This is a genomic window from Streptomyces arenae (assembly GCF_022343545.1).
Taxonomy (GTDB): domain Bacteria; phylum Actinomycetota; class Actinomycetes; order Streptomycetales; family Streptomycetaceae; genus Streptomyces; species Streptomyces humi.
This window is the reverse complement of record NZ_JAKQYH010000052.1, coordinates 56,836-169,627: the sequence shown is the minus strand read 5'-3', so window position 1 is coordinate 169,627 and position 112,792 is coordinate 56,836. Positions and strand designations below refer to the sequence as shown.

Below are 112,792 nucleotides of genomic sequence, written 5' to 3'. Positions count from 1 at the left end.
GGCCGGGGACACCGAGGTCCGCGCCCGCGACGTCGCGTCGGCGCTGGGACGCGACACCGACAACGGCAGCATCAACGCCGTCCGCAGCACGCTCGACCGTCTCGTCGGCGCCTCGCGCGTCCAGCGGGTCGGCCGTGGACTGTACCGCGCCGTCATGCCGTGAGCCGGCCTCCGGGCTGTGCGGGCTCCTCTCCTCGGCGCAGTTCGCCGCGGGAGACGAATGCCTCCCGCGGGTGCTGCACCGACGCCAGCGACACGATGTCGCGGCCGTAGAGAAGGGCCGTGAACCACACTGCGAACACACGCGTCTTGCGTTCCCAGCTCGGTATGGCCAGAACGTGGTAGCCACGGTGCATCAACCAGGCCGGGAACCCCTTGATGACCAGGCTCCGGTACTGGAAGATGCCGCGGCCGAGCCCGAGTGTGGCCACCACACCGAGACTGCGGTGCACGTAGTCCTTGGTCGGACGGCCCCGCAGCGACGCCAGGATGTTCCTCGCCAGGAGCTTGCCCTGGCGGACGGCGTGCTGGGCGTTGGGCACGGTGTGCGCGCCGGGCCTCCCGGCCGCGAGATCGGGCACCGCGGCGTCGTCCCCCGCCGCCCAGACGTCGGGCACCACCTCGGTGCCCGTGGTGACCCGAAGATCAGCCCGTACGGTGAGCACGCCCCGCTCGGTGACGGGCAGGTCGCTGTGGTTGTGCACGATCGGGTTGGCGGCGTTGCCGGCCGTCCACACCAGCAGGCCCGAGTCGAACTCGGTGCCGTCCGACAGCCGCACCCGGCCGTCCTCGGCGGAGACCAGCTGGGTGTTCAGGTGCACCCGCGCCCCCCGTTTCTCCAGTGAACGCACCACCCAGGCGCCCGGCCGGTCCGCGACCTCGGGCAGGATGCGGTCCCGTGCCTCGACCAGGTGGAAGGCCGGTTCGTCCGCGCCGATCTCCGGGTACTGCTTGAGCAACGCGGTCGCCAGGGCCAGCAGCTCACCAAATCCCTCCACTCCGGAGAATCCGCCACCGACGACGGTGACGGTGAGCAGTCTGGTGCGTTCGGGCCCGCGCGGCAGACCGGCCGCACGGTCGAACGAGGTGAGGAGGCGGTCGCGGATCGCCACCGCCTCCTCGACGTGCTTGAGTCCGTACGCCTGATCACTCAGCCCCGGGATCGGGAAGGTCCGGGTGACCGCCCCCGCCGTCACCACCAGCACGTCGTAGTGCAGGTCGAGGGATGACCCGGACTCCGGGCGGACCGTGACCGTGCGCGCGCTGTGGCGGATCTCCGTCACCGAGCCCGCCACCAGGCGCGTGTAGTGCAGGTGCCGTCGGAGCGAGACCGCCGCGTGCCGGGCCTCCACCGAACCGGCCACGACCTCGGGCAGGAAGGGCTGGTACGTCATGTACGGGCGGGGGTCGACGACGGTGACGCGTGCCTCGCCCGGCCGCAGCCTCTTCTCCAGGCCCCACGCGGTGTAGAAGCCCGCGTACCCGCCGCCCACGATCAAGATCTCACGCACGGTGTCCTCTGTTCCTCTCGGTCCTGACCCTCTAGACCGGTCGTCGGCACTCGGTGTGACACGGCGACCGGGGCACGTGCCAGGGCTGCGTGCGCGCCCCCTTCACCCGCGGCGCCGGCGTGCCGGTTGGAGGGGCAGCGGGTACTCCGCGTCCGGGCCGGCTGCGGCTCAGACGGGGAAGGCGAACAGCCGGTACTCGGATGTCGTCGTGCAAGCGAAATCAGTCCGTGCAGGGGAAGTGTCTGGCGCCACGACAGGCGTCGCGAGGTGCTGACGGAGAGCGTGAGTACGGCGACGAACACGAGCGCCGCCAGCAGGGGCTGTGGCGTGAGATCTTCGGTGAGGACACCGAGCCCCTGTGTCTCCACCGTTCCTGCGAACTGATGTCCCGTTTTGGACAGGACCGCACCTAGGGCGAGACCTGCCAGTGTGCTGAGCGCGACCTCGCCTGCTGCGATGGTGGCGGTCATCCCGCGGTTCACGCCGAGCAGGCGCAGATGGCTGTCGTTTCTGACTCACCCTGCCCGTGCGCTGTCGAGGATGTCCGGCAGGGCTCGGCGAGAGCTGATGCCGAGCTTCACGTAGACCTTTCGCAGGTGCCATTCCACGGTATGAGGGCTGATGAACAGCTCCGCGCCGATCCGCGCGTTCGTCATGCCGTCGGCGGCGAGGGCTGCGACCTGCGACTCCTGCGGGGTGAGAACGTTCGCCGGTGTGGTCTTCCGTGCGGTCACCTGCTCGCCGGTGGCGATCAGCTCACGGCGGGCCCGTTCGGCGAACGCGTGAGCCGGCATCGCGTCGAACATGTCGTGGGCCGTGCGGAGATGCTCGCGGGCCTGCGCGCGGCGCTGTGCGCGCCGCAGCCACTCGCCGTACAGCAGGTGGGTGCGTGCCACCTCCACGACAACCCCGCCGCGGCCGAATTCCGCGATCGCCGTGCGGTACAGGCGGTCGGCCGCTGCACCGTCGGCCAGCAACGCCTCACTGCGTGCGCTCGCGCCCCGCGCCCATCCGGAGTCGGCGGCGCGAGTGAGTTCGGTAAGGCGGGCCAACGAGGCACGGGCCTGGTCGAGTTCACCGCAACGCGTCGCGGCCTCCACGTGTTCGACCAGCGACAGACCGGTGAAGTTGAACCCGTCGTGCTCGATACCGGTGCGGGCGGCCTCGATCGCCTCTTCGTAGCGGGCCAGTCCGTTGAAGAGCACCCCCTGGATGTAGCCCATCGCACCGAGCAGGGATACCTCACCCCGCTGCACGGCGCGCTCTCGGGCTTCTTCGATGATGCCGGCGGCGACGTCCGCCTCACCCCGCCATGCGGCCAGGACGAGCGTGGCGTACTTGTGCGGGGCGTGGCCGGTCGCGGTGGCGATCGCGTCGGCCTCGTCGATCATCCGGGCGGCCTCGGCGAAGTCGCCGTAATGGATGTGCACCCCGCCCGCGTAGATCAGAGCCGGCGGCAGGCTGCCGAGTGCTCCGATGTCGCGGGCCAGACGCACCGCGCGAGTCGAGAGGGTGTCCCAGGCATGCAGGTCCCAGGCCCAGTGGATGAACGACTCAAGCGCGACCGGGGCCAGCAGCAGCCACCGTACGGTCGCCTCCCGCGTGCGGAGCTCTTCGTGCTCGAGCAGGTGGAGTGCCTCGCGCAGGGCCGGGACGGCCGTCTCCGAGCCGTCCGCGAGCAGGGCCGCCACACCGTCCAAGAGGGCGTCCGCGGCCTTGGAGCCCGAGGAGGGGGCCCCGGACGCGCGGGCTGCGATCGCCGCGGCGCGGGCGCCTGTCGGACCATGGACCCGGCCGGCGAAGATGGTCGCGCTGATCGCCTCCAGGTACGTCTCCCGCGCCAGGGGAGATCCGGCCGCGGTGAACTGTGCCGCCGCGTTCAGGAGCAGTGGTGCCGCCTCGTCGCTGCGGCTTCGGGCGAACAGGATTCTGGCCCGCAGACGTGCCAGGCGGGCCCGGTCCAGGACGCTGAGGGGATACAGGTCGGCCACCGCGGCCAATTCCGTGGCCCGTTCGGGCGCGGCGGCCGAGAAGTGTGCCTCGGCCGCCGCAAGGGCCCGGCGTCCTCGTGGCCAGGGATCGGGCGTCACCTCCACCGCGCGTTCCAGCAGAACCGCCTCGGCCGCGATGCCCCCGCGCTGCCGGGCGCGGTCGGCGGCCTGCTCCAGCCCTGCGGCGACCTCCTCGTCCGGCCCGTCGGCCGCCTGCGCGGCGTGCCAGGCGCGCCGGTCCGGGTCCAGGAGGGGATCCGTGGCCTCGGCCAGGGCCCGGTGCACCGCACGCCGATCCTCCGGCTCGGCTCCGTGGTAGACCGCCGAACGGACCAGCGGGTGCCGGAACCGTACGGGCTCGCCGAACTCGATCAGGCCGGCTGCCTTGGCCGGTGCGGTGTCCGGGGTGATGCCGAGGGAGGCGGCCGCGCGGATCAACAGGCGCACGTCGCCCACCGGTTCCGCCGCAGCGATCAGCAGCAGAGTGCGGGTCGCGGCCGGCAGCGCACCGAGCCGTCCGGCGAAATCACGCTCGACGCGGCTGGCCACCGGCCCTTGGACGACCGGAGCACTCGACGCGTCGACGCCGTAGGCCAGTTCGGCGGCGCTGCGGCCGCGGGAGAACTCCAGCAGCGCCAGCGGGTTGCCGTGTGTCTCGGCCACGAACCGGTCCCGGACCCGCTCCTCCAGGCGTCCCCCCACAGCTCCCTCCAGGAGCTCCCCGGCCGAAGCGGCGTCAAGTCCCCTGAGTTGCAGTGCCGGCAGGCCCGCGAGCGCGGACTGCCCCTCGGGGTCGCGGACCGCGAACACCATGGCGACCGGCTCCGTGAGCAGTCGCCGGGCCACGAACTCAAGTGTCTGCAACGACACTTGATCCAGCCACTGGGCGTCGTCCACCAGCACCAGCACCGGCCGGGTCTCCGAGGCGCGGGTGAGCAGGGTCAGAACAGCGAGGCCGACCAGGAAACGGTCGGGCGGATCGCCGGCCGCCGTCCCGAATGCCACGCGCAGGGCGTCACGTTGGGGTTGCGGCAGTTCTTCGACACCGTCCAGGAACGGCGCGCACACCTGGTGCAGGCTCGCGTATGGGAGCTCCATGTCGGCCTCGACACCGCGCGCCCAGGTCACCCGCACCCGTGACGCCTGCGCCGCCACGTACTCCAGCAGCACCGACTTGCCGATGCCCGCCTCGCCCCGTACGACCATGACGCGGGAACCGCCGGCCCGAAGGCCGGCCAGCAGGTTGTCGAGCTCCGTGCACTCATGCTGCCGGCCGACCAGAGCGGGAAGCGGGCTGGCGATCATGCGACTCGGCTCCTCGGCGGGATCCGGGGGAACGGTGCTCCCACAACGGTGTTCGGAAGAATCCTTGTCACGGTACCCGCGGCCCCTCCCCAGCGGTGCGGACAGACAGTGTGACTACTTCCACCCCCTGAAACACGCTGAGGTTGTCACAAATCGGGGGCCTGTCCGGTCGATCCCAACCAATGATCCTGCGCTCCTGGAACTGCGGATGCTCGACATCACCCGCGACCCCGTCGAGGTCGTGCGCGCCGCACACCCCTGTCGACCCGACCGGAATCGCCGAGCCGCGGCGCGACACGTCCGACGATGCCGGACCCATCGAGTGAGGGCCGACCGACAGCTGCGCGAAATCTTTGTGCGCCGCTCTGTCACAGATGCCGGGGCCGCCTGGTCAGGAGTGCACGAGCCAGCGCGGCCGGTGCCGTGGACGAGGTCGCCGCAGACCACCGGGCACCGTGCGAGATCAGTGAAAGGAAAGTCCATGAAGGTCGTAGTGGTCGGCGGAACCGGACTCATCGGTTCCAAGGTCGTCTCCAAGCTCAACGAACACGGTCACGAGGCGGTGGCAGCCTCCCCGAACACCGGAGTCAACACGGTCACCGGCGAAGGCCTGGCCGACGTCCTCAAGGGCGCCTCCGTCGTCGTCGACGTCTCCAACTCCCCCTCCTTCGACGACGACGCGGTGATGGAGTTCTTCCGGGCCTCCACCACCAACCTGCTCGCCGCGGAGGCCGCGGCCGGCGTCACGCACCACGTGGCTCTTTCCGTCGTGGGCACCGACCGCCTCCAGCAGTCCGGCTACTTCCAGGCCAAGCAGGTCCAGGAGGACATGATCCGGGACTCCGGAGTGCCGTACTCGATCGTCCACGCCACGCAGTTCTTCGAGTTCGCCAAGACCCTCGCGGACTCGGCGACCAGCGGTGACACGGTGTCCGTCGCCCCCATCAAGATCCAGCCCATCTTCTCGGGCGACGTGGCCGCGGCCGTCGGCCGCACGGCGGTCGGCACTCCGGTCAACGGAATCGTCGAGGTCGCCGGCCCCGACACCTTCACCCTGGAGGACTTCATCCGCAAGGGCCTCGCGGTCCACAACGACCCCCGCACGGTCGTGACGGACCCGAATGGTCTCTACTGGGGCGCCGCCCTCAAGGAGTCCGACCTGCTGCCCGGTCCCGACGCACGGCTCGGCGAGACGCACTTCGCCGACTGGAGCAGCAAGCAGTAACGGCGAGTACGGCGCCCACGGCCCCGAAATCGCAGCAACCTCACGTCAGTTCATCTCCCATCACTCGACTCTCAGGATCCCAACATGGACGCGCGCATCAACTACTTCGGCAACGCTCTCGCGGGCAAGGTCATGAAGCACCTCAACTCGGCCGGGGCCGCTGTGCACTCGGCGCTGCCCGTCGCCACCCAGGAACTGGTGAAGATCCGGGCCAGCCAGATCAACGGCTGCGGGTTCTGCACCGACATGCACACCAAGGACGCCGTCGCCGCGGGTGAGGACCAGCAGCGGCTGCACCTGGTCGCCGCCTGGCGCGAGGCCACCGTCTTCACCGACGCCGAGCGCGCGGCGCTGGAGGTCACCGAGCAGGGCACCCGCATCGCCGACGCGGCGGGCGGGGTGTCGGACGAGGCCTGGGCCAACGCCGCGAAGTACTACGACGAGGACCAACTCGCCGCGCTGATCTCGTTGATCGCGATCATCAACGCCTACAACCGCATCAACGTCATCAACCAGCAGCCCGCGGGCGGCTACAAGCCGGGCATGTTCGGCTGACCCGCCCGCTTCGGCCCGCCTGACGCCCACCGTCCGTCTCCCGCTCACCCCGGCCCACCGAGCGGGGGACGGGCCCTCTGACACCCCGTGTCCACACGACGCCACGCCGCGAACCGCAGCACCCCGGGCCCCGCGAAGGTCCACCCGCGAACCGCAGCACCCCGGGCCCTCGCGACGCCCCCCACCACCCAGCGCACCCGTGCGTAGACGAGAAGACCGACCGGCCGCACCCGCTCCCCGGCACGAACGCACCGGCCGCCTCCTGGCCCGCTGTCCCAAGGAGACGACATGCCCTCTTCCCCCGCCCCGGGCGACCAGGCCTTCCTGCGCATCGCCAGCGCCCGCGGCCGATGGACCCTCCTGGCCACCGTGCTCGGGTCCAGCGTGGTGCTGCTCGGCTCGACCGTCACCAACGTCGCACTACCGCGCATCGGCGCCGACTTCGGCGCCGACCTCGCCGCACTCCAGTGGACCGTGAACGCCTACATGCTGACCCTGGCAGGACTCATCCTGCTGTGCGGCTCCCTGGGTGACCGCTTCGGCCGACGCCGGATCTTCGTCCTGGGCATCATCTGGTTCGCTGTGGCGTCCCTGCTGTGCGGACTGGCTCCCGACACGACCACGCTCATCGCCGCCCGCGCGCTCCAGGGCGTCGGCGGAGCTCTGCTCACCCCCGGGTCACTGGCGATCATCGAAGCCTCCTTCCACCCGGACGACCGGCCGCGCGCCATCGGCATGTGGTCCGGGTTCGGCGGCATAGGGGCGGCACTCGGACCGCTTCTCGGCGGGTGGCTCGTCGACGGCCCCGGCTGGCGCTGGACCTTCCTGCTGACGATCCCCCCGGCGCTGCTGTGCGTGCCCCTGGCACTGCGCCACGTCCCGGAATCCGTCGGCAGGCCTCCGCAGCCCACCGTCACGGCCGACACCCGCACCTCCTCCCGGCGGGGCTTCGATCTCGCCGGCGCGGCCCTGGGTGCGCTGACACTCGCTCTGGCCACCTACGCGCTGACCGAGGCCCGTTCCGGCGGGCCCGTCGCCCTGGCCGCGGCCGCGGGCAGTGTCGCGGCCGGGGCTGCGTTCCTGCTGGCGGAGCGGCGCAGCAGCGACGCGATGATGCCCCTGTCGATCTTCTCGTCGCGGCCGTTCACGGCCATCAACCTCATCACCCTGTGCGTCTACGCCGGGCTGGGCGGGTTCTTCTTCCTGACCGCGCTGCAACTGCAGATCGTCGCCGGTTACTCGGCACTGGCGGCGGGCGCCGCCATGTTGCCGAGCACGGTGCTGATGCTGCTGTTCTCCGCCCGCTCCGGGACGCTCGCCCAGCGCCTGGGACCGCGCATCCCGCTCACCGTCGGCCCTGTGGTGTGCGGGGCGGGCATGCTGATGACGGCGCGGGTGGGCACGCACGCCTCCTACTTCGTCGACGTTCTGCCCGCCCTGCTGGTGATGGGGACGGGCATGGTCATCATGGTCGCTCCGCTGAGCGTGACTCTGCTGGCCTCCGTCGAGGCCGCAGACGCGGGCCTGGCCAGCGGTATCAACAACGCGGCCGCACGCGCGGCCGGGCTGGTCTCCGTGGCCGCACTGCCTCTGCTGGTCGGCATGAGCCCGGACGCTTACCGCTCTCCCAGCTCCTTCGACGCGGCGTTCAACCGGGCCATGCCCCTGTGCGCGGGCCTGCTGGCCATCGGCGCGGCGATGGCTTTCGCTCTGCTGCGCGAGACCGCGGACACCCCTGCCGCACGGCACGGCCGGGCGCACGGCTGGCTGATGGAGCCGCCGCTGGTGTCGCGCTTCGCCTATCATCGGGCTGTCGACTAGGTCGAGCGCCGAAATCCCCCGGCCTGGGCGCATCTACCAGCCGGTTCCCGCTCCTCCCCCGGCGGGAACCGGCTTCGTCCGTGAGCCGGGCCGGCCCTGCCGGTCGGCAGAACATCAAGTCATGCCCCCTCCGTCGCAGGACAGATGAAGCACTGCCACGTCGTCCCGGAGCCCACCGAACGGAGCGGCCAGCAGCGAAACGCCGCGTACCAAGGCATCGACGAACGTCTGCGCCTCCAGATGCGCGAACCGACCGGCCAGCCTCAGCACGCCCTCCTCCCCGAGCCGTCCGCCGGCCGTGCGACCTTCGTAGAGCCCGTCGGTGAACAGCACGACGCCGTCCCCGTCCGGCATCGCCATCTCGCTCTCACGCCAGTCCCCTTGTCCGGGGAAGAGTCCGAGCGGGAGACCTGGCGGCGGCTCCACCCAACGGACCTCCTCCCTGTGCCGGTGCAGAAAGCCCGGATGGCCGGCGGTGACCGTCCGCAGGGTGCGGTGGTGGGGCGACAGGACCAGGGACACCACGGTCGCGTAGGTCTCCTCCTCCGCTCGCTCCTCGGTCAGGATGCGTTCGAGCAGATGGAGCTGTTCCAGCTGGCTCTGCCCGCACAGCACGGCCGTGCGCCATGCCAGGCGCAGGTGGACACCGAGGGCCGCCGCGGCGGCACCGTGCCCGGACACATCGCCCATCACCACATGGGCGCTGCCGTCGTCGCCGCGCACCACATCGCAGAAGTCACCGCCCAGCAACGTGTGCGCGCGCCCCGGCGCGTAGTGGAAGGCGGTCGTGAAGCCGTCTGCCCGCAGCGTCAGGTCGGGCAACAGGCCCCGTTCCAGCACGGCGTTGTCCCGCGCGATCTCCTCGCCCGCCACGGTGCGACCCGCGACGGCACGTTGCAGAGCCACCCAGATCTTCCGGCAGAACTCGTCGGGAGCGCTGCGGCGGTGATCGGCCCGGCCCTGCACCGAGCCGGCGACAGAGCGGAAGGCGTGGGACGCGGCCGTGCCCTCGAGAACGAGCACGGCCGCGTCGGGTGCGTGACGGCGTACCCGGGTGACGACGTCGGCCAAGGTCCGTCCGGCCGGTGTGCTGCCCACCAGAACGCACAGCGGGCCGTGGGTCCCGGACATGCGGCATCCTTCCTCGACGCTCGTGTGCCAGGCCAGCGCATCGGCCAGCCGGTCCGGAAGCAGCCGCCGGACATGAACCGTGTCCTGTTCGTCCTGGGACAGCAGAAGCACTCGAAGGTCGCGGCAGAAGGAGAAGTCCCCACGGGGACGGGCCTCGCGAGCCCGATGTCCTCCACAGCGATCGACGGCCGGAACGTCCGGCCGCGGAATGGGGATGCTCATGTGTGGTCTTTCGTGCGGCGAGAGGCGTTGGCGGCTCCAGGCACGAGGGTCGGCGGCTCGCGGAACGCGCACCCTTTTCTCCTGCCTGGCCCGATCTGTTCGTTCATGAGACAGGAAGGCACACGTATCTGTGACACCAAGATCCCCATCCGCGGGCCGTGACACGGCAGCTGAGGGGCGACAGCTGCAACAGGCCGTTCGCTGTCACGAACCGGGGTGCTGTCCAGTCAATGAAGAAAGGGCGGAACTCCCCGCGGAGCCCCACCGGCTCTTGCCGCCATCGCCGCCGGCAGAGAACGGAGATGAGACCTGATGCTCAGCACACCCGGTAACTCCCGCATCTGGTTGGTCGGCCTGCCGTGCCGGTCGAACGGCTCCCGGATCGTCCGGCTGTACTACGTCGTCGGCGAGGCGCCGGACAGCGCCGAAGCCCTGTGCGCGGCGGTGCGCCGGGCCAACAGCGCCCCCGAGCGCGACGCCCGCGGCCAGGCGCCCGTGGAACCCGATCGTGCCGAGGTCCAGCGCATCCGACAGCACGTCCTGGGCGATTTCGTCCTGGAAGCCTGCTGAAACCAGGACGTGTCAGTCGCGGCCCCGCTCCGGGCCACGGGCCCCCCGCCGCACTGTGGGGACGACACCTCCGGCTGTCACAAGCGCGCCCCCTGTCCGGTCAGTACGGGGACTGGTGTCCGACACGATCCGAGAGGACCAGGATGATGTCCCAAAGCGTTGATCTTCAGGCGGACCCCGCCACCGTCGCGGCGTCGCTCACGGCTGAGGCGACCGTGCTCGAAGGGCGGCTGCACCAGCTCCGTGAGGCCGTGCACGTCGTGAACACACGTATCGCGTCGATCGCCGAGTCCCTCCAGACCCTGCACGGCACCGCGACGACACACGGCGGAGGTGAGCGTCGCTCCGGATCCACGGAGGACGCCCTTCCTCGCGGTTGAACACCGCACGAGCCCCTCAGCCCCGCGCCGGCACCTCCTGAAGCACCCATTCGTTGCCGTCCGGGTCGCTGAACTCGGCGTAGGAGTGATAGTCACGACGCTGCGGGTCGGGTCCCTCGACCCGCTTCTCATCGGTGCTGCGGTGGAACACACCGCTCGTGTCGTGGAAGATTCCGCCGGTCACCACGCCCCTCGCGGCGAGTTCCCGGCAGGCCCGCTCGATGTCGGAGACGACGAGGTGCAGGCCTCGCACCGAGCCCGGGGCGGCCGTGGTGACTCCGGTCCCGAACAGGACCGAGCACGCCGATCCCGGGGGCGTCATGTGCACCACGCGATAGGAGGCGTCGATGGCATGGTCGGCATCCAGTCGGAACCCGACGGCCTCGTAGAACGACTTCGTCCGGTCGACGTCCGAGACCGGCAGTACCAGGACAGCCAGCTTGAGCTGCATGACGTCGGCATTCACGCCGGCGGGGAACTTGCCTGACGCTGACGCGCCCTCGCCCGCAGCACGGGTCTGGGCCGGCGCGGCGTCCTCCACCTCCTCGATCTCCACCCGGTACCGGTGGATCCCGGTCCGCGGGCCGTGGGCCACGACGGTCCAGCCTTCCACCACGCGCCAGATCGCGTCGGTGCCTTTCAGGTACGTCCCGTCCGGCGCGGCGGCGGCTCGCAGTTCGGCATCCAGTGCCGCGTGCCGTTCGTGCGGCACGTTGAGTTCCAGGGCGAAGCGGCGCGGCGACCGCGTGCCGTACGCGGCTTCCGCCGCGGGCAGTCGTACGGCGGCTATCTCGCGGAGCCCGCCGAGCAGGGTGACATGCAGTGTCGTCATGAGACCGTCACCGGTTCCCTTCCGTGTCGGCCCGCGCGATCACGAGCGCTCCTCGTCGTCGACCCAACTCATCAGCTTGCGCAGCTCCTTGCCAATGGTCTCCAGCAGGTGCTCGGAGTCCTTCCGCTTGTACGCGGCGTACTTCCTCAGGGCGAGCACGGCCTGCTCACCGAACAGGTCGGTCTCGGTCTCCTCGGTGAAGGTCGTCCTGATGACACCCGCGCGGGTGCCACCGATGCCCTTGGCGTACGACAGGGCCAACGGGAAGGCGTTTCCTGCGGCGTCCTGCTCGACCGCCACCAGACACGGAACGCCGCGGCCCTCCTCGTACTGGCGAAGCACCAGGTGGCCCGGGCCCTTGGGGGCGACCATGCACACGTCCACGTTCGCCGGCGGCTTGATGAAGCCGAAGCGGATGTTGACTTCCGTCACCGTCACCACCCGCAGGCCCTGCTCCTCGGCCTTCGCCCGGGACCTGGAACCCTCGTGCAGGCCCACGCGCACGTCCACACCCGAGTCACGCAGCGACAGCGCGTGGGCATGACCCTGGCTGCCGTAACCGATGACCGCGACCTTGCGGCCCTGGATGATGGACAGGTCGGCGTCGGTGTCATAGAACAGCTCGGCCATGGCATTCCCCTCGCTCGTAGCCGCCCGCATCGAACCGCGGGGAGAAACACCCGCCGTCGAGGGACAGCAAAAACACTATCTCACTCAATGTTGTCACACGTCTTGCACTGTGCGGGTTCAGCAAGTAGACGACGCGTCCCCGAAGGAGCGCCGTAGAACAACACCGCGCTGCCACCACGCACGCCACGGCGGCGGGCAGGCGAGGGCGAGGCCAATGTCCTGCGTCCGGGCCCGGACCGTCGTCGCACTGCCCGTCTCCAGGACCGTGCGCAGCGGAACGCCGGTGCGGTGCAGTACGGCCGCCATGCGGGCGTCGTCGGGGTGGATGACGCCGTAGACCTCACGTACGCCCAACACGACGGCTTGTCGGCCGAGTTCTTCCAGGAGCCGGGTGCCCAGCCCGCTGTTCTGCCAGGTGTCCTCGACCAGCAGCGCCGCCTCGGCGTCACCGTCGTCCGGCAGCAGATGCCCTATCGCGACGAGCCGCTCTCCCGAGTCCTGCACCGCCAGGTGCACCGAGTGGGGTCGGGACAGCAGCGGCCCCAGGTAGGTGTCGAGGTCACCCATGGCCCGGTGGTAGCGGTGCCACCGGGCGGCATCGGAGCACCGGCGGTGCAGAGCGGCCACACGGGGCTCGTCGTCCTGGTCGACGCGCACGATCCGCAGTCCCTGTCGCATGTCCCTCTCCCTCGCCCTCGGCACACCGCCGGTCGGCTGCGGCCCAGTCATCAGACCGGGAGACACGGGCCGTTGTGACGATGTGCCGGTCCCAGGGGTGCTGCCGCCTTTCCACGGGGCTGTCACATACGCCTGCACCCCCCGGTCTTCTCTGCGAAAGCGGGTCGGGCCCGCGGGACCGCCCGGGACGCGCGGCTCTGACGCGTCTGCCCTCAGCGACTTCGAGAAAGGCGGTTCCATGCCGATCGGCTCATTCACCGTTCTGGACGCCGGCCCCTTCCACGGGGTGGACCCCGACGACTACGTCAGGGCGGCCATGCAGTGGCACTTCACTCCCGAGACGGGGTCCCGGTACTGGCTGGAACGGGTCGACCGGCTCGGTTTCGACCCCCGCCACGACGTCAAGGGCGTGGCGGACCTGGCGCTCTTTCCCGATCTGACGGACGAGCTGCGCGATGTGCAGGTGTCCGATCTCGTCCCCCGCGGCTACGGTCCGCAGGCCCGACCGCTGCACGTGTTCGAGAGCGGCGGCACGACCGGGGCACCCAAGCGGGTCGTGCAGATGGACGACTGGGGACGGCACGGCAGTGAGCAGGTGACCCGCCGGCTCCGGGACCACGCACTGCCGGTCGGGTCGCTGTGGCTGACCGTGGCGCCGACCGGCCCGCACCTCGTGGGCGATGTGCTGCAACGGGCCGCGGCAAGTCTCGGCAGCCCCCGGCTGGGGGTCGACATGGATCCCCGCTGGGTCAGGAAGCTCGTCGCCGCGGGCCGTCGCGACGAGGTCGAGGCCTATACCGGCCATCTCGTGGACCAGTGCCGGCGGATCCTGCTCGGCCAGGACATCGGTGTCATAGCCGCCACCACCCCGATGCTGGAGCGCTTCGCCCGGGACAGCGACCTCGTGGAGGTCATCAACGGCAAAGCCCAGGCGATCATCTGGGGCGGCACCCACATGGATCCCGACACCCGGGACCTGTTGCGGACCGAGGTGTTTCCCGACGTGCCACTGATCGGCATGTACGGCAACACCATGATGCTCACCGCGCTTCTGGAGCGGGTCGGTCTCACGGCGTCGGAGCCGTGTGTGTTCGACCCCGTCTCGCCGTACGTCTTCCTGAGCGTCGTGGATCCCGACACCGGGCGACAGGTGGCGGAGGGCGAACAGGGCCAGGTGGTGGTGAGCCACGTCAGCAAGTCCATGCTGATCCCCAACAACAGGGAGCGGGACACCGCGTTGCGGGTCCGCGCGGCTGACGGCCACGCCGGGGACGCCGTCGCCGACGTCGCGCCGGTTACCACGGTCGAGGGTGAGACGGTCATCGAGGGTGTCTACTGATGGCCCCCGTACCGACCACCGAGCCGCTGCACCTCGACGCCCTGGGTCCGCGGGGCACCTACCGCACACGTGTGCCGAGCACGGTGACCGACGTGGCCGGCGCACCGATCGCGCGGCTGAGTCTGGTTCCCCCGCTGTACGTGGCTCGGGCGATCGACGCCCTGCGCCAGGCGCCGCCGATCGCCACGGCCGACCTGGAGAGCGTGTTCGCCACCGCCGGGGAGGCCTTCGCCGCAGGCACCGTGGGGGGCTTGAGCGTCCGGGATTACGAACGTCACGTCAGCCGGACCTCGGGCATGCCGCTCGCCGTGGTGCGCGCCGCGACCCGGGGCACGGCGCGCTTCGTACGGCACGCCGCCTCGTCCGCCGACCGGGGAAGGCCGCGCGGCGCCGCCCGCGACCTCGGCGACCCCGTCCTGCACGAGACGCACACGGTGTGGGCGCGTCAGGGCGACGTGTTCGCCGTCAACGCGTCCGGCAACCATCCCGGCGTACACCGTGTCTGGCTGGAGGCACTGGCGCTGGGTTACCGCGTCCTCGTGCGCCCGTCCCGGCGCGAGCCCTTCACCCCTTACCGGCTCGTCGCGGCACTGCGGCAGGCGGGAATCCGGGACGACCAGCTCATGCTGCTGCCCACTGACCACGCGACCGCCGACACGCTCGTCCACGGCGCGGACCGGGCCGTGGTCTACGGCGGCGACGATGTGGTGACCAAGTACGCGCACGACACGGGGATCCTGCCGCAGGGGCCGGGACGGTCGAAGATCCTCATCACCGCGGACACCGACTGGCGTGATCATCTGGACGCACTCGTCGCGTCCGTCGCCGGCGAGAGCGGCGCCGCGTGCGTCAACGCCACCGCCATCCTCGTCGAGGGTGACCCGGCCCCTCTCGCCGAAGCCCTCGCCGCACGTCTGGCCGTCCTGCCCAGCCTTCCCCCGCAGGACGAGAGGGCCCGTCTGCCCGTGTGTCCGAAGGAGCGGGCGCGAGCCTTCAGCGCGTATCTGAAAACGGTGGCGGCCGGGACGCACGCCTGGCTCGGCGGCGACGGGATCGCCGACGACCTCGGAGACGGCAGCGCCGTGCTGCGCCCCGCCGTGCACCAGACCGCGAGCGCCCGCGCCCCTCAACTGCGCACCGAACTGCCCTTCCCCTGCGTGTGGATCGCCCCCTGGACCCGCGCGGACGGCATGGCGCCACTGCGCGACACGCTGGTGCTGTCGGCACTGACCCGGGACCGGAATCTGTGGGAGGCCCTGGTCGCGGAGCCCAGCATCGCCAACGTTTACTTCGGCGATCAGCCGACCCACTGGATGTCGCCGGGCGTCCCCCACGACAGCTACCTCTCCGACTTCCTGATGCGGAGCAAGGCGGTGTACGAGGGCCCGTCCTGAACGGCGCTCGCCTCCTCGGCGCGGCCTCCCGTGAGCGGCGCCCGCCCCTCAGCAGGGCGACGACCGTCGCTCCAGCCGTTCGGCGCGGTGGTCCGCGGTCACTCAGCGCGTGACCGCGGACCACCGCGCCTTCGCCGGGCCGGCGCGCGGCCGATTTTTCTTCCCCGCGCTCAGTGGGGCAGGACCAGCATCACGGCCGTCCCGAGCGCCATCGCCCCTTCACCCACGTGCCGTGACGGCGTCGCCGCCGCGGCACGGCGCGCCGCGTTCATGGCCGAGCGCAGTGGGGGCATGGGGCGGGTCAGCGACCACAGCGCATACGCCAGCAGACAGGACGCCAGCGACAGCGTGATCGCGGAGCCGCCGAGAGGGACACCAGCTCCCAGAGCGCCGGGCCCGGTGGAGTGCGCAGCCGACCCGAGGTGGGCGTGTGCCGGTCCGGTCCCGGTGTGCGGCACGCGCAGCATCCAGGCCATCGCGGCCATACCGGCCGCGTGCGGCAGCCGGTGTGTCATCGCCGCCGTCCTCCCGGCCTCCCGGCGGCCGACCGGCAGCACAAACCACCCCGCGCCGGCGGTAAAGACACCTCCGGCGACGGCAGCGGGCCCCGTGCGGACGTCGATCCAAGGCATCGCCGCCATGGCCACGGCCATGGCGGCGGCCAGCAGCCGGTCCACCCGGACGCCGAACCCGGCCCCGGGGGACCCGACGCCCCGCGCCGGCCCATGCAGGAGCACCGCCACGAACAACAGCGTCAGCAGGCAGTGCACCAGGACCACGGGCGTGCCCATGCCGGGTCCGTGCCCGCTCAGGCGGTGGGGCGCGGTGCCCGCAGGTGGGCGCGCTCCGCCAGTTCCTTCTCGTCGACCAGTTCCAGCATGGGCTTGCCCGGAGCACACATCATGGTCACCACGAACCGGGTCCGCGCGTCGGAGAGCGCGTTGCCGTCCTGATAGTGGATGGCGTCTCCACCGGGCTCCCAGAAGGTGCCGCCCGCCTCCACCACGCGCTCGGGCTCGCCCTCGAGCTCGAAACGGACCGCGCCCTCGACGACGTAGCCGAAGGCGGGGCCGGAGTGCCGGTGCGGGGGCGTGCCCGGGTCGCCCGGCTCCCACTCGACGAGAATGGTCATCGCCGACGCCCCCTCCGGGACGGTGATCGGTGCGGCGTCCTGGAGTACCTTCGCCGCCGTCATCCAGCCGGCGGTCCCCTCCTGGTCGCCGTGCCCGTGGTGGCCGTGGGCGGAGTGGTCGTGTGCTGTCATGTTGTCCGACACTGTGTTGCACCTTCCGTAGGCGTGAACATCGTTCGTCACTGGTGACCGGGGACCGGGCGCAGGTGTGACAACCGGACTCCCCACACAGTCCTTTCACCCGTCGACTGCGGTCTTCCGGAGCAGGGGGCGGGCAGCGGTCCGGGCGCAAAACCGGCGGACCGGGCGCGACGATTGCCACCGTGTGACCGGGGATCGCGAAAGAGATAGCGTGAGCAGATGCGGCCCGCAGCGCGTACCTTTCCCCCTCGCGCGTAGCATGTAGGGCGCAAAGCCAGAAGGGACGACCCATGCGCGCTGGCGCCCACCCCGACACGTTCGACCACGGTCTCGACGACTTCCTCTCGGCCAGACCCCGGTTGTTCGGCATCGCGTACCGCATCCTCGGCAGTGCCGTCGAGGCCGAGGACATCGTCCAGGACACCTGGCTGCGATGGCAGAACACCGACCGCGCGCAGATCCATGAACCAGCCGCCTTCCTGACCACGGTCACCACCCGGCTCGCGATCAACCTGGCCCAGTCCGCCCGGGTACGCCGGGAGTCCTACGTCGGGCCGTGGCTCCCCGAGCCGGTCGACACCACCCAGGACCCGCACCTGGGGGCGGAACGCGCCGAGGCGGTCGAGCTGGCGGTGCTGTTGCTGATGGAGAAGCTCAACCCGATCGAACGAGCGGCCTACGTGCTGCGGGAGGCGTTCGACTACCCCTACCAGCGGGTCGCCGACATCCTGGAGACCAGCGACACGAACGCCCGGCAGCTGGTCAGCCGGGCGCGCAAGCACCTGGGCGCCGAGCGCAAGGAGCGCGTCAGCCCCGCGGCCCACCGGCGTCTGCTCGAAGGCTTCCTCTCCGCCGCGCGCACGGGAGATCTCTCCACCCTGGAGGACCTGCTGACCTCGGACGTCGTCAGCTATTCGGACGGCGGCGGCATCCGCGGCGCGTCCAGGATCCCCGTCATCGGCCGCGATCACGTCTCGCGGTACCTGGCTGCCTTCGCCCCGCGGTTCTGGCCGGGTGCCGAGACCCGGTTCGTCGAGGCCAACGGCCGGCCCGCCGTGCTCGTCGCACGGGACGACGCGCCGGTGGCGCTGTTGTGCGTGGACGCGTCCGAGGCCGGTATCGAGCGCATCATGTGGGTGATGAACCCGGTCAAGCTGAACCCCTACGTCCTGTCCCTGGGGGCCTGACCCGCCGGTCCGCCGCACGCCCCGGGCCCGGCCCGCCGCACCGGGCCCGGGCGGTTCACCACGGGAACCACAGGTCGGCGTCGACGGCCTCCTCCTTGCGGGCGGCGAATCCGGACAGGTCGTTCTTGACCCCGTGCCGCGGGGGCAGGGACGCGACCACCGCGTGGTCGGCCCGCCCGGTGCCCTCCCCCGGCGCGTCGCGGAAGTACTCGGCGTTCACGGACCAGTACTGCGCCCACTGGGCCGGCAGGTCGTCCTCGTGGAAGACGGCCTCGACCGGGCAGACCGGCTCGCAGGCGTGGCAGTCGACGCACTCCCAGGGATTGATGTACAGCGTCCGCTCGCCCTCGTAGATGCAGTCGACCGGGCACTCGATCACACACGCCCGGCTACGACCGGCCCGGCCGCCGGGGTGTGACACCGACAGGCGGGCCCGGGCCGGGGCGGCGGTGTCACAACCCGTCACTCCACCTGGTCGTAGCAGGTGACCACCCCGAGCGATGGGAGCAAGCGTGGTTGCCACCGAACAACGTCTTTCCACCACGGTGCTGGTGATCGGCACCGGCGGAGCGGGCCTGCGCGCGGCCATCGAGCTGGCCGAGGCCGGCGTCGATGTCCTCGCAGTCGGCAAGCGCCCCAAGGAGGACACCCACACCTCTCTCGCCGCCGGCGGGATCAATGCGGCCCTGGCCACGATGGACCCCGAGGACACCTGGCAGCAGCACGCCGCCGACACCCTCAAGGAGAGCTACCTCCTCGGCGACCCCCGCACCGCCGAGATCGTCACCCGGGGAGCCGCCCTCGGCATCGACGACCTGGAGCGCTACGGCATGGCCTTCGCCCGGGAGGAGGACGGCCGGATCTCCCAGCGCTTCTTCGGCGCCCACAAGTTCCGCCGCACCGCCTTCGCGGGCGACTACACAGGCCTGGAGATCCAGCGCACGCTCATCCGGCGCGCGAACCAGCTGGACATACCGGTGCTCGACAACGTCTACATCACCCGTCTCCTGGTCCACGACGGTGCCGTCTTCGGCGCCTACGGCTTCGGTCTTGCCGACGGCAGGCGCCACCTCGTGCACGCGGACGCCGTCATCCTCGCCGCCGGCGGCCACACCCGGATCTGGCGGCGCACCTCCTCACGGCGCGACGAGAACACCGGCGACTCCTTCCGGCTGGCCACGGAGGCCGGAGCCCGGCTCCGCGACCCGGAACTCGTCCAGTTCCACCCCTCCGGCATCATCGAGCCGGAGAACGCGGCCGGGACCCTGGTGAGCGAGGCAGCCCGCGGCGAGGGCGGCATCCTGCGCAACGCGCTCGGCGAGCGGTACATGAACCGCTACGACCCCGTACGCATGGAGCTGTCCACCCGCGACCGGGTCGCCCTCGCCTCCTACACCGAGATCAAGGAAGGCCGCGGCACGCCCAACGGCGGGGTGTGGCTCGACGTCTCCCACCTGCCCCGGCAGACCATCATGAACCGGCTCCCCCGCGTCTACCAGACACTGCTGGACCTGCAGATGCTGGACATCACCCGGGATCCCATCGAGGTCGCGCCCACCGCGCACTACTCGATGGGCGGTGTGTGGGTGCGCCCCGAGGACCACAGCACGGACGTGCGGGGCCTGTACGCCATCGGTGAGGCCTCCAGCGGACTGCACGGCGCCAACCGGCTCGGTGGCAACAGCCTCATCGAGCTGCTGGTGTACGGCCGCATCACCGGACAGGCGGCGGCCGCCTACTCGGAGTCCCTGGCCGCGCAGCCGCGCTCGGCCGCCGCGGTGGCACAGGCGCGTGCGGAGGTCGACGACCTGCTCGCCGCAGACGGACCCGAGAACGTGCGCGCCCTGCAGCGCGCGATCCGCAACACCATGACCGAGCACGCGGGCGTGGTCCGCGACGAGGAGGGGCTGCGCACCGGGCTGGCGGAGCTGGACGCCATCGAGAAGCGCATGGAGAACGTCGGCGTCCATCCGGACATCGCGGGCTTCCAGGACCTCGCCCACGCCTTCGACCTCAAGTCCTCGGCACTGGCGGCGAGGGCCACACTGGAAGCGGCGCTGGAGCGGCGCGAGACACGCGGATGCCACAACCGCAGCGACTACCCGGACATGGATCCGGCGCTGCAGGTGAACCTCGTCTGGTCCCCGACCGACGGCATCACCCGCGAGCCCATCAGTCCCGTCCCCGACGAGATCGCGGCCCTTATGGAGGACGTCTCGGCGGACGGAAAGCTCGTCGAATAGGAATTCTCCTGCTCGGAGAGAATTTCCGGAATTTCAGAAAGGTGTCACAGCGCCGGTCAATTCCCGGTCATACCTCGTGCAGGCAGCAGATGAGAATGAGTGAAAGGAACGTCCCCATGAAGGTCGTAGTGATCGGCGGCACCGGACTGATCGGCTCGAAGGTCGTCAGCAAGCTCGACGAACACGGCCACGAGGCGGTGGCGGCCGCCCCGAACACCGGCGTCAACACGCTGACGGGCGAGGGCCTGGCCGAGGTGCTGGAGGGCGCGGCCGTCGTGATCGACGTCTCCAACTCGCCCTCCTTCGCGGACGACGCCGTCATGGAGTTCTTCCGTACCTCCACCACCAACCTCCTCAAGGCTGAGGCGAACGCCGGTGTCACCCACCACGTCGCCCTGTCGGTGGTGGGTACGGAACGGCTCCAGGAGAGCGGCTACTTCCGTGCCAAGCAGGCGCAGGAGGAACTGATCAAGGCCTCCGGGATCCCGTGGTCGATCGTGCACGCCACGCAGTTCTTCGAGTTCATGAAGGGCATCGCCGAATCGGCGACCGAGGGTGACACCGTCAAGCTGGCCCCGGTGAAGATCCAGCCCGTCTATTCGGACGACGTCGCCGCCACCGTGGGCCGCACCGCCGTGGGCACGCCGGTCAACGGCGTGGTCGAGGTGGCCGGTCCCGACACCTTCCAGCTGGACGAGCTGATCCGCAAGGGGCTGGCCGCCAAGAACGACCCGCGTACGGTCGTCGCCGACGTACACGCCCCGTACTTCGGCGCCGAGTTGGCGGAGACCACGCTGCTTCCCGGCCCGGACGCCCGCATCGGCGAGACCCGTTTCGTCGACTGGCTCGCCCAGCAGCAGTAGGCGCGTCTTCCTTGGCCTGTCGTTCCGCGGGGCGTGGAACGGCAGGCCTGTTTCTTGTACGGCTCCGTACATCAGCCGGCGCGCATGGCCGATAACGCGTCCGCGCCGCTGATAAGTGCTTCAAAAAGCACTGTCACAGCGTCCGTGGTCCCTCGGTCGTTGAGGGGGAGACGGTCGCCGGGTCTGTGAGCGCCTCGTGGCCGCATTCCGACAACCCGGGTCCCGGAGGAATGGAGTCAGAGGGACATGTATCCAGAGGCATCCCCCGCAGAGGCACCTCCCACGGACAGGAACCTCGCCGAGGCCGTCACCACCTTCGTGGAACTGCGGCCCCGGCTTTTCGGTATCGCCTACCGCGTCCTGGGCAGCGCGACGGAAGCCGAGGACGTCGTGCAGGAGGCGTGGCTCCGCTGGCAGCGGACCGACCGTTCGACGGTGGTCAGCCCAGCGGCGTTCCTGTCGAGCACGACGACGAGGCTGGCCATCAACGTGGCGCAGTCCGCCCGCGTGCGCCGCGAGACCTACATCGGGCCCTGGCTGCCCGAGCCCATCGACACCAGCATCGACCCGGTGGCCGGCGCTGAACGCGCCGAAGCCCTGGAACTCGCCCTGCTCCTGGTCCTGCAGAAGCTCACGCCCATCGAACGGGCCGTCTACGTGCTGAGGGAGGCCTTCGAGTACGGCTACTCGGAGATCGCGGAGATCCTGCGCCTCACCCCGGTCAACGCCAGGAAGATCGTGAGCAGGGCGCGCAAGCACCTGACGGACGAGGAGCGGGACACTGTCGACGTCCAGGAGCACCGCAGACTGCTCGATGCTTTCGTCGCGGCCGCCCAGGAAGGGGACGTGGCCTCGCTGGAAGCGCTCCTGACGCCCGCCGCGGTCAGTCTCTCCGACGGCAACGGGCTGCGCGGGGCGGCCCGCGTACCCGTGGTCGGTCGTGCCCGGGTGGCGAAGCTGTCGACCGCCTCGTCACGCTTCTGGCCGACGGTCGAGATCGTACCCGTGCAGGCCAACGGACGCGCCGGGGTTCTGCTGTACCGGGACGGCCGGCCCGCCACCTTCATGACCATCGCCGCCACACGGCGGGGGATACACCGGGTTCTGTGGGTGTTCACCCCCGCCAAGATCGCCGCCTTCCTCGGATCGCGCGCCCACTGCGCGCCCCTGCTCTCGCGCCCCGAGGACGCCGTGGCACGTGAGCTCACCCGGGAAGGGAACGGTTCCAGCTACGCAGCTTGTCGGGGTTGAGAACCGCCCAGACCTGAACGACCAGCGAGTCCGCGATGTCGAGGGTCAGCACCGCGGCGACCCGGTCGTCACACCGGGCGACGAGGCCGGTGTGCCCGTTGACCGATCCGGTGCACAGCGTCACACGCCGCTGTCCAGCCAGCAGGACCAACAGGCTGCGGGCGACCTGCTCGTCGCCGCGGACGGGCCGGGTCAGCGCCCGGATCTTGCCGCCGCTGTCGAAGAGCGCCGTCGCATCGGGGGCCAGCAGCGACCGCAGTCGGGGGCCGTCCTGATCGCTGCACGCCTGCCGAACGGCAACAGTGATCTCATGCTCGCGACGCGCCGACACGGGCCGCGCACGCCGCACACCCACACTCAACAGGGCCCGCTCGACCGGTTCCGCGTCCTCGCCGCACAACGCCCGCCGGGCCTGGATCTCCCGTTCCTCCCCGCCGGGCCAGGCCGACGCCGGTCGCATCAGACACGCCTCGTCCACGACCTGGGTGAGCCAGACGCGAGGGGACGGCATACTGACCCGCTCCGGATCGGTGAGGCGGTACCACCGCCGGTAGGCCTCGTCGACGACGCGTTCGGCCGCGACGCGGCTGCCGAGCGCGCGGCAGGCGACGTCCAGCAGGTGCCGCCGTTCGTCGAGCGACTCGGCGAGGGGTACCGCGTCAACGACATGATCCACGGAGCGACCCCCACGCCGACGAGAGTCCGGAGCCGCAGCCGCCCCGGCGGCATGACTCGGACGTTACCCGCCCCAGTCCGTACCCGGCTGGTCGGCCGGCCTGATCAAGACAGAAGCTGCGGCATGATTTCACAACACACCGATGATGTGCCACTTAGTGTCACGTCTTCGTCGGTGCAGGGGTGCCCGACGGGTCCGCCATCCTCAGCCGGGCGGGGGGCGGATGGGGCAGGGCCTCGCGGTCACGGCCCCGCAGTCCGTCGAACGCGATCTCCAGGAAGCGTTCCCACGCCCGCGGTTCGCGGTCCAGCAGCGGCTGGGCGGTCTGATGGATGCCGCCGAGGAGCAGCACAATGTCGGTTCCGGTGATGTCACCGCGGACCGCTCCTTGTTCCCTGGCCCGGGCGGTGAGGTCCTCGAGGGTGTCGCAGAGCCGGTCGATCGCCTCGCGTACGTCCGCGTGCTGCAGCGAGGGCCGGCCGATGACGTCGCAGAACGCACGGTCGGCGGCGAGCAGGCCGATTCCGTGTGCCATGAAGTTCTTCAGCGCACGGCCGGCGTCGTCGGCGCTCAGGAGCCGGTCCGCCGTCTCGTGCAGCCGGTCGAGCAGCTGCATCATGATCGCCGCGAGAAGGTCGTCCTTCGTCGGGAAGTGCCTGAACACCGTGCCCTTGGCGACGCCGGCCCGCTGGGCGATCGTGTGCATCGACACATCCACCCCGCATTCGGCGAAGGCCTCGGTGGCCGCTCGCAGGAGCAGCTGCCGATTGCGCACGCTGTCCGCCCTGGCCTGCACTGTCGCTGCTCTCCCGGTCATGACGCCTCCCGCTGCCTGTCACAACATTAACACTGAATATGACTTGCCGGTCATTTTCAGTGTTACGCTGGCACAACATGACCGCTCGGTCACCTTCTCGAGCCGCCCTGTCCTGTCCTCGCACACGACACGGCCTGCCCGTCTCACCCCACCACATCTTTCGTAGATGACATGAGTTCCGTTCTCGACCCCAAGGTGGTCCTCGTCACCGGCGCCTCTTCCGGCATCGGCAGGGCGACCGCGCTGGCGCTGTCCAAGGCGGGGGCCACCGTGGCCGTCGGTGGCCGCAGGACCGACCGGCTCGAAGCACTGGCGCAGGAAGCGCCCGGGGAGATCCTCGTCCTGGACATGGACGTCAGCGACCCCGAGTCGGTGCGCAAGGCCGTCGACCGGACCGTCGAACGCTTCGGCACCCTCGACATCGTCGTGAACAACGCCGGCATCATGCTCACCGGCCCCGTCCTTGACGCCAATCCCGCGGAATGGTCCCGCATGGTGGAGACCAACCTGCTGGGCTCCATGTACACGGTGCACGCCGCGCTGCCCCACATGCTGCGCTCCCGTGGCGCGGTGGTCCAGATATCCTCCACCTCGGGCCGTATCTCCTCGGCCGGCGCCGCGGTCTATTGCGCCACCAAGTTCGGCGTCAACGCCTTCGCCGAGGCGCTGCGCCAGGAGGTGACCGAGCGGGGGGGTCCGCGTCGTCGTCGTGGAGCCGGGCTTCGTGTCGACCGAGTTGGCCGACCACATCACGGACCCCGTCGGGCGTGCCGCGGTCAGGACCATGGCCGAGTCGATGCGGACCCTTCAGCCGGAAGACATCGCGGCCGCGGTGGTCTACGCCGTCACACAGCCCGACCACGTCGCGGTCAACGAGATCCTTGTGCGCCCCACCGACCAGTCCCGCTGATCGCCCCTGATCACCCGCGGGGCGGCAACCACCACCCCGCCCCCCTGCTTGCGGCCGAGTACAGGCACGCCGGCCGTCACAGTCGGGTGTCCCGCACGGTCTGAGCTTCGGAGGCGCAAATCGTGCCTCTGCCCGTACCTCGGCTGAGAGGCAAGCATGAACACGCGCATCGTTACCGTGGCCGAAGGAAAGCAGCTCGCGCGCTCCGTGGCGATCGGTACACACCGCCTGACAGCCGACGAGCCGGAGCCCGTCGGCAGCGACACCGGACCCACTCCGGGCGAACTCCTCCTGGCCGCGCTCGGCGCGTGCACATCCATGGCGGTGCGGGCCTACGCGCAGCGCCACGAATGGCCGCTGGACCGGGTGGACGTCGCGGTCCGCTTCGACGCACAGGGGCACGTGGTCAAGAACATAGGAATCGTCGGGGAGTTGACCCCCACACAGCGGGACCAGCTCCTGGCGATCGCGGGACGCTGTCCCGTCCATCGGCTGCTGACCAAGGACGTCACGATCATCACGGTGCCGACGCTGCTCGCGGAGCCCGCGCCGCTGCCGTGACGCGTCAGGCCCGCACAAGAACGCGGGGGGGGCGGGGCCGGGCTGTGAAGCCGGACCCCGCCCCCCGCGTCCGTCAGGCGCGGGCCTCAGGCGGTCGCCTGCGCCGCCTCGTTGATCAGACGGGCCACGTCACCGGGGCGCGAGACACTGACCGCGTGGGAGGCGGAGACCTTCATGACGGAGGCCCCGGCCCGCTCGGCCATGTAGGCCTGCACCTGCGGGGGGATGTTCCGGTCCTCGTCCGCCACCAGCACCCAGGAGGGAATGTCCCGCCACGCGGGCGCGGACGCGCCCTCCGCCAGCGCGGCATCGGCCACCGGCCGCTGTGTCGCGGCCATGACCGCCGTGGTCTCCTCAGGGACGTCAGCGGCGAACTGCTGGTGGAACTTGGCCTGTTCGATGTACAGGTCCATGACCTGGCCGCCGTCGGACAGCGTCACCGGCACGGGCCGGAGCGTGTCGCCGAGGGTGCTGCCGGGGAACTTGCCCGACAGGGTGACGGCGCTCTCGCCCTCCTCCGGCAGGAACGCCGCGACGAAGACGAGCGCCTTGACCTCGGGCAGCCCCTTGGCCGCGTTGCTGATGACGGACCCGCCGTAGGAATGGCCGACAAGGACGACGGGGCCCCCGACGGACGTCACGATCTGCCGGACGTAGTCGGCGTCGGTCGTCAGTCCGCGCAGCGGATTGGCGACGGCGATCACCGGATAGTCGTGCGCGAGCAGCTTGTCGACGACGCCGTTCCAGCTGGAGGCGTCCGCGAACGCGCCGTGCACGAGGACGATGGTGGGCTTGTGTGCAGTCATGAAAAACGGCCTTTCGACGTGCCGGGGAATGTGGTCGGGTGTGCGGTGTCAGTCGGTTCCGAGCGCCTTGCGCAGTACGTGGACGGCCTGCTCGATCGCGGCGGTCGACGCCTGGGTGTCGCGGACCGTGTTCAGCATCATGAAGTCGTGCAGGGAGGCGTTGTAGCGGATGCTGGTCGTCGGCACACCGGCCTGGACGAGCTTGCGGGCGTAGGCCTCGCCCTCGTCGCGCAGCACGTCGTTCTCGTCGACGACGACGAGCGCCGGCGGCAGGTCCCGGAGGTCTTGCAGCGTCGCCCGCAACGGCGAGGCGGTGATCTGGGCGCGCTCGGCGGGGTCGGTGGTGTAGGCGTCCCAGAACCATTCCATGGCCTTGGCCGTCAGGTGCGGGCCGTGCGCGAAGGTCCGGTAGCTCTCGGTGTCCTGGGCCGCGTCGGTGACGGGGTAGTACAGGGACTGGTGCACGAAGGCCACGTCGCCCCGCTGCTTGGCCATGTGGGTCAGCGCGGCGGTCATGTTGCCGCCGACCGAGTCACCGGCGACGGCCAGGCGGGAGGCGTCGAGCCCTTCGCCGGCGCCCTCGGTGGTGATCCAGCGGGCCGTCGCGTAGGCCTGCTCGATGGCGACCGGGTACTTTGCCTCCGGGGAGCGGTCGTACTCCACGAATACCAGGGCGGCCTTCGCCCCGACGGTCAGCTCGCGCACGAGCCGGTCGTGCGTGCCGGCGTTGCCGAGGATCCAGCCGCCGCCGTGCACGTAGAGGATGACGGGCAGGGGGCCGGCGCTGCCGACGGGCTTGAGGATGCGCACCCGCACGTCACCGGCCTCCGCCGGAACGGTGATCCACTTCTCGTCCACGTCGGGCTTCTCGACGGGCTGCGTCTGCACGTCGTCGAGCAGCTTGCGCGCGCCCTCGACCCCGAGCTCGTACAGCAGCGGCGGCTTGGCGGTCGCGTCGGCGAAATCCTGCGCGGCGGGTTCGAGAACGATGTCGCTCATGGTGTGTTCCTTCTCTGGCGATTAAGGAGGACTTTTCACACCATGGGACCAGGCCCGCAGCAGATGTGTGACACCAGAAGGTCCCGGGCCGTCGGGCGCTGCCCGGGACCGGGCACCGGGGCGGGGGCTAGGAATGGAGTGTGCCGGGCTTCGGCAGTGGTTCGCCGTCCACGAAGAGGTCGACGTGCTCGTTGTAGAAGGCCGTCAGGCCCGCGATGCGGTTGGCGTGGATGGTCGGGAAGTCGTACGCCCAGGCGATGTCCTCGTGGGCGGCGGTGGCGCCGTCGAACGACCAGTAGCCGCTCGTCGTTCCCTTGTACGGGCAGCGGGTCACCGTGTCGGTCCGCCGCAGTCGGGTCCAGTCGACGTGGGCGCGGTCGAGGTAGTAGCGCGTCGGCAGGCCGGTCTCGAAGAGTTTGACGCACGCCGGCGCCTCCGCCAGGACCACGCCCTCCAGCTCCACGCGGACGCTGCTGGAGGAACGCACGGCGTCCACACGCGAGTACGGGCTCCTGGGGTGGACGAAGACGGGTTCGTCCTCCTCGAACCAGTAGTCGATGGCCGGCCACTCGAAGCGCACCGTGCCCTGGAGTGGCGCCGGGGCGTCCTTCCCCCACACCCAGGCGGCACCGGGGCGCGAGTCCCCGCCCACGGACAGAGTGTGCCGGTGCGCCGTGCCCGCACCGTGCTTCTCGGTGACCCCTTCGTCGTCGAGGACGCCGTCGACGAGGTCCCGCACCGGGATGCTGAACTGCGGATAGGCCTGCCACTCCCAGACGTACAGGGCGCGCCGCGTGTCGAAGACGGTGCGACCGCCGATCACGCCCCTGATACGGCGGGGCACCGGCTCCACGTGCCCGACGGGCACGAGGAAGCTCGGATGCAGAACACTTTCGGTTTCCATGGTCTTCACCTAAGTCGGTCGGAGGTTCCGCGCCCGCTCGGACCGGACACGGAGAGTGTGTGCGCCCGGGACGCCCGCGTCCTCGGGCCGTCACGGACGGCGGTTCGCCAGGCGCCGAAGCACACGGCGCTGAGCAGGGCTTGCTTCGCTGTCACAGCAGGTGGCGAAGGCCGGTCTGTGCGGGGAGACAGTCCCCCGTGGAGAGGAGATCACGCCGTGCACACGCGCACCCGTTACGACGCCAACACTCATGACACTAACAAGACAACCTTCTCATGCACACTGTGCACACTGTCGCCGAGGGCCGGACCCCGGCGGCGGCCGAGCCCGGTGACGCGCCCGGCCACGAAACCCGGTACCCCCAGCCGCGCCCGACGGGAACCGCGGCTCCTCTCCCCCACCGCTCCTTCGTCGGAGGAATCGCATGTCAGCCCTGCCCCTGCTCGCTCCGCTGCGACGCGTCACGACCGACGTGCTCGAAGTCGCCTATTACGAGACGGGCTCCCCCGACGGTGACACCGTCGTCCTTCTGCACGGTTTCCCCTACGACATCCACAGCTACGTGAACGTGGCCCCCCTGCTGGCCGAAGGCGGATTCCGGGTCATCGTCCCCCACCTGCGAGGGCACGGCCCCACCAGATTCCTGTCCGACTCCCTTCCCCGTTCCGGCCAGCAGGCGGCCCTGGGGGCCGACGTCATCGCGCTCCTGGACGCCCTCGGCATCGAGCGGGCCTACCTCGCCGGCTACGACTGGGGCGGTCGCGCGGCCACGGTCGCCGCGGCGCTGTGGCCCCGACGGGTCCTCGGCCTGGTCTGCGTCAACGGCTACCTGATTCAGGACATCGGCGCCGCCATGAACCCCGTCTCCCCCGAACTGGAGGCGGGTTTCTGGTACTTCTACTACTTCCTCACCGAGCGCGGCCGCACCGGACTGGCAGCCGATCCCCGGGGCGTCGCCCGGGTCATCTGGAAACGCAACTCCCCCGTGTGGGCCTTCGGGGAAGCCGAACTGGAGCGGGCCGCTGAGGCCTTCACCAATCCGGACTACGTCGACGTCGTCGTCCACTCCTACCGGCACCGGCTCGGCCTGGCACCGGGCGCGGACGCGTACGCCGATCTGGAAGCCCGCCTCGCCGGCCTTCCTCCGATCACCGTCCCCGCGGTCACCCTGGACGGCACCGCCGACGGCAACTTCCCAGCGACCGACGGTTCATCGACCGCTCACCACTTCACCGGCCCCCGCCTGCACCTTCAGGTCGCGGACGCCGGCCACAACCTGCCGCAGGAACGCCCCGAGGCGTTCGCCGCGGCGGTACGGGACGTACGGGCCCTGCGACGGGGACATCCCCGCCACGACTGCCTCACCCGCTGACACCCGACCGCGCGGCACCGCGGCCCACCGCCGCCCCCGACGTCACATCGGACCCTGCCCACCGGTCATATCGAGTGTGGGCGGGCACGCGGCCGCCTGACTGCCTCAGGAAAGGAAACCACCATGTCGTACCCCTACCCGGAGCAGAAGTACTTCGGAGACAGCGGCGAGGTCAGCGCCGTGTTCCGGCCTGCCGACACCCCACCCGACCTCGGCGAGAGCGGGCCGGGCAAGGACGCCACCCACTATCTGGCCACCACCGCGACCACCCGCGGCGAGTTCGGGCTGTACCGCGTCGAGATGAGGCCGCGGGCCGGCGGCCCGAAGACGCACTTCCACAAGCGGATCTCGGAGTCGTTCTACATCCTGGACGGCACCGTGCGCATCTTCGACGGTGTGCGCTGGGTGGACGCCCGCAAAGGCGACTTCCTGCACGTGCCGCAAGGTGGGCTGCACGCCTTCCGCAACGACTCCGACGCACCGGCGGACATGCTCCTGCTGTTCACACCGGGCGCGCCGCGCGAGGAGTACTTCGAGCAGGTGTCGACGCTGGCGCACGCCTCGGAGGAGGAGCGCTCCGCGTTCTTCGACCGGCACGACTCCTACTTCGTGGAGTAGGTCCGCCCTCTGGTGTCCCGCGGCGCCCGCAACTCCCGGCGGCCGCGGTCGCGGGACACCTGCCGTCGGGGCAACCCGGTTTCGGGTGACGGGCAGCTTGTCACAACAACACCTTTCGTCCGGTCAACAAGGCGGGGCGCGCGGGCGTATCCGACCTCGCCTTCGCCCTCTCAGCACGTCCTGCCCGTCACGCCCGGCCGTCCCGCCCCCGGCAAAGGAGACCGCATGAAGGTCGTCGTCGCAGGCGCCATGGCACGGACCGGCTCGCGATCGGTCACCCGTCTGCGCGACAACGGGGCGTGGGTGGTGCAACTCTCCCACGCCCTCGGCGTCGACGTCAGTGACGCACATGCTCTGGACGCACATGCTCTGCGCCGAGCACTGCGCGGTACGCGACGTAGTCGCGCTGCCGCTGCGGCCGGTCGCGGCCGGGCGACGGCATCCACCACCCCCACCCGTCTGCCCCGCCCCACGCCTTGAGGAAGGCCGCCCATGAGTGCCCAGTCCCGGCCCCCCGCGTCCCCGTCGAGCAGTGAGCTCGACCAGCTTCCCGACCGTGACCGCGAGGAGACCGCCGAGTGGCAGGCCTCCCTCGACGCCGTCATACGCAACGCCGGACCCGATCGGGCGGTGTACCTGATCCGGCGCGTGCACGAGTACGCGGCCCGCGCCGGCCTGTCCGTGCCGGGGCTGCTCACCACGGACTACGTCAACACCGTCCCGGCGGCCGCGCAGCCGGCGTTCGACGGCGACGTCGCCATGGAAACCAGGATCACCGCCCTGAACCGGTGGAACGCCGCGGCGATGGTCACCCGCGGCTCCCGGCTAGGACTGGGCGGGCACATCTCCACCTACGCCTCGGCGGCCTGGCTGTACGAGATCGGCTTCAACCACTTCTTCCGCGGCAAGGAACAGGACGGCTCGGGCGACCAGTTGTTCCTCCAGGGACACGCCTCGCCGGGCATCTACGCCCGGGTGTTCCTCGAAGGCCGCCTGAGCGAGCAGCAGTTGGACGGCTTCCGGCGCGAGGCCGGCGGTCACGGCCTCCCGTCCTATCCGCACCCCAGACGCCTGCCGTGGCTGTGGGAGTTCCCGACCGTGTCCATGGGCCTCGGCCCTCTTGGCGCCGTCTACCAGGCACGCTTCAACCGCTATCTGCAGGCCCGCGGCATCAAGGACACCTCCGCCTCCCGCGTGTGGGCGTTCCTCGGCGACGGGGAGACGGACGAGCCGGAGGCGACGGCCGCCCTGACGCTGGCCTCCCGTGAGGGCCTGGACAACCTCACCTTCGTGATCAACTGCAACCTGCAACGCCTCGACGGACCCGTGCGGTCCAACTCCAAGATCGTGCAGGAACTGGAGGCCCGGTTCCGCGGGGCGGGCTGGAACGTCGTCAAGTCCCTGTGGGGCGAGGCCTGGGACCCGCTGCTGGCCCAGGACACGACCGGAGACCTGGTGCGCCGCCTGGGCAAGGAGCCCGACGCCCAGATGCAGACCTTCGCCGCGCGCGACGCCGCCTACATCCGCAAGAACTTCTTCGTCGGCGACGCCCTGTCCGCACTCTCCGCCCCCCTGAGCGACGCCCAGGTGGTGGAGCTCTTCGAGAACTCCCGCGGTGGGCACGAGCCGTTGAAGGTGTACGCCGCCTACCGGGCCGCTGTCGAACACCGGGGAGCACCGACGGTGATCCTCGCCCAGACGGTCAAGGGGCACACCCTGGGGTCGGCGTTCGAGTCCCGCAACGCCAACCACCAGATGAAGAAGCTGACCATCGCGCAGTTCCGCGAGCTTCGCGACGTGCTGGATCTGCCCATCCCGGACAGCGCCCTCGCCGGTGACGTCGTCCCCTTCTGGCATCCGGGGGAGAACTCGCCTGAGGTGCGGTACCTGCGCGAGCGGCGCGCCGCGCTGGGCGGTCCCGCCCCCGCGCGCCGTGTGATCGCCAAGCCGCTGCAGGAGCCCGCCGCGCAGCCGTTCGAGGCGCTGCTCAAGGGCTTCGGCCACCAGGAGGTCGCCACCACCATGGCCTTGGTCCGCCTGGTGAAGGACCTGATGCGGGACAGCCGCACCGGCGCCCGCTGGGTGCCGATCATCCCTGACGAGGCCCGTACCTTCGGCATGGAGTCGATGTTCCCCACGGCCGGCATCTACTCGCCGCGGGGCCAGACCTACGACCCCGTCGACGCCGACCAGTTGCTGCACTACAGGGAGAGCGAGACCGGGCAGCTCCTCATCGAGGGCATCACCGAAGCCGGTTCCATGGCCGAGTTCACCGCCGCCGCGACCTCGTACGCCACCCACGGCGAGCCGATGATCCCGTTCTACATCTTCTACGCGATGTTCGGCTTCCAGCGCACCGGCGACCAGTTCTGGGCCCTCGCCGACCAGATGGGCCGCGGGTTCGTCGTCGGCGGCACCGCCGGACGCACCACCATGACCGGCGAAGGTCTCCAGCACGGCGACGGCCACTCGCACCTCCTGGCCGCCACCAACCCGGCGGCCGTCAGCTACGACCCGGCCTTCGCCTTCGAGATCGCGGTCATCGTCCGCGACGGCCTGCGCCGGATGTTCGGGGAGCGGCCCGAGAACGTCTTCTACTACCTCACGGTCTACAACGAGCCGAAGCCCCAGCCGCCCATTCCTGCGTGGCCCGGCATCGAGGAGGGCATCGTCCGCGGCCTGTACCCGTTCCGGCCCGGCGACTCCGCCGTGTCCGGCCCCAGGCTGCAGCTTCTGGCCTCCGGCACCGCCGTCCACTGGGCACTGCGTGCGCAGGAACTGCTCGCCGCCGACTGGAACGTGCGCGCCGACGTCTGGTCGGTGACGTCCTGGACGGAGCTGCGCAGGGACGCGATGGATGCCGACACCGCCCGCACGCGCGGCGAGACACGTGTGCCCTTCGTGAGCGAGGCGCTGGCCGGTGTGCCGGGTCCGGTCCTGGCCGTCAGCGACTGGATGCGCCAGGTCCCCGACCAGATCGGCCAGTGGATCGAGCAGGACTACTACTCACTGGGCACGGACGGATTCGGCCTGTCCGACACCCGCGAGGACGTACGGCGCTACTTCCGCGTGGACGCCGAATCGATCACCGTGACGGCCCTGGACCGGCTGGCACGGGCCGGACAAGTGGACCCCGACACCGTCGACCGCGCCCGCAAGCACTACGGCCTGGACACCTGAAGGAGCCATACGCCGCCATGACTGTTTCCGTGACCCTTCCCGCGCTCGGCGAGTCCGTCACCGAGGGCACCGTGACCCGCTGGCTGAAGCAGCCCGGCGAGCACGTCCAGGAGGACGAACCGCTGCTGGAGGTGTCCACCGACAAGGTGGACACCGAGATCCCCGCTCCCGCCACGGGAGTCCTGCTGACCATCGTCGTCGGCGAGGGCGAGACGGTCGAAGCGGGCGCCGCGCTCGCCGTCATCGGCCCGCCCGAAGCCGAACCGTCGGCGGCGACCGCGGTCACCGCCGCCCCGGCCGCGCCGGTGACCGCACCGCAGCGGGCTACCTCATCGGCGCCGGTCGCGCAGCCGCCCGCCGCGGCACCGATGCCGCACGCCGCACCCGTCCCGATGCCGGCACCCGCGGCCGCTCCGGCCCCGCGCCCCATACCAGCAGCGGCAACGGCAGCGGCTCCGCCGACGGCTGCCCTGCGCGGGCACACCGCCGTCCCCCGGCTGCGCAAGGCCGTCGGCGACAGTCTCAAGCAGGCGCTGCTGGAGCAGGCGCAGCTGACCTCCACCGTCGAGGCCGACGCCAGCCGCCTGCTGCGGCTTTGGCGGCGGACAGCGGACGGCTACATGGCCCGCGAGGGGTTCGCCCTGACACCGTTGCCGTTCTTCGTCCTGGCCGCCGCCCAATCCCGGCCGACCCCGGCCCGAGGGCGGCAACGGCCCGACACGACGCCACTGCCCCGCGTCACACCCACGGGGTGACCAGCGGCGCAGATGAGTTGTGTGGCCGAAGACCCGATATATACGCTCGCAGCCGGGGGTGTTCATGAAAGGCAAGAATCCGGGCTTCCTGCACGGGCGGCAGAGCGAGCGAGCGGTGCTGGACCGGCATCTGGCCAAGGTGCACGACGGCCACAGCGCGGTGCTCGTACTGCGCGGCGAGGCCGGTATCGGCAAGTCCGCCCTGCTGGAGTACGTGGCGGAGACCGCCGAAGGCTGCACCGTGGTGCGCGCGGCGGGAGTCGAGGCCGAGATGGAGCTGGCCTTCGGGGGTCTGCACCAGCTGTGCGCGCCCTTCCTCGATCGCCTCGGGCACCTTCCCGATCCTCAGCGGACGGCCCTGGAGACCGCCTTCGGGCTCAGCGCGGGCACTCCCCCGGACCGGTTCCTCGTGGGGCTGGCGGTCCTCAGCCTGCTCGCCGACGTCGCTGAGGAGACGCCGCTCATCTGCCTCGTCGACGACGTGCAGTGGCTCGACCGCGTCTCGGCCCAGATCGTCGGGTTCGTCGCCCGGCGTCTGATGGCGGAGCGCGTGGGGCTGATCTTCGCCGTACGCGAGGCGGACGGGGAACGCGCCCTGCAAGGGCTGCCCGAGCTCACCCTCGGGGGGCTGAGCGAGCCCGACGCACGCGCCCTGCTGACCTCGGTGCTTCCCGGCCGGTTCGACGAACCGGTCCGCAGCAGGATTCTCTCCGAGGCGCGCGGCAATCCGCTGGCCCTGCTGGAACTGCCCCGCAGCGCCACCGCGGCCGAACTCGCGGGCGGCTACGCCTCACCGTCGATGGGGCCGCTCATCGGCAGGCTCGAGCACAACTTCAGCCTGCGCGTCGAGGAACTGCCCCCGCGGACACAGCGGTTGCTGCTGCTCGCGGCCGCCGAGCCCATCGGCGATGTCTCACTGCTCCGCCGCGCCGCCGACATCCTCGGCGTGTCCATGAGCGAGGTCTCCCCCGCGGTGGCCGCGAACCTGCTGGAAGTACGCACACGGGTCCAGTTCCGGCACCCGCTGGTGCGCTCGGCCGTCTACCGCGCGGCGGGACAGGCCGAACGCCGGGAGGCGCACCGGGCACTGGCCGAGGCCACGGACGCGCGGTCCGACCCCGACCGCCGAGCCTGGCACCTGGCCCGCGCCGCGGCGGAGCCAGACGAGGCCGTGGCGGACGAACTGGCCCGATCGGCCGACCGCGCGCAGGCGCGTGGCGGCATCGCCGCCTCGGCGGCCTTCCTGGAACGAGCGGCCGAGCTGACACCTGATCCCTCCCGCCGCCGCAGCAGAGCGCTGGCAGCGGCCCGGGCCAAGTACCTGGCCGGAGCGTTCGACGCCGCGCTCGAGCTGCTGAACGTGGCCGAGATGGGCGCGCTCGACGATCTGCAACACGCCCAGGCCAGCCTGCTGCGCGGGCAGATCACCTTCGGATCCCGCAGTGCCGGTGCCACCGTGCCGCTGCTGCTCACGGCTGCCCGGGAGTTCGAGCCGCTCGACCCCGGCATCGCGCGCGAGACCTACCGGGACGCGTTCTACGCGGCCCTCACCGCGGGCCGCGTGTGCGGCGGCCCCGGCCTCGATGAGGTCGCCTGGGCCGCACGCACCGCGCCCCCGACGGCTCACCCCGGACCCACCGACCTCTTCCTCGACGGCCTGGCCATGGCCACCACGGACGGCTACACGGCGGGCGCCCCGATACTGCGCCGCGCACTGAACACGCTGCGGTGCGGCGACTTCACAGTGGAACAGTCGCTGGGCTGGCTCCCGTTCGCCTGCCGCATGGCCCACAACGTGTGGGACTTCGACAGCTGGAGCACCCTGTCGGCCAAGCTCGTCCGTCTGGCACGGGAGACGGGAACGCTGTCCGTGCTCCCCTCGGCGCTCCTGCTGCGGCTGTCGAACCGGGTCTTCGCCGGTGATCTGGACGACGCTGACTCGCTCGCCGCGGAAGCGGTGACGATCGGCGAGGCCACCGGCAGCCACTTCCTCGCGCACTACGGGGCGTTGGTGATCGAACCCTGGCGCGGCCGCGAGACCGAGACGCTGCGGGCGATCGGGACGATCACCGGCGACCGGACCCTCAGCGGCGAGGGAAAGGCACTCACGGCTCCCCAGTGGGCGCTGGCCGTGCTGTACAACGGCCTGGGGCGGTACGAGGAGGCCTGCGCCGCCGCCGCCAAGGGCTGCGAGTACCCGCAGGAGCTGGGGCTCGCCCTCTCCTCCCTGGTCGAGCTGGTGGAGGCGGCGGCCCGCAGCGGGCAGCGGGACCTCGCCGTCGAGGCCGCCGGTCGCCTCGCGACCATCTGCCAGGCCAGTGGCACGGCCTGGGCGACGGGCACTTCCGCAGCGGGGCGTGCCCTGATCAGTGAGGGGGACACGGCCGACGCCCTGTACCGGGAGGCGATCGCCCGGCTGGAGAGCACCCCGGTGCGGACGGCGCTCGCACGCACCCGGCTGCTGTACGGCGAATGGCTGAGCCGCGAGAACCGCCGCGCCGAGGCCCGGGACCAGCTGGCCCGCGCCCACGAGATCCTCGACCGGGCCGGCGCGGAGGCCTTCGCCGAGCGCGCCCGCCGGGAGCTGGAGGCCGCCGGGGAGACGGTGCGCAGTCGCGACACCGGCACCGACGAGGCGCTCACGCCTCAGGAGGCCCAGATCGCCCGGCTGGCCGGCGAAGGGCTGACAAACCTCGAGATCGGCGCGCAGCTGTTCCTCAGCCCGCACACCATCGAGTGGCATCTGCGGAAGGTGTTCACGAAGCTCGGGATCCGGTCCCGCAAACAGCTGGGCGCCGTGCTGCCGGGCGGGGCGGCGACCCCCGCCTGACCCCGGGGGCGACGCCGTCGGCCGCGGCGCGATCCGCGTGCCGCGCCGTGCCCAGTCAGGCGCCCGCGCGGGCCGCACAGGCGGCCTCCCCGCCTCGCCGGTGCGCCCACGAATTCCGCTGACCACGGCCCGTGGCTCCGGGCCGTCCGGGGCAGATCCTGTGGCGGTCCGGTCCCGTCGAGGTCCGCTCGCGGCCGAGGCCGAGGCGTGGGGGGCCGGGGGGGCAGGTCCCAGGGGGTGGGGAGCCCCGGGGGCGTCCGGGGCCACGGGGTGGCGGGCCCCGGGGGCCTGCGGGCCAGGGGGTGGGAGGCCCCTGGCCACGTGGCGGCCACGGTACGACCACGGGGTGCCCCACGGTCCATCAAGGGCGCGGCAGTGCCCCTGTCGGCGCGAAGTTGGTGTCGGCGGCGAGAAAGCCGCCGATCCCAAACCAGCAGAGGAGCCGATCGTGGACACATCTGTGATCGCAACCCGGCAGAGTCCGCAGTCGGTGATGATGACCATCACTGCCGTGCCCGTGGAACTCAACGACGCGGTCTTCGTGTTCGGCCGTGTCCGGCCAGGACTGCTCAAGATCGCCAACCGGATCCTCCGAGATCCCGGCGAAGCCGAGGACGTCATCCAGGAGGCGTGGCTGCGCTGGCAGGGCATGGACCGCACCGTCGTCGCCGACCCCGGTGCGCTGCTTCGCACGACGACCGTCCGGCTCGCCATCAACGTGCTGCAGTCGGCGCGCAGACGCCGTGAGTCCAGTGCCACCCCCTGGCTGCCGGAGTCCACGGACACGGGGATGACACCGGAAGCCCTGGCCGAACGCCAGGACTCGGTGGAGCATGCCGTTCTGCTGCTTCTGCAGACTCTGACGCCCAACCAGCGCGCGGCGTACGTGCTGCGCGAGGCGTTCGGCTATTCCTACGACCAGATCGGCGCCCTGCTCCACCTGTCCGTGGGGAACGCACGGCAGCAGGTCTCCCGCGCGCAGGACAGACTGAACAACCGGCGGCACCGGCAGCACGTGGACGCGGCCACCCATCGGCGGCTCGTCCAGGCGATCTTCACCGCCGCCCGCACAGGAGACTTCGGCCGCCTGGAGCACGTGCTGACCGGCCACGACGCGCCGTATTCCGGCAAGGGAACGACCGCACCCGACGGCGCGGCTTCCTACCGGGCCACCGCATGACCGGCACGTCGCACGGGGACGTGGTGCACCAGGTGCGCACCGACCCTGCCGACGACCGCACGCAGTCCTGCACGACCGACCGGTGGGACGCCCTCGACCGCCTGCACCGCCGGGTCCAGGGGACGGTGGAGCGGCGGCTGCGCGAGGAGACCGGGTTCGGGGTCAGCGAAGTACAGGCCCTGCGTCACCTGGGAAGGAGCTCCGCCACGGACGCCGGCGCCGAACCCATGCGGCTCGGGGATGTGGCCAACGGGCTCGGCCTGAGTCAGTCCGCCACGAGCAGGCTGATGGCACGCCTGCGCCGACAGGACCTGATCATCTCGAGCGCCGTCGACCACGACCGGCGGGGCGTGCAGGTGCTGCTGACCCCGGCGGGGCACGCCGCGCTGCGCCGTACCGCGTCCCGCTACGAACAGGTCGTCCGGGACGCGGTCCGCGATCTTGGCTTCCAGGACGCGGATCCCTTCCTGTGGCATTTCCTCACCGGCGAGAGCGACGCCCGCACGGTCATCCGCTGAGGAAGTCGCGCACGGCTGCCGTGAACCTCTCAGGACGCTCGATGTGCCCGAGATGGCCGGTCTCCTCAAGGATCACCAGCCGGGCGCCGGGAAGGAGCTGATGCGTCATGTGCGCCCAGCGCGGCCCGCAGATGAAGTCGTCCCCGCCGACCAGGACCAGGGTCGGGACGGTGAGCCGGGGCAGTTCCTCGCGGACGTCGAACGGGGGCTCCGCCCCCCAGGCCGGTGCGGCGAACATCCGCAGGGATGCCCGCCCCGCGGCGAACTCCTTCTCGCGACCCCAGTACTCGTGGAAGTAGGCGGGCGAGATGGTGCGCAGCACCTTCGTCGCGCCCTCGTCGTCGGACCGGTCGAGTCGCGTGGTGAGACCCGCGACGTAGGTGGCCACTTCCGGCCGCTCGTCGGCGTGCCGCCGGACGAAGCTCTCCATGTTGGCCACGGCGGCCGCCCAGAACTCCTCTCCCGTCATCGGTGAGGTGTCGTACAGGACCAGGGACGCCAGGCGCTCGGGGTGGTCGAGGGCGTAGCGCTGCGCGACGAAGCCGCCGTGGGAGTGGCCCAGCAGGGCCACCTCGGCCAGGCTCAGGTGCTCGATCACCGCGTGCAGGAAGTGGGTGTAGGTGGCGAGAGTGTAGTCGCGTGGGTCGGCCAGCCGGCCGGACTCGCCCGTGCCGACCGGCTCGAGGTAGACGACGGTCATGCTGCGCTCCAGCCCGGGCATGCGCAGGTACTCCCAGCCGATGCCCGGCCCGCCGGAGTGGGCCACGCACACCGGGCCGGTTCCGGCGACGTGGTAGCGCTGGCCGACGGCGGCCGTGCCGTACTGGACGACGAGGGTGTGGGTGCCCGGCGAGAGGGGGTCCCGGGGATCGACGGCTGGGCTGGGTAGGGGCCTCGGGCCCTGTGTGGCGTTCACAACTCACAGATGGTGCGACGACCCGGAGGCCCGCTCAAGACATTGTGTCTGTTGTCACACCGTATTTCACACCGTCGCTCTTCGCCATCGAATGTCACAGGGACTCGCTTCGGACGGTCAGATACATAGAGGCATCCGCGACGAGTAAGGAGGCGCTGCCATGAGTTGGCGCGAGCGAGCGGCCTGCCGGGATGTCGACCCCGATCTGTTCTTCCCCATCGGCACCGCGGGTCTGACGCTGGTCCAGATCGACGAGGCGAAGGCCGTGTGCGCCCGGTGCCCCGTGCGGGAGCGGTGTCTGCAGTGGACACTGGACGTCGGGCAGGTCGAGGGCATCTGGGGCGGCACGACGGAGAGCGAGCGCCGCGCGACGCGACGACGTTCGGCACATAAGGACGTCGAGCGGATCGGTGCGAAGGCGTCCTGACCCGGACACCCGCGGCATGATTCTGTCTTACGGTCATGTCACACCTTCAACACTTTCTCGGTCCCTTCTGATGAGGGCAACGAAACCCGGTGCGGCAGCTCGCCGCCATGCACCGTTTCGTTGCGCTGATCCGGCCGTAAGGCGCTCCCGGTGACGTGTTGATGGTGGTAATGACATGAGCGACGCAATCGAACCGGTCACCACGGCGGGCATCCGCAGCGGTGACAAAATCGCCGACTGGGCGAGAACACGAATGGGCATCGGGCGTACCAGCACGACCGGCACACGCAGGGCGCGTCCGGAGCACTGGTCGTTCCTGCTGGGCGAGATCTGCCTCTACAGCTTCGTCGTCCTCCTCGTCACCGGCGTGTATCTGACGTTCTACTTCCACCCGTCGTCGAACGAGGTCGTCTACGACGGCAGTTACGCACCGCTGCGTGGCCAGTTGGTGTCCGAGGCGTTCGACTCGACGATGCACATCTCCTTCGACGTACGCGGCGGCCTGCTCATCCGTCAGGCCCACCACTGGGCGGCACTGATCTTCGTCGCCTCCCTGCTGGCCCACCTGATGCGCGTGTTCTTCACCGGCGCCTTCCGCAAGCCTCGCGAGCTGAACTGGGTGGCCGGTTTCGCCCTGCTCGTCCTCGGCATGTTCGGTGGTCTGACCGGCTACGACCTCCCCGGCGACCTCCTGTCGGGAACCGGGCTCGCCGTGGTGAACGGAACACTTCTGTCGGTACCGGTCGTCGGCACCTACCTGTCGATGTTCCTGTTCGGCGGCGAGTTCCCCGGGCACGACCTGGTGCCCCGCTTCCACGTGATCCACGTCCTGGTCATTCCGGCGCTGATGCTGGCGCTCGTCGCCTTCCGCGCCTTCCTCGGTCACCGGCACCTACACACCCAGTACCCGGGACCCGGCCGTACGGAGCGAAACGTGGTCGGCCTGCCGATGCAGGTGTACGTGGTCAAGGCGGGTGGCTATTTCTGCATGGTCGCCGGGATCGTCTTCACCCTCGCCGCGATCGCCCAGATCAACCCCGTCTGGGAGTTCGGCCCCTATCGCGCCGATCAGGTCTCCGCGGGATCCCAGCCCGACTGGTACATGGGAATCGCAGACGGGCTGCTGCGAGTCATGCCCGGGTGGGAGGTGAACATCTGGGGCCACACCCTGGCCCTGGACAATCTGGTCCCTCTCCTCGCCGGCCTCGGCTTCTTCCTCGTCATGGGCGCCTACCCGTTCATCGAGGCCTGGGTCACCGACGACGACCGCGAACACCACCTGCTCGAACGGCCACGCAACCGGCCGGTGCGCACGGCGTTCGGCGTGGCATGGCTCGGCGTCTACCTGGTGGCACTGCTCGGAGCCGCGAACGACATCATCGCCGTGACCTTCCACATGTCCGTCAACACGGTCACCTGGACGGTCCGCGTCGCCCTGTTCGTCATACCGGTCGTCCTCTTCCTCGTGACCAAGCGCATCGCCCTGGGTCTGCAACGCCGTGATCGCGACAAGGTCCTGCACGGCCGCGAGACGGGCATCATCAAGCGCCTGCCGCACGGCGAGTACGTAGAGGTGCACCAGCCCCTCGACCCCTACGAACTCCATGCCCTCACGGCGCACGAGCAGTACCGGCCCCTCGACCCGGGACCACGCGGCGCAGACGGCCACGCGAGCGGCAGGGCGCGACGGCTGCGCGCGTGGCTCAGCCGTGGCTTCTACGGCGAGGGGACACAGATCCTCAAGCCCACCGTCCAGGAGTACAGGGAAGTCACCGGCGATCATCACTCCACCAGCAAAGAGGGCTAAAACATATAAAGTGTCACATCTGCGACACGCACACGGTCCTTGGAGGTGACAGCACACCGTTTCCCGAAAGGGCCTCCCATGAACCGCAGTTCCACCTACCATCGGGTCCGCACCCCGCTCTCCCTCCTGGCCACCGCCTCCGTCGCCACCGCCCTCATCGCCACGGCGGTCGCCCCCGCCCACGCGGACAGAACCACGTCCGCACCGGACAGCGAGAAGAAGCCCACGGTGGTGCTCGTGCACGGCGCGTTCGCCGATTCCACCAGCTGGAGCGGCGTCATCAGGAGGCTGAGGCACGAGGGCTATCCCGTCGTCGCCGCGGCCAACCCGTTGCGCGGGCTGAACAACGACACCTCCTACCTCAAAGAGGTCCTGGCCGGCATCGACGGCCCGGTTGTCCTGGCCGGACACTCCTACGGCGGATCAGTGATCAGCAACGCCGCCCACGACGCCCACAACGTCAAGGCCCTGGTGTTCGTCGCCGCCTTCCTCCCCGAAAAGGGAGAGAGTGCCACCGAGTTGGCGGGCAAGTTCCCCGGCAGCACCCTCGGCGATGCTCTGCACTCCGTGCCGGTCACCCTGCCGGACGGCTCCCGCGATGTGGACCTGACCATCGAACCGAGCAAGTTCCACCAGCAGTTCGCCGCTGACGTCCCACGCAACACCACGGACCTCATGTCCGTCACACAGCGCCCGATCACCAACGCCGCGCTGGCGGGCGACGCCTCCGAGCCCGGCTGGAAGAACGTGCCGTCCTGGGCCGTGGTAGCCACCCAGGACCGCAACATCCCGGCGCAGGCCCAGATCTTCATGGCAGAGCGCGCACACGCCCACATCACGCGCGTGCGGGCATCGCACGCCGTGAGTGTCTCCCACCCCGCCGACGTCGCCGGGGTGATCGAGGAAGCCGCTCGGACCGTGCGCTGACGCACCGGTGCCGCCGGTCAGGGGGGCGTGCAGGCTCCACCCCCCTGACCGCCGCACACATGGTGGCCCCCTGGACCGTCGGTCCAGGGGGCCACCATGTGTGCGGCGGTCAGCCGCGATCTTCCGGAGCGACGTAGTCGAAGGTCGGGCCCGCGGTCAGCCCCTCGCCGTCGGGCATCGCCATCAGGCGCTGTGCCTGCCCCTTGAGCGCGTACATCGTGCCCACCGACACGCCGAGCATCGCGGGATTGCCGTTGAACGCCTGCTCCAGGAGCTGCAGCAGCTTGCCGTACGCGATGTTGAACGCCTCCTGCGCCATGCGGATCGCACTGCCCTCCGGATGGTCCTCAAGCCGCGGGTTGGGCCGCATCGGGCGCACCCCGGCGCGGTCGACGGTGAGCGTCTCGCCGGTGGGCCCTGTCTCCGGTGTGTCCCCCGGCTGGTAGCGCCGGCCCCTGGCGAGCTCCTGGAAGCGGTAGTAGTGCGAGACCGCCTTGGTCTGCGGGTGGAACATGTCCATGTCCCCGTCCCACACGTCGAGGCGTGCCGCGCCCTCGCCCTGCTCCACGATCTCCTCCAGGGCGGAGAGCGCCGAGGCGAGATCGGTGACCGGGCTCAGCCGCCCGCCGGTGTGCCCGAAGGGTCCTGCGGCCACCTGGCGGGCGGGATCACCGGTGAAGACCTGTTCCTCACCGAGCTCGGCGCACAGCTGTCGCAGGCCTTTCTCGATCGCGTCGTAGAACTGGCCGATCGTCATGTAGGCGTCTCCCTCGGCCGGGTCGCCCGGGTGGGCGGGTTGTTCGAGGCGGAGGAACATGGTGACCGCCTCCTGACCGAACGGCAGCAGGGACAGCTGCAAGGAGGGGTCGGCATGCGGCATAGGGCGCGGATACGGCGACAGTATCCGCGGGGTGTCGACGCGAGGTTGCCCGCCGACCGCGTTCAGGAGGTTCGCCACCAGCGCGAGGTGGATCATCTCCTCGACGAACACGCTGCTGACCACTTCGACGGCGTGGGCGTTCCGCTCGGGGTCGAGTGAGTAGAGGGCTGTGAGGTAGGGCGGCAGCGTGGCGTGTTCCAGCTCGATGGCCCACTGCAGGTGCTCCCGCAGGTCCTCCATCGTCGTGATCGAGCGGAACCGGGCCTGGCCGGTGGGGTCTTGATGATTCATGGGGGGTCTCACCTGGGTTTCGTGCGTAGGGTTCGGCCGCCGTTGCTGACCGACCTGTGGTCACCGGCATCGCTGCCGGCGGGCCCGCGCGGGGCGGTCGGTGTTGTGGCGCGGGGTTGGTCAGGCGGCATACGAGCGGGAGAGGCGGACGGCGGAGATGTCGAAGGTGAGCCTGACCTTGTCGCTGACGAGGACACCGCCGGTTTCGTCGGGCGTGTTACCGCCGAGCCCCCAGTCGGAGCGGCGCACCAGGGCGGTGCCGGAGAAGGCGGCACGGTGGTCTCCGCTCTCGTCCTGCGTGGCCCCGTCGAAGGCGAGGTGGATGTGGAGAGGGAGTTCGACGTCCTTGATCCTGAGGTGGCCCATGAGACGGAACTGGCCGTCTCCGCGGTCCGCGAGGCTGGCCGAGCGGAAGACCATCAGCGGATAGGTGGCGGCGTCGAGGAAGTCCGGACCCGCGAGATGGGTGTCCCGGTCAGGGCTGCTGGTGTCGATACTGCCGGTCTGGACGCTCAAGTAGGCCTCGGAGCAGCTGGGTTGGTACCCGTTCAGCTTGACCAGCCCCTCGAACGCGCCGAACCGCCCGCGCATGTTCGCGATCATGGCGTGCCGGACGGAGAAGCCGATGGTGCTGTGCGCCGGGTCGATGGTGTAGACACCGGTCAGCGCTGTGTACGGGACGACGGTCGACATATGTGGGTCCTTGCGGTCGCTGGTCACGACGATCAGTGTTGCGAGATGTCGCCGTGTGCCTGCCGGTGGTGAAGCGGACCGCAGCCGAGGAGGCCCGGGCAAGGTCCGCAGGAGGACAGACAGGCGAGTGCCCGCGCGTGTGACACCGGGACCGCCGCCGGGACGGCGTTCCGTGCTCGCGCAGGACACAGGTCACGTCCCGCACCCAGTTGTCGAAAGGGTCCGGCGCCGACCGACAACACCATGCGCCCGCCGTACTCGTGCCGCCCTGGTGGCTGAGCGGGCAGAGGGTGGACGGTGTCGCCGCACGTGCGCGACATCGGCCTCCCTTTGCGGCACGTCGTAGAACCAGGCACTGACGGCGTGGGCCTCTCCGGAGGGCGCGCTCGTCGGATGCGCGGGCGAGTGGGACGAAAGCGAGTACATCCCCCACGTGACAGGTCCGGCGCCCCACCTGTGACGGGAGAAGGTCCTGAACCGGTGACCTGTGACATGGTGTGCCACTATGTTGGGTGCGTCCGGCGCAGCACATGATGCTCGTCGTCCCGGCCCGCCGCGGCCGCACAGCCTCCCCGGATCCCGGCCGCGGCCCTTATCACGAGGGATGTACCGACCATGCCCGCCATCCTCATCCACGGCGTTCCCGACACCCACCGCGTGTGGAACGCCGTACGCCGACACCTGACCCGCCCCGACGTCGAGGCCTGGGACCTGCCCGGCTTCGGCACCCCCCGCCCCACCGGCTTCGGCTCCAGCAAGGAGGAGTACGTCGACTGGCTCGTCGAACGCCTCGAGCGGGTCGGCGAGCCCGTGGACCTGGTCGGTCACGACTGGGGCTGCATCCTCACCGCCCGCGTCGCCTCCCTCCGCCCCGACCTGGTGCGCACCTGGGCCGGAGGCAACGGACCCGTCAGTTCCCGCTACGTCTGGCACCCGCTGGCCGAAACCTGGCAGGACCCCGTCGCCGGCGAGCGGTTCATGGCCGAACTGGACCCTGAGTCCTTCGCGAAGGACCTGGTGAACGGCTTCGACGCACCCGCCGAACCGGTCGAGGAGATGGTCCGGCACGTCGACGGCACCATGAAGGACAGCATCCTGCGGCTGTACCGGTCCGCCGTGACCATGGGGACGGAGTGGGAACCGGCCCTGTCGAACGTCACCGCACCCGCGCTGGTTTTCTGGGGCGAGCGCGACCCGGCCTGCCAGATCGAGTTCGGCGACGAACTCGGCGCCGCCCTGCGCGCCACGCGCGTCCTCCATCTCGACTGCAACCACTGGACGGTGCTGGAGCGGCCCGCAGAAGTGGCCGCCGCCCTCGAGGCGCACTGGGCGCAGGGCACCGGACACTAGCCCGCGCCGGCAAGCGACGAGGGGCGCGGATCTGCGAACCGCCTCGGCCACGGTCGTGGACCACGGACGTCGTCCGCGCCTTCGTCGCGCCACTCCGCTCTGCCCTCGCAGGCCCCTACGCTGCCTCCGCGGTGCGGGCCGGTGTCACAACCTGTGGGTTCTCACGGTCTCTCCGCACGAGGGCACACCAGCGTCCGGTGCGCGCGAGCGGAGACGGGAACAGCATGTCGCGAGAGATCGGGTTCGTCATCGTCGGGGGCGGCCTCGCCGCGGCAAGGCCGCCGAGGAACCCCGGCAACAGGACTACGACGGCCCGCTCGTCCTCATCGGGGAGAGGCGGAGCGCCCCTACATCCGACCGCCGCTGTCCAAGGGGTACCTGCTCGGCAAGGAGGACCGCGAGTGCATATTCATGCATTCCGAGGACTGCTACCGCGAGCACGACGTCGACCTGATGACCGGAACGCGCGTGACGGCCGTCGACGCACACACCCGCGAGGTCGAACTCACTCCGAGCTGCCGTTGCTGAAGGTGCTCGGCCGGGACGCGGCCGAGGTCTTCGCCGACCTGCACCGGGATCACGGGGTCGTCCTGCGGCCGCACGCCGCCGTCGAGCGCATCACCGGTGACGGCACCCGCGCCGACGGCGTCCAGCTCGCCGACGGAACCCTTCTGCCCGCCGACGCCGTGGTGGTGGGCATCAACTTTTCTGCCTTGACGACCGCCGCGAAGGTGACCGCGGCCGCCGGGCACGGGGGGCGCCTCCGCGTTCGACCGGGAAACCGTGTCACACGACATGTTCCTGTCCGGTCAGCAGTGCATCGGTTGGACCTGCCGGACGAAAGCGGACTGGCCCCCTTCTCGGGGGCCGCGGCGGACATCGGCCGGAATCAGGGGTGGCACCGCCTTGTCGGGTGCTGTGCGAAGCGGTGATGCCGGGTGGACCGGGTACAGGACGACGAGACGGTGCCGATCGCGGAGCTGCTCGACGAGCGACGCCGACTGCTCAACGTGGCCTACTGGATGCTGGGCCGGAGCCAGGACGCCGACGACGTCGTGGCGGAGGCCTACCGGCGCTGGTACGGCCTGTCCGACGACCACAGGAAGCGCATCGCCGAACCCCGGTCCTGGCTGGTGACGACCGTCGGCGGCATCTGTCTGGAGCGCTTGGCGCCGACCTGGCGGCCGCACCCGGGCCCGGTCGGCGCGGCGCCCCCTCATGACCTGGACGAAGAGGTGAGCCAGGCCCTTCTCGATGCGCTGAACACGCTGTCACCGACCGAGCGGGCCGCATTCGTCCTCAACGACGTGTTCGGGATGGCTCCGGGGACGGTCGCCGCCATCGTCGGACAGACGGAACAGGAATGCGGCGAACTCGCCGCCCGGGCCCGGCACAGCCTTGGGACCAGGTGGGCACACCCCACGACACCACAGCAGCACGACCGTGTGGTGCGAGCGGTCCGACAGGCATGCGTGGCGGAGAACCCTGCCCGCCTGACGTCCCTCCTGGCACCGGACGCCACGGTGTTCTTCGACGGAGGCGGCAAGGTCAGAACCCTGACCCGGCCCGTCCACGGCGCACGGCGCGTCACCCACAGCCTGCTGGCCCTGCTGGCTGGCCGGCCCCGCACCACACTGCACTGCCAGTCCGTCAACGGCCGCACTGGAATAGTGGTGCGCTACGGCGACGAGGTCGCCGCGGTCATCAGCCTGGACGTCGCGGGCGACCGCGTCGTGCAGATCTGGGCGGTCCTCAACCCTGACAAGCTCCGCCACTGGAACCGGGCCGCCGCGCAGGAGGAATGAGGACGACGCGTGAGCCGGGACTTCGATTCGCATGCCGCCGGTGTCTCACTGGCCGCGGAAGCGGCCGTGGTCAAGGCGCGGATCCGCATCCGTCAACAAGCTCTTGACGACGTCGGCACCACGACCTGACCGGTCCGCACCGTGTCCGCACCGCTGAGATGCCACTCACGAAAGGGTGGAAGGGCAGTGGTAGTCACCTGGCTCGACGAGACCACGCATCACCATCTTGCTTCTTCCGGGTCCAAACCTCGTACGCTGTGACATACGATGCACCGACACACATCTCCCCGGGCCCGAGCCGAGCGGCACCGCAGCTGACTTCAGCGAGGCGCGGCACGGAGGGTTGAGGATGAGAGGAAGACATGGTCTCGGCAACTCGCGCAGCGCATGAGATTGAGGTCACTGCGGAGAGCCTCCAGGAGGACCTCGCCCGCCTGGAGATTCAGAAGCAGGCACTGGAGAGGGAACTGGCCGCCGTGGCCGCCCACCTCGACTCCGTCCAGCGCGCCCTGAGCGCCCTGACGGTCCTCATGGCCGAGCCGTCCGGCCGCCGAGCAGCCGAGCAGCCCGAACAGGCGAAGGCCGCCACTCCGGTCGTCGCGCCCGCCACCCGCACGGCGCGAAAGCAGTCCGCGCGGCGACAGGCGGAGCCCGCGCAGAAGGAGAAGCCGGCGGCCTCCTCGCATGCGGGGGCCGAAGAATCGCGCAACTACGGCGCGCTCACCGAACAGATCATGGAGTACTTCGCAGGCGTCGGTGACGCGGAGGTCCGCGCGCGCGACGTGGCCGCGGCGCTAGGCCGCGACACCGACTCCGGGAGCATCAATGCGGTGCGCAGCACGCTCGACCGTCTGGTCGGCACCTCCCGCGTACGCCGGGCCGGCCGCGGTCTCTACCGCGCCCAGAAGTCCTGACCGGAGCCCTCTCGGCTCCGTGCGCTGAAAGTCACAAAGATGCCTCGGACACCTGCCCGCGGGGGATCGAACAGGCGCCCGAGGCACGCACCCGTTGACGGACGGTCCGCGGGTGGGCGAGCGCTCCCATGCCGGTGACAAGCGTGTCACACGGTGTCGGAGTCACTGTGAAGAGTGTATAGCAATCCACATCGTCTTTGGATCCGACGCCCCGCCCCCAGACGCACTCCTCCCAGGATGTCTGGGATCACGCCAGGCCCTTCGCCTCCACGACGACCCCTCTTCACTGAACTTTCCGGCAACTCGCCTTTCTGAACGGGCCGTTACTCCCTATCCAGACAGCCCTGCCACAACACACGTGTGACGGAAACCTTTACCCTTTCCGTGATCACTGCAACAAACATGGCCCTATAGTCGTCCGCGCATCGCCGTGAGCGCGCTGGTCGCGCGCTCCCTGCTCACCCTGCCCGGCCACGCACTCGCCGACGTCCCGAGCAGCGGAGCGGTGGTCGCCGGAGGCAAGAAGATGTCCACCGTCAGTACAACCACTGTGTCGCCCTGGTCTACGCGAAGGACGTCACCGCGACCACGGCAGTCCACCACTGGGAAGAAGGACGGCAACCGGCCCTGCCGTCACGGTGGTTGATCGACCCCAAGAGGGCTCTCACGCGAAGTGCCGGGGCACCCCGCAGGAGGGCCCTCACCTCCCTCACCTTGCTTGTCCCGCCCTCATCGGCTCAAGCGCTCACTTCGGCACCCGCCGAGCGGTCACAGACGCGAGGCTTCGTCGGTCAACAGGGGCATGAGCCATTCCCTCGCGTCGAAGACCAGCACCGACGAGCCTGTCACCGTCATCAAGAGCTACACCGTGCCGACGGACGAAGCCGACCACTTCACCGTCGTGTACCAGGAGAACGCCCGGATCATGGCGGCCCAGCCCGGCTTCCTCCGCTCCCGCCTGCACCGGCCCCTCATCGAAGGTCCGGAGACCCGGTTCGTCCATATCGCGGAGTGGACGTCGGGGACCGCGCTCGACAAGGCCACCGACAACCCCGAGTGGCATGCCTCGCTGCAGCGCATGTTCGACGACCCCGACCTGCACATCACCTCAGAACCGGCGAGCTACCGCGTCGTCGTCGAACTCGACCCCTCCTGACAACGTGTAACTCGGCACCCTGGCCCCGAGAGTGCTTCCGTCATCTGCCGAGTGCCGGCGTCGTCCTGGGCGTCGGCCCACCACTGGCTTCGTTCACGAGATGTGATTGGGCTTCCTGGGAGCATTCCAGGCGTCCCAGAGAATCCTTGCCTCATGTGAACGGAGCGTCCTGAAGGTGGTACCGATCAGGGAACCCGGCGATCCTGAGGTTCTGGAACGGACCGAGGTCGAGGACCCGCTGCCCGCGGCCGTGACCGGGCGGGCCGAGCCAGTCTGAGCGGTGTTCGGTCAGTGCGGCGGGGCTCCGCGCCCGTGGTCAGTGCCTGCCGCCGCCGGCGCCGTGCCCTCGCTGGATCGCGGCAGCGGAAGTGGTCCGACCGTGTGGCCGGTCATCGGGCCGCCGTCCGGGTCACGGTCCGCAGGGCGAGCAGCCATGCGGTATCGGGGGCGGTCCCGGCCGCGAGGGTGGCGCTCACCAGGGCCAGCAGCGTGCACAGCGCCCCCCGGCTTTGGGTCTCGTGGTGGCGCGTGGCAGACATGGCGAGCGGTCGGTCTCGTGCCGCGTCGCCGCCGTTGAGGTGGCTGGCGCCGCGTCAGTGCGCCTCGATCGGCGCCGCCTGTGCACCGGTCGGGCCGGTTGCTGCCTGTGGCCCTGCCTGTTCGCGGGCGCTTCGGGTCAGCCGCATTCCGATCAGGGTGCAGAGCAGGCCGAGAGCTGCGGCCAGCAGCCAGGCGGCGCGGAAGTGCTGGCGCTGGGTTGGGCCGACCTGCGCGCCGAGGATGGCGACCAGGACGGCGACGCCCACGGTGGCGGACATCTGGCGTACGGAATTGACCAGGGCGGATCCGGTGGCGGAGCGGTGCGGGGGCAGGGAGCTGACGCCTGCGGCCATCAGGGTGCCGAGCGTGAGTCCCACGCCCACGCCGCTGAGGATCTGACTGGGCAGCAGATCGACCCAGTAGTCGGGGGTGAGGGAGGCGAAGCAGGCCCGCCACATCATCGCCGCGGCGAACAGCAGGCCGCCCACGGTGATCAGCGGCCCGTGGCCGAGGCGCTGCGCGGCACGCGCGGTGAGCAGCGTGACGACCGGGACCAGGGCCGGCCCGGGCACCATGGCGACGCCGGTGCGCAGCGCGCTCCAGTGCCAGACCTCCTGGCACCACAGCACGTTGGACAGGAGCATGATGGCGAAGGCCACGCCGAAGACGAAGGTCCCGATGTTCGCGGTGCCGAATCGGGGCAGCCTCAGCAGGTGGAGCTCGAACAAGGGGTGGCTGTGGCGCAGTGAGCGGATGGTGAAGGCGGCCGCGGTGACCAGCGCGACCGCGAACAGCCCAACTGTCCTGGCGTTCAGCCATCCCCAGTCCGGGGCTTGCACGAGGGCTCCGGAGAGGGCTGCCACAGCGACGGTGACGAGCAGCGCGCCGAGCATGTCGGGCAGGCGGCCCTCTTCCCGGCGGGTCGTACGGGGCAGGACGCGAAGGCCGGCCACGACGGTGGCGATGCCGATGGGTACGTTGATCACGAACACCCAGCGCCAGTCGACCTGGACCAGCAGGCCGCCGGCGACGGGGCCCGCGGCGGCGGCGAGGCCGCCGACCGCGGCCCAGTTGCGGGTGGCGCGCGTACGGTTCTCGGCCGGGACGGTCGCCAGCAGAAGGGCGAGCGAGGTGGGCAGTTGGGCTGCGGCCCCCACCGCTTGCAGGGCCCGTGCCGCCACGAGCGTCCCCAGGTCGGGGGCCAGGGCACAGGCGAGCGAGGCGAGGGTGAAGAGGGACACCCCGGCGAGGAACACCGGCCGCTGTCCTATCCGGTCGCCAGTACGGCCCGCGACCACCAGGAGGGCCGCCAAGGCGATGGCGTAGGCGTTGAGCACCCAGGACAGCGAGTTGAGCGTCGCGCTCTGCCCGTGCGGCGCCGCGAAGGCTGCCCCCATGGCGGGCAGCGCCACATTGACGATCCACAGATCCAGGTTCGTCATGAAGACCGCGAGCAGGATCACCACCGAGGCAACGTGCTGCTTTGAAAACCAAACCTTCCATGTCATGGGACCAGAGAAGCATGGTGCGGTTTGATATTCAAACCATCTCTACCGCGGGAAGGCGGGAGTCGAGCAGGGCTGGCGCCTGAAGCTTTGAAATTCAAAGCGCATGAGGGATACTGGTCAGGGTGACGACACAGCGCATCGATCCCGGAGAAGTACCCGGGCGGCCTTGTTCGATCGCCGCCGCCCTGCAGGTGGTGGGCGATCGATGGGCCTTGCTCGCCATCCGCGAGGTCGCGTTCGGCAATCACCGTTTCCGTCAGATCGCCAGGAACACCGGCGCCCCGACCGACCGCCTGTCCGCTCGCCTGAAGGGGCTGGTCGCGGCCGGCGTCATGGAGCGACGCCCGCTGCCCGACGAACCTCGCCACGAGGGCTACTACCTCACTGAAGCGGGTGGCGACCTGGCCGGCACCTTGCGTGAACTGCTCCGCTGGGGAGATCGCTGGATCGCGACGTCTCCCCCGATGCGGCTGCACCACCACGACCACCAGTTCACCCAGCGCGCCATGTGCGAACACTGCGGCGAAACGGCAGAGCCGGGAGACGTCCACCTCGAAGTGACCGCGGACGGGTGGACGCTGGAAGGCCCGGTGGAGTAGGGCGGGCCTTTTGGAGACCCAATGGACCGGGCGCAAGCGTTTGTACAGGTCAGCGCCATGCGTAAGGGAAAGTGTACGGTTCGCCAATTTATACTAAATGGATCTTTTGCCTGTCAGGCGTCACGTTGAAGGGGTGAAGACACGAGCTGCGTCCCCCCAGTTTCTTGCTTTGGCCGGCACCGTCGTGCTGTGGGCCTGCGCCTTCCCTGCCATCCGCGTAGGCGTGGACGGGCTCGGCGTGGCCGCGCTGTCCTTCCTGCGGCTCGCGGTCGCCGCCGTGGCGCTGCTGGCCATGTCCCCGTTCGCGGGCGTACGCCTGCCCCGCCGGCGGGATCTCCCGCTGATCGCGTTGTGCGGCTTGACCGGTATGGCCGCCTACCAGGTCCTTCTCAACTGGGGAGAGGTGCACGTCGCCGCCGGCACGGCCAGCCTCCTGATCGCGGTCGCACCTGCCTTCAGCGTGCTCTTGGCCAGTGCGTTCCTGTCCGAGCCCGTCACCCGGAGCGTCGTCGTCGGGAGTCTGATCGCCATCGCGGGCACCGCGGTCGTCACCTTGGCCAAGGGATTCTCCGGCTTCAGCGCGGCCTCGCTGGTGGTGCTGGCCGCGGCCGTCGTCCAGGGCGTGTACCACTTCGCCAGCAAGCCGCTGCTGAAGCATTACAGCGGGCTGGAGGTGGCCACCTATGCGATGGCCGCGGGGACCGTCTTCGCCCTGCCCCTCGCTCCCGAGGCCGCGAGAGCAACGGTCGGCGCCCCGGTAGGCGCCCTGTGGTCGGCGGTTTTCCTGGGACTGCTGCCTTCCGCGCTCGGGTTCGTCATCTGGGGGTACGCGGTCGCTCGCCTGCCCATGGCGGCTTCCACCGCGGCCCTGTACCTGGTCCCGCCTGTGGCCTTGGTGGTCTCCTTCGTCTGGCTGGGCGAGAAACCTCTTCCTCTCGAACTGGCGGGAGGAGCGATCAGCGTGGCCGGCGTCGTCCTGATCAACCACCGCACGGCCAGAAAGGCCGGGCCGGCGGCGCAAGCATCGGGACCGCCCGCGGCCGACTCCATCCCTGTCGGCGCGATCCTCGATACGGCACGCGGCACGAGCAGTCCTGCGAACCGTGAGCCGGTCGACGCTCACACAACACGGCGACGCCACTGAAGAGGTCTCCATGCTTGATGTACGACGGCTGCGCATGCTGCAGCACCTGGCCGCATACGGGACGATCGCCGCCACGGCCGACGCGCTGCACCTGACCGGCCCGGCTGTGTCGCAGCAACTGGCTGTCCTGGAGCGCGAGGCCGGCGTGCCGGTGGTCGAAAAGCGTGGACGGAGGCTGTGCCTGACCCCTGCCGGTGAACTCCTCGTCGCGCACGCCGAGGTGATCCTCGGCGATCTCGCCGCCGCGGAGTCAGATCTGGCTGCCCTGCGGGGCGGGCATCACGGCGTGCTGCGCGTGGCAGCCTTCGCCTCCGTCGCACGCACCCTGCTGCCCCGCGTGTACCAGTCGCTCGCCCGGCCCGTGGATGAGACAGCGCCCAGGCTCACGCTCCGGCTCGACGAGCAGGAACCCGACCAGGCGCTGGAGGCACTGCAAAAGCACCGGGCCGACGTGGTCGTGGCTCACAGCTACACGGTGCTGCCCCGGAACTTCCCGCAGAACAGTCGCCAGGACGTTCTCATGGAAGATCCTGTGCTCCTGTGCCTGCACCCGGACCGAGCCCGCGGTCTCGGACTCTCCCCCGGGCAGCCGGCGGACCTCGCCCGGCTCACGGACGCCCCGTGGCTCACCCCCAGTCCTGAGGTTTCCTGTTACGAGATGATCCAGCGGACCTGCGGCACGGCGGGATTCGTCCCCGACATCCGGGTCCGCAGCAGCGACTTCTCGGTGCTGGTGGCCCTCGTCGCCGCGGACGCGGGCGTCGCCCTGGCTCCCCGTCTGGCCATCCCCGAATCTCACGACGGGGTCAGCCTGCATCCCCTGCTCGCGCCGGTCACCCGCACCGTCTGCACCGTCGTCCGCTCCGGCAGTGCCCGAAATCCTGACGTGCATCTGTTCCGTTCGCTTCTCGAACAGGCAGTTGCCCAGCACGAACCCACCCAGCGGGACCAGATCTGACAGCGTGCCCGAGAACAGGCGCGGTTGGACGGCTTGACCGAGGGGGCTCAACTGGGGGTGGATCGTCGTGCCTCAGGAATCGGCCCGGGAGCACGGAGCGTCGAGTTGCCCGGGCTTCTGGCCCTGGAGAACGCGGCAGCGGCTGCCTACTGGTAGCAGGGAGGCCCGCACCGCACGGTGACCGTGCCGCTGTCGCCGGCCGCTGTGGAGGGGTGGTGATGGGCGGTGGCCGTGGGGGTCTTGCTGGTCTCCCAGGGCATGGGGGCGGCCATGGCCTGGGGAGCGAGGGCGGTAAAGACCGCGGTGCTCATGAACACGGCGGCTGTCGCGCGCTTGCGCAGACGCACAGGGACTCCTTGATCGAGGGTCGGACGGGCGGCACGCCATCGAACGTGGACGCCCACATCGTTACAGCTTGCTGAGGGCACGCGGCCGACGGCTGCGCGGTGGCTCGGTTCAGGCGTGCTGTTTCTGCGGGTGGAGGTCGAGTGTGATGTGCGGGTCGAGCGCGCGCAGGAAGTCGGGGGCGTCGAAGACCTCACCGGCGGATACGACGCCGACAGTCTTGGTGCGGCCGGTGAGGACCCGCGCGAGGGCCTCGGTGACGAGGGGCGCGGTGACGGCGTAGATGTCCTGGCCGCCGGCCGTGGCCCGGCGTTCGGCTCCGCCGGAGCGGACGACGACGTCGACGAGGAAGGTCTGGTTCGAACGCCCGCGCTCGTCGACGGCGGTCGGGGGCGGCGTGTGAGGGGCGGCGACGTCCCGGGCCGCCTCCGCGGTCATGTAGGTGATCACATCGGGGATGGAAAGGTGCTGGGGGACGGTGACGACGTCCGCCATCGTGAACTCCCCGATCACCGGCCGAGAACCCATCGGCTCTGGAAACGCCCACTCCAGGGTGGGCGCGGCATCGGTGCGGCGCTCCCACTGTCCACCGGTGTAGCGCAGGCGGTGGCCGCCGCGCCGCTCGCGGGAGACCGCACCCGACAGCCGGGTACCGACGGTGGGGCGCCAGTCGCTGAGCGCGTAGGCGATGTGTGCTTCGTCGGCCTCGGCCCAGTCGCCCATCGCAGCGGTGACCAGCAGGTCGCCGAGGCCGCCGAAGAAGGCCATGGCCGGAACGATCACCGCTTCCGCGTCCCTGGCCCGCTCGCGGTAGTGGGCGAAGGTGTCGAGATTGGCCTCAAGCTCGGCGGCCACGTCCAGGTAGGGGATCCTCGCGCGGAGCGCGGCCTCGATCACCGGGCCGGCGGTCGAGGCGAAGGGGCCGGCGCAGTTGATGACCGCCGCCGTTCCCGCCAGGGCCCGGTCCAGCGAGGCCGGATCGTCGACCGACGCCACCCGGGCCTCCAGCCCGTGCCCGCCGGCCAGTTCCTGCAAGGTCCGCGCGTTGCGTCCGGAGACCACCGGGACGAACCCGCGCGCCGCCAGCTCCGCGACCACGAACCGCCCGGTGTGACCGTAGGCGCCGACCACCGCAACCATCTGACCTGCCCCCATGAGACCGCTCCCGTGTACTCGGACACCCGCTGCGAAAGTCGATCCGCCACGGCCTGACCGCCACATCCTGTCCCTCCGCCGACACCCCGCATGAGTGTCGGAAACGACATGCCACGTACAGTTTCGGACATGCCCGCTGTCGCGCTGGCCGTCACCGACGGCATGCTCCACTACGAACTGTCCGTGGCCCTCGAGATCTTCGGCTCCGACCTGACCCATGTCGTGGACCCCTGGTACGACTTCTCCCTCTGCGGGAGCGGCCCGGTGCGCATCGGCCGATTCCACCTGGAACCCGACCACGGACTCAGCCACCTCGCCCACGCGGACACGGTGATCGTCCCCGGCTGGGCCGACACCGACCGCGACCCGCCCGTCGAACTGGTCGAGGCGGTGCGTGCGGCCCACGCCGCCGGCGCCCGCGTGGCCTCACTGTGCACGGGCGCCTTCGTCCTGGGCGCGGCAGGACTGCTCGACGGCAGGCGCGCCACCACGCACTGGGCCCACACCCGGGAACTGGCCCGGCGTCACCCCTCGGCCACCATCGACCCGGACGTCCTCTACGTCGACAACGGAGACGTCCTCACCTCCGCGGGCAAGGCCGCCGCCATGGACCTGTGCCTGCATCTGGCCCGCCTCGACCACGGTTCAGCCAACGCCAACAAGATCGCCCGCCGCCTGGTCGTCCCACCCCACCGCGACGGCGGCCAGGCCCAGTTCATCTCCACCCCGGTACCCGCCCCAGGCAACCACCCCCTGGATGAGCTCTTTCCCTGGGCACTGGAGCGGCTGAACCAGCCGCTGACCGTGGAGGACCTGGCCCGCCAGGCCCGCATGAGCTCACGCCACCTCGGCCGCCACTTCAAGCACCTCACCGGCACCACGCCGCTGCAATGGCTCCACACCCAGCGCATCCGCCACGCCCAGGAACTGCTGGAGACCACCGACGCCACCGTGGACACCATCGCCGCGGCCACCGGCATGGGCACCGCCACCACCCTGCGCCGCCACTTCCATCGCAGCGTCGGCGTCCCACCCGACACCTACCGCCGCACCTTCCGCCCCTGAAGCGTTCGTTGCTCAGCGTGGACAACCGAGTGCCACCCACGCTGAGCCCCCATCACGGGGCTACCGCAACCGATCGCTGGCGAATGTCGTCACCAGGTGACAGAGCTTCAACGCCTCGCCGTCGACGGCCGGTCGGCTCTCGTCACGACTGATCCGGGCTGGGCACCCCGGTCACAGGTGACCGGCGATGGTGGGCAACAGGTCCTGGAAGGTCCGGCCGGCCGCGGGTTCACCGATGGCCTTCAACTGCCACCCCCCGCCTGCCCGGTAGAGCTTCGCCATGATCTGTGCGGTGTGCGCTCCGCCGCCGCTGAGGGTGTAGCGGGCGAGTTCCTGTCCGGTGGTCTCGTCCACCAAGCGGCAGAACGCGTTCTGCACCTCGGCGAAGGTCTGCCCGGTGAACGAGTTGACCGTGAAGACGATCTGGTCGACGTGCGGCGGGACCCGGCCGAGGTCGACGAGGATCACCTCGTCGTCCGCTCCGGCCCCCGCACCGCCGGTGAGGTTGTCGCCGAGATGCCGCACCGAGCCGTCGTCGCTGACCAGATGCTGGAAGAAGACCACGTCGGCCGGCTGTCCGCCTGCGAACAGCACAGCCGACGCGTCGAGGTCGATCTCCCGGGCACCGGCCAGCTTGGCCAGGAATCCCTTGCGCTGGGCGGCCTGCCAGCCCAGCCCCATACGGACGGCACTCAGCGAGGTACCGTCCGACTTGCTCAGACTGATCTGCTGGCCCTTGGTCAGATTGACCGACATACGTCCTCGTCTCTCATTCGTTCGCTGGATCACTCGCGGTCCGTCACGGGGTCAGAACATCAGGCAGACGGCGGCGCAGGTAGGGCAGCACGCCCCGATCAAGAAGGACCTGACGCCATCTCTCCCGCGCCTGTAGCGGGTCGGGACCCTGCCGCCCTCCGCCTCGTGACGCCACCCACAGCAGCGCGCCCACGCCCGCAGCGCCTGTCACCGCCGCGGCCGCCGCGAGCACCCAGCCGGCCCGTATGACCGAGGCCGCGAACTCCGTGACCGCACCGGCGAGCCGGAGTCCGTATCCCACGAGCAGCAGTACCACCCCCGCGCCGGCGGACAACAGGGGCGTGAGCACGGCGAGCAGCGGCCCGACCGTGCCGTCACCGCTGCCCGGCTGCCCGTACGGCACGGAGCGGGCGGCAAGGTACACACGGTATTCCTCGGCGGCGACGGCCGAGATCTCGTCCTGCGCGGCCAGCGCCCAGTCCCTCAGCAGCCCGGCCGCCCTGCCGCTCGGATCGGCGAGCAGCGCCGACCGGACGTCAGCCGTGGCCAGGGCCAGCCGGACCGCCTCCTCGAAGTCCGCCCGGTCCTCCGGCCGAAGACCGGGTGTGCCGCTCCCACGGATTCCTGGGGTACGTCGTCGGCTCAGACGCTGACTCCGAAGTCGGCAGCGATGCCGGCCAGGCCGGTGGCGTACCCCTGGCCGACGGCACGGAACTTCCACTCCGCGCCGCTGCGGTACAACTCGCCGAAGACCATCGCGGTCTCGGTGGAGGCGTCCTCGGACAGGTCGTAACGGGCGAGTTCGGCACCGCCGGCCTGGTTCACCACCCTGATGAAGGCGTTGCGGACCTGCCCGAAGCTCTGTCCCCGGGCATCGGCGTCATGGATCGACACCGGGAAGACGATCCGGTCGACGTCGGCGGGCACGGTGGCGAGGCTCACCTTGATGCTCTCGTCGTCGCCCTCGCCCTCACCGGTGAGGTTGTCGCCGGTGTGCTCCACCGAACCGTCCGGGCTCGTGAGGTTGTTGTAGAAGACGAAGTGCTGGTCGGAGACGACCTTGCCCGAGGCGTTCAGCAGCAGCGCGGAAGCGTCCAGGTCGAAGTCGGCGCCGGTGGTGGTCCGTACGTCCCAGCCCAGCCCCACGAGCACAGCGCTCAGACCCGGAGCCTCCTTGCTCAGCGACACGTTGCCGCCTTTGGACAGGGAAACGCCCATCTTCATCCCTCCACAACACCGTCGGTTCGGGCCCGTGTCACGGACCCCGAACTGAAATCTACAACACTGTAGAAGTTTGCGGTGGGGGACGCGTGCACCGCTTTGCAGGATGTGACGCTCCCCGGCACGAGAGGCCGGACAGGAGGGAGACGTCACGTGGCGGAGCCGCATCCGCGCGGCCGGCGCCGGGCACAGGGCGCACTGGAGACGCAGGTGCTCCCGGCGCTGCACCAGGCCGAGGGGCCGGTGACGGCGACCCGGGTGCAGGACCGGCTGCCCGCCGACCTCGCCTACACCACCGTGATGACGGTGCCGGCCCGCCTGCTGACGAAGAACGCCGTCACCCGCAAGCGCGAGGGCCGGTTGTTCGTATGGATACCGTCCCCCGGTGAAGCCGGTCTCGCCGCGCTGAAGACGCGCCGGGTCCTGGACGGCGAGCAGGACCGCCGGGCGGTGCTGGCCGGCTTCATCACTTCGTGCCGGCTGGGCCGGACTCACCGGAGCCTTCCGGGGTGGAGTGATCAGCTGCCCCCTGGACGGCGGGGATCAGGTCTGCGAGCCGTGCGAGTTGGTCGCGCTGGGAGTGGAGGTCCAGGGCGGCGAGGCGGGCGACGATGTGCTGGGCACCGGCGGCGGCGTACCGTCCCAGGTGTTCAAGCACTTGGTCCGCGGAGCCGGTGACAACGGCCTGGATCTTTTCCAGCTCCTCCAGCGGCATTCCGTATGTGGCCCGCGCGTAGTCGTCCAGTACCCGACGGCCGCTCTCGATGTCGTCGTCGATCCGTACCGAGACGAACAGTGCGGGGATGATGTTCTCAGCCGCACGTCCGGCGTCGGCCGCCGCCTTGTGGACGTTGCGGAGGCCGGATGCGTAGTCGGCGGGGTCGGGCGGGTAGGGCAGCCATCCGTCGTACAGTCGGCCGGTGCGGGCCAGCGCCGCGGGTGTCGCGCCGCCCAGCCAGACAGGTGGGCCGCCGGCTCGGAACGGCCTTGTCGTGGGCGGGATGTCGTCGAACCGGAGGAGCTCGCCGTGGAAGGCGTCGGCGCCGTCCCACAGAGCCCGCCACAGCGCGACCGTCTCGTCCAGGCGGGCGAAGCGCCGTTCCCACGGCAGCTCGGACAGTGTGTAGAGGGGCCGCCCGAATCGGCCGGGGAAGCCGGCGCCGACGGTCACGGTGAGCCGGCCGCCGGACAGCAGGTCGATCGACGCGAGCGACTGCGCGGCCTGGATCGGCCGACGCAGGAACGGCAAGAGTGCAGCTGTGCCCAGCGTCACGGCCTCGGTCACCGGGGCGAGGGCTGCCAGCATCGTGAGCGCCTCGATGCGCGGGCTGATCAGGGAATCGTTGACGAAGAGCGAGGAGAAGCCCGAGCGTTCGGCGTACCGGCCGAAGGCAATGAGCTCGCTAGGGTCGTCGGCAGCGCCCCACTGGGCGGTTCCGGTCGGAAGCAGTACACCGATGTCCATGCCGGCAATGTTCACGACCGGTACGAGTGGCGACAATTCCCTGTGGGGAATGGCCTGGACCGTCCGCCGCCGCTACAACAGGCCCGTGGACTTCCCTAGTACGCTTCGTGAACGTCGTACCCGCGGCCATCTCAGCCAGCTCGACCTGGCGCTGCGAGCGGGCACCACCCAGCGCTACCTCAGCTTCATTGAATCCGGTAGGTCTGTCCCCGGCCGGAACATGGTCGTGCGCCTGGCCGAGGCACTGGAGCTGCCGCTGCGGGAGCGCAACGAGCTGTTGCTGGCCGCCGGGTACGCTCCCGCCTACCCCGAGAGCTCACTGGACGATCCGGTGCTGGCCTCGGTGCGCACGGCAATCGACCACATCCTTCGTGGGCACCTGCCGTATCCGGCACTAGTCGTGGACCGGGGCGGTGACCTGATCGCCGCGAACACCGCATTCGACCTGATCACCGAGGGTGCAGCCCCCGAGCTGGTGGGCCCGGGCACGAACATTTACCGCCTGGCACTGCATCCCGACGGCCTGGCCCCCCGTATCCGCAACCTCGCCGAATGGGCGCGCCACATCTTGGCACGCCTTGGCAACCTGGAGGAGTTGCGCGCCGAACTCACCGGGTACGTTCCCGAGCTGGAGCCGTCCGCCGGGCTACTGGGTTTCGCCGTTCCGCTCCGTCTGCGGTCCTCGTACGGTGAGCTGTGCCTGATGACGACCGTTACGACCTTCGCCACCGCCGTTGACGTGACGCTGGCCGAGCTGAAGCTGGAGGCGTTCCTGCCGGCCGACCCGGCGACGGCCGAGGCTCTCTCAGCAGCCGCCGGGACAGTGGCTTGCGCTGCCGCCGGTCAGGAGCCCGGAAACACGTAACCGGCCTTGACACGGCCGTTGCCGTCAAGTTTGGTCGAAGCCGAGTTCCGAGGCGGTCTCCCGTATCTCCGCAGGCGGGTGAAGGATGTGGGTGCCGCCCTCGGCCCAGAGTCGCGCGCCGGCCGCGCGGCGCTCTGTGGCGTCGGGCACCTTCCATTCGACAGCTCATGGGTGGAGACGGAGTACGGCGGAGGGTGACCTGCTCAATGCCAGCCGGACCGGCGGCTGGAGTCAACGCACAGAGTCTCCAGCAGAGCACCGTGTCCGGCTCGGCGCTCGTCAGCGGTTCATCGGCTTCCCCGGCGCTGCTTCATGGTGGCACAGGCGACGGCCGGCCCGATCTGGGTGAGGCCGGCCGTCGGCGAGGTACACAGGCCGGTTCAGCGCTGCAGAGTCAGGACGCCCGGCCGCCACGGCAGTTGGTCGTAGGGGCCGCTCGCGCTCGGGGACTTGCCCTGGTAGAGGAACTGCAGGTTGCAGGGGTCGATGGTCTTGGTCTGGTCGGGGTTGTTGCGGACCAGGTCACCGTGGCTGATGTCGTTGGTCCACGTGGCACCGCTGTTGGCCTGGCCCGCGAAGGGGTTGGACTCGGTGGCGGCCTGCGGGGTCCACGAACCGTTCAGGCTGGAGGCCGTGAACGAGCGGAAGAAGCGCTGCTCGTTCGCACCCCGCGCCTCGACGATCATCAAGTACTGGTTCTGGCCCTGGACCTTGTACACCTCCGGTGCCTCGAACAGGTTCTTCACCGTGTCGCTCATGACCGTCGTGTACGACGAGCCGAAGTTGCCCGGGAAGTTCCCGATCGGCATGCTCGCCCGGTAGATCTTGCCGTTGTCACCGGCGAAGAACAGATACATGTTCTGGTCGTCCCCGATCAGGGTCTGGTCGATGGGGGCGGCACCGGAGATGCTGCCGGTGAACAGGGGCTGCGGTGCGGACCAGCCGTTGGGGTTGGTGGGGTCACTCGACGTGCGGTAGATGAACGGCCACTGACCCCACTGGTACGCCAGCACCCAGATGTTCTTTGGCGCGAAGTAGAACAGCGTGGGCGCCACCGTGGCCTGGCTCATGCCGGTCTGGCGGGCCGACGCCATGTCGGACCAGTTCGTGAAGGGACTGAACGCCATCGAGCCGTAGGCGGATCCCGACACGTTCGACGCGTAGACCAGGTGCTTGCCGTTGTACGTCACGTTGGTGAAGTCCTTCAGCGAGACCCACCCGTTCGCCGGCTGCGCCAGCGCACCCGTCGACGTCCACCGGTACGTCGACGGCAGAGAACACGTGCCGTCCCCCGGCGAGGTCGTCCCGGACAGGCCGGTCCACTTCTGGTTGCTGCCCCCGTTGCACGTCCAGATCTGCGCCGCTGTGCCGTTGGCCGTACCGGAGCCCGTGACCTCCAGGCACAGGCCTGACTCCACGCCGACGACCGTGCCGTCCGAGTTCACCCGCCACTGCTGGTTCGCACCGCCGGAACAGGTCCAGATCTGCACCCGGGTACCGGCCGTGGTGGCGTGGCCCGGAACATCCAGGCACTTGTTGCCGTACACGGTGAGCTGGTTGCTGTCCGTCAACGTCCACTGCTGGTTGGTCCCGCCCCAGCAGTCATAGATCTGCAGATACGTGCCGTCGGTCTGGCCGGCGCCCGGCACATCGAGACACCGGCCGGAACCAACACCGCGCAAGGCGCCGCTGGAAGCCGCCTGAGCCGGGGCGGCGACGAGCATCGCCGCCAACGCGGCCAGGGCCGCAACCACGGCGCCGAGCACCACTGACGGATGCCTGCGGCTGGAACTTCGTCTACGCATGCACACTCCCTAGACCCTGAGTAGGCGGTTCCGGTCGGCCTCGTCAGAGGCTGACCGGACTGTCGGCGTGGTGCGGTGTGCAGCTGGCCGCGCGCACCACGGCGGACTGGAATAGTTGATGAGTCCATGACATATGCAGCCGTGACATGCATCTGTTGCATACACATGCGGCACGGCCCTTGCGATGTCCGACTCCAGGCGGCGCTGCCGGACATGGCCCCACTGCGCGATGGAGCGGCCCGAAGTGTTCGTCATGTCGAACAAAGGTCGAACCATCGAGCAACCTGATGATAGAGAACCGGTGAACGCCGTCAATACCTCTCGCATGTATCGCCTCGAACGCCGAAACATTCGCACCACCACGCGTCGCCCAGCGCACGCCATACCGTCAAATGGCTGGCTCGTAAGCGTCTTGACCCCGGACGGAAGCGATGTGCGGACGGGGCGGACACTCGGGCGACCCTGCCTTAAACGCCCCTGACGACGAAATCCGCACGCCGCAGATGCCGGCACCGAGGGTCGCCGTCCACTAACCGGCTGACCGAAAGTTTCGTCCACCAGTCGGAAATTTCTGCGACCGGGAGTATTGACGATCCACGGCCACGCCTCAATCATCCCTGTCTGAGGAACCGGGCCTTGTTCGAGATTCCGGGCTGTATCGGCCTGGGCGATCCATGCTGCACGCAGATCAGCGACCAACTGCACGGCAGACCCGCGCACCACATCACCTGCGCCACCCCCGTTCCGTTCCGGTGAGGTCCGCACCAGCGCACCCTGGCTCTCTTCCCGCAGTTGGAGAGGCCTGCGACGCGTGTGACGGTCCCCCGGCTGAGCCGCGCTGGAGTACCCCATGCCTGTGTCGAGACGTGGAACAAGCCCGCCGCCCGCGGTACGTCGTACGTCGCTCGACGGCCGACCGGGGGCGGCGCCCGTGCCGTTGGCGTCATCCCGGTCCCCGTGACCGCGGTGTCCGGTGATTCCGTCCTGCCCGGGCTCCGTCCGTCTGCCGGACGGAGCCGGGCGACGCAATCCCGTGCGCTTCAGTCGATCAGCCATTTCTACCTCGGAGGCACAGTCATGGGCTCGTATGCCCTTCCCAGATCCCTTACCCGCCGGAAGATCCGCAGCCTGCTGCTGGCGCTGGTCGTCGGCGTCCTCGGTGCGGTCACCGCCCTGGCCGCACCGCCGACCGCACACGCCGCCGAGAACACGCTCGGCGCCGCGGCGGCTCAGAGCGGCCGCTACTTCGGCACTGCCATCGCCTCGGGCAGGCTGGGCGACTCGGTCTACACGACCATCGCGAACCGTGAATTCAACATGGTGACGCCCGAGAACGAGATGAAGATCGACGCCACCGAGCCGCAGCGGGGCCAGTTCAACTTCACCGCCGGCGACCGCGTCTACAACTGGGCCGTGCAGAACGGCAAGAAGGTGCGCGGCCACACGCTCGCCTGGCACTCCCAGCAGCCCGGCTGGATGCAAAGCCTCAGCGGGAGCTCACTGCGCCAGGCGATGATCGACCACATCAACGGCGTGATGGCCCACTACAAGGGCAAGATCGCTCAATGGGACGTCGTCAACGAGGCCTTCGCGGACGACGGTTCGGGCGGCCGCCGGGACTCCAACCTCCAGCGCACCGGCAACGACTGGATCGAGGTCGCCTTCCGCACCGCGCGCGCCGCCGACCCGGCGGCCAAGCTCTGCTACAACGACTACAACATCGAGAACTGGACCTGGGCCAAGACCCAGGGCGTGTACAACATGGTCCGCGACTTCAAGCAGCGCGGCGTGCCGATCGACTGCGTCGGGTTCCAGTCGCACTTCAACAGCGGCAGCCCCTACAACAGCAACTTCCGCACCACACTGCAGAACTTCGCCGCTCTCGGCGTCGACGTGGCCATCACCGAGCTCGACATCCAGGGCGCCTCGTCCACGACCTACGCCAACGTGACCAACGACTGTCTGGCCGTCCCGCGCTGCCTCGGCATCACCGTCTGGGGCGTGCGCGACAGCGACTCCTGGCGCTCGGGGGACACACCGCTGCTGTTCAACGGCGACGGCAGCAAGAAGCCCGCCTACACCGCGGTCCTCAACGCGCTCAACGGCGGCTCCACCACCACGCCTCCCCCCACGGGAGGCGGACAGATCAAGGGCGTCGGCTCGGGACGCTGCCTGGACGTGCCCAACGCCAGTACCACCGACGGCACCCAGGTCCAGCTGTGGGACTGCAACAGCGCCACCAACCAGCAGTGGACGCTCACCGACGCCGGTGAACTCAGGGTCTACGGCAACAAGTGCCTGGACGCCGCCGGTACGGGCAACGGCACCAAGGTGCAGATCTACAGCTGCTGGGGCGGCGACAACCAGAAGTGGCGCCTCAACTCCGACGGTTCCATCGTCGGCGTCCAGTCCGGACTCTGTCTCGACGCCGTCGGAGCCGGCACCGCCAACGGCACCCTGGTCCAGCTCTACTCCTGCTCGAACGGCAACAACCAACACTGGACCCGCACCTGAGGGGAGCCTGCCACAAACGGGGGGTGAAGCCGTGACAGCCCACGGTGCGGCTTCTCCCGCCCCTCCGCAAGGACATCGTTTACGTGAAAGCTGGCGATTGCCAATGGGCTGAGCCGAAGTTCAGGAGTTGTCACCGGCATCGCCGGATGCGCTGGCGGAGTGGGCCGGCCGAGGCAGTCTGGTTCTCACCGATCAGGCATCCCACTTGTCACACGCGCTCATTCGGCAGAGCTTCTGTCACCAGTGCCAAAGGATCGGAGCTCCTGGGCACCCCGGCTGTGCCCTGCTCAGGGCTGAGCCCTTCCACAGCGAGGCGGAAGAGGCGGTCGGCCTGGGTATCGGGGGCCTTGTGATGCTCGGTGGCCAGGGCGATGCCGACGGCGAGGGTCAGCAGGTCGTGAAAGGTGACGTGCGGTGCAACCGCCTTGTCGCGGATGGCCCGCTGGAGCAGAGGAGTTCCGGCCGCTTCGATTCTGCTGCCACAGCTGTTCGGGGAGGGTTTTTCGGTGGGGGGCTCGTAGCTGAGGACATGGGCGAATCCGCGGGCTGAGACGGCGTAGAGGACCAAGGCGTGGAGCCACTCCAGGAGCGCGGTGCGGCTGTCCTCGGTCGCACTCAGCCGGCGGGCGCGCTCGCACAGGCCCTCGATGCGTTCCTGGAAGACGGCTTCGAGCAGGGCCCGACGGGAGGGGAAGTGACGGCGCACGGTCGCCGAGCCGACGCCTGCGGTGCGGGCGATCTGCTCCTGGGATGCCTCGGCACCGTGCGCGGCGACCTCGGCTTCGGCGACGGCGAGGATGCGCTGGTAGTTGCGTCGGGCGTCCGAGCGCTGACCGGTCATGATCTCCTCATTGCTAAGCGGCGGGCCCCGCCATATCTTAGCGCCAAGCAAAACGGCGGGCCCCGCCGTTTTGTCTCTCCGGCCCGCGAGGAGCAGCAACCATGCCCAGCAGCAGCGATATCGTCCTGGTCACCGGCGCCACCGGCCAGCAAGGCGGGGCCACGGCTCGCGCGCTTCTGGCCGCCAAGGTGCCCGTACGTGCGCTCGTACGCGATCCGTGGTCGAAGCCCGCCCGAGCGATCGAGGCGCTGGGCGCCGAACTAGTGCGGGCGGATCTTTCCGACCGGGCCTCCCTCGGCCCGGCGGTCGAGGGGGTCCGCGCGGTGTTCTCGGTGCAGATGCCGCCCATGACCGAGACCAGCGTGGACTTCGCGAGCGAACTCACCCAGGCCACCAACCTGGTGGACGCGGCGAAGGCCGCAGGAGTACGGCAGTTCGTACAGTCCTCGACCAGTGGAGTCGGTGATCACACCCGGGTCGCCGGCTGGGCCGAGGGCCGCTGGGCAGCGATGGCGGACTACTTCCACACCAAGCAGGCGATCATAGAGGCGGTGCGTGGCGCGGGTTTTGCCCGCTGGACGGTGATCAAACCCGCCTTCTTCATGGAGAACCTGCCTCTGCTGGCGCCCAAGGGTCCCCGCGGCGGACTGCTGACAGTACTGAAGCCGGACACCGAACTGGCGCTGGTGGCCGTACGGGACATCGGCACGGCCGCGGCGCGCGCCCTGCGAGATCCCGACCGGCTTCACCAGGTGGAACTGGAACTGGCCGGTGACCTGCGCACGATGGAGCAGATCGCGCAGACCTTGTCCGCCGCCTGGCGCGTGCCCGTGACCGCGCCTTCCATGACCGTGGAAGAGGCCCTCGCCGCGGGGATGCCGAAGTGGGGAGCCGGACACGAGTGGAACAACGCGGTCCTCCAGCCCGCCCGGCCCGAGTTCGCCCGGGAGCTGGGCATCCCGCTCACCACCTTCGCCGAGTGGGCGGACGAGCAGTCGACACCTGTGTCCGGCTGAAGGATGTTGCACAAGGCTGGGTGTGGGCAGCTCACAGCGGGTGGGCGAAGGACAGCTTCGGGTCGACGCCGGGGACGAGGTCGGGGTCGGTCTTGGTCAGCAGACGCAGAGTGCAGGGCAGTTCGGGCGAAGCGGCGGGCGTCGGAGACCAGGTTGAAGTAGACCAGCACCTTCTTCAGGCCGTGCTCGGTCACGGCGTGTAGGACGGAAAGTGCAGGTCGGTGGTGCGCAGCGCTGCGCCGGAGAAGCCTCCGTGGTCAGCGTCATCACCGTCATGTAGAGGGCGCCGGGCACCGAGAAACCGAACAGCGCATACCCGCCGACACCGCATGCGAGCAGCGCCAGGAGGGCGAACGCCGCCGTGAGCACCCGCCGGCCTGTGCGTGGCGGCCACACAGCACCTCCTGACCCTCGCCATCGTCTTCAGTGTTCTCGCCGGGCCCAGGGGGGCAAGCACGGAACGGCCCCGGACCGGCCGGATGGCGCGGGGCGCGTCGAGACCGGGCGGGCGCGGGCCATGGAGTGTGCGGTGGATGTACGCCGCGCGGGCGGTTGCGCGGCGCTCGGCCGGCCGGCGGGGTCAGTGCAGGATGCTGACGGCCCGCGCGATCACCAGGAGCGAGGTCAGCAGAGCGGAGATGCTCTGCACGCTCATCAGGGCTTTGGCGCGGGTCGACAGCGGCATGGTGTCGGTCGGGCTGAAGGCGGTGGAGTTGGTGGTGGACACGTACAGGTAGTCCATCAGTGTGGGGACCCAGTCCGAGGTGACGCTGGCTCCGTCGGCGACTTCCTGGACGGCGTCGTCGTTCTCGTCCTGGGAGAAACGGAAGTCGGCAAGCGGCAGGGCCGAGCGGGGTGCCTGGGTGCGGCTGACCGGGCCACCCCGGTCCAGCTCCCAGTAGGCCAGCCCGAAGACGATGATGTTGGTGAGCCAAACCTGTAGCGCGGCCACCAGCAGGGACCGGCCGTCCTTCACCCCGGCGTAGAGCAGTTCGTGGATCAGGATGACCAGCGCCACGAGATTGCTGACCACGATGACGCCCACGAGTGTCAGCGACAGCACGCGGAACGTCTTCGTCTGCCGGGTCAGCCGTTTGGGGTTGATCGCGATGAGCGGGATGAGCAGCAGGCACTCAAGGGCGGGCAGGACGTACCGGGGAGCGATCAGCAGCCGTTGCGGCAGCAGCAGGTACAGGGCGATCGCGGCGAGGGTAGCGATCACCGCCGGGAGCCGTGCCTCTCCCCTGCGCTCATGCCTGGGATGCCGGGTGCTCGCCTGTGCCCTCGTACGTGCCATACCTCGTGGCCTTCCGATCGTTCCCGCACGGATCTTGCCACGGCGCCTGAGCATTCCTCGGTGCCGGGCGCCGCGCACCCCCAGCAGGTACCCCCGAACAGACGGCTCGTGCGTGGGACTCCGGAGGCCCGGGAGGTGAGGAAGCGGGGGCCCGGTGATGCCGGCCGGAGTGTCCCGACTGAACGTTAGGGCCCGTCAGCTCCTGCGGCAGCTCGCGGACCAGATCCCCGGTGATCTCGATCTCAGAGGTCGGTCATGCGAAGGCAAGCGGTCGACCTGGAGGCGGATCAGCGTGCCCTCGCTGACGGGAGTTCGCCGGTGTGGTCAATCCACGCGCAGCGGGTGGTCAGGCGGGGTGAATACGGTCCCAAGCCAGACGGAGGCCGCTCCAGCGTCCGGCGAACACCCAGGTGAGCGGCCTAGTGTCCTGAGTCGTTAGTTCGCTTGCGGTTGTGGAGTGGGGCGGCGCCTGGTCCGAAGCCGTTGCCGCTGGAGTCGTCCGGTCACGAACACCGTTTGATGCGGGGCTGGTTGCGCAAGCAGACCGCCTCTCAGGCGCTGGCCCCGGCGGGTCCACGCGCTCCTACGGCCCCTCAGCCTCGATCAGCGATGATCTCTGAGAGCACGCGTCGCGCGTTACGGGCGTCAGCGCCGTCCTCGCTCAGGCTGTTGGCGCACGAGGCGAGCGTCTTCCACAGCGCCCAGCCGCGTCCGTGGCGCCCACGTCGCATCGTCGACGCCGAGCCGCTTCCGGAACTAGCCGCGGCCGTCGGCCGAGCGCCCCGGAAGCGTGGCGCTTCCGCGAGCGCTTCCCTCCGGACAGCATCAGGCAGCAGACTCACCCTCACGGCCTTCGTCATGGTCACGTGCACCTTGGTCGGAGCACAGGATCAGACGAAGGCGGCCCCCACGTCCGGCGATTCCCCTCGCGGGCGAATCCGTTCGAGACGTCATTCGAGACCGTGGCACCATGTACCGCATGACGACGAACCGAAAGGTCCATGCCGCGTAGACGGCCAGGACAGATCCGTGCCGGCGCCCCCGGCAGCCACCGGACCACAGGCGCAGCGCCTGCCGTCGACGGCCTGTCCCCACGTGCGTTGTCCGAGGTCATCCATCTCGAGCGCACCCGCAACTATCTGCAGCCTGGCGATGTCAGCGCGGCTGTGGGTCTGTGGAAGGACTACGTCCATCAGCCCGAGCGGGATCTGTGGCACGACTACGAGTGGGGCAACGTGCACTGGTACTGCTGCGGCGACCCCTTCGAAGCCCGAGCCCTCCTCGACACCGTGATGCAAGCCATGTCGCCACGAAGCGCCCGCGAACTTCGAAAGATCGTCAGCCGGTCAGACGCCGTCTGGAATCGTCCGTCTCCGCCCTATGACGTGGCCGGAAGATCAAGAACAAGCTGAGAAACCTGGCCGGCGGTGTGCTCCGCCTCGCGGGGCGGGGCGACATCGCCGAGGGGCTGCGCCATCACGGACGGGACAGGGGCCGGCCGCCGGCAGCCCGCGGACTCACGTGATCATTCCCGGCCGATCTCGAGAACGGCGGAGCCCTGCCCCCCCGGGGCGGCCCGGACCACCTGCGCCTGCCCGACAGCAAGCGCCTCGGCGTCGCTCAGGCGCACGAGCTCCTCCATGAAACACCTCTTCTCAATGGCGAACATGTGACAAACATTGCCGCTACATCAATGAGCCCGGCGCATCATTGCGCCGACATTTCGGCAATGTGTTTTAGTGAATCATCAGCAAAATCCGCCCCCCCGGGACGGCATCCCCATGGTTAACATGGGGGCACAACTTGAACACGAGGGGGATATGTGTGAGCAGGAAGAAACACCCTTCTTTCCGATCCGTACTGGCCGCCGAGGGAATAGCGCGGGTGGCCGGAGCGCATGACGCGCTGGGAGCCGTTCTGGCCCAAGAGGCCGGCTTCCAGGCGGTGTGGTCGTCGAGTTTCGAGGTGTCGGCGGCCCGTTGCTTACCGGATGCCAGCATCCTGACCGCGACGGAGTACCTGGAAGCCGCCGTGCACATGCAGAAGGCACTGCAGATCCCGGTCGTGGCGGACTGCGACACCGGGTACGGCGGCAACATGAACGTGGCGCACACGGTGCGCGAGTTCGAGGACGCGGGGATCACCGCGATCTGCATCGAGGACAAGCTCTTCCCGAAGATGAACAGCTTCGTCGGCGAGGGCCAGGAGCTCCTCGACACCGCACAGTTCGCCAAGAAGGTCGCGACGGCGAAGAGCGCCCAGTCGACGGACGACTTCTTCCTCATCGCCCGCACCGAGGCCCTGATCGCCGGGCTGGGCGTCGAGGCGGCACTGGACCGCTGCCACGCCTACGCCGACGCGGGCGCGGACGCCGTACTCGTCCACTCCAAGCAGAAGACCAAGGGCCAGGTGCTCGACTTCCTGGCCGCCTGGCAGGGCCGGCTGCCCGTCGTGGTGGTGCCCACGACCTACCCGGACTGGCACATCGACGACGCGACGGCGGCCGGCGTGTCCGTGGTGATATACGCCAACCAGGGCCTGCGGGCGACCGTCTCCTCCCTGCGGGACACTTTCCGTTCGATATACCGAAACGGCGAAACGACCGCCCTTGAGGACACCATCGCCTCGGTCGGTGACATTTTCGCGCTACAGAGACTGGCCGACTGGCAGAAACTCGACGCGTAGGGGTCACCATGTCAGAGATTCACTCCGAAAAACCTGACAACGGCAATTCGGACGCATTATTCGAGGGCATTCTGCCGTTCGTTCCGCTGCCCTTGGTCGTCGAATTGTTCGACATCGCCGTCACTGCGTACGGCGGTGAAACCGCGATTCTCTCGCCGTCCGGTGACCTTTCCTACCGTGAACTCGCCGACCGTGTCTCCGGTCTGGCCGACGCGCTGGCCGGCCACGGTGTACGTCCCGGTGACGTGATCGCGGTGGAGCAGTCCCCGCGTCCGGCGTCGATCGCCGCGCTCCTCGCGGTGCTCCGCCTCGGCGGTGTCGTCCTCCCCCTCGATCCGGTGCTGCCGCCCACCCGGCGCACGGCGGTGCTGGCGGCGGGCCGCGCGACCGGGCTGATCGGGGCGGACGAGTCGTACGACCGGCTGCCGGAACGCGTGCCGCTCGAAGACCCGCCCGCCGACGCGGCGTACATCTGTTTCACCTCGGGCAGTACCGGCGAGCCGAAGGGCATCCTCGGCCGCGGCGCCGGTCTGGCGCACTTCGTCACCTGGCAGCGCGACACGTTCGAGGTCGGCCCGGGTGACCGGGTCGGGCAACTGACCAGCTGGGCGTTCGACGTGGCGCTCCGGGACGTCTTCTTGCCTCTGGTCTCCGGCGCCGCGCTGTGCCTGCCCGAGTCGCGCTCGGTCGACGCGGACCGGGTACTCGGGTTCCTCTCCCGGCGCAGGGTCACCGTCCTGCACACCGTGCCCTCACTCGCCCGCCGCTGGCTCGCCGGCCGGGCCCCCGTCCCGCTGCCGGATCTGCGGCTGACCTTCTTCGCCGGCGAACAGCTCCACGGCGAGCTGGTGCGCGACTGGCGCGGGCGGATCGCCCCCCGCGCCCGCGCGGTCAACCTGTACGGGCCGAGCGAGACGACCCTGGCCAAGTTCTGGTACGAGGTCCCCGAACCACCGTCGCCGGGACCGCAGCCAGTGGGCAGCCCCCTGCCCGGCACGCAGGCCGCGTCGGCCGACGGTGGCGAGGTGGTCATCCGCACGCCCTACCGGTCGTACGGCTATCTGTCCGGACCGGACGCGTTCCGGCCCGGACCCGGCGGTCCCGACGATCTGCTGTACCCGACGGGTGACCTGGGCAGCTTCGACGCGAGCGGGGTGCTGCACCTGCTGGGCCGGATCGACGACCAGGTCAAGGTGCGCGGCGTGCGGCTGGCGCTGCGGGCGGTGGAACGCGCCCTGGAGTCCGTGCCGGGCGTGGTCCAGGCGGGGGTCGTGGACGTCCGGGACGAGCGTGGGGAGGTGACGCTGGTCGGACACGTGCACGTGCGGACGTCCTCCGTCACCCGCGACTCCCTGCGCCGGGCCGTGACCGATCAGCTGTCGGCCGCTGCCGTACCGGCGGTGCTGCATCTGGGGCGCGAGGCCCTGCCGTTGCTGCCCAGCGGAAAGCTCGACCGGTCGCAGCTGCGGGCACTGGCCGGTACACCCGTGGCGGCCGCCCCGGCGTCGGCTCCCCCCGCCTCAGCCGCCTCCATCACCGAGGTCTGCGAACAAGTCCTCGGCGTCTCCCCCCTGTCCCCCGACGACAACCTCTTCGACCAGGGCGCCGACTCGCTGTTCGCCCTGGAGATCGCCGCCCGGCTGGAGGACGTCCTGGGCACCCCGGTCCCCCTGGGTCTGCTCTTCGAGGCGCCCACGATCGCCGAGATCGGGGCGCTGCTGACAGCACCCGTCGGGGCCGGGCCGACGAAGGCGGCGCCATGACCGCGCGCACCGTCCCCGCCGCCTGGAACCACCGGCACCGGCTGCTCCAGAGCGCCGCGGAAGCCCGCCGCGGGGTGTTCAACCCCCACCATTCGGTACGGGCGTTCAAGGTGAGCGGCCCGCTCGACCTCGCCGCGCTGGACCGTGCCTGGGCGGCCCTCCAACGGCGCCACCCCGTCCTGCTCAGCTCCTTCGGTCCGGGTCACGACCGGGGCGCCGAGCAGTGGCGCACCGGCGGCGCCGAGCCGGTCGGCCTGGTGCGGCTCGCCGCCCCCACACAGAGCACCGTCACGGAGAACACTGAGCACACGGAGAACACTGAGCACGCGGAGAACACTGAGCACAATGAGAACACCCTGACTGAGGGCACCCCCTCCGAGGACATCCTCGAGAAGGCCGCCGCCGCGCCCTTCGACATCGCCGACGGTCCACTGGCACGTCTGCTCGTCGTCACCGGCCGACAGCCTCTCGTGGCGCTCGTCGTGGAGCACCTCGTCACCGACGGCTGGTCCGGGACCGTACTCCTGCGGGATCTGCGGTCGCTCTACGCGGCCGAGGTGGGGGCGCCGTACACGGAACTGCCTGTGATCCAGCAGGACTTCGTGGAGTTCACCGCGCGCCAGAACGCCTATCTGGAGTCCGAGGCCGGGTTGCGGCTGAGGCGGCGGCTGGCCGGGGGCGAGCCCGTGCCGGACACGCCGCTCAAGGGGTTCACTGGCCGTACTCCCGTCCGGCACGAGCGGATCCGCCGGCTCGACCGCACGTGGGAGGCCGCCGACTACGACCGGCTGCTGCCGGTGGCGCGGGCGACCCGGACGACCCGGCTCAACCTGGTGCTCTCGGCGGTGCATTCGGCGCTCGCCGACCTCTCCGGGCGGCGGACGGTCGCGACTACCATGACGGTCGCCAACCGGGCGCATCCGTCGGTGCGGCACAGCGTCGGATGGTTCGCGAGCAAGGTCGTCGTGGCGAGCGAACCCTACGCCGGGGCCGATCCGGCGGCCCGTCTGGAGGCACTCCGGGCCGCCGTGGCCACAGGACTGGAGGCGAGCCGGGTGCCGTGGCCGACGCAGATCCACGACCACCGGCCCGAACTGTTCGGCACACAGGCGACCACGCCCTTCCTGTCGTTCAACGCGCAGCCCGAACGGATGCGGGAGGATGGCGACTTCGGCGACCTGTTCGCCGGGGCGCGGGCCGAGCCGGTCACTGTCCGGCTCGGCTGGCAGGACGCGGCCCTGGCCACGCAGTGGCAGGAACGCGGCCCGGGCGGGCTGCGGTTGGCGGTCGACTACAAGACGGACTGGTACTCCGAGACGGATGTCGCCGCCCTGTGGGACGCGGTCACCGGCCATCTGGAACGGCTGGCCGTACCCGCGGGAAAGGCGGGCCCGGCATGAGCACCGGCACCGAACGGCCCGTCCAGGCGGCCCGTGACGTCCCCGCCGGGCTGCGCTACTCGGTCGGCACCGGCGTCTTCCTGCTCTCCCTCAACTCGTCGATGATCGCCGTGGCGCTGCCCGTCATCGGCGCCGAGTTCGGCACCGGCACGGGCCTGTCCTGGCTGGTCTCGGGGCTCTACGTGGCCACGTCGGTCGGCGCCCCCACGGCCGGCCGGCTGACCGATCTGTACGGTCCCCGGCGGGTCTACCTCGGCGGTCTGCTGCTGGTGGTGCTCGGCTCGGTGATGGGCGTACTCGCGCCGGGGCTCGGCACCCTGACGGCGAGCCGGGTGGTGATCGGTCTCGGCGGCTCGGCGCAGTACCCGGCCGCCGTGGCCGTCATCCGGGGCCACTCCGCCACCACCGGGAGTACCCCGACCAAGGCGCTGGCGACCCTGTCCATGGTGGGCCAGAGCGCCGTGGCCTTCGGTCCGCCGGCCGGCGGGCTGCTCGTCAGCGGATTCGGCTGGCAGGCGATCTTTCTGGTGAACGTGCCGCTCGCGGTGGCGGCCTGGCTGTGGGTGCGGAACACCGTGCCCGCGGATCCGCCGGCGTCCCCGGACCGTCCGGGGCTGCTGCGCACGATCGATCTGCCGGGGCTGCTGACCTTCGTCGGCGCGGTCGTCGCCGTCATGGTCTTCCTGCTCTCCTTCGACTCGGGACCCGCCCTGTGGCTGCTCCCCGTCGCCGCCGTGCTCCTCGCCGCCCATGTCGGGTGGGAGCTGAGAGCGGACTCCCCGTTCGTCGACGTACGGCTTCTCGTGCGCAATCGGGCACTCAGCTTCACCTACGCCCGGACACTGGTCACGTACACCGCCTTCTACCTGGTCTTCTACGGTTTCCCGCAGTGGCTCCAGGACAGCAGGGGCCTGTCCCCCGCGGCCGCCGGTCTGGTGGTGTTCCCGGTCGCCGCCCTGGGCTTCGTCAGTACCGGCGTCGGGGCCCGGCTGCAGACGCGGTACGGAGTGCTGGTGCCGCTGCTGATCGGCAACTCGGCGCTCGCAGCCGTCGGTCTGCTGCTGTGGACGGCCGTCGGCACCGGTACGCCGGTGTGGGCGCTGCTCGTGGTCGCCGCCCTGCTCGGGCTGCCCAACGGGTTCAACAGCATCGGCAACCAGTCGGCGATGCTCGCCGCCGCCGAGGCCGACCGGATCGGCATCGCCTCGGGGCTGTACCGCACCTGTCAGTACGTGGCGGCCGCTCTGGCCGCGGTCCTGCTGGCCTTGCTGACGTCGAGGTCGGGCGCGGACGGTGTGGTGCGCCCGCTGGGTCTCGCGGTGCTGGCCTGTGGCGCGGTCCTGGTGCTGACGGCCGCGTTCAGCCGGGCGCTGCGCCGCCGTTAGGACACCTCCCTCTCCGGTTTTCCGGGTCACTCGCATCACTCGCATGCTTTGGAGGCACCCTCATGTCTGTTTCCGTCTCACCTGCCGACCGGCTCGTCCTGCTCAACCCGGGCCCGGTGAACGTCCACGAGGAGGTCCGGGAGGCCATCGCCGCACCCGACAGCTGCCACCGCGAGCCGGAAGCGGCCGCGCTGATCAACCGGGTGCGCCAGAAGGCGGCCCGGATCGGCGGCGGTGACGAGGAGTACACCTCGGTGCTGCTGGCCGGCTCCGGCACGGCCGCGCTGGAGGCGGTGTTCTCCTCCGTGGTCCCGGCCGACGGCCGCATCCTGATCCTCGACAACGGTCACTACGGCGAGCGCCTGTACCGCATCGTCAGCGTGCACGAAGTCCCGCACCGGCGGCTCGAGTTCGGCTGGACGAACCCGATCGACCCGGCCGAGGTCGACCGGGTGCTCGCCGAGGACCCGTCGATCACCCATGTCGGCCTGGTCCACCATGAGACCAGCACCGGCCAGATCAATCCGCTGCGCGAGATCGGCGAGGTCGTCGCCCGCCACGGCCGGCAGCTCGCGGTGGACGCCATCAGCAGCCTGGGCTCGGAGCGCCTCGACGTCCGCGCCGACCACATCGACTGGCTGGTCGGCACCGCCAACAAGAACCTGGAGGGCCTGCCCGGGGTCAGCTTCGTCGTCGCCCCCCGGCACCGGCTCGATGCCCTGGAGAACGTTCCCGCCCGCACCTTCTACCTCGACCTGTACGGCCACTACATCTCCCAGGACCGCAAGAACGCTCCCCTGTTCACCCCCGCACTGCAGGTCATCACCTCCTTCGAGAAGGCCCTCGACCTCGCCCTCACCGAGGGCACGGCGGCCCGCGGCGCCCGCTACCGCGCCCTCGCCGAACGCGTCCGCGCCGGCCTCACGGAACGAGGCGCCCGCTTCCTCCTCCCGCCCGGGCACCGGGCGAACTCGGTGACCAACGTCCACCTCCCGGAGGGCATCACCTACGACGAACTGCACGACGGCCTCAAGGCCGAGGGCTATGTCGTCTACTCCACGCAGGAGCAGCTCGCGGGCGTCTTCCGGGTCGCCAACATGGGCCAGTTGACCGAGGCCGACATCGACGGGTTCCTCGCCGCCTTCGACCGGGTGGTCGCCAAGCTGACGGAGGTGGCCGCGTGACCGCCGCCGCGCCCGTCGGGCTGCGAGTGAGCCTGGCCCTGGTCGGGGGCGGACCGAGCAGCACCTATGTGCTCGACCGACTGGCGGCCACCGCGTTGGCGGCCGAGGGGCCGCTGGCCCTCGACGTCCATGTCTTCGACCGCTCGGGGCAGTTCGGGGCCGGGCAGGTGCACAGCCCGGACCAGCCGTTCACCAGCTTCCTCAACCGGATCGTGGGCCAGGTGGCGTTCGCCGCCGACGAGTCCGTGGCGGACGCGGGCCCACTGCTGGATTCGGCCGACCGGCCCACGCTCCTTCAGTGGTGCCGGGCCCGGTTCCTGGAGACCGGCGATCCGGTGTACGACCTGTCGGCGGAGGACTGGCCCAAGCGGTACGTCCACGGCGAGGCGCTGCGCGACCGGTTCAACCGGTTCGTGACGCTGCTGCGCGGGCGCCCCGGCGTACGGGTGCTGCTGCACCGGGCCGAGGTGACGGACCTGGTGGAACGGGCGGACGGCCGGCTCGAACTGGTGGCCCCGGCCGTGACCGGCGACCCGGTCGTCGCCGACCACGTCCTGATGCTGACCGGCCACTCCTCCAACGACCCGCTGGCCTCCGCCGCCCGCCGCTCCTGGACCCGCTTCGCCGCCCGGCACACGGCCGCCTTCGTGCCCTCCGCCTACCCCCTGGAGAACGCCTTCGGCCCCGGGGTCGCGGGCCCCGGCACGACGGTCGGCTGCCTGGGCATGGGCCTCACGGCGATCGACATCGTCCTGCACCTCACCGAGGGCCGCGGCGGCCGTTTCACCCCCCGCCCCGACGGAGGCCTGGAGTATGCGCCGTCCGGCGCGGAACCCGCGTCCATCGCCGTCTTCAGCCGCTCCGGCCTGTTCACCTTCGCCCGCCCCTACAACGCCAAGGAGGCCGACCCCGAACGACTCGAACACCGGGGGGTGTTCCTCACCGAGGAGGCCGTCGAACGGCTGCGCGTCCCGGCGGGCCGCCCGGTCCGGGTGAGCGGCCGTACCCGGCGCCAGCTCGACTTCCGCGCCCATCTGCTGCCGCTGGTCGTGCTGGAGATGGCACACCTCTACTACACGACCCTCTTCGGCGCGGAGTACGGCCGCCACCTCGCGGACGCCGTGAGGCCGCAGTACGAGTCCTTCCTCACCGACGGCGGTGCCGGCGCGGAATCCGAGGCGGCGATACGGCGGCTGCTGGCGCCCCTGGAGCGACGCGTGGACGCCACGGCGGCCGAAGTCGACGAGGTCCTGGCGGGCGCCAGTGCACCCGGGACCCCGGACGGGGACGTGCCGTGGTCGGCGCGCGCGGTGCTGCCCCGGTACCTGCGGGTGGTCTTCGGCCAGGAGCGCGGCGCGGCCCTCGCGGAGCTCCTCGACGGTGACCTGGCCCGGTTCGCCGCGGCGGTCGCGGCGGCCGAGTCGCCGTACCGCCACGGCCGTACGGCAGCGGAGAACCGGTTCTCCTGGGAGCGCACCATCGAACCGCTGCCCCGCGGCGCGTACACCACGCCCGAGGCCTACCGGGACGCGCTGCTGGACTTCTTCGACCTGGACCACCGCTGGGCCGCCCAGAACAATCTGTGGAACCCGGCCAAGGCGGCCGCCGACGGCGTCTGGCGCGATCTGCGGGACGTCCTCGCGGCGGCCCTGGACTTCGGCGGGCTGCACGCCTCCTCGCACCGGGACTTCCTCGACGTCTTCATGCGCCACCACAACCGGCTGTGCAACGGGGCCGCGCTGGAGGTCATGGAGAAGATCCGGGCCCTGGTCCGGCAGGGGCTGGTCGACGTGTCGGCCGGTCCGGACGCCGAGGTGTACGGCGACGAGGAGTCAGGACGGTTCCGGGTACGGGGGCCGGTCACCGGGGCGGACATCCCGCTGGACGTCCTGGTCGACTCCCGCGTGCACCCCTTCGACGCCGAGCACGACGTGCTGCCGCTCTACCCGAACCTGCTGCGCCGGGGCCTGGTCCGCACCTGGCGCAACCCCGGGGTCGGCGAGCCCGACTTCGTACCCGGCGGCCTCGACCTCACCGACGGCTTCCATCCGGTGCGCGCCGACGGGAGCCCCGACCGGCGCCTGACGCTGCTCGGACCGCCGAGCGAGGGCGTCATGTTCTTCCAGCTCGGCGCGTTGCGCCCGAACCAGAACCACCACGTCATGCAGGACATCCTGTGCTGGCTGAGGGAGTTCTGGGCCGAGGCCGCTCCCGCACCCGCGTCCGTCTGACCACTGGGGAGATGAGGCACATGACATCGCATACGACACCGGCCGACACCCTGACCGGCGACACGACCCTGGACCTGCCGGAGTTCGACGCTCCGCCCGAGGAACCCCTCGCCCTGCTGCGGGCCTGGCTGGACGCGGCGCGTGAGCGGGGTGTGCGGGAGCCGAACGCGGCCGTCCTGGCCACCGCCGACGCGGTGGGGCGCCCCTCGTCCCGGGTGGTGTCGGTCAAGGAGGCCGACGAGCGAGGGCTGGTCTTCACCAGCTTCCGGGGCAGCCGCAAGGGCCGGGAACTGGCCGAGCGGCCGTGGGCGTCGGTGACGTTCTACTGGCGGGAGACGCTCCAGCAGCTCACGGTCGCCGGGACCGTGGAACGGCTCGCTGACACCGAGTCGGACCGGCTGTTCGCAGAACGGCCGCGGGCCGCGCAGGCCACCACGGCCGTGTCCCAGCAGAGCCGCCCCCTCGACGACGAGCCGGCTCTGCGCGCCCGGGCCCGCGACCTGGCCGAAGGCGAGGGCAGGTTGACGCGGCCGGCGGAGTGGAGCGGGTACCGGCTGCTGCCGGAAAGCGTCGAGTTCTGGTACGGCAGCCCGGACCGGCTGCACCGGCGGCTGTGGTACGAGCGGGCGGCGCCGGACGTGACGGCCTGGACGCACCGGCGGCTTCAGCCATGACCTCAGGAGGAACCGTGACCGGAGGGCGGGCCCGGATCGTCGTGCTGGATCCCCTGCACCCCGACGCCGTCGCGGAGATGAGCCGCGAGCACGACGTGGTGGTACGGCTGCGGCCTACCGAGGAGGAGCTGTCCGGGCTGGTCACGGACGCCGACGCGCTCGTCGTGCGCAGCGGGGTGCGGATCACCGGGCGCACGGTGGAGCAGGCCAAGAAGCTCCGCGTGGTGGCCCGGGCGGGTGCGGGCACCGACAACATCGACCTCGTGGCCTGCCACGAGGCCGGTGTGCAGGTGTTCAACATTCCTGGCGCCTCGGCGGGTGCCGTGGCCGAGCTGGCGCTCGGGCTGACCCTCGCCGTGACCCGGAACATCGTCCGCGCGGACCGCCGGATCCGCCAGGGCGTCTGGGACAAGACCGGATCGGCCGGTCCCGAGCTGGCCGGCCGCACCCTCGGCGTGGTGGGGGTGGGCCGGATCGGCTCACGGGTCACCGAATGGGGACGCGCCCTCGGCATGCGCGTCCTCGCCTCCGTGGCCCGGCCCTCCCCGCGCCGGGACGAGGAGCTGCGCGGGCGCGGGGTGACCCGGCTGCCCCTCACGGAGCTGCTCGCCACGGCCGACGTGGTATGTCTGACGGTGCCGCTCACCGAGGAGACCCGGGGTCTGCTGAGCACCGGCGAGTTCGCCACGATGGGCCCCGAGTCCTATCTGGTCAACGTCTCCCGGGGCGGTGTGGTGGACGAGGAGGCGCTGCACGAGGCGCTGCGCTCCGGCACGATCGCCGGTGCCGCGCTGGACGTGCACTCCGTCGAGCAGGGGACCTCCGCGCTGGCGGCGCTCGACAACGTCGTCCTGACTCCGCACATCGGCGCCACGACGACCGACGCCCAGCGCACGGTGGGACAGATCCTCGTCGGCGAGCTGCGGACGGCTCTGGCGGGCGGGTCGGCCGAGGGGCGGGTCGTATGAGCAGCGGGCTTGGGGAGGGTCGTACGAGCAGCGGGCTTGGGGAGGGTCGTACAACCGTGGTGATCGAGTCCGTCTCGAGCCCCGCCGCAGGGTCCCCCGGCTCGGCGGTCGTGCTCACCGGAGTCCGCCGCCTCGAGCGCCGCCGGGTGCCCCGACTCCGCGCGGACCAAGGGGAGTTGCTGGTGCGGGTCGCCGCGACCGGGATCTGCGGGTCGGACCTGGCCGCCTACCGGGGCACGCACCCCTACAAGACGGCACCGGCGGTCCTGGGGCACGAGTTCTCCGGGGTGGTGGAGGAAGTCGGCGCGGGGGTACGGGGGTTCGCGGTCGGTGACCTGGTCTGCTCGGCCGCCTTCTCGCACTGCGACGACTGCGAGGCGTGCCGGAGCGGGGCCGTGCACCTGTGCGGCCGCAAGCTCAACCTCAGCCATCTCGGCTGGGCCGGCTCCTTCGCGGAGCAGGTGGTGCTGCGCCCCAACATGGCGCACCGGCTGGCTCCGGGCACCCATCCGGTGGCCGGGGCGCTCGTGGAGCCGCTTTCCATCGGTCTGCACGCCGTGCGCACCGCCCGCGAGGGCGGGAGTGTGCTGGTGCTGGGGTCCGGCACGGTCGGGCTGGCCTGTGCGGTGGCGGCCCGCAGGCTGGGGCACGGGCCGGTGGTGTGCGTCGATCTCGGGGTCCGCAAGGGGGAGTTGGCGCGGGCGGCGGGTGCCGACGGGTATGTCGACGCGGCGGACGGGGATCCGGTGGAGCGGGCGCTGTCCGCCCTGGGCGGCCGTCCGGCCGACACGGTCGTGGTCGCGGCGGGCTATCCGGGCGTACTGGATCAGGCGGTGCGGGCGGTGCGGTCCGGCGGCGAGATCGTGATCGTGAGCTACTTCGAGGACCGGCCGCCGGTCGACCTCAACGCGCTGGTCGGACGGGAGATCACGGTCCGTGCCTCCGCGCTCTCCACTCCTCGGGACTTCGCCGAGGTGATCGGCTGGCTCACGGACGGCGGTCTCGATCCGCTGCCGCTGGTCACCCATCACTTCCCGCTCGCGCGGGCGGCCGACGCGCTGCGGCTGATGGACCGGGCCGACACACCGACGGGGAAGATCATGCTGCATGTGACGACGGATCCGGCCGATTCGGGAAGCGGGTGGTCGGTGTGACCTCCCTCGTTTCGAGTCCTTCGCGAGGCATCCGCGTGGCCGTGGTCGGGGGCTCCGGGCACACCGGCGGGGAGGCGTGCCGGCTGCTGCTGAACCATCCTGCGGTGACGGAGATCGTGCCGACGTCGCGTACCAAGGAGCCGTTCGAGCGGGTGCATCCCAATCTGCTGGGCAGCGGGCTGGAGTTCGTGCCGGTGGAGGAGGTGGTGGCCTCGGCGGCGCGGTTCGACGCGGTGCTGCTGTGCACGCCTTCCGGCGAGGCCATGCGGCTCGCGCCGCTCCTGCTGGCCGCCGGGACCCGGGTCATCGACCTGAGCGCCGACTTCCGGTTCCCGGATCCGGAGCGCTACCGGGCGGCGCACGCCCGTGAGCACACCGCGCCCGAGCTGCTCGCCGAGGCCGTCTACGGGGTCAGCGAGCTGTACCGCGAGCGCATCCGCACGGCCCGGCTGATCGCCAACCCCGGCTGCTACGCCATCACCGCGCTGCTCGGCCTGGCTCCGCTCGTCGGCTCGGGCCTCGCCCTGCCGGACGCCCCGCTGCACATCGCCGCCGTCAACGGCACCACCGGCGCGGGCGTGAGCCCGCGCACCGACATCCAGCACGCCGAGGTGGTCGGCTCGCTGCTGCCGTACAACCTGGCGGGCCACCGGCACGCGCCCGAACTGGAGCACCAGTTCGGCGAGTTGGCCGGGGAACCGGTCGCGGTCGATCTCAGCACCGCGCACGGGGACTTCGCGCGCGGCATCCACATCCAGGCCAGCGTGCGGATCAGACCTGAGCTGCGCGACGGCCTGACCCGAGAGTCACTGCTCGCGCGCTACCGGGAGCGCTACGGCGAGGGGGCGGCCGGGGAGTTCTTCGTGCGGGTCAACGACCAGCCGGCGCTGGGTGGTTTGACCGACAAGGACTACGGCCGCTTTCCGCACCTGGCCGCCGTCGCCGGCTCCAACTTCGTCCACGTCGGGCTCGACTACGACGCGCGGCTCGGGATCGCCCGGGTGGTGGCCGTGAGCGACAACCTCGTGAAGGGGGCGGCTGGTTCGGCCGTACAGAACCTCAACCTTGCGCTCGGGCTGCCCGAGACGGAGGGACTGCGCGGCTATGGCCTCTGACCCGCTCGCCGGGGTACCCCTGCTCGCCGCACGGCCGCTGGCCCGTGGCGAACGGTGGGTCTTCTCCGCCGGGTTCAACGTGCCGCCCGCGCTGTCCGGAGCGGCGACGGCCCGGATCGACAGCGAGGCAGCGGACCTGGCCCGGCTGTCCGACGCCGGGGCCCGGGTGGCGCTGCTGTCCCACCAGGGCAGCCACCGGGACGGCACGGCCGGTCATCTGCCGCACGTCGCCGCGTACTTGAGCCGGGTGCTGGAGCGGCCGGTGCGCTATCACCCGGAGAACGCCTCCCCGGGTGCGGTGCGGGCCGCCCGGCGGATACGGGACGGGGAGATCGTGCTGTTCGGCAACACCCGGCTGCACGCCGGGGAGGAGCGCGGAGATCCCGAACTAGCCCGGACTTTCGCCGAGTTGGGTGACTACGTGGCCGTGGGCGGTTTCTCCAAGGCGCATCGCGCGCATGCCTCCAACACCGGGCTGCTCGACCATCTGCCGGGCTGGGCGGCCGGCTCTCTCGCGGCGGAGGTGCGGTTCCTGGCTCCCTGGGCGGCGGGTCCGGGCGGGGCGGCCGTCCTGGGAGGGCGCAAGCCTGAGAAGACGCTGGTGGGTTTCGCCGAAATGGTGGGCCGGCTGGACCTGGTGGTGCCCGCCGGGGTCGTCCTGAACACGGTGCTGCGCGCGCTCGGCCACGACGTGGGCGCCTCCGAGCTCGGGGAGCGGCCCGAGGCCTGTCTGCGGGCGGCCCGGGCCGCCCTGGACGCGCCCGGCCGCACGCGCGTCCACGTGCCCACCACCGTGTTCACCGTGCCCGCCGACCAGGTCGGCACCGAACCGGCCCGCCCCGTGCGGATCGCCGACGGGGTGCCGCGCGGCCACGCCGTCGTGGACTTCGCCGTGGAGCCCTGGGCACTGACCGGGCTGTCCGGCGCACAACGCGTCCTGCTCGCCGGCACTCCCTCGCGCCATCTCGACGGGTACACGCACGCCTCCGAAGCCATCCTGCGTGCCCTCCCGGCCGACGCCCTGCTGCTCGGCGGGGACACCACGACGGAACTGCCGTGGCGGGGCCCGGCCTCCACCGGTGGCGGCTCCGCCCTCCAGTTCCTCGTCGAGGGCACCACCTCGGTCCTCGACGCGCTGCGTTCCCGTACCGAATCCTCAAGGAGAACGGCATGACCACCTCCGACACACTCCACGAGCCGGCGTACGACGTCCCCACTCGGGTGGTGTTCGGCGAGGGCACCGTGGAGCGCGCAGGTGAACTGGTGCGCGAGCACGGCAGCCGGGCCCTCGTGGTCACCGGGCGCACGGCGGCCCGCCGCCACGGTCATCTGGACCGGGTGCTGGCCTCACTGGCCGCCGCCGGGGTCGGCGCCACGGTGTACGACCGGGTCTCGGCCAACCCGCGCTCCGACGAGGTCGACGAGGCCGCCGCGCTCGCCAGGGCGGACGGCACGGATGTCGTCGTGGGGCTCGGTGGCGGGAGTGCGCTCGACGCCGCCAAGGCGGTCGCTGTCGCGGTCGCTCTGGAGGGCAGCGTGCGGGAGGTCATCGGCGTCACCCTGGACCCCGCCGCCCCGGTGCTCCCGCTGGTCGCCGTCCCCACGACCGCCGGGAGCGGGTCCGAGGTGACCAAGGGAGCCATCGTCACCGACACCGTGCGGCGGTTCCGCTCGGGCATCCGCGGCGAGGCACTGTTCCCGCGGGTCGCGGTCGTCGATCCCGGTCTGCTCGCCTCGGTGCCGCCCGAGGTGCTCGCGGAGACGGCCTTCGACGCCTTCGCACACGCGGTGGAGGGTTCCGTGGCAGTGGCGGCCACCCCGGCGAGCCGGGACCTCGCCCGGCAGGCGATCGGCCTGATCACCGCCCATCTGCCCGCCGCGCTGGCCGGCGCCACGGACCCCGCCCACCGTTCGGCGCTCGCCCGGGCCGCACTGCTCGGCGGGGTGAACGTGGCCACCGCGAGCACCTGCCTGCCGCACCGCCTGCAACAGGCCATGGGCTCACTGCCGGGCCTCGGCATCTCCCACGGCCGAGGCCTCGCCGTCCTCTACCCGGCCTGGCTCCGCCACACCGAGTCCCTCGCCCCCGAGCCCTTCGGCGAGCTCGCCGACGTCCTGGGCACCGACTCGGTCCACGAGGGCGTCGAACGGCTCCGAGAGGCCGCCGGGCTCACCGCACGCCTGCGCGACTGGGGCGTCACCGAGGCGGACCTGGACACGCTCGTGGCCGGGGTGAGCGGCAACCTGGGCAACGACCCGGCCGGTGCCACGGCCGACCCGGCCTATCTGCGCACCCTCTACGCAGAGGCCCTGTGACCGTCCACGTCCGACAGCGGCACCGCCTCGGGCACCTGCCACTCCCCCGGCGCCCGCCAGTCACGCCATGCCGCCCACCAGCCGGCGCCCCGCTCCACGAGTTCCACCACCGATGCGGCGGCGGACCTCACCGCCGCGGCCTCCTCCTCGGGGAAGCCGCCGGACCGCCGACGCTCCTCGAAGTGGTCCTCGTCCTTCCAGCGGTACGGCGAGCCGTCGCCCGGCAACAGCAGGTCCAGCTCCTGGTCGAGGGTGTCGAAGCCGCGGTCCGTACGGCGCATCGGCTCCTGGAAGTTGACGTACCAGCCGCTGAACCCGCCGCCCTCGTACCGTGCCCACACGGAGTACCCGTCGCCGGGCCGCGTCAGCTGCAGCACACCCTCCGACGCCCAGTACGGCTCGAACTCCGTCCAGGGATGCGGCCCCCAGCGGAACTCCCCACCGCCGAAGGTGAGGGGCGTGCCCTGCGCCAGATACACGGCGAGGAGGTCCCCTGTGTCCTCGACCACGCGGACCGGGTAGACCATCCACTCCCGTCCGTCGAGGATCTCGCGGCGGACGATGACTTCGTTCGGGGAGAAGCGGCGTTCGATCATGACCTGCACGGTAGCAACGACTGCGCGGGGCCAACTCGCAGGCGTACGACGGGAGGAACGTACCCGGCGCGCCCTTGCGCCGCTCCGGTTGGTGGCCGTTATACGCAGGTGTTGGCGAGCGTGCCGAGGCCGTCGATGGTGGAGCGCAGCACGCTGCCCGGGGTCAGGTAGCGGGCCGGGGTGCGGGAGAAGCCGGCTCCTGCCGGGGTGCCGGTGAAGATGAGGTCGGCCGGGCGTAGTTCGCAGACGCCGGAGAGATGGCTGATCAGCGCGGGGATGTCGAAGATCATGTCGCGGGTGTGTCCTGACTGGACGGTTTCGCCGTCGAGGGTGCAGGTCAGGCGGAGGTCGTGTGGGCCGTCGAGTTCGTCCGGCGTGGTGAGCCAGGGCCCGATGGGTATGAAGGCTCGGTGGCTCTTGGCGAGGCTGAACTGCGGGGTGGCGCCCGCCATCTGGGCGGCCCGTTCGGAGATGTCCTGGCCGACGCAGAATCCCGCGATGTGGTCGAGGGCCTTGGACGGGGGGATGTCTCGGCCGCCTTCTGCGACGACCAGGACGAGTTCGATCTCCCAGTCGCAGGTGGGGGTGGGCAGCGGGATGTCGTCGCCGGGGCCGGCGAGGGAGGAGGGGAACTTGGTGAAGACGAGCGGGGCGTCGGGCACGACCAGTCCGGTCTCGGTGCTGTGGTCGAGGTAGTTCAGGCCTACGGCGAAGATCTGACCGGGGGCTGTGACGGGTGGGCCCAGCCGGGAGGGGTCCGCTTCCAGGGCGGCGAGGGCAGAGGCCGGGTCGGCCCGGGGACCGGCGGCGCCGACCCAGTCCCTGATCTCGGCGAGGTGTCGTAGGGCGGCGTCGGGGTGGGACGGGAAGCGGCCGTCGGACGCCGACTCGACGTCGACGGCGCCCTGCGCGGTGAGGACGGCGGCCCGGCCGTCGAGGTTGGCGAGTTTCATGGGGCGGCCCTTCAGCGTTTCCGGTGGAAGGGCCCACGGCGCGCGCGGCCGGGGCCCTTCGGTGACTTCGGTGGTGGCGTCGGATCGGTCCGATGCCTTGGCCCGTTTGCTCAGTCGTGCACCTCGGCCGGTTGCTCAGTCACGCACCTTGACCGGCGGTTCGGTGTCGCTGAGCATCGCGCGGACGTCGTCGTCGGAGGCGGTGGCGAGCACCTCGTAGATGTCGTCAGAGAAGTTCAGGTGCGGCTTGGCGCGGTCCAGAGCGGGCTGCGGTTGGGCCTCGGCGGGGCGCTGGTAGTCGGCCGGGTTGCGGTAGCGGGCGAGTTCGGCGTCTTCGATGCCGAGCAGCGCGACGACTTCCGGGTCGATCCATGCCCGGTCGTCGATCGCCTCGCCGGTGGTGAGTTCGAGGACGAGTCCTTCGGGGCCGCCGAAGTAGATCGACTGGCAGAAGCCGTGGTCGACCGGGCCGAGGACCATGATGCCGTGGCTGCGGATGCGGTCGCGCAGGATGAGCAACTCGTCGAGGCCGTCCAGGTGGAGGGCGACGTGCTGCATGGCCCCGGCGGTGACGGCCCCGATCGGGGTGCCGGCGTGGGTGAGGCCGTACTCGGGCTTTTCGGGGTTGTCGGGGTGGTGGACGAAGGCGATGTAGGAGGCCGGGTTGAGCTCCAGGAAGCCGTGCCAGGCACCTTCGGTGCCGTGCATCCAGTACAGCGCCTTGAGCTGGCAGCCCAGGACGTCCGTGAAGAATTCGATCTGGGCCTTGATGTCACGGGTGGCGATCGCGAGGTGGTTGACTCCGCGCGGGTGGACGGTCATTGACGGTCACTCCTGTCGGTCACGTGATCAGGTGGCGGGTACGGCCTGGACGGGCAGGTGCTTACGGCACCAGTCGCTGACGACGCGGGCGTAGTCGGCAGTGTGGAAGAGCATCAGCTGGTGGACGCCCTCGGGATGGACGTACAGCTCGACGGGCCCGGAGGCGGCGTCGACGACCATGCGGGCGACCTCGGGCGTGAAGACCGGGTCCTTTTCCCCCACGGTGAACAGGATGGGCTTGGTGTTGGACGCCAGGGGGACGTCCGGCTCGTAGCGCATCAGCGAGCCGAGTGCCGCGAGGTCGTAGGACCAGGTGTTCAGCGGATCCGCGCGCTTCTGCCGCTCCGCGCCTCTGTAGCCGTAGTCGGTGTCGAAGTCGTAGAAGCGGCCGATGTCGAACTGCAGCGCGTCGCCGAACTGGGCGATCATCTGCTCGTACGCCGGGCTGCGGAACGGGTTGTCGGCGGGGATCAGCGGTGAGGAGGGGATCGCGAATCCCATCAGCACGGCTCCGGCGAACGTGTCCGAGTTCGCGTAGGCACAGTAGGCCGCCGCCGCTCCCAGGGACGAGCCCTTGATGAAGACCGGAAGTCCCGTCTGCGCCTCGATGTGCTCACCGAGCTCGATGGCTGCCGCCACCCACTCCTCCAGGGTGAATCGCCCGGCCGGCCGGATGGTGCGGGAGCGGCCGTGACTGGGAGCGTCCATGCACCACACCTCGGGCTCCGAGCGCCGCGTAGTGGGCGCTGAAGGTGTCGTAGATCCCTCCGTGGCCGCCGATTCCGTGCTGCACGAGCAGCACGTGGTCGGCTTCTCGCCAGTCGGCATCGGTCTGGCCGGCATCGCTCTGGCCGGCTTCGGGGGCGAACCGGTAGGCGAACGTCTCGCCCACCACGTGTTCTTCGCGCTTCACCTGGACCTCCTCCGCGGCGGCTCCGTTGCCGCCCACTGATGTTGATCTGCATCAACTTTGGGCCGATGTTGACGAGTATCAACTTAAAGTTGATGAGCGTCAACATCCCGGTAGTCTGTCTCCATGAGCTCCCCGACCTCCCGAGCCGGTCGCCCCCCGGCGGAACTGGCACCCGCGACCCTCGACGAGATCCTGGGCGGTGCCCTGCGGATGTTCGCCGACAAGGGGTACGACGGCGCGTCCGTGGCCGCCCTGAACCGGCAGCTCGGCGTCAGCCACAACCTCATCCACCAGCGCTTCGGATCAAAGGAACAGCTCTGGTACGCCACGGTCGACTGGGCGTTCGGCGGCATCGCCGCAGAGCTGCTGCCCGAAGCCGACGACACCTCCGGAGGGCCGCTGGAGCAGTTCCGCCGCACCGTCCGGCGCTTCATCCACGTCCACGCCCACCGCCCCGAGATCCTGCGGTTGCTCACCGTCGAGGGCGTCACGGACACACCCCGTCTCGACCATCTCTACGAGCGCCACATCGAGCCGATGCTCGAAATTGTGGCGGCCCCACTCCAGCGGCTGATGGACGAGGGAGTCATCGCTCCGGTGCCGCGACGCACCCTGCATTTCCTTGTCGCGCACGGCGCCAGCGCTCCCTTCAGCCTGATCGGCCTGGCCCGCCGGATCGGCCCCGGCGACCCGCTCGACCCGCAGGCCGTCGCCGAGCACGCCGACGTCGTCGCGGATCTGATCCTTGCCGGACTGCAACACCGCCCGCTCCCCGGGGCCCGCGTTGACCCCCAAACCGCCACCGGCACCGGAGCCGCCCCGTGAAAGTCACGCTGACCTTCGACAACGGCCCCACCGCGCCGGTCACGGCACACGTCCTGGACGTTCTCGCCCAACACGACCTGCGCTGCACGTTCTTCGTGGTCGGAGAGAACCTGAAGCGGCCGCACAACCGTGCCGTGGCGGAGCGCGCGCAGGCCGAGGGACACTGGATCGGCAACCACACGCTGACCCACACCGTGCAGTTCGGCGACACGTGGACCCACCTACAACAGAACGCCTACACCACCGTCCTGTGGAACAGCGTGCCGCACGACTGGGAGGACCCCGACGGCTGGACCGAGCGCTGCCTGTCGGACGTCGTCACCCGGGACTGGAGCCTCGTCGTGCTCCACGACCTGCCCACCACAGCGATGGACCAGCTGCCCCGGTTCCTCGCCGGCCTACGCGAACTCGACGCCGAAATCGTCCAGGACTTCCCGTCCGACTGCGTCCCCCTGCGCCGGGGACGCCTGGAGCAGCCGGTCGGACACCTGCTCCCCCACTCACGACAGTGACTCTCACGCCACCAGGGACAACCAGACGGCTCCTGGCGATGTTCTCTCGGCTGCACCCGGGCCGGACCCGGAGGTGGCGTCCTCGCCCAGAGCGCCGGCGGGCTCCACGGCAGCCTGGCCAACGAGATTGCCGCCCAACAGGATCAGAAAGCCGTTTTCTGCCCCCTCATCAAGGAGGACAGCATCCGCGCCTTCGGCACGCACGACCCCGTTCGCGACATGCTCTGACGAGGACTCCGAGCGGAACTCCGTGCCGGAAGCTCAAGTGACAGCCGAGGCCATCGGTGACGCACTGGACCGGCCGGCGTCCTGACGTGTGGGAAGTAATCGGTTCGCGCCTTGGTGGGGCCGCGTCCTACTCTGCGCGTCATGGCAAAGGCACCCGTTCTCACACCCCAGGCGGACGACTTCCCCCGCTGGTACCAGGACCTGGTCAGCAAGGCCGAACTGGCCGACAACGGGCCGGTACGCGGCACCATGGTCATCCGACCGTACGGCTACGGCATGTGGGAGCGGATGCAGCAGGAGGTGGACGCCCGTATCAAGGCGGCCGGCGCGCAGAACGCGTACTTTCCGCTCTTCATCCCGCAGTCGTACCTGACGAAGGAGGCCGAGCACGTCGAGGGCTTCGCGCCCGAACTGGCCGTAGTCACTCATGGCGGCGGCAAGGAGCTGGAAGAGCCCGTCGTCGTCCGCCCCACGTCTGAAACGATCGTCAACGACTACTTCTCCAAGTGGGTGCAGAGCTACCGCGACCTTCCGCTGTTGATCAACCAGTGGGCGAACGTGGTCCGCTGGGAGCTGAGGCCGCGCGTGTTCCTTCGTACGACGGAATTCCTGTGGCAGGAAGGCCACACGGCACACGCCACCTACGAGGACGCCCGGGACTACGCCGCACACATCCACCAGAAGGTGTACGCCGACTTCTTGGAGAACGTCCTCGCCATGGATGTCGTGCCGGGTCGCAAGACGGTCAGGGAGCGGTTCGCCGGCGCGATCAACACGCTCACCCTGGAAGGCATGATGGGCGACGGCAAAGCCCTCCAGCTGGCCACAAGCCACGAACTGGGCCAGAACTTCGCCAAGGCGTTCGAGACGCGCTACCTGTCGAAGGACGGCCGTGAGGAGTACGTCTGGCAGACGTCGTGGGGTTCCACGACCCGGATGGTCGGCGCACTGGTGATGATGCACGGCGACGACGACGGCCTTCGCGTCCCGCCGCGTCTGGCCCCGGTTCAGGTGGTCATCGTGGCCGTCAAGGGCGACGCCGAGGTCCTGGACACGGTCCGCGGGATCGGTGACCGGCTGAAGGCGGCTGGTATCCGCGTACACGTCGACGACCGCACCGACACGCCGTTCGGCCGCCGCGCGGTCGACTGGGAGCTCAAGGGGGTGCCCGTACGCATCGAGGTCGGACCACGTGACGTGGAGAACGGCACGGCCGTGCTGGTCCGCCGCGTAGCGGGAAGCAAGGAGCCGACGCCGATCGGGGCACTGTCCGAGATCCTGCCCAAAGCACTGGAGGACGACCAGGCGCTTCTGCTGGCGCAGTCCCGTCAGCGTCGCAACGACCACACCGCCGAAGTGACCACGGTCGAGGAGGCCGCGGAGGCGGCGAGCACCGGCTGGGCACGCATTGCCTGGGACACGCTAGGCGTGGAGGGTGAGGCGAAGCTCGCCGAACAGGGCGTCACCGTGCGGTGCCTGGTCGCCGCAGACGGCTCCGTTCCCGAGAGCGACGACCAGCCTGGCAACGTCGCCGTCGTGGCACGCGCCTACTGACCCTGGTGGGACCGATGCTGCTGCTCCGCCTTGTTCACCGTGGGCGGACCGGCAGCCGCACGGCACGGCTCGCATCGCCTTACGAAGCGCAAGGCGCGCAATCCGATGGTCTCCACCGCTTCCTCACGTTGTCCGGCGAGCCTTTCAGCACAGGCGTGGGCCTCGGCGAAATCTCTGGCCAGAGCCTGGTTCCGGCGCTCCAGGTCCTGGATCCGGCGGACGAGACAGTGAGGCGGGCGGTCAGGCCACTGGCCGGATTCGGTCACTGTCTGCCTGGCGCAGTGCGGCCTGGAGGCGGTCCCGGACCGCGGTCTGGGCGGCGATGCGTTCGTCGAGGACCGCAAGTCGCTCCACTGCGACCCGGATGCCCTTGTCGGACGGCGGCGCCGTGGTCACGTCTCCGTCCAGACACGGCAGGAACACCCGCACGTCGTCCAGGGTGAGCCCGGCGGCCAGGAGGTAGCGGATGTTGCGGACCCGCACCACCGCCCGCTCGTCATAGACGCGGTAACCATTGGGGGCCCGCTCCGAGAAGACCAACCCCGCCTGCTCGTAGTGCCGCAGCGCACGGGCGGTCGCCCCGGTCGCCTTGGCCAGCTCACCGATCCGCACCCGCTCCACCCTCCCGGGTGCAACTCCTATCACGCCACGACCGCCCCGCCGTCGACGGGGAGTACTACCCCGGTGATGAACGACGCGGCTGGTGCGGCAAGTTGGGTGATCGCCCAGGCCACTTCCTCCGGCCGGCCGATCCGGCCCAGCGGGGTGTGTGCCAGCTGCCACTCCCGTACTGCGGCCATCCGTTCAGGCGTCAGTCCCTGGTGCTCACCGATCGGGGTGTCGATCGCGCCGGGCGCGACCGCCACCACTCGGATCCCGCGAGGTGCCAGCTCGACCGCCCAACTGCGGGTCAGCATCTCCAGCGCGGTCTTGGTCGCCGCGTAGACAGAGCTGCCCGGCCAGGCCCGCTGCCCCACCGACGTACTCACGTTGACGATCACTCCGCCGGACTTCTCCAGCGACGGCAGCGCGGCCTGGGCCAGCAGGACGGGTGCGATCAGGTTGGTGGCGATCTGCGGCACGACCATCCCCGGCGTGAGCGTGCCGAGGGCACCGCTGTGCACGATGCCGGCATTGTTGACCAGCACGTCCAGCCGGCCGTGCATCTCCAGCGCGGTCCGGACGATCAGCTCGGGCCCGCCGTCGGCGGTGATGTCGGCAGCCAGCGGGGTGATTCGGTCGTGCCCGGCGGCCGTCTCGTTGAGCGGTTCGGCCCGTCGGCCGACAGCGAGAACGTGGGCGCCCTCGGCGGCGAAGGCGCGGGCGGTGGCCCGGCCGATCCCGGTGCCGGCCCCGGTGACGGCGACGATCGTGCTGGTCTGGGGTGCGGTGCTGCTGTCCATGCCGGTCATCGTTCAACCCTGCCGCCAGCGGTAAGGTCAAGCGGCGCCTGGCGGGCTTGTGCTCAGCGGGTGTGGTCGCCGGGGGCATGGTGTTGCCGGGTTCCTCCTGCCACCGAACTGCGGGCGGTAGGTGTTGAAGAACGGGGTGTGCCGGCCGCCCCCGTCCTTGGACAGGATGTACGCGGTGGCCTCGAACGCGGTGTGCGGGGGGTGCGGTGTGCGGTGTGACCGAGCCGGACTTGATGATGCACCGGCCACGCTGGATGTCCTCGCGCTTGCAGCCGCGCGGCAGCAGCCCGACGTTCTCACCGGCTTGCAGGTTGGCGGCCCATGGGATCGCCTGTGCCCTGCGGGTCAGCTTGCTCGGTCGAGGTTCTTCTCCAGGCAGGCGATGTAGCGGTCGATGGCGTGGTCCTGGACGCCGTCGGTTCCGGCGGCGAAGGGGTCGCCGGCGGTGGCGAGTCCCTTGGCGCGGTCCCTGAGGCTCGCGACGAGGGGCATGGTGTCATGGAGGCGGCCGGTGGCGTCGAAGCGTTCGCGCCCACGCCACCCCCGCGGCCACCGGGCACCTGCCCGTGCGGCACGCGCCCGGCGAGACCGTTCCCCTCCCGGTCCGCGACGCCCTCGCCCGACTCACCGTGTCCAACGAGGGCCGCACCGGTGGCTTTATCCGAGGCCGACGAGACGTGTGCCGCGCAACGGGTTATGCACCTTCGTCGTCACCGCGCAGGGAAGAGACCATGCTCTGCAGGATCCGGAACGCGCCTGACTGCTCGGTCTCGGTCAGGCCGGTCAGCATTCTGGCCTCGACGGACCGGACGGCTGCGCTCGCCTTCTCAAGACTTCGCCGGCCGCGAGGCGTGAGCCGCGCGGGAAGCGCCTTCCCGACGGGTGCCTCCGCGGGCCTGATCACGTAGCCGTCTCGTTCCAGAGCCTGGAGCAGTACGTTCATCGTCTGCCGTGTCACGAACGCGCCCCGCGCGAGCTCGGAGTTCGACAAGCCCGGTCGTTGCGCCAGCAGTTCGAGACAGGAGTAGTGCGTCACGCTCATCCCGAGCGGCCGCAGCACTTCCTCCATGGCCGCACGGAGAGCGCTCGACGCTTCTTTGAGCAGGTAGCCCAGTGACGTCTCCAAGTCGACGCCGACACCTTCTTGACCCATGTCAGCATTCTGACATAGGTTCCCGCATGTCAGAAAACTGACACGAAAGAAGGAGCGTCACCATGCCCGCCACCGGCCCCGACTTCATCTCGCTCCAAGTGCGCGACCTCGACGCCTCACAGGCGTTCTACGAGCAGTACCTGGGCCTCGTCCGCTCGCCGGCCGGACCTCCGCACGCCGTCGTCTTCGAGACGAAGCCGATCGCCTTCGCACTTCGCGACGTCATTCCCGGCACCGACCTGGCATCCGCCGCCCGGCCCGGTATCGGTGCCGCGATCTGGCTCCACGCCACCGACGTCCAGGCCATCCACGACGCGCTCGTCGCCGACGGCCACACCATCGTCTCCGCACCGATCGACGGCCCCTTCGGCCGGACCTTCACCTTCGCCGACCCCGACGGCTACCACGTCACGCTCCACGACCGCGCTTGACCAACCCAACGCCACCGAGCGCTCCCGCCGCCGACGCCGCCGCGAGGACCTGGGCTGCCGAGGTGGTCGGGGTGAACAGGCAGGTCGCGCAAACAGGCGCGGGCCCTGCCTCCCGCCTCCTCGACGCGGTGTCAGAGCTCCGGCCGGCGGGCTCGGGCCGCCTCGATGTCCGGGACATGTTCTTCGGCCCAGAGTCGTACGGCGCGGAGCGGGACGAGCAGTGAGCGGCCCAGCGGTGTCAGGGCGTACTCGACGCGGGGCGGGTTCTCGTCGTACTCGTGGCGGCTGATCAGACCGTCGGCCTCCAGGGAGCGGAGGGTTTCGGTCAGGACCTTCGGGGTGATGCCCTGGATCCGCGCCTTCAGTTCGGTGAAGCGGCGGGGTCCGTCGTCGAGGGCGTTGACGACGAAAACGGTCCAGCGGGCGCCGATACGGTGCAGCACCGTGCGGCTCGGGCAGGTCGCCGCCATCACGTCGTAGGCCTTGCCCATCGCTGCTCCCAGTTCCGTTGAAGATACCGGTATTAAATCCATACCGTCGTTCCCGATCCTACGAGAGGGAGTGAGACGCGTGGAGCGGATCCTGGTGATCGGCGGTGCCCGGGCGCTCGGTGCGGCCGTCGCGAGGCGTGCGGCGCAGGACGGGTACGACGTCGTCGTCGGTGCTCGCGATGTGACCGCGGCCGGCGTGCTGGCGCGCGAGATCGGCGGCACCGCGGTGCGGGTCGACCTGCAGGACGAGTCGACGCTCGCGGCCGTGGCGGAACGGCTGAGGGACGGAGTCGACCACATCGTGACGACGGGTTCGGCGCCGCACGACGTTCGCGCGACCGAGTTGGAACGCGACAGGTTGGTGGCCGCGTTCATGGCGAAGGTGATCGGCCCGATGCTGGTCGCGAAGCACTTCGCGCCCGTACTGCGGCCGACCGGGTCGATGACGCTGTTCTCCGGTGTCGTCGGCTGGCGTCCTGGGCCCGGATCACTGGTCAAGGGGGTCACGAACGGTGCGGTCGAGTACGCCGTGCGCCACCTGGCGGCGGATCTGGCGCCGGTGCGGGTCAATGCCGTCTCGCCCGGTGTCGTCGACTCGGGCACCTGGGACCGCCTCGGTGACGACAAGACCGGCTTGTTGAGCAGAAGCGCGGCCGGGACGTTCGTCGGACGGCACGGTGAGAGCGGTGACGTCGTCGACACGGTGATGTGGCTCCTGCGTGCGGGTTTCGTCTCCGGCGAGACGATCCATGTCGAGGGCGGCGCCCGCCACAGATCCGCCTGACACACAACTGCCGGGCGCCGTCGGGCTCGCGCGCACCGCCCCCACCCCGAGAACCGCGCCGGTGCGGCCGCCTTCGCGGATGGTGTGGTGCAGCCCTTCCTCCGTGGCGACGAGCTGGATGAGGGACACGGACATCTCGGCGTTGTCGCCCGGCATGACCGTCTCCGTGCTCTCCTTGAGGGTCACGACGCCGGTGGTGCTGGAAGTAGAACTGCGGGCGGTAGGTGTTGAAGAACGGGGTGTGCCGGCCGCCCTCGTCCTTGGACAGGGTGTACGCGGTGGCCTCGAACGCGGTGTGCGGTGTGGACCGGTAGGACCCGATCAGAGTTCGGCCGCCGCCTCCTCTACCCATGTGATGCCTCGGCCCCTCCGACCGCGGATCCCCGGCAACCACTTCGCTCTCGCAATCCGCTCGCAGCGCTGCGGCACCGCCGAAAGGCGCTCCCCGCGGAGACGTCCGATGTCGACGGACCGGAACCGACGGACGGACCGGACAGTTCGAATGACCCCGGGCGGGCACCCGAATCCTCCCGAGTTCAAGTGCCACCGTTACGGTCGCACCTCTCACCCAAGCGTGAGGCCGTGCGCCTGATGCTCTCTACCGAACCCGGGACGGTTCACCGCCCTCGACTCCGCACGCCGTGCAGGGACGACCATGGCGGAGGGAGAGCCACGGCGTGATGGCGGTGGACCGCCGATCGGGCGGCACCGCACAGCGGTGCCGCCCGATCGGTGACGGTTCGTCAGGATCCCGTGACGGCCGTCGAGTTCTGGGCCTGCGGCGCGGGTACGGCCACGCCGTCGCGGATCCACAGGGGCTTGAGGCGGTAGGTCAGCAGGTACAGCACCGCTCCCGCTCCGGCCGCGACGAACATGCTCAGGTCGCCCGCGCCCGGGTACGCCTTCGAGAACGGCCCGGTGTAGAAGCTGGACTGCCAGAACGGGACCGAGGCGGCGACCCCTCCGGCCCAGGCGACGAATCCCCAGTCCAGTACCCGGCGCCGGTCGTAGAGCTCGGCGACGCGGGACGGGTCGGAGCGGCCGCCGAGGTAGAAGTCGAGCAGCAGGACGGCGGCGAAGGGGGCGATGAAGTACGCGGTGAGGTTCAGGAACACCTTGAACTTCGCCTCCGTGCCCGACTCGCCCCACAGACTGATCGCGTAGGCGAGCAGGCAGATGACGGTGACCGCCTGGGAGCGGGTGACCGGGATCTTCAGGGTCTGGACGGAGATCGCGCCGCCGTAGACGTTGAGGAAGTTCTGCGCGAGGGCGGACAGGCCGACGGCGAGCAGCGCGGGGATCGCGAAGGGGCCGGCCAGTTGGTGCAGGGCGGTGATGGAGTCGGAGCTGGTGGCGCTGCCCCCGACGACCACGCCGAGGATGCCCAGCCAGCAGATGGTGACGAAGTTGCCGAGGCCGGTGTACCAGGCGGTGCGGGTGACGACCTCGGGGGTGTCGGGGAGGTAGCGGGAGTAGTCGGAGGCGAAGGGGGCCCAGGCGACCAGGAAGGAGAGGAACCAGCCAGCGAAGGTGATCCAGCCGCCGCTGGAGCCGATGTATCCCGACGCGTGCGGGTTGGCGTGGAAGAAGCTTCCGCCGCGCACCACCGCGACCACGGTGATCAGCACGAACAGCGGGGTCAGAACGTAGGTGAGCACCTTCTGGAGGTAGTTGATCATGTTGTAGCCGTAGATCGACACCACCAGCTCCGCGGCCGTGAGCACGCCCGCGCAGAGCCAGAACGGCAGATGCGTCAGCCCGGCGAACGCCTTGCCGCCGAGGATGACCGTGACGGCCGCCCAGCCGACCCCGGCGAACACGTTGATGTAGGCCACGGGCAGGAAGTTGCCGAAGAAGCCGAGCGGGCCGCGGGCCTGGATCTGCTGGGGCACCCCGAGCCGTACGCCCATCCGGGACATCACGGCCATCAACAGCGAGCCGACCGCCGCGCCGATGACGATGGCGGTGACGGCTGCGGAGAAGCTCAGCCCGAACCAGGCCGCGCTGAAGCCGAGGAGAATGATCGGGAAGTTGAGGCCGGCGGCGAACCAGACGAAGAACTGCGAGCTGGGCTTGCCGTGGCGCTCGTTGTCGGGGATGTGTTCGACACCGAAGGGTTCGATCTTCGTTACCGCGCTGCCGTACACCGGCGCCGAGGCATCGTGGGACATGGCGTGCTCCTGGGGACGGGAAAGGAGACTGCTTCAGTGGGGTGTGGGGGCTGTGGGGTCTCACCATGGCCGAGGCCATCCGTGAGGTGTCGAACACTCCGCCGCTGTGCACCAGCGGGCCGAGGTCGTGTGCGGGGTGGAGACGATCCGGCCGGTGATGGGGGTGTGGCCGCGCGCGTCGAGCCGCTCACCGGTCTTCGTCTCCGGGCGGGTGCGCGATCAGCCGCATCCGGGATACCGGCCGGGCACGGCCGACGGCTTCGCCGGCCGGTGTCGGCCTACTGGAACACCGGTACGACTTCCTTGATGAACAGCTCCAGCGACCTGCGCTTCTCCTCGTGGGACAGGCTGGTGTCGATCCAGAAGCTGTACTCGTCGACGCCGAGTTCCTGGTAGGCGCGCAGGCGTTCGATGACTTCGTCGGGGGTGCCGATCATCGCCGTCCGGTGCAGCGACTCCGGCGTGAACTCGGGGCGGCCTTCGAACTTCGACTCCGGGCTGGGGTCGAGGAAGCCGTTGCGAGGGGTGGTCTGATTGCCGAACCAGGCGTCGAAGGTGCGGTAGAACCGGCCGATCGCCTCCGCGGCCGGCCGCCACCCCTCCGGCTCGTCGGGTGAGTGGACGTGGGTGTGGCGCAGCACCATCAGCTCGGGACGCGCCACCTCGGGGTGGTTGGCCACCGCGGTGTCGAACTTCCCCTTCAGGTCGACGACTTCCTCGTCCCCCTTCATCAGCGGGGTGACCATGACGTTGCAGCCCTGGGCGACGGCGAAGTCGTGGGAGTCGGGGTCGCGGGCGGCGATCCACATGGGCGGGGTGGGCTGCTGTATCGGCTTGGGCACGCTGGTCGACGTCGGGAACTGCCATATCTCGCCGTCGTGGGCGTAGTCGCCCTGCCACAACGCGCGGACCGCGGGCACGAGTTCGCGCAGGTGCTTGCCGCCCTCGCGGGCGGAGAGGCCGCCCGCCAGCCGGTCGAACTCGAACTGGTAGGCGCCCCGGGCGATGCCCACCTCCATCCGGCCGTTGCTGATGACGTCGAGCAGCGCGCACTCACCGGCGGCGCGGATCGGGTTCCAGAACGGGGCGACGATGGTCCCGGCGCCGAGCCGGATGGTCGTGGTCTGCGCGGCGAGGTGGGCGAGGATCGGGATGGGGCTCGGGGAGATGGTGTACTCCATCGAGTGGTGCTCGCCGATCCACACGGTGCCGAACCCGCCGGCCTCGGCCATCAGCGTCAGCTCGGTGAGATTCTCGAAGAGCTGGCGGTGGCTGACCTCCTCGTCCCAGCGCTCCATGTGCACGAACAACGAAAACCTCATGGCTGCTCCTTGCCTGCTGCGGCGGCGTCCATCTCGGTGAGGGTGACGTCGCCGGTGGCCCAGTGCGACCTGGGAACCTCGTGGACGACGACACGGATGTGTTCGGGTCGGGTGTTCGTGGTGGGCAGGACCGCGGCGTGCACTTCGTGCAGCAGGGCCCGGATCTGCTCCGGGGTGCGGCCCTCGGCGAGGGTGATGGCGACCTGCGGCATGTCGGCTCCGATCAGCTGCGCATGGTGAACGGGTCGGCGACCGGCTCTTCGCTGGTGTTGATCCACACGCTCTTGAGGCGGGTGTATTCCTTGATCGTCTCGGTGCCGTGCTCGACGCCGACGCCGCTGGTCTTGAAGCCCTGCCGCGGGGACATGGGCGACATGGCCCGGTAGGTGTTGACCCAGACGGTCCCGGCGTCCAGCCGCGCCGCCATCCGGTGCGCGCGGGCGAGGTTCGTCGTCCAGACGCCGGCCGCGAGCCCGTAGTCGGTGTCGTTGGCCAGGCGGAGGACCTCCTCCTCGGTGTCGAACGGCATGACGGCCAGCACGGGCCCGAAGATCTCCTCGCGGACGACGCGCATGTCGTTGTCGACGTCGACGAGGATGGTGGGTTCGTAGAAGTAGCCGCCGAGCCCGCCGTCGGTGGCCTTTCCGCCGGTCAGTACCCGGGCTCCCTCGCTGCGGCCGAGGTCGACGTAGCCGGCGACCTTGTCGCGCTGGTCGGCGAAGGCCAGCGGGCCGAGTTCGGTCCCCGCGTCCAGGGGGTCGCCGATGCGGATGGTCCTGGCGCGTTCGGCGACCCGCTCCAGCAGTTCGTCGTAGACCGACCGGTGGGCGAAGACCCGGCTGCCCGCGATGCAGGTCTGTCCGGCGGCGGCGAAGATGCCGGCCACGACGCCCATCGCCGCGTTGGGGATGTCGGCGTCCTCGAAGACGATGTTGGGGGACTTGCCGCCGAGTTCGAGCGTGGAGCCGATGAAGCGGCTCGCGGTCGCCGCCGCGATCCGGGCCCCGGTGGCGGTGGAGCCGGTGAAGGAGATCTTCGCCAGGTCACGGTGGTCGACCAGGGCCTGTCCGGCCTCGGCCCCGAACCCGGTGACGACGTTGACCGCGCCCGGCGGGAAGCCTGCCTCCAGGGCCAGTTCGGCGAGCCGGACGATGGACGCCGAGGTGTACTCGGAGGGCTTGATCACGACCGTGTTCCCGGCGCAGAGGGCCGGGGCCAGCTTGCTGCTGGTCAGCGTCAGTGGGGAGTTCCAGGGCGTGATCGCCCCTACGACGCCCAGCGGCTCGCGGGCCGTGTAGTTCAGCACCTGGCGGTCGGAGGTCGGGATGAAGTCGCCGTGGATCTTGTCGGCGAGCCCCGCGTAGTAGTGGTAGTACTCCGGCAGGGCGGCCAGCTGTCCGCGCATCTCACGCAGCAGCTTGCCGTTGTCCAGGGTCTCCATCCGGGCCAGGTCCTCCGCGTTCTCGGCGATCAGCTCACCGAGGCGGCGCAACAGATGGCCGCGCCGCGTCTGGCTGAGGTCGCGCCAACGCGGGTCCTCGAAGGCGTTCTTCGCGGCGGCGACGGCTCGGTCGACGTCGGTCGCGTCGCCGCGCGCGGCCCGGTAGAGGACCTCGCGGGTGGCCGGGTTGGTGCTCTCGAAGTACTCGCCGGAGGCGGGCTCCACCGGCTCCCCGCCGATGAAGTGCCGCAGCGTGGTGAGGTCAGACATGTGCGCACTCTCCGAGGAAGGTGGTGAGGGAGTCGACGAGCGCCTCGGGACGTTCGACGGGCAGCATGTGGCGCGCCCCGGGGACGACCACCGCCCGGCAACCGGGAAGCGCCGCGGCGAGCCGCCGGGTCATCTCGGGAGTGGAGCCCGGGTCGTTCTCACCCGTCACGGCCAGTGTGGGTACGGCGATGGCGCCCAGGTCGGGCCCGAGTTCCGCGTCGGCGGTGGCGAACACGCGGTAACAGGCGAGGAAGGAGTCGGCGTCATTGGCCAGCAGCGTGGCCTCGGTGCGGGCCACCCAGCGGGCGTCGACGTCCGTACCGTCGTACCACCGCTTCAGGGAGGCGGCAGCGCTGGCCGTGAAGTCGGCCTCCGCGGTGCGCAGCCGGGCGAGGACCGAGGCCCGCTCGTCGGCCGTGCGCGCACACACCGAGCTGACCGAGGTCAGGGTGGCCACCAGCTCGGGCCGGTGCAGCGCCAGGTACTGGGCGACCAGCGCCCCCAGGGAGAATCCGACCAGGTGCGAGCCGGCCGGGATCTCACCGGCCACCCCCTCGGCCAGGTCGGCGAGGGTCACCCCGTCACTCACCGGCGGGCGGGTGCCGTGGCCCGGCAGGTCGGGGGTGATCACGGCGAAGCGGTCGGCCAGGAGCGCGGCGGTGGGCTCCCACATGGTGTGGTCGAGTCCGACGCCGTGCAGCAGGACCACGGTCGGCTTGCTCATGGAGCACCTACTGTTCGCTCGTGAGCGGCGCCAGGCGCTGCTGGGGGCGTCCCTGAGCGGCGGCGGCGAGCGCGATGACGATCTCGTTCGGGTGCGGGGCGTCGCTGACGCGGACCTCGAAGCTCTGGTGGTGCGAGCGGATCGTGGCGTCGGTGATGTGCTTCAGCGGGATGTCGAAGACCACGCCGGCGGGGCCGCGCTTCTCGACCGCGGGCAGCAAGGTGGTGGCATTGGCCGCCTTGCGGAAGTGATCGCCGAACTTGAGGGTGTGGATCAGCGCCGAGCCGTGCTCGATCTCGCCGTCCAGGCCGACGATGGCGGCCTTGCCGTACGCCTCGGCGGGTTCACCGAGGGCCTCCAGGACGGCCGGGGCCAGCAGCGCGCCGAGGTCGGAGGCGTTCGCCTCGATGCCGGGGCCCAGATCCTCGACGAAGCCCTGACCGGCCCAGGGGTTCTCGATCACCGCCGCGACGACGGCGATCCGGGCGGGACGGGCGAGCTCGCGGCCACCCTCGGCGTGGATCTCCTCGACGACGGTGACGATCCTGCGGACGCTCATGAGGAAACAACCTCCAGGGTTTCGGTGGTGACGACGGGGTCGGTCATGCGGTCCCCGATCCGGGGATGCGGGCGCGGCCCCGTCGACGCGGCCGCGATGACGACGATCTCGTCCGCGCGCGGCCCGTCGGAGACCCGGGCGCTGATGGTCTGGTAGTGACTGCGCGTCGCGGCATGGGTCTTGTGCCAGAGAGGGATGATCAGTGACTCGCCGGCCTCGGCACGCGTGTCCGCGAAGCAGATGATCGACTCGCCCTGGAGGAACTCGCGCATCAGGTTGCCGAAATACGGGGTGTGGATGAGCGCCCCGGCGTGCTCGATCTCGCCGGCCGTGCCGACGATGGCGGCCTTGCCGAACGACTGGATCTCGTCCGCGCCGCCCAGGGAAGTGATGAGCCGTTCGGTCAGCAGCTTCGCGAGTACCGGTGCGATACGGGCCTGCTCCGCGGACAGATCGGTCGCGGGACCGGAGCCCACCCAGGGATTCCGTATGACCGCGGCGACGCTGGCCCGCCGCGCGGGCCGCGCGAGTGCCTCGCCCGCCTCGGTGAAGACGACATCGCGATAGAGGACGAGCTTGCGTAGACCGATACGCCTGTCCGTTTGTTCCAAGCTCTCTTGCATGGCAGAGGACGATAGGCGCACCGCCGCAAACCGGTCAAGGGTTCAACCTGAGTGACCTTCGCATGCCTTCCAGATCCTCCAGGCAGCCGCCGTAAATGGCGCTTTACCTTTATGTTTCGACGACCTGCGAGCTGGGGTGTGGTTCGCCGCCTCAAGCCCTTGACGCCACATTCATGGCGTGCCTTACTGCTTCTTGTATGCCAGAGCTGGTCGGATGTCCGCCTTTTCGTGCCGGCGGACGCCGCACTTCAGAAGCCGTCACTGTGAAACGTCGCTGTGAGAGGAGAAGGGATGGCGCGCACCGACGCCCGTCGAGAACTCATCGAGAGGGTATGGGCCGAGGCATGGGAGCACGGTGATGTCGACGCGCTCGACTCGTTGCTGAGCCCGGCCTACCTGCGCCACGGTGCGGACCCGCACGCGCAGAACCTCGACGCCTTCAAAGCGACGATACTCTCCACGCGCGCGGCGTTCCCGGACCTGACCACCACGATCGACGAGATCGTGGTCGAAGGTGACAGGGCCGCGATCCGCTGGCACAGCAGCGGGACGCACCTGCATTCGCTCCTCGGCGTCCCGGCTACCAAGCGGCGCGTCGAAGTCAGCGGGGCCACGTTCGCCCGTTTCGAGGGGGACCGGGTGGTCGAGGAGCACGTGACGTGGGATCCGCGGGAGCTGCTCGTGGCACTGGGCGTCATCAGCGTGGGACAGGACTGACGATCGAGATGACAAGGAGCACCCTGATGGTCGCGCTTACCCCCGCCCCCGACATCGACGTGATGAAGCAGGTCAACCGGCAGTTCGTCACCGGTGTCACGGTGGTGACGGCGATGGACGGGGAGACCCCCAGGGGGCTGGCCGTCAACGCGTTCTCGAGCATCTCGCTCGATCCCCCCACCGTGATGGTGTGCGTCCAGCACATCTCCTCCACCCATGACTGTCTCTTCCGGGCGGACCACCTCGCGATCAACATCCTGTCCACCGGCCAACTCGACGTCGTCGGTACGTTCGCGAGCAAGGCCGCCGACAAGTTCCAGGACCTGGAATGGGAGAGCGGCCCGTTCGGCAGCCCGCTGATCGCCGGAAGCAGTGCGCAGATGGAGGTACAGATCCGCGAGCGGCTCCGTGCCCGTACGCACACGATCTTCATCTGCCGAGTGGTGCACGCCGCAGTCGCCGAGCGCCCTCCCATGGTCTACAGCGCGGGTAAGTTCTTCGACGGCGGCGCACTCACGTCTCTTGGGTGATCCGACGAGCGGTACGGAGATGGAGGAAGACTCGGTGAATCGCGCGAAGAGCGAACCGAAAGGGGGGTCCCCCCGGCCGAAGGCTGGGGGAGGCTCGATGCAGGCCACGGTGATAGCCGAAATGCGCAGGCGCATCATCAAGGGCGAGATCGAACCCGGGGCTCCGCTGTCGGAGCTCGCTCTCGCGGACGAGTTCGGTGTGAGTCGTACGCCCGTGCGCGAAGCCCTCAAGCAGCTCCAGACAGAAGGGCTGGTCGAGATCCGGCCCCGGGTCGGGACGTTCGTCACCACCCCGTCCCGCCGTGAGATCACGGAACTCTTCGAGATGAAGGAACTCCTGGAAGGCGCGGCTGCGCGCCTGCTCGCCCAGCGCGGCCGTGTGGCGGAGATCGACGCGCTCGAACGAAATCTGCGTGAGGCCGACGAGGCGGTGGAGGCGGACGACCGGGAACGGTACGCGGCGCTGGTCCTGGAGTTCCACGACCTGCTGATCGCCGGCTCCGACAACAGCAAGCTGGAAGCCCACTACCGGATGCTGATGAATCAGCTGGCCTACTCCCGGCTGGTGAACACCTCGCTGAGCCAACCGGGCCGCCCCACCCAGTCCGACCGCGAACACCACACCGTCCTGGAGCTGATCCTCGCGAAGGACGGCGACAGCGCCGAGCGTGTGATGCGTGAGCATGTCAGGGCCAGCCGGAGCGCCCTGCTGGCGGCCCTGCCGGTCGAAGGCCGCCACGTCAGGTCCGGCTCGGCGGGCTCCTGATCTCAAGGCCGCCCGGAAGGCGGCGGGTGCGCGGTCGGCCGCGAGACGAAGCGGATGGGCGCCGACCCGGCCGCGCACGGGCCTCGTCAGTCCGGAGCGTGGTCCCCGAACGCGGTGACGGACAGGAAGCGGATGGGCAGGGTCACCAGTTCCTGGGGGCCGTGGGGTCCCTCGCCGTCGAGCTGGAGCGCGTCGCCCGGGCGCATGGTGTAGCTGGCCTCGCCGTGGCCGTAGACCATCTCGCCCTCCAGCATGTACAGCAGCTCGGTGCCGGGGTGCTGGAAGAGGGGGAAGACCTCGCTCTGTTCGGTGAGGGTCACCAGGACGGCTTCCATCCTCTTGTGGGGGCCGCGGAGCGCGCCGAGCAGTTCGTAGAGGTGCCCGACCCGGCTGCCCCGGCGCACGATGCGGGCGCCCTGCCCGGCGAGGACGAAGACGGCCTCGCGATCGGCGTCGACCCCGCGGAACAGCGCGGTGACGGGGATGCCCAAGCCGGTGGCGAGGCGGCCGAGCGTGGTGAGGCTGCAGGAGGTCTGCGCGTTCTCGATCTTGGAGAGCATGGCCTTGGAAACGCCCACCCGGGCCGCCATCTCGGCGATCGACAGGCCCGCCGCCGTGCGGTACTCCCTGACCTGCCGCCCGATGACGACTTCGAGCCCCAGCTCCTGCGCCGCCTGCCCGGGGGCTACCTCCCGGTCGGGCATCGCGGCGGCACGGGCCTGGAGATCGGGGGAATCGGGATCAGTCGTCATACGGGCCATTCTGCCGTAACGGCGCCGTGTCCCGGCCGCGCCCCCGGCTTGGTGTGCGGTCGGGACACGGCGCGGCTCGGGCGCCGTGCGGTCCGGTGCGGGCGGAACACGGCGCGGCTCGAACCCGTGCGGTCCGGTGCGGTTCAGTGGCCGACTCCCGGACGGGCGGGGCGGATTCGGCCTCGCGGTCGCGGCCGGGCACGTACCCGCCGTTCCCCGGCCTTCCGGTGGCGGGCACCGTGCGGACGGCGGTTCCCACCGTCCGCACCGACGCTCGCGGCCACCGACCGGACACCCCGCGCGGCGACCCGCTCAGCCCGCCGGCTGCGCGGCGACGGCAGGCGCGGGGGCAGGCGTGGGGTGGAGCAGGTCGTACGCGCTCTCGGCGTGCAGGTGGCGGTCGACGCCGCCCTCCTCCACCTCGGGACGGACCCGCAGCCCCATCGTCCTGTCCAGCACCTTGGCGATCACCCAGGTGACGGCGAAGGAGTACAGCAGGACGGCGAAGGCGCCCACGGCCTGCTTGCCGAGCAGGGAGAAGCCGCCTCCGTAGAGGAGGCCGTCGACGCCGTTGGGGGCGTCCGAGGTGGCCAGCACGCCCACCAGCAGGGTGCCGGTGATGCCGCCGACGAGGTGGATGCCGACCACGTCGAGGGAGTCGTCGTAGCCGAGCCTGTACTTCAGGCCGACGGCGAGTGCGCAGACCGCGCCGCCGATGGCGCCCAGCGCCAGCGCGCCGACCGGGGACACCGCGCCGCAGGACGGGGTGATGGCGACCAGTCCGGCGATCGCGCCGGACGCGGCGCCCAGGCTCGTGGCATGGCCGTCGCGGAGCTTCTCCACGAGGAGCCAGCCGAGCATCGCGGAGCAGGTCGCGGTGAAGGTGTTGAGGACGACGACGGAGGCCGCGTTGGACGAGGTGAGCGCGGAGCCGCCGTTGAAGCCGAACCAGCCGAACCACAGCAGTCCCGCGCCGAGCATCACCAGCGGCAGGTTGTGCGGACGTTCCGTGGCGCCGCCCTTCTTCCAGCCCAGGCGCCGGCCGAGGACCAGGATCACCGCCAGGGCGGCGGCACCGGAGTTGATGTGGACGGCCGTACCGCCCGCGAAGTCGATGGCGCCGAGCTTGTTGACGATCCAGCCGCCGACCACGCCCTTGCCGTCGAAGGCGAACACCCAGTGCGCGACCGGCAGATAGACCAGGGTCACCCAGATACCGGTGAACGCCATCCAGGCGCCGAACTTGATGCGGTCCGAGATGGCCCCGCAGATCAGGGCGGCGGTCAGGGCCGCGAACAGGGCCTGGAAGGCGACGAAGACGGACAGGGGGATGGTCGCCTTCGGGTCGTCGGCCATGACGCCGCTCAGCCCGAAGTACTCGGTGACGTCGCCGAGCAGTCCCGCGCCCCCGATCGAGTCGCCGAACGAGGCCGAGAAGCCGTAGACGACCCAGATGCAGCCGACCAGGGCGACGGAGCCGAAGGTCATCATGATCATGTTGAGGACGCTCTTGGCGGCCACCATGCCGCCGTAGAAGAGTGCCAGCCCCGGCACCATCAGACAGACGAGGGCCGTACTGGCGAGCATCCAGGCGGTACTTCCGGTGTCCATGCGCACGCTCCGCGGAGTGGTCCAGTGGAAGGAAACAGTGTTTCGCCTCAGTAGACCGAGGGTGCGTTACGGGCCGCTCGCGCACCGCATTAAGGGTGGGTTTCAGCCGCTTCCCGGGCCGTGCGATCCAACCGGAACCGAGGATGCGGCTCGGCCCGGCCGGTGGCCAGGTCGGCGGCCATCGCCCCGATGAGCGGGGCGAACTTGGCGCCGTGGCCGGAGCACGGGGAGACGATCACGAGGGGGCCGTGGCGGTCGAGGACGAAGTCCTCGTCGGGGGTGGTCGTGTAGAGGCAGGTCGCCTCGGCGACCGGCTCCGGCACGAGGCCGGGCAGGCGGTCCCGCACGAAGTCCCGGATCCGGGCGCGGGAGGACGTGTCGACCACACCACTGCGGGTGCTGGCCGTGGTCGGGGTACCGCGGTCGTGTTCCGCGACCTTCACCGCCGGCGACCGGCCCCCGTCGCTGCCCGACGGCAGGCCGAAGACCTGCATCGTCGTGTCCTTGGAGACCAGGATGGGCCACAGGAGGTCCGGATCCCGTTGCCGGAAGTGGAAGACCTGCTGCTGGGTCACGCGCAACGGCGGCAGGGGGACGGGCAGACCGAGGCTGGGCAGCCAGGGACCGGCGGCGATCACGACCGTGTCCGCGATGATCTCCCGGCCGTCGTCCGTGCGCACCCGGGCCTTGCCCTCCGCGCCTGCCCCCTGGACGTCGATGCCCTCGACCCGGCGTCCGGTGAGCACCACGGCGCCCAGTTCGGTGGCCCGGCGTACACAGGCGGCGACCGTGGCGTCGGCGTCCACCACGCCCGCGTCCGGGTGGTACAGCGCCGGGCCGGTGAAGCGGATGTGCGGCCAGCGCGCCGCGGCCTCGTCCGGGTCCAGGAGTTCGTGCGGCACCCCGGACACCGCCAGTACGGCGGCCAGACCCACCGGATCGCGGCCCGAGCCGAGATCGAGGCCACCGGTCAGCCTCAGCAGGGAAGCCGAGGCGTCGCGCTCCAGCTCCCGCCATTCCTCTTGTGCCCGCCCGGTCAGCCGTACGTAGAGGGAGTCGGCGTACGCCCTCCGGAAGATCCGGGAGCTGCCGTGCGAACTGCCGCGCCGGTGGCCGATGTCGTACGCCTCGATCAGGGTGACCTCGTGGCCCCGGCGGGCGAGCTGCCAGGCGGTGGCCGCGCCCATGAGTCCGGCGCCGACGACGACGATCACAGCGCGGTTCCCGGGATCCAGTCGGTGCCCGCGAGCGGGACCCGGGCCATGGCGGCGGACTCGATGGTGAGGGCGACCAGGTCCTCGGGTTCGAGGTGGAGAAGGTGCGCCTTGCCACAGGCGCGGGCGAGGGTCTGGGCCTCCATGGTCATCACCCGGAGGAAGTTGGCCAGGCGGCGGCCTCCCTCGACCGGGTCCAGCCGGGCGGCGAGTTCCTCGTCCTGGGTGGAGATGCCGGCCGGGTCGCGGCCGTCCTGGTAGTCGTCGAAGTAGCCTGCCGCGGAACCCAGTCGCCGGTACTCGGCGTCGTACCTCGGGTGGTTGTCGCCGAGCGCGATCAGGGCGGCGGTGCCGATGGCCACGGCGTCCGCCCCGAGGGCGAGGGCCTTGGCCATGTCGGCGCCGGAGCGGATGCCACCGGAGACCACCAGCTGGACCTCGCGGTGGACGCCCAGCTCCTGGAGCGCGCGGACCGCCTGGGGCAGCGCCGCGAGGGTCGGGATGCCGACGTGCTCGATGAAGACGTCCTGGGTGGCCGCCGTGCCGCCCTGCATGCCGTCGACCACCACGACGTCGGCGCCCGCGTGGACGGCCAGCTTCACGTCGTAGTACGTCCGCGTCGCGCCGACCTTGACGTAGACCGGCTTCTCCCAGTCGGTGATCTCGCGCAGTTCGAGGATCTTGATGGCGAGGTCGTCGGGGCCCGTCCAGTCGGGGTGACGGGAGGCACTGCGCTGGTCGATGCCGACGGGCAGGGTGCGCATTCCGGCGACCCGTTCGGTGATCTTCTGGCCGAGGAGCATGCCGCCGCCGCCGGGCTTGGCACCCTGGCCGAGGACGACCTCGATCGCGTCGGCGGCCCGCAGGTCGTCGGGGTTCATGCCGTAGCGGGACGGCAGGTACTGGTACACCAGGTGCTTGGAGTGGCCGCGCTCCTCGGGGGTCATCCCGCCGTCGCCGGTGGTCGTGGACGTGCCCGCCTCCGACGCTCCCCTGCCGAGCGCCTCCTTCGCCTGCGCGGACAGGGCGCCGAAGCTCATGCCGGCGATGGTGACCGGGGTGGCCAGGCGCAGCGGGTTCTTCGCGTGGCGGGTGCCGAGGACGACGTCCGTGTCGCAGCGTTCGCGGTAACCCTCCAGCGGATAGCGGGACATGGAGGCGCCCAGCAGCAACAGGTCGTCGAAGTGCGGGAGTTTCCGCTTGGCGCCCCAGCCGCGGATGTCGTAGACGCCGGTGTCGGCGGCGCGCTGGATGGCGTGGATGGTGGCGCGGTCGAAGGTGGCCGACTCGCGCAGGCCCTGGGATGCGAGGTCCATGGTTGAACTCCCTCAGTACGCCGATGAGTTGTCGGTCTTGAAGTGGTACAGCCGACGGGCGGAGCCGTAGCGGCGGAAGTCGGCGGGGTCCTCGTCGCGCTCGGCCGCCTTGAGCAGTCCGGCGAGTTCGGTGAGGTGTTCGTCGCGCATGTCCTTCTGCACGCAGTCGGCGCCGAGGGACCTGACCGTGCCCCGGACGTAGATGCGGGCCTCGTAGAGGGAGTCGCCGAGGGCGTCGCCCGCGTCGCCGCACACGACGAGGCGTCCGGCCTGTCCCATGAAGGCGCCCATGTGACCGATACCGCCGCCGACCACGATGTCCACGCCCTTCATGGAGATCCCGCAGCGGGCGGAGGCATCGCCGTCGATCACCAGCAGGCCGCCGTGCGCGGTGGCGCCCGCGGACTGGGAGGCGTTGCCGCGCACCCGGACCGTGCCGGACATCATGTTCTCGGCGACTCCGGTGCCGGCGTTGCCGTGGATCGTGACGTCGGCGCGCTGGTTCATTCCGGCGCAGTAGTAGCCGACGTGGCCCTCGACGACGACCGTGTGGTCCTCGCGGACGCCGCAGGCCACGGCGTGCGCGCCGCGCGGGTTCAGGATCCGCCAGGAGGTGGCGTCCGTGGTGTGCAGGGCCTGGTTGAGCTCCCGTACGGGGGTCTCGGCGAGGTCGATCAGCGTCGCCATACGTACACCTCTTCCGGCTCGGGTTCGAAGATGCGGGCGTGCTCGATGCCCGGGAGGACGTCCAGGGCCCGGTACTCGGAGGCCATGGCCACCCAGGCGTCGGTCTCGGCGACCATTGCGGGCTTGCAGGCGATGGCGTCGCGGACGACGGCGAAGGAGTCGGCCGTGGACACGAGCAGCGTGTAGAAACCGTCGAAGCGTTCGCACAGCAGCTTGAGTGCCTTCTCCAGGTCGGCGCCCTGTTCCAGCTGCTGGGCGACGAAGCGGGCGCCCACCTCGGAGTCGTTCTCACTGTCGAAACGCACGCCCTGAGCGCGCAGTTCACGCCGGATGGTGGCGTGGTTGGCGAAGGAGCCGTTGTGCACCAGGCACTGGCCCGGGCCGACCGAGAAGGGATGCGCGCCCTCGGCCGTGACGGCGGACTCGGTGGCCATGCGGGTGTGGCCGACGCCCTGCCAGCCGGACACCCCTTCCAGCCCGAAGGACCGCGCCAGCTCGACGGGGTCTCCGGTGCCCTTGAGTACGGCCATGTCCGTGCCGGAGCCGATGACGGTGGCGTGGGGCAGCGCACGGGCCACGGCGGCGAGCAGGTCGGCGACCGGCAGGTCGGCGTGCACCACGGTGGTGGCGTCGGCGGCGACAGCGACGGTCCCTGGCAGGCCGGCTTCCACCTCGGTGGGCGTGGTCCCCAGCAGGGAGACGACGGCGCGCCCCGGGGGCGAGAGGACGGGGTCGCCGTAGACCGCGACGCCCGCGGAGTCCGGGCCGCGCTCGACGACCTGGCCGAGCATCGCGGTCAGCAACTCGCCGAGCCTGGGTTCGAGGGAGGGGTCCCGTAGATGGAGCCCGACGATTCCGCACATGCGGCTTCTCCTCTTGTTGCTTCTCTGACTTCTCTGGCTTCTCTGGCTTCTCTGGCTTGGTGGGGAACAGGGGTCAGAAGGCGGTGAGGTACCGGTCCAGTTCCCACGCGCCGACCGTGGAGTGCCAGTCGAAGAACTCCTCGCGCTTGAGATCGGCGAAGTACCGGCTCACCCCCGGCCCGGCCGCGTCCAGGGCGCCGCTGATCACGTCGTCCGCCTGGAGCGCCTCGACCGAGTGCAGCAGCGTGGGCGGCAGCTCGTGCCCCTTGCCGCCGGCGCCCGGCTCGCCCGGGTCGAGGCCGCGTTCGATGCCGTCGAGCCCGGCGGCCAGGGCGGCGGCAGCGGCGAGGTAGGGGTTGGCGGCGCCGTCGCCACCGCGCAGTTCGATGCGATTGCCGTCGGGGACGCGGATGAAGTGGGTGCGGTCGTTGCCGCCATAGCCCGCGATCCGCGGTGACCAGGTGGCGCCGGAGCGGGTGGCGGTGGCCCCGGTCCGCTTGTACGAGTTGACGGTGGGCGCGATGACGGCCTGCAGCGCCCGCGCGTGCTCGACGATTCCGGCGACGAAGGAGTAGGCGAGCGGTGAGAGGCCGAGACCACGGGCGTCCGCCGGGTCCGGGAAGGCGGGCTGGTCGCCCCGCCACAGCGACATGTGCAGATGCATGCCGGTGCCCGTCCGGTCGGTGAACGGCTTCGGCATGAAGGTGGCGGTCATGCCGCGCTGTTCGGCGAGGACCGACACCAGATACCGCATGGTGATGACCCGGTCGGCGGTGGTGAGGGCGTCGGCGTGCTTGAAGTTCTGCTCGAACTGGCCGTTGCCGTCCTCGTGGTCGTTGGCGTAGTTGCCCCAGCCGAGGCTGTTCATCGCGGTGGAGACAGCGGCGAGG

At 70.4% G+C, this 112,792-nt stretch carries 108 protein-coding genes and 5 pseudogenes (2 of these 113 running past the window's edge); 59 read left to right on the top strand and 54 right to left on the bottom strand.

The features are described from left to right. Positions 1-163 carry the final stretch of a hypothetical protein gene (locus MB828_RS23245; RefSeq protein ID WP_301649908.1) on the top strand. It extends 380 nt beyond the left edge of the window, so the window shows 163 of its 543 coding nt (coding positions 381-543); its start codon lies off the left edge, out of view; the stop codon is at positions 161-163. On the opposite strand, the gene MB828_RS23240 is transcribed toward MB828_RS23245, so the two are convergent. Together MB828_RS23240 and MB828_RS23235 are read right to left on the bottom strand one after the other, a co-directional pair. Then, the gene (locus MB828_RS23240) at positions 153-1,511 is read right to left on the bottom strand and encodes an NAD(P)/FAD-dependent oxidoreductase (protein WP_301649907.1); all 1,359 of its coding nucleotides are present in this window, start codon (positions 1,509-1,511) and stop codon (positions 153-155) included. The genes MB828_RS23245 and MB828_RS23240 overlap by 11 nt on opposite strands. A 515-nt stretch (positions 1,512-2,026) precedes the next feature. Further along, positions 2,027-4,807, bottom strand: coding sequence for a helix-turn-helix transcriptional regulator (locus MB828_RS23235; protein ID WP_301649906.1), 2,781 nt, complete (start codon positions 4,805-4,807; stop codon positions 2,027-2,029). Positions 4,808-5,288: 481 nt separating this feature from the next. Between MB828_RS23235 and MB828_RS23230 the strand changes: the two genes are divergently transcribed. The 3 genes from MB828_RS23230 (at position 5,289) to MB828_RS23220 (ending at position 8,408) form a co-directional block, all read left to right on the top strand. After that, a complete protein-coding gene (locus MB828_RS23230) occupies positions 5,289-6,032 on the top strand; it encodes an SDR family oxidoreductase (protein WP_301649905.1) in 744 nt (247 codons plus the stop codon). An 84-nt stretch (positions 6,033-6,116) separates the two neighbouring features. Beyond that, positions 6,117-6,587 carry a carboxymuconolactone decarboxylase family protein gene (locus MB828_RS23225; protein WP_301649904.1) on the top strand — a complete coding sequence of 157 codons (471 nt, stop codon included), beginning with the start codon at positions 6,117-6,119 and terminating at the stop codon, positions 6,585-6,587. A 288-nt stretch (positions 6,588-6,875) separates the two neighbouring features. Then, on the top strand, positions 6,876-8,408 hold the full coding sequence (locus MB828_RS23220; protein ID WP_301649903.1) for an MFS transporter: 1,533 nt from the start codon (positions 6,876-6,878) through the stop codon (positions 8,406-8,408). A 114-nt stretch (positions 8,409-8,522) separates the two neighbouring features. Here MB828_RS23220 and MB828_RS23215 read toward each other — a convergent pair whose 3' ends face one another. Next, on the bottom strand, positions 8,523-9,539 hold the full coding sequence (locus MB828_RS23215) for a PP2C family protein-serine/threonine phosphatase (RefSeq protein ID WP_301649902.1): 1,017 nt from the start codon (positions 9,537-9,539) through the stop codon (positions 8,523-8,525). 534 nt (positions 9,540-10,073) lie between these two features. Between MB828_RS23215 and MB828_RS23210 the strand changes: the two genes are divergently transcribed. Next, on the top strand, positions 10,074-10,331 hold the full coding sequence (locus MB828_RS23210) for a hypothetical protein (RefSeq protein WP_301649901.1): 258 nt from the start codon (positions 10,074-10,076) through the stop codon (positions 10,329-10,331). Between the two features lie 146 nt (positions 10,332-10,477). Further along, the gene (locus tag MB828_RS23205; protein WP_301649900.1) at positions 10,478-10,711 is read left to right on the top strand and encodes a hypothetical protein; all 234 of its coding nucleotides are present in this window, start codon (positions 10,478-10,480) and stop codon (positions 10,709-10,711) included. Between the two features lie 16 nt (positions 10,712-10,727). Here MB828_RS23205 and MB828_RS23200 read toward each other — a convergent pair whose 3' ends face one another. From MB828_RS23200 to MB828_RS23190, 3 genes are all read right to left on the bottom strand, one after another. After that, on the bottom strand, positions 10,728-11,162 hold the full coding sequence (locus MB828_RS23200; protein ID WP_301649962.1) for a VOC family protein: 435 nt from the start codon (positions 11,160-11,162) through the stop codon (positions 10,728-10,730). A gap of 420 nt (positions 11,163-11,582) precedes the next feature. Next, positions 11,583-12,173 carry a hypothetical protein gene (locus MB828_RS23195; RefSeq protein WP_301649899.1) on the bottom strand — a complete coding sequence of 197 codons (591 nt, stop codon included), beginning with the start codon at positions 12,171-12,173 and terminating at the stop codon, positions 11,583-11,585. A gap of 117 nt (positions 12,174-12,290) precedes the next feature. After that, positions 12,291-12,851: a GNAT family N-acetyltransferase gene (locus MB828_RS23190; RefSeq protein ID WP_301649898.1), complete on the bottom strand. Its 561-nt coding sequence runs from the start codon at positions 12,849-12,851 to the stop codon at positions 12,291-12,293. A 238-nt stretch (positions 12,852-13,089) separates the two neighbouring features. Here MB828_RS23190 and MB828_RS23185 point away from each other — a divergent pair, with 238 nt between their 5' ends. Together MB828_RS23185 and MB828_RS23180 are read left to right on the top strand one after the other, a co-directional pair. Then, a complete protein-coding gene (locus MB828_RS23185; protein ID WP_301649897.1) occupies positions 13,090-14,190 on the top strand; it encodes a phenazine antibiotic biosynthesis protein in 1,101 nt (366 codons plus the stop codon). After that, complete coding sequence (locus MB828_RS23180) at positions 14,190-15,584, top strand: aldehyde dehydrogenase family protein (protein WP_301649896.1); 1,395 nt, start codon at positions 14,190-14,192, stop codon at positions 15,582-15,584. Before MB828_RS23185 ends, MB828_RS23180 begins: the two co-directional genes overlap by 1 nt. A gap of 170 nt (positions 15,585-15,754) precedes the next feature. On the opposite strand, the gene MB828_RS23175 is transcribed toward MB828_RS23180, so the two are convergent. Next, positions 15,755-16,375, bottom strand: a complete 621-nt coding sequence (locus MB828_RS23175; RefSeq protein WP_301649895.1) for a DUF5134 domain-containing protein — start codon at positions 16,373-16,375, stop codon at positions 15,755-15,757. Positions 16,376-16,392: 17 nt separating this feature from the next. Continuing rightward, positions 16,393-16,779, bottom strand: a complete 387-nt coding sequence (locus MB828_RS23170; RefSeq protein ID WP_229878697.1) for a cupin domain-containing protein — start codon at positions 16,777-16,779, stop codon at positions 16,393-16,395. A 368-nt stretch (positions 16,780-17,147) separates the two neighbouring features. Between MB828_RS23170 and MB828_RS23165 the strand changes: the two genes are divergently transcribed. Beyond that, positions 17,148-18,044: an RNA polymerase sigma-70 factor gene (locus tag MB828_RS23165; protein ID WP_301649894.1), complete on the top strand. Its 897-nt coding sequence runs from the start codon at positions 17,148-17,150 to the stop codon at positions 18,042-18,044. Positions 18,045-18,174: 130 nt separating this feature from the next. Here MB828_RS23165 and MB828_RS23160 read toward each other — a convergent pair. Beyond that, positions 18,175-18,471, bottom strand: a pseudogene (locus MB828_RS23160) (indolepyruvate ferredoxin oxidoreductase subunit alpha); the annotation flags it as partial. Between the two features lie 85 nt (positions 18,472-18,556). Here MB828_RS23160 and MB828_RS23155 point away from each other — a divergent pair. The 3 genes from MB828_RS23155 to MB828_RS23145 all read left to right on the top strand — a co-directional run bounded on the left by MB828_RS23155 (position 18,557) and on the right by MB828_RS23145 (position 22,401). After that, positions 18,557-20,287 (top strand): L-aspartate oxidase, encoded by a 1,731-nt coding sequence (locus MB828_RS23155; RefSeq protein WP_301649892.1) that lies wholly within the window; start codon positions 18,557-18,559, stop codon positions 20,285-20,287. A 116-nt stretch (positions 20,288-20,403) separates the two neighbouring features. Then, complete coding sequence (locus MB828_RS23150; RefSeq protein WP_301649891.1) at positions 20,404-21,150, top strand: SDR family oxidoreductase; 747 nt, start codon at positions 20,404-20,406, stop codon at positions 21,148-21,150. Between the two features lie 246 nt (positions 21,151-21,396). After that, positions 21,397-22,401, top strand: a complete 1,005-nt coding sequence (locus MB828_RS23145) for a sigma-70 family RNA polymerase sigma factor (protein ID WP_301649890.1) — start codon at positions 21,397-21,399, stop codon at positions 22,399-22,401. On the opposite strand, the gene MB828_RS23140 is transcribed toward MB828_RS23145, so the two are convergent. Together MB828_RS23140 and MB828_RS23135 are read right to left on the bottom strand one after the other, a co-directional pair. Further along, a complete protein-coding gene (locus MB828_RS23140) occupies positions 22,355-23,077 on the bottom strand; it encodes an RNA polymerase subunit sigma (RefSeq protein WP_301649889.1) in 723 nt (240 codons plus the stop codon). The two genes, MB828_RS23145 and MB828_RS23140, sit on opposite strands and share 47 nt — an antisense overlap. Positions 23,078-23,237: 160 nt before the next feature. After that, complete coding sequence (locus MB828_RS23135; RefSeq protein WP_301649888.1) at positions 23,238-23,894, bottom strand: TetR/AcrR family transcriptional regulator; 657 nt, start codon at positions 23,892-23,894, stop codon at positions 23,238-23,240. Between the two features lie 171 nt (positions 23,895-24,065). Between MB828_RS23135 and MB828_RS23130 the strand changes: the two genes are divergently transcribed. Together MB828_RS23130 and MB828_RS23125 are read left to right on the top strand one after the other, a co-directional pair. After that, positions 24,066-24,908 carry an SDR family oxidoreductase gene (locus tag MB828_RS23130; protein WP_301649887.1) on the top strand — a complete coding sequence of 281 codons (843 nt, stop codon included), beginning with the start codon at positions 24,066-24,068 and terminating at the stop codon, positions 24,906-24,908. 52 nt (positions 24,909-24,960) lie between these two features. Continuing rightward, positions 24,961-25,365 (top strand): OsmC family protein, encoded by a 405-nt coding sequence (locus tag MB828_RS23125; RefSeq protein ID WP_301649886.1) that lies wholly within the window; start codon positions 24,961-24,963, stop codon positions 25,363-25,365. An 86-nt stretch (positions 25,366-25,451) separates the two neighbouring features. Here MB828_RS23125 and MB828_RS23120 read toward each other — a convergent pair whose 3' ends face one another. The 3 genes from MB828_RS23120 to MB828_RS23110 all read right to left on the bottom strand — a co-directional run bounded on the left by MB828_RS23120 (position 25,452) and on the right by MB828_RS23110 (position 28,074). Further along, a complete protein-coding gene (locus tag MB828_RS23120) occupies positions 25,452-26,171 on the bottom strand; it encodes an alpha/beta fold hydrolase (RefSeq protein WP_301649885.1) in 720 nt (239 codons plus the stop codon). 48 nt (positions 26,172-26,219) lie between these two features. Next, positions 26,220-27,170 (bottom strand): alpha/beta hydrolase, encoded by a 951-nt coding sequence (locus MB828_RS23115; RefSeq protein WP_301649884.1) that lies wholly within the window; start codon positions 27,168-27,170, stop codon positions 26,220-26,222. Between the two features lie 127 nt (positions 27,171-27,297). After that, the gene (locus MB828_RS23110; protein WP_301649883.1) at positions 27,298-28,074 is read right to left on the bottom strand and encodes a DUF427 domain-containing protein; all 777 of its coding nucleotides are present in this window, start codon (positions 28,072-28,074) and stop codon (positions 27,298-27,300) included. Between the two features lie 424 nt (positions 28,075-28,498). Between MB828_RS23110 and MB828_RS23105 the strand changes: the two genes are divergently transcribed. The 7 genes and pseudogenes from MB828_RS23105 to MB828_RS23075 all read left to right on the top strand — a co-directional run bounded on the left by MB828_RS23105 (position 28,499) and on the right by MB828_RS23075 (position 38,527). Further along, positions 28,499-29,446, top strand: coding sequence for an alpha/beta fold hydrolase (locus tag MB828_RS23105; RefSeq protein ID WP_301649882.1), 948 nt, complete (start codon positions 28,499-28,501; stop codon positions 29,444-29,446). Between the two features lie 123 nt (positions 29,447-29,569). Then, positions 29,570-30,064 carry a cupin domain-containing protein gene (locus MB828_RS23100; RefSeq protein ID WP_133024403.1) on the top strand — a complete coding sequence of 165 codons (495 nt, stop codon included), beginning with the start codon at positions 29,570-29,572 and terminating at the stop codon, positions 30,062-30,064. A gap of 492 nt (positions 30,065-30,556) precedes the next feature. Beyond that, positions 30,557-33,244 carry a pyruvate dehydrogenase (acetyl-transferring), homodimeric type gene (gene aceE, locus MB828_RS23095; protein WP_301649881.1) on the top strand — a complete coding sequence of 896 codons (2,688 nt, stop codon included), beginning with the start codon at positions 30,557-30,559 and terminating at the stop codon, positions 33,242-33,244. Positions 33,245-33,261: 17 nt separating this feature from the next. After that, positions 33,262-33,927, top strand: a pseudogene (locus MB828_RS23090) (biotin/lipoyl-containing protein); the annotation flags it as partial. Between the two features lie 136 nt (positions 33,928-34,063). Beyond that, positions 34,064-36,829, top strand: a complete 2,766-nt coding sequence (locus MB828_RS23085; RefSeq protein WP_301649880.1) for an ATP-binding protein — start codon at positions 34,064-34,066, stop codon at positions 36,827-36,829. Positions 36,830-37,277: 448 nt separating this feature from the next. Beyond that, positions 37,278-38,009 carry a sigma-70 family RNA polymerase sigma factor gene (locus tag MB828_RS23080; RefSeq protein WP_301649879.1) on the top strand — a complete coding sequence of 244 codons (732 nt, stop codon included), beginning with the start codon at positions 37,278-37,280 and terminating at the stop codon, positions 38,007-38,009. Further along, a complete protein-coding gene (locus MB828_RS23075; RefSeq protein ID WP_301649878.1) occupies positions 38,006-38,527 on the top strand; it encodes a MarR family winged helix-turn-helix transcriptional regulator in 522 nt (173 codons plus the stop codon). Before MB828_RS23080 ends, MB828_RS23075 begins: the two co-directional genes overlap by 4 nt. Here the strand turns inward: MB828_RS23075 and MB828_RS23070 are convergent. Further along, the gene (locus tag MB828_RS23070) at positions 38,517-39,443 is read right to left on the bottom strand and encodes an alpha/beta fold hydrolase (protein ID WP_301649877.1); all 927 of its coding nucleotides are present in this window, start codon (positions 39,441-39,443) and stop codon (positions 38,517-38,519) included. The two genes, MB828_RS23075 and MB828_RS23070, sit on opposite strands and share 11 nt — an antisense overlap. A 160-nt stretch (positions 39,444-39,603) precedes the next feature. On the opposite strand from MB828_RS23070, the gene MB828_RS23065 reads away from it, so the two are divergent. The 3 genes from MB828_RS23065 (at position 39,604) to MB828_RS23055 (ending at position 42,604) form a co-directional block, all read left to right on the top strand. Then, positions 39,604-39,870, top strand: coding sequence for a WhiB family transcriptional regulator (locus tag MB828_RS23065; RefSeq protein WP_301649876.1), 267 nt, complete (start codon positions 39,604-39,606; stop codon positions 39,868-39,870). A gap of 175 nt (positions 39,871-40,045) precedes the next feature. Then, positions 40,046-41,677 (top strand): cytochrome bc1 complex cytochrome b subunit, encoded by a 1,632-nt coding sequence (qcrB, locus tag MB828_RS23060; RefSeq protein ID WP_301649875.1) that lies wholly within the window; start codon positions 40,046-40,048, stop codon positions 41,675-41,677. A gap of 78 nt (positions 41,678-41,755) precedes the next feature. After that, on the top strand, positions 41,756-42,604 hold the full coding sequence (locus MB828_RS23055) for an alpha/beta fold hydrolase (RefSeq protein ID WP_301649874.1): 849 nt from the start codon (positions 41,756-41,758) through the stop codon (positions 42,602-42,604). 109 nt (positions 42,605-42,713) lie between these two features. Here MB828_RS23055 and MB828_RS23050 read toward each other — a convergent pair whose 3' ends face one another. Beyond that, entirely contained in the window at positions 42,714-43,775 is a 1,062-nt protein-coding gene (locus tag MB828_RS23050) for a ferritin-like domain-containing protein (RefSeq protein WP_301649873.1), read from the bottom strand. 120 nt (positions 43,776-43,895) lie between these two features. Next, positions 43,896-44,468: a YceI family protein gene (locus MB828_RS23045; protein ID WP_301649872.1), complete on the bottom strand. Its 573-nt coding sequence runs from the start codon at positions 44,466-44,468 to the stop codon at positions 43,896-43,898. A gap of 615 nt (positions 44,469-45,083) precedes the next feature. Between MB828_RS23045 and MB828_RS23040 the strand changes: the two genes are divergently transcribed. From MB828_RS23040 to MB828_RS23020, 5 genes are all read left to right on the top strand, one after another. Beyond that, positions 45,084-45,818, top strand: a complete 735-nt coding sequence (locus MB828_RS23040) for an alpha/beta fold hydrolase (protein ID WP_301649871.1) — start codon at positions 45,084-45,086, stop codon at positions 45,816-45,818. Positions 45,819-46,348: 530 nt separating this feature from the next. Then, positions 46,349-46,750, top strand: a complete 402-nt coding sequence (locus MB828_RS46680) for an FAD-dependent oxidoreductase (protein WP_343236188.1) — start codon at positions 46,349-46,351, stop codon at positions 46,748-46,750. Positions 46,751-46,756: 6 nt separating this feature from the next. Beyond that, on the top strand, positions 46,757-47,623 hold the full coding sequence (locus MB828_RS23030; RefSeq protein ID WP_301649870.1) for a sigma factor: 867 nt from the start codon (positions 46,757-46,759) through the stop codon (positions 47,621-47,623). Between the two features lie 362 nt (positions 47,624-47,985). Then, entirely contained in the window at positions 47,986-48,537 is a 552-nt protein-coding gene (locus tag MB828_RS23025) for a hypothetical protein (RefSeq protein ID WP_301649869.1), read from the top strand. Between the two features lie 802 nt (positions 48,538-49,339). After that, positions 49,340-49,693: an antibiotic biosynthesis monooxygenase family protein gene (locus MB828_RS23020; RefSeq protein ID WP_301649868.1), complete on the top strand. Its 354-nt coding sequence runs from the start codon at positions 49,340-49,342 to the stop codon at positions 49,691-49,693. Between the two features lie 389 nt (positions 49,694-50,082). On the opposite strand, the gene MB828_RS23015 is transcribed toward MB828_RS23020, so the two are convergent. Beyond that, the gene (locus MB828_RS23015; RefSeq protein WP_301649867.1) at positions 50,083-50,232 is read right to left on the bottom strand and encodes a hypothetical protein; all 150 of its coding nucleotides are present in this window, start codon (positions 50,230-50,232) and stop codon (positions 50,083-50,085) included. 54 nt (positions 50,233-50,286) lie between these two features. After that, complete coding sequence (locus tag MB828_RS23010) at positions 50,287-51,699, bottom strand: DHA2 family efflux MFS transporter permease subunit (RefSeq protein WP_301649866.1); 1,413 nt, start codon at positions 51,697-51,699, stop codon at positions 50,287-50,289. A 164-nt stretch (positions 51,700-51,863) separates the two neighbouring features. On the opposite strand from MB828_RS23010, the gene MB828_RS23005 reads away from it, so the two are divergent. The 3 genes from MB828_RS23005 (at position 51,864) to MB828_RS22995 (ending at position 54,442) form a co-directional block, all read left to right on the top strand. Continuing rightward, a complete protein-coding gene (locus MB828_RS23005; protein WP_301649865.1) occupies positions 51,864-52,340 on the top strand; it encodes a winged helix-turn-helix transcriptional regulator in 477 nt (158 codons plus the stop codon). A gap of 169 nt (positions 52,341-52,509) precedes the next feature. Continuing rightward, positions 52,510-53,484 carry a DMT family transporter gene (locus tag MB828_RS23000; RefSeq protein WP_301649864.1) on the top strand — a complete coding sequence of 325 codons (975 nt, stop codon included), beginning with the start codon at positions 52,510-52,512 and terminating at the stop codon, positions 53,482-53,484. Between the two features lie 10 nt (positions 53,485-53,494). Next, on the top strand, positions 53,495-54,442 hold the full coding sequence (locus MB828_RS22995; protein WP_301649863.1) for a LysR family transcriptional regulator: 948 nt from the start codon (positions 53,495-53,497) through the stop codon (positions 54,440-54,442). A gap of 146 nt (positions 54,443-54,588) precedes the next feature. On the opposite strand, the gene MB828_RS22990 is transcribed toward MB828_RS22995, so the two are convergent. Continuing rightward, on the bottom strand, positions 54,589-54,789 hold the full coding sequence (locus tag MB828_RS22990; protein WP_301649862.1) for a hypothetical protein: 201 nt from the start codon (positions 54,787-54,789) through the stop codon (positions 54,589-54,591). Positions 54,790-54,898: 109 nt separating this feature from the next. Then, on the bottom strand, positions 54,899-55,942 hold the full coding sequence (locus MB828_RS22985) for a saccharopine dehydrogenase family protein (RefSeq protein ID WP_301649861.1): 1,044 nt from the start codon (positions 55,940-55,942) through the stop codon (positions 54,899-54,901). A 129-nt stretch (positions 55,943-56,071) separates the two neighbouring features. Between MB828_RS22985 and MB828_RS22980 the strand changes: the two genes are divergently transcribed. Beyond that, positions 56,072-57,007 carry a helix-turn-helix domain-containing protein gene (locus tag MB828_RS22980; RefSeq protein ID WP_301649860.1) on the top strand — a complete coding sequence of 312 codons (936 nt, stop codon included), beginning with the start codon at positions 56,072-56,074 and terminating at the stop codon, positions 57,005-57,007. Positions 57,008-57,178: 171 nt separating this feature from the next. On the opposite strand, the gene MB828_RS22975 is transcribed toward MB828_RS22980, so the two are convergent. The 3 genes from MB828_RS22975 to MB828_RS22965 all read right to left on the bottom strand — a co-directional run bounded on the left by MB828_RS22975 (position 57,179) and on the right by MB828_RS22965 (position 58,981). Continuing rightward, positions 57,179-57,763, bottom strand: a complete 585-nt coding sequence (locus MB828_RS22975) for a TerD family protein (protein ID WP_301649859.1) — start codon at positions 57,761-57,763, stop codon at positions 57,179-57,181. 43 nt (positions 57,764-57,806) lie between these two features. Next, a complete protein-coding gene (locus MB828_RS22970) occupies positions 57,807-58,187 on the bottom strand; it encodes a hypothetical protein (RefSeq protein WP_301649858.1) in 381 nt (126 codons plus the stop codon). Between the two features lie 218 nt (positions 58,188-58,405). Further along, entirely contained in the window at positions 58,406-58,981 is a 576-nt protein-coding gene (locus tag MB828_RS22965) for a TerD family protein (protein ID WP_301649857.1), read from the bottom strand. 156 nt (positions 58,982-59,137) lie between these two features. Here MB828_RS22965 and MB828_RS46675 point away from each other — a divergent pair. Then, a pseudogene (locus MB828_RS46675) lies at positions 59,138-59,458 on the top strand (BlaI/MecI/CopY family transcriptional regulator); the annotation flags it as partial. Here the strand turns inward: MB828_RS46675 and MB828_RS22955 are convergent. Next, on the bottom strand, positions 59,451-60,449 hold the full coding sequence (locus tag MB828_RS22955) for an LLM class flavin-dependent oxidoreductase (protein WP_343236186.1): 999 nt from the start codon (positions 60,447-60,449) through the stop codon (positions 59,451-59,453). The pseudogene MB828_RS46675 and the gene MB828_RS22955 overlap by 8 nt on opposite strands. A gap of 85 nt (positions 60,450-60,534) precedes the next feature. Between MB828_RS22955 and MB828_RS22950 the strand changes: the two genes are divergently transcribed. After that, the gene (locus MB828_RS22950; protein WP_301649961.1) at positions 60,535-61,314 is read left to right on the top strand and encodes a helix-turn-helix domain-containing protein; all 780 of its coding nucleotides are present in this window, start codon (positions 60,535-60,537) and stop codon (positions 61,312-61,314) included. Between the two features lie 380 nt (positions 61,315-61,694). On the opposite strand, the gene MB828_RS22945 is transcribed toward MB828_RS22950, so the two are convergent. After that, the gene (locus tag MB828_RS22945; RefSeq protein WP_301649855.1) at positions 61,695-63,119 is read right to left on the bottom strand and encodes a non-reducing end alpha-L-arabinofuranosidase family hydrolase; all 1,425 of its coding nucleotides are present in this window, start codon (positions 63,117-63,119) and stop codon (positions 61,695-61,697) included. A 1,077-nt stretch (positions 63,120-64,196) separates the two neighbouring features. Between MB828_RS22945 and MB828_RS22940 the strand changes: the two genes are divergently transcribed. Next, complete coding sequence (locus tag MB828_RS22940; RefSeq protein WP_301649854.1) at positions 64,197-65,633, top strand: endo-1,4-beta-xylanase; 1,437 nt, start codon at positions 64,197-64,199, stop codon at positions 65,631-65,633. A gap of 208 nt (positions 65,634-65,841) precedes the next feature. Here MB828_RS22940 and MB828_RS22935 read toward each other — a convergent pair whose 3' ends face one another. Further along, positions 65,842-66,474 carry a TetR/AcrR family transcriptional regulator gene (locus tag MB828_RS22935; RefSeq protein WP_301649853.1) on the bottom strand — a complete coding sequence of 211 codons (633 nt, stop codon included), beginning with the start codon at positions 66,472-66,474 and terminating at the stop codon, positions 65,842-65,844. Between the two features lie 101 nt (positions 66,475-66,575). On the opposite strand from MB828_RS22935, the gene MB828_RS22930 reads away from it, so the two are divergent. Then, on the top strand, positions 66,576-67,490 hold the full coding sequence (locus MB828_RS22930; protein ID WP_301649852.1) for an NmrA/HSCARG family protein: 915 nt from the start codon (positions 66,576-66,578) through the stop codon (positions 67,488-67,490). A gap of 580 nt (positions 67,491-68,070) precedes the next feature. On the opposite strand, the gene MB828_RS22925 is transcribed toward MB828_RS22930, so the two are convergent. Next, the gene (locus MB828_RS22925) at positions 68,071-68,712 is read right to left on the bottom strand and encodes a hypothetical protein (protein ID WP_301649851.1); all 642 of its coding nucleotides are present in this window, start codon (positions 68,710-68,712) and stop codon (positions 68,071-68,073) included. A gap of 1,175 nt (positions 68,713-69,887) precedes the next feature. Here MB828_RS22925 and MB828_RS22920 point away from each other — a divergent pair. Further along, positions 69,888-70,199 (top strand): hypothetical protein, encoded by a 312-nt coding sequence (locus MB828_RS22920; RefSeq protein ID WP_301649850.1) that lies wholly within the window; start codon positions 69,888-69,890, stop codon positions 70,197-70,199. Positions 70,200-70,312: 113 nt separating this feature from the next. Here MB828_RS22920 and MB828_RS22915 read toward each other — a convergent pair whose 3' ends face one another. After that, positions 70,313-70,456: a hypothetical protein gene (locus MB828_RS22915; protein ID WP_301649849.1), complete on the bottom strand. Its 144-nt coding sequence runs from the start codon at positions 70,454-70,456 to the stop codon at positions 70,313-70,315. A 155-nt stretch (positions 70,457-70,611) separates the two neighbouring features. Here MB828_RS22915 and MB828_RS22910 point away from each other — a divergent pair, with 155 nt between their 5' ends. The 12 genes from MB828_RS22910 to MB828_RS22855 all read left to right on the top strand — a co-directional run bounded on the left by MB828_RS22910 (position 70,612) and on the right by MB828_RS22855 (position 85,662). Then, complete coding sequence (locus tag MB828_RS22910; RefSeq protein ID WP_301649848.1) at positions 70,612-71,472, top strand: isocitrate lyase/phosphoenolpyruvate mutase family protein; 861 nt, start codon at positions 70,612-70,614, stop codon at positions 71,470-71,472. A gap of 92 nt (positions 71,473-71,564) precedes the next feature. Then, positions 71,565-73,235 (top strand): non-ribosomal peptide synthetase, encoded by a 1,671-nt coding sequence (locus tag MB828_RS22905; protein WP_301649847.1) that lies wholly within the window; start codon positions 71,565-71,567, stop codon positions 73,233-73,235. After that, a complete protein-coding gene (locus MB828_RS22900) occupies positions 73,232-74,635 on the top strand; it encodes a condensation domain-containing protein (RefSeq protein WP_301649846.1) in 1,404 nt (467 codons plus the stop codon). Before MB828_RS22905 ends, MB828_RS22900 begins: the two co-directional genes overlap by 4 nt. After that, positions 74,632-76,020, top strand: a complete 1,389-nt coding sequence (locus MB828_RS22895) for an MFS transporter (protein ID WP_301649845.1) — start codon at positions 74,632-74,634, stop codon at positions 76,018-76,020. The genes MB828_RS22900 and MB828_RS22895 overlap by 4 nt, the downstream gene beginning before the upstream one ends. Before the next feature lie 62 nt (positions 76,021-76,082). Beyond that, the gene (locus tag MB828_RS22890) at positions 76,083-77,204 is read left to right on the top strand and encodes a pyridoxal-phosphate-dependent aminotransferase family protein (protein ID WP_301649844.1); all 1,122 of its coding nucleotides are present in this window, start codon (positions 76,083-76,085) and stop codon (positions 77,202-77,204) included. Continuing rightward, the gene (locus tag MB828_RS22885; RefSeq protein ID WP_301649843.1) at positions 77,201-79,435 is read left to right on the top strand and encodes an FAD/NAD(P)-binding protein; all 2,235 of its coding nucleotides are present in this window, start codon (positions 77,201-77,203) and stop codon (positions 79,433-79,435) included. The genes MB828_RS22890 and MB828_RS22885 overlap by 4 nt, the downstream gene beginning before the upstream one ends. 20 nt (positions 79,436-79,455) lie before the next feature. Continuing rightward, positions 79,456-80,109 (top strand): phenazine biosynthesis FMN-dependent oxidase PhzG, encoded by a 654-nt coding sequence (gene phzG, locus MB828_RS22880; protein ID WP_301649842.1) that lies wholly within the window; start codon positions 79,456-79,458, stop codon positions 80,107-80,109. A gap of 14 nt (positions 80,110-80,123) precedes the next feature. Further along, positions 80,124-81,077, top strand: coding sequence for a hydroxyacid dehydrogenase (locus MB828_RS22875; protein WP_301649841.1), 954 nt, complete (start codon positions 80,124-80,126; stop codon positions 81,075-81,077). 56 nt (positions 81,078-81,133) lie between these two features. After that, positions 81,134-82,231, top strand: coding sequence for a zinc-dependent alcohol dehydrogenase (locus MB828_RS22870; protein WP_301649840.1), 1,098 nt, complete (start codon positions 81,134-81,136; stop codon positions 82,229-82,231). A gap of 35 nt (positions 82,232-82,266) precedes the next feature. Then, positions 82,267-83,346 carry an N-acetyl-gamma-glutamyl-phosphate reductase gene (gene argC, locus MB828_RS22865; RefSeq protein WP_301649839.1) on the top strand — a complete coding sequence of 360 codons (1,080 nt, stop codon included), beginning with the start codon at positions 82,267-82,269 and terminating at the stop codon, positions 83,344-83,346. Further along, positions 83,336-84,520, top strand: a complete 1,185-nt coding sequence (gene pgk / locus MB828_RS22860) for a phosphoglycerate kinase (protein ID WP_301649838.1) — start codon at positions 83,336-83,338, stop codon at positions 84,518-84,520. The genes argC and pgk overlap by 11 nt, the downstream gene beginning before the upstream one ends. Continuing rightward, positions 84,517-85,662, top strand: coding sequence for an iron-containing alcohol dehydrogenase (locus tag MB828_RS22855; RefSeq protein ID WP_301649837.1), 1,146 nt, complete (start codon positions 84,517-84,519; stop codon positions 85,660-85,662). Before pgk ends, MB828_RS22855 begins: the two co-directional genes overlap by 4 nt. On the opposite strand, the gene MB828_RS22850 is transcribed toward MB828_RS22855, so the two are convergent. From MB828_RS22850 to MB828_RS22835, 4 genes are all read right to left on the bottom strand, one after another. Continuing rightward, positions 85,644-86,258: a DUF402 domain-containing protein gene (locus tag MB828_RS22850; RefSeq protein WP_301649836.1), complete on the bottom strand. Its 615-nt coding sequence runs from the start codon at positions 86,256-86,258 to the stop codon at positions 85,644-85,646. The genes MB828_RS22855 and MB828_RS22850 overlap by 19 nt on opposite strands. A gap of 98 nt (positions 86,259-86,356) precedes the next feature. Then, positions 86,357-87,211 carry a fumarylacetoacetate hydrolase family protein gene (locus MB828_RS22845; RefSeq protein ID WP_301649835.1) on the bottom strand — a complete coding sequence of 285 codons (855 nt, stop codon included), beginning with the start codon at positions 87,209-87,211 and terminating at the stop codon, positions 86,357-86,359. 135 nt (positions 87,212-87,346) lie between these two features. Next, a complete protein-coding gene (locus tag MB828_RS22840) occupies positions 87,347-88,033 on the bottom strand; it encodes a VOC family protein (protein ID WP_301649834.1) in 687 nt (228 codons plus the stop codon). 27 nt (positions 88,034-88,060) lie between these two features. Next, on the bottom strand, positions 88,061-88,741 hold the full coding sequence (locus MB828_RS22835; protein ID WP_301649833.1) for a serine aminopeptidase domain-containing protein: 681 nt from the start codon (positions 88,739-88,741) through the stop codon (positions 88,061-88,063). Between the two features lie 61 nt (positions 88,742-88,802). On the opposite strand from MB828_RS22835, the gene MB828_RS22830 reads away from it, so the two are divergent. The 4 genes from MB828_RS22830 to proS all read left to right on the top strand — a co-directional run bounded on the left by MB828_RS22830 (position 88,803) and on the right by proS (position 92,065). Then, the gene (locus tag MB828_RS22830) at positions 88,803-88,985 is read left to right on the top strand and encodes a hypothetical protein (protein WP_301649832.1); all 183 of its coding nucleotides are present in this window, start codon (positions 88,803-88,805) and stop codon (positions 88,983-88,985) included. 84 nt (positions 88,986-89,069) lie between these two features. Continuing rightward, on the top strand, positions 89,070-89,771 hold the full coding sequence (locus tag MB828_RS22825) for a TetR/AcrR family transcriptional regulator (protein WP_301649831.1): 702 nt from the start codon (positions 89,070-89,072) through the stop codon (positions 89,769-89,771). Beyond that, a complete protein-coding gene (locus MB828_RS22820; protein WP_301649830.1) occupies positions 89,768-90,283 on the top strand; it encodes a polysaccharide deacetylase family protein in 516 nt (171 codons plus the stop codon). Before MB828_RS22825 ends, MB828_RS22820 begins: the two co-directional genes overlap by 4 nt. Before the next feature lie 369 nt (positions 90,284-90,652). Continuing rightward, the gene (proS, locus tag MB828_RS22815) at positions 90,653-92,065 is read left to right on the top strand and encodes a proline--tRNA ligase (protein ID WP_301649829.1); all 1,413 of its coding nucleotides are present in this window, start codon (positions 90,653-90,655) and stop codon (positions 92,063-92,065) included. 240 nt (positions 92,066-92,305) lie between these two features. Here the strand turns inward: proS and MB828_RS22810 are convergent, their stop codons facing one another. From MB828_RS22810 to MB828_RS22790, 5 genes and pseudogenes are all read right to left on the bottom strand, one after another. After that, positions 92,306-92,677, bottom strand: a complete 372-nt coding sequence (locus MB828_RS22810; protein WP_301649828.1) for a MerR family transcriptional regulator — start codon at positions 92,675-92,677, stop codon at positions 92,306-92,308. A 29-nt stretch (positions 92,678-92,706) separates the two neighbouring features. Further along, the gene (locus MB828_RS22805) at positions 92,707-93,477 is read right to left on the bottom strand and encodes an SDR family NAD(P)-dependent oxidoreductase (RefSeq protein WP_301649827.1); all 771 of its coding nucleotides are present in this window, start codon (positions 93,475-93,477) and stop codon (positions 92,707-92,709) included. A 27-nt stretch (positions 93,478-93,504) separates the two neighbouring features. After that, positions 93,505-93,784 (bottom strand): annotated as a pseudogene (locus MB828_RS22800) (elongation factor Tu); the annotation flags it as partial. A 38-nt stretch (positions 93,785-93,822) separates the two neighbouring features. Beyond that, on the bottom strand, positions 93,823-93,969 hold the full coding sequence (locus MB828_RS22795; protein WP_301649826.1) for a hypothetical protein: 147 nt from the start codon (positions 93,967-93,969) through the stop codon (positions 93,823-93,825). A 202-nt stretch (positions 93,970-94,171) separates the two neighbouring features. Then, a complete protein-coding gene (locus tag MB828_RS22790) occupies positions 94,172-94,630 on the bottom strand; it encodes a MarR family winged helix-turn-helix transcriptional regulator (RefSeq protein ID WP_301649825.1) in 459 nt (152 codons plus the stop codon). A 62-nt stretch (positions 94,631-94,692) separates the two neighbouring features. Here MB828_RS22790 and MB828_RS22785 point away from each other — a divergent pair, with 62 nt between their 5' ends. Continuing rightward, positions 94,693-95,061, top strand: a complete 369-nt coding sequence (locus MB828_RS22785) for a VOC family protein (protein ID WP_301649824.1) — start codon at positions 94,693-94,695, stop codon at positions 95,059-95,061. A gap of 131 nt (positions 95,062-95,192) precedes the next feature. On the opposite strand, the gene MB828_RS22780 is transcribed toward MB828_RS22785, so the two are convergent. Beyond that, complete coding sequence (locus MB828_RS22780; protein WP_133024345.1) at positions 95,193-95,552, bottom strand: winged helix-turn-helix transcriptional regulator; 360 nt, start codon at positions 95,550-95,552, stop codon at positions 95,193-95,195. 79 nt (positions 95,553-95,631) lie between these two features. On the opposite strand from MB828_RS22780, the gene MB828_RS22775 reads away from it, so the two are divergent. Beyond that, positions 95,632-96,336 carry an SDR family oxidoreductase gene (locus MB828_RS22775; protein ID WP_301649823.1) on the top strand — a complete coding sequence of 235 codons (705 nt, stop codon included), beginning with the start codon at positions 95,632-95,634 and terminating at the stop codon, positions 96,334-96,336. Positions 96,337-96,369: 33 nt separating this feature from the next. Here the strand turns inward: MB828_RS22775 and MB828_RS22770 are convergent. The 8 genes and pseudogenes from MB828_RS22770 to MB828_RS22735 form a co-directional block, all read right to left on the bottom strand. Then, a pseudogene (locus tag MB828_RS22770) lies at positions 96,370-96,670 on the bottom strand (elongation factor Tu); the annotation flags it as partial. Positions 96,671-97,079: 409 nt separating this feature from the next. After that, positions 97,080-98,507: a purine-cytosine permease family protein gene (locus MB828_RS22765; RefSeq protein ID WP_301649822.1), complete on the bottom strand. Its 1,428-nt coding sequence runs from the start codon at positions 98,505-98,507 to the stop codon at positions 97,080-97,082. Positions 98,508-98,785: 278 nt separating this feature from the next. Beyond that, complete coding sequence (locus MB828_RS22760; RefSeq protein ID WP_301649821.1) at positions 98,786-99,829, bottom strand: LLM class flavin-dependent oxidoreductase; 1,044 nt, start codon at positions 99,827-99,829, stop codon at positions 98,786-98,788. Continuing rightward, on the bottom strand, positions 99,826-100,041 hold the full coding sequence (locus MB828_RS22755) for a tautomerase family protein (protein ID WP_301649820.1): 216 nt from the start codon (positions 100,039-100,041) through the stop codon (positions 99,826-99,828). Before MB828_RS22755 ends, MB828_RS22760 begins: the two co-directional genes overlap by 4 nt. Positions 100,042-100,052: 11 nt before the next feature. Next, a complete protein-coding gene (locus MB828_RS22750; protein WP_301649819.1) occupies positions 100,053-101,540 on the bottom strand; it encodes an aldehyde dehydrogenase in 1,488 nt (495 codons plus the stop codon). Continuing rightward, complete coding sequence (locus tag MB828_RS22745) at positions 101,533-102,264, bottom strand: alpha/beta fold hydrolase (protein WP_301649818.1); 732 nt, start codon at positions 102,262-102,264, stop codon at positions 101,533-101,535. Before MB828_RS22745 ends, MB828_RS22750 begins: the two co-directional genes overlap by 8 nt. Positions 102,265-102,271: 7 nt before the next feature. Continuing rightward, entirely contained in the window at positions 102,272-102,823 is a 552-nt protein-coding gene (locus MB828_RS22740) for an amino acid synthesis family protein (protein ID WP_301649817.1), read from the bottom strand. Continuing rightward, complete coding sequence (locus MB828_RS22735) at positions 102,820-103,446, bottom strand: amino acid synthesis family protein (protein ID WP_301649816.1); 627 nt, start codon at positions 103,444-103,446, stop codon at positions 102,820-102,822. Before MB828_RS22735 ends, MB828_RS22740 begins: the two co-directional genes overlap by 4 nt. A 291-nt stretch (positions 103,447-103,737) precedes the next feature. Between MB828_RS22735 and MB828_RS22730 the strand changes: the two genes are divergently transcribed. The 3 genes from MB828_RS22730 (at position 103,738) to MB828_RS22720 (ending at position 105,459) form a co-directional block, all read left to right on the top strand. Continuing rightward, positions 103,738-104,163: an ester cyclase gene (locus MB828_RS22730; protein WP_301649815.1), complete on the top strand. Its 426-nt coding sequence runs from the start codon at positions 103,738-103,740 to the stop codon at positions 104,161-104,163. 26 nt (positions 104,164-104,189) lie between these two features. Continuing rightward, positions 104,190-104,693 (top strand): flavin reductase family protein, encoded by a 504-nt coding sequence (locus MB828_RS22725; RefSeq protein ID WP_301649814.1) that lies wholly within the window; start codon positions 104,190-104,192, stop codon positions 104,691-104,693. 97 nt (positions 104,694-104,790) lie between these two features. Next, on the top strand, positions 104,791-105,459 hold the full coding sequence (locus MB828_RS22720; RefSeq protein WP_301649813.1) for a GntR family transcriptional regulator: 669 nt from the start codon (positions 104,791-104,793) through the stop codon (positions 105,457-105,459). An 86-nt stretch (positions 105,460-105,545) separates the two neighbouring features. Here MB828_RS22720 and MB828_RS22715 read toward each other — a convergent pair whose 3' ends face one another. The 7 genes from MB828_RS22715 to glnT form a co-directional block, all read right to left on the bottom strand. Beyond that, positions 105,546-106,211 (bottom strand): XRE family transcriptional regulator, encoded by a 666-nt coding sequence (locus MB828_RS22715; RefSeq protein ID WP_301649812.1) that lies wholly within the window; start codon positions 106,209-106,211, stop codon positions 105,546-105,548. A gap of 312 nt (positions 106,212-106,523) precedes the next feature. Beyond that, positions 106,524-107,822, bottom strand: a complete 1,299-nt coding sequence (locus MB828_RS22710) for an ammonium transporter (RefSeq protein ID WP_301649811.1) — start codon at positions 107,820-107,822, stop codon at positions 106,524-106,526. 89 nt (positions 107,823-107,911) lie between these two features. Further along, the gene (gene solA, locus MB828_RS22705) at positions 107,912-109,036 is read right to left on the bottom strand and encodes an N-methyl-L-tryptophan oxidase (RefSeq protein ID WP_301649810.1); all 1,125 of its coding nucleotides are present in this window, start codon (positions 109,034-109,036) and stop codon (positions 107,912-107,914) included. Then, on the bottom strand, positions 109,033-110,352 hold the full coding sequence (locus MB828_RS22700; protein ID WP_301649809.1) for an FMN-binding glutamate synthase family protein: 1,320 nt from the start codon (positions 110,350-110,352) through the stop codon (positions 109,033-109,035). The genes solA and MB828_RS22700 overlap by 4 nt, the downstream gene beginning before the upstream one ends. Positions 110,353-110,364: 12 nt before the next feature. Continuing rightward, complete coding sequence (locus MB828_RS22695) at positions 110,365-111,039, bottom strand: glutamate synthase (protein WP_301649808.1); 675 nt, start codon at positions 111,037-111,039, stop codon at positions 110,365-110,367. Further along, positions 111,027-111,902 (bottom strand): class II glutamine amidotransferase, encoded by an 876-nt coding sequence (locus MB828_RS22690; protein WP_301649807.1) that lies wholly within the window; start codon positions 111,900-111,902, stop codon positions 111,027-111,029. Before MB828_RS22690 ends, MB828_RS22695 begins: the two co-directional genes overlap by 13 nt. 73 nt (positions 111,903-111,975) lie before the next feature. Further along, positions 111,976-112,792: the 3' portion of a type III glutamate--ammonia ligase gene (gene glnT, locus MB828_RS22685; protein WP_301649806.1), read on the bottom strand. 512 nt of this gene lie beyond the right edge of the window; 817 of the gene's 1,329 nt are visible here — the last part of the coding sequence; its start codon lies off the right edge, out of view; the stop codon is at positions 111,976-111,978.

Bases quoted from the DNA above. Each gene is read 5' to 3' on its own strand.
- MB828_RS22710 (WP_301649811.1), bottom strand. From the start codon at position 107,822: ATGGACACCGGAAGTACCGCCTGGATGCTCGCCAGTACGGCCCTCGTC.
- MB828_RS22845 (WP_301649835.1), bottom strand. From the start codon at position 87,211: ATGAAACTCGCCAACCTCGACGGCCGGGCCGCCGTCCTCACCGCGCAG.
- MB828_RS23215 (WP_301649902.1), bottom strand. From the start codon at position 9,539: ATGTCCGGGACCCACGGCCCGCTGTGCGTTCTGGTGGGCAGCACACCG.
- MB828_RS23125 (WP_301649886.1), top strand. From the start codon at position 24,961: ATGAACACGCGCATCGTTACCGTGGCCGAAGGAAAGCAGCTCGCGCGC.
- MB828_RS22735 (WP_301649816.1), bottom strand. From the start codon at position 103,446: ATGCAAGAGAGCTTGGAACAAACGGACAGGCGTATCGGTCTACGCAAG.
- MB828_RS22900 (WP_301649846.1), top strand. From the start codon at position 73,232: ATGACCGCGCGCACCGTCCCCGCCGCCTGGAACCACCGGCACCGGCTG.
- MB828_RS22695 (WP_301649808.1), bottom strand. From the start codon at position 111,039: ATGGCGACGCTGATCGACCTCGCCGAGACCCCCGTACGGGAGCTCAAC.
- MB828_RS22740 (WP_301649817.1), bottom strand. From the start codon at position 102,823: ATGAGCGTCCGCAGGATCGTCACCGTCGTCGAGGAGATCCACGCCGAG.
- MB828_RS23235 (WP_301649906.1), bottom strand. From the start codon at position 4,807: ATGATCGCCAGCCCGCTTCCCGCTCTGGTCGGCCGGCAGCATGAGTGC.
- MB828_RS22725 (WP_301649814.1), top strand. From the start codon at position 104,190: ATGGTCGCGCTTACCCCCGCCCCCGACATCGACGTGATGAAGCAGGTC.
- MB828_RS23200 (WP_301649962.1), bottom strand. From the start codon at position 11,162: ATGCAGCTCAAGCTGGCTGTCCTGGTACTGCCGGTCTCGGACGTCGAC.
- MB828_RS23020 (WP_301649868.1), top strand. From the start codon at position 49,340: ATGAGCCATTCCCTCGCGTCGAAGACCAGCACCGACGAGCCTGTCACC.
- MB828_RS22755 (WP_301649820.1), bottom strand. From the start codon at position 100,041: ATGCCGCAGGTCGCCATCACCCTCGCCGAGGGCCGCACCCCGGAGCAG.
- MB828_RS22840 (WP_301649834.1), bottom strand. From the start codon at position 88,033: ATGACCGTCCACCCGCGCGGAGTCAACCACCTCGCGATCGCCACCCGT.
- MB828_RS23135 (WP_301649888.1), bottom strand. From the start codon at position 23,894: ATGACCGGGAGAGCAGCGACAGTGCAGGCCAGGGCGGACAGCGTGCGC.
- MB828_RS23185 (WP_301649897.1), top strand. From the start codon at position 13,090: ATGCCGATCGGCTCATTCACCGTTCTGGACGCCGGCCCCTTCCACGGG.
- MB828_RS22895 (WP_301649845.1), top strand. From the start codon at position 74,632: ATGAGCACCGGCACCGAACGGCCCGTCCAGGCGGCCCGTGACGTCCCC.
- MB828_RS22985 (WP_301649861.1), bottom strand. From the start codon at position 55,942: ATGGGGGCAGGTCAGATGGTTGCGGTGGTCGGCGCCTACGGTCACACC.
- MB828_RS23110 (WP_301649883.1), bottom strand. From the start codon at position 28,074: ATGGAAACCGAAAGTGTTCTGCATCCGAGCTTCCTCGTGCCCGTCGGG.
- pgk (WP_301649838.1), top strand. From the start codon at position 83,336: ATGGCCTCTGACCCGCTCGCCGGGGTACCCCTGCTCGCCGCACGGCCG.
- MB828_RS23045 (WP_301649872.1), bottom strand. From the start codon at position 44,468: ATGTCGACCGTCGTCCCGTACACAGCGCTGACCGGTGTCTACACCATC.
- MB828_RS22730 (WP_301649815.1), top strand. From the start codon at position 103,738: ATGGCGCGCACCGACGCCCGTCGAGAACTCATCGAGAGGGTATGGGCC.
- MB828_RS22780 (WP_133024345.1), bottom strand. From the start codon at position 95,552: ATGGGCAAGGCCTACGACGTGATGGCGGCGACCTGCCCGAGCCGCACG.
- MB828_RS23165 (WP_301649894.1), top strand. From the start codon at position 17,148: ATGCGCGCTGGCGCCCACCCCGACACGTTCGACCACGGTCTCGACGAC.
- MB828_RS22915 (WP_301649849.1), bottom strand. From the start codon at position 70,456: ATGTTCGCCATTGAGAAGAGGTGTTTCATGGAGGAGCTCGTGCGCCTG.
- MB828_RS23220 (WP_301649903.1), top strand. From the start codon at position 6,876: ATGCCCTCTTCCCCCGCCCCGGGCGACCAGGCCTTCCTGCGCATCGCC.
- MB828_RS23025 (WP_301649869.1), top strand. From the start codon at position 47,986: ATGGTCTCGGCAACTCGCGCAGCGCATGAGATTGAGGTCACTGCGGAG.
- MB828_RS23100 (WP_133024403.1), top strand. From the start codon at position 29,570: ATGTCGTACCCCTACCCGGAGCAGAAGTACTTCGGAGACAGCGGCGAG.
- MB828_RS23145 (WP_301649890.1), top strand. From the start codon at position 21,397: ATGTATCCAGAGGCATCCCCCGCAGAGGCACCTCCCACGGACAGGAAC.
- MB828_RS22785 (WP_301649824.1), top strand. From the start codon at position 94,693: ATGCCCGCCACCGGCCCCGACTTCATCTCGCTCCAAGTGCGCGACCTC.
- MB828_RS22835 (WP_301649833.1), bottom strand. From the start codon at position 88,741: ATGGACGCTCCCAGTCACGGCCGCTCCCGCACCATCCGGCCGGCCGGG.
- MB828_RS22760 (WP_301649821.1), bottom strand. From the start codon at position 99,829: ATGAGGTTTTCGTTGTTCGTGCACATGGAGCGCTGGGACGAGGAGGTC.
- aceE (WP_301649881.1), top strand. From the start codon at position 30,557: ATGAGTGCCCAGTCCCGGCCCCCCGCGTCCCCGTCGAGCAGTGAGCTC.
- MB828_RS22935 (WP_301649853.1), bottom strand. From the start codon at position 66,474: ATGACCGGTCAGCGCTCGGACGCCCGACGCAACTACCAGCGCATCCTC.
- MB828_RS23170 (WP_229878697.1), bottom strand. From the start codon at position 16,779: ATGACGGCGGCGAAGGTACTCCAGGACGCCGCACCGATCACCGTCCCG.
- MB828_RS22965 (WP_301649857.1), bottom strand. From the start codon at position 58,981: ATGGGCGTTTCCCTGTCCAAAGGCGGCAACGTGTCGCTGAGCAAGGAG.
- MB828_RS22890 (WP_301649844.1), top strand. From the start codon at position 76,083: ATGTCTGTTTCCGTCTCACCTGCCGACCGGCTCGTCCTGCTCAACCCG.
- MB828_RS23075 (WP_301649878.1), top strand. From the start codon at position 38,006: ATGACCGGCACGTCGCACGGGGACGTGGTGCACCAGGTGCGCACCGAC.
- MB828_RS23050 (WP_301649873.1), bottom strand. From the start codon at position 43,775: ATGAATCATCAAGACCCCACCGGCCAGGCCCGGTTCCGCTCGATCACG.
- MB828_RS22700 (WP_301649809.1), bottom strand. From the start codon at position 110,352: ATGGACCTCGCATCCCAGGGCCTGCGCGAGTCGGCCACCTTCGACCGC.
- MB828_RS22745 (WP_301649818.1), bottom strand. From the start codon at position 102,264: ATGAGCAAGCCGACCGTGGTCCTGCTGCACGGCGTCGGACTCGACCAC.
- MB828_RS22825 (WP_301649831.1), top strand. From the start codon at position 89,070: ATGAGCTCCCCGACCTCCCGAGCCGGTCGCCCCCCGGCGGAACTGGCA.
- MB828_RS22975 (WP_301649859.1), bottom strand. From the start codon at position 57,763: ATGTCGGTCAATCTGACCAAGGGCCAGCAGATCAGTCTGAGCAAGTCG.
- MB828_RS23230 (WP_301649905.1), top strand. From the start codon at position 5,289: ATGAAGGTCGTAGTGGTCGGCGGAACCGGACTCATCGGTTCCAAGGTC.
- MB828_RS22940 (WP_301649854.1), top strand. From the start codon at position 64,197: ATGGGCTCGTATGCCCTTCCCAGATCCCTTACCCGCCGGAAGATCCGC.
- MB828_RS23055 (WP_301649874.1), top strand. From the start codon at position 41,756: ATGAACCGCAGTTCCACCTACCATCGGGTCCGCACCCCGCTCTCCCTC.
- MB828_RS23120 (WP_301649885.1), bottom strand. From the start codon at position 26,171: ATGACTGCACACAAGCCCACCATCGTCCTCGTGCACGGCGCGTTCGCG.
- MB828_RS22750 (WP_301649819.1), bottom strand. From the start codon at position 101,540: ATGTCTGACCTCACCACGCTGCGGCACTTCATCGGCGGGGAGCCGGTG.
- MB828_RS22790 (WP_301649825.1), bottom strand. From the start codon at position 94,630: ATGGGTCAAGAAGGTGTCGGCGTCGACTTGGAGACGTCACTGGGCTAC.
- MB828_RS22795 (WP_301649826.1), bottom strand. From the start codon at position 93,969: ATGCCCCTCGTCGCGAGCCTCAGGGACCGCGCCAAGGGACTCGCCACC.
- MB828_RS23115 (WP_301649884.1), bottom strand. From the start codon at position 27,170: ATGAGCGACATCGTTCTCGAACCCGCCGCGCAGGATTTCGCCGACGCG.
- MB828_RS23175 (WP_301649895.1), bottom strand. From the start codon at position 16,375: ATGGGCACGCCCGTGGTCCTGGTGCACTGCCTGCTGACGCTGTTGTTC.
- MB828_RS23065 (WP_301649876.1), top strand. From the start codon at position 39,604: ATGAGTTGGCGCGAGCGAGCGGCCTGCCGGGATGTCGACCCCGATCTG.
- MB828_RS23130 (WP_301649887.1), top strand. From the start codon at position 24,066: ATGAGTTCCGTTCTCGACCCCAAGGTGGTCCTCGTCACCGGCGCCTCT.
- proS (WP_301649829.1), top strand. From the start codon at position 90,653: ATGGCAAAGGCACCCGTTCTCACACCCCAGGCGGACGACTTCCCCCGC.
- MB828_RS22850 (WP_301649836.1), bottom strand. From the start codon at position 86,258: ATGATCGAACGCCGCTTCTCCCCGAACGAAGTCATCGTCCGCCGCGAG.
- MB828_RS22715 (WP_301649812.1), bottom strand. From the start codon at position 106,211: ATGACGACTGATCCCGATTCCCCCGATCTCCAGGCCCGTGCCGCCGCG.
- MB828_RS22765 (WP_301649822.1), bottom strand. From the start codon at position 98,507: ATGTCCCACGATGCCTCGGCGCCGGTGTACGGCAGCGCGGTAACGAAG.
- MB828_RS22955 (WP_343236186.1), bottom strand. From the start codon at position 60,449: ATGGACATCGGTGTACTGCTTCCGACCGGAACCGCCCAGTGGGGCGCT.
- MB828_RS23015 (WP_301649867.1), bottom strand. From the start codon at position 50,232: ATGTCTGCCACGCGCCACCACGAGACCCAAAGCCGGGGGGCGCTGTGC.
- MB828_RS22720 (WP_301649813.1), top strand. From the start codon at position 104,791: ATGCAGGCCACGGTGATAGCCGAAATGCGCAGGCGCATCATCAAGGGC.
- MB828_RS23150 (WP_301649891.1), top strand. From the start codon at position 20,404: ATGAAGGTCGTAGTGATCGGCGGCACCGGACTGATCGGCTCGAAGGTC.
- MB828_RS23195 (WP_301649899.1), bottom strand. From the start codon at position 12,173: ATGGCCGAGCTGTTCTATGACACCGACGCCGACCTGTCCATCATCCAG.
- MB828_RS22690 (WP_301649807.1), bottom strand. From the start codon at position 111,902: ATGTGCGGAATCGTCGGGCTCCATCTACGGGACCCCTCCCTCGAACCC.
- MB828_RS23190 (WP_301649898.1), bottom strand. From the start codon at position 12,851: ATGCGACAGGGACTGCGGATCGTGCGCGTCGACCAGGACGACGAGCCC.
- MB828_RS23105 (WP_301649882.1), top strand. From the start codon at position 28,499: ATGTCAGCCCTGCCCCTGCTCGCTCCGCTGCGACGCGTCACGACCGAC.
- MB828_RS23205 (WP_301649900.1), top strand. From the start codon at position 10,478: ATGTCCCAAAGCGTTGATCTTCAGGCGGACCCCGCCACCGTCGCGGCG.
- MB828_RS22980 (WP_301649860.1), top strand. From the start codon at position 56,072: ATGCCCGCTGTCGCGCTGGCCGTCACCGACGGCATGCTCCACTACGAA.
- MB828_RS23180 (WP_301649896.1), top strand. From the start codon at position 14,190: ATGGCCCCCGTACCGACCACCGAGCCGCTGCACCTCGACGCCCTGGGT.
- MB828_RS22805 (WP_301649827.1), bottom strand. From the start codon at position 93,477: ATGACCGGCATGGACAGCAGCACCGCACCCCAGACCAGCACGATCGTC.
- MB828_RS23210 (WP_301649901.1), top strand. From the start codon at position 10,074: ATGCTCAGCACACCCGGTAACTCCCGCATCTGGTTGGTCGGCCTGCCG.
- MB828_RS23085 (WP_301649880.1), top strand. From the start codon at position 34,064: ATGAAAGGCAAGAATCCGGGCTTCCTGCACGGGCGGCAGAGCGAGCGA.
- qcrB (WP_301649875.1), top strand. From the start codon at position 40,046: ATGAGCGACGCAATCGAACCGGTCACCACGGCGGGCATCCGCAGCGGT.
- MB828_RS22930 (WP_301649852.1), top strand. From the start codon at position 66,576: ATGCCCAGCAGCAGCGATATCGTCCTGGTCACCGGCGCCACCGGCCAG.
- MB828_RS22995 (WP_301649863.1), top strand. From the start codon at position 53,495: ATGCTTGATGTACGACGGCTGCGCATGCTGCAGCACCTGGCCGCATAC.
- phzG (WP_301649842.1), top strand. From the start codon at position 79,456: ATGACATCGCATACGACACCGGCCGACACCCTGACCGGCGACACGACC.
- MB828_RS22855 (WP_301649837.1), top strand. From the start codon at position 84,517: ATGACCACCTCCGACACACTCCACGAGCCGGCGTACGACGTCCCCACT.
- MB828_RS23225 (WP_301649904.1), top strand. From the start codon at position 6,117: ATGGACGCGCGCATCAACTACTTCGGCAACGCTCTCGCGGGCAAGGTC.
- MB828_RS22945 (WP_301649855.1), bottom strand. From the start codon at position 63,119: ATGCGTAGACGAAGTTCCAGCCGCAGGCATCCGTCAGTGGTGCTCGGC.
- MB828_RS23040 (WP_301649871.1), top strand. From the start codon at position 45,084: ATGCCCGCCATCCTCATCCACGGCGTTCCCGACACCCACCGCGTGTGG.